Below are 115,343 nucleotides of genomic sequence, written 5' to 3' on the forward strand. Positions count from 1 at the left end.
TTATTAGAGTTTTTCTACTTCAATTCCGCAATAATATCGCTTACTTTTTGGTCGTAGGTTTTGTCTAAAAACTCATTGTTATACCAATATTCGAGCTTTTCTACAATTTGAGGAAGATAGATAAATGATTTATTTTTGACATTCTCTTGTAAAATCTTTTCTGCTTTTTTGTTATCTCCAATCAATCGAGCAATAATTACCTCATTGGCTCTATTGAAGTGCTCATAAAGGCATATCTTCCATTGGCTGTATCCTTGTTGCGACATGTTATCTTTGATAGGCTCAAATAGAGCTTCTTTATCTTTCAGGAGGCTTTCATCTACTTTGTCGATTGCTGGATTAACAAACGAATGTCCAAACTCATGCACACAAATATCTCTTAACGAAGTAGAATTGTCATATCCTAACTGAAGGTTTGATACTTGGTTTACTTCTTTCGGCTTGTTAAAAGAGGCAAAAATATTACCAATAGTATTGGTATTGCCTGCTGCAAAACCTTGTCCAAAAGGAATCGTAAGGCTCGGGTATAGTCGATAGTTTTGTACATTCTTTCTGTAAAGATGCTCCATCTCAACAATGAAACTTTCTTGTGGAATATTTTGCTCCACTTCCTGAATCATTTTTTGGTAATATGGACTATATCTTTTCAGAAAGTCTTGAAAATTAATTTCAAGGGCAAATGCATTAAATGCATTAACTAGCTTTTCCGCTTCAGCCTTAGAAGCATAATGGCTTAAAAAGGGATTGTCTTCGCTCACTGATGCATTAGGAAAATTGTCCAGCTGCAATAAGAAATTAGAGTTATGAAGATAAAAGTCTTTATCAAAGAAAGTTTTGATAATTGCTAAGTTTTTTGAGGTTAAAAAGGGTTTAAACTCGTTACCAATCTTGGTAGTAATAGCATACAAATCCTTGATTTTTACTTTCTCCCCATTCATCTCGAATGTTTGATCGTCGGGAATATCATTAAAATCGCTTAGGTTTAAAAGGGTGTAGCATAAACCTAACAGCTCAATATTTTGATGATAGTTTACTTGTATCTTCTTTTCGGTTAACGTAGGATATGATAAGGCAAAGGAACCATGGGCTTTCTCTCCCGAAATTTTTAATACTTGAGATTGCGACAAACTAATTTTCTGATGATTGACTTTATTGGTTGTTGACAGGGTCGTATTTTTTAATGAAAGTAAAACCTTCCCTTGCGAGGTACTTACCGTTGAGCTTAGATATACAAGTGCGTTGGCTTGTTTAGGGAATTTGAGTTTTTCTGTACCTGTAAATTCATCAAAACTAGCTTTAAGAAAGTTGTCGCTAGGATGATCGCTTTTCCAGTTTTTTGTTACTGAGCATGAACTAACAATGATTGAAGTAAGAATCAATAAGGATAATTTTTTAGTCATTTGAGAGAGATGTTTTGGGCGTAATACAATTTTTAATTTGCGATAATACCTGAGTTTTGGGTAAAAGGTATGATTTATTTGATAGAAGTAGACAGAAATTGTTGAATGGAAAATTACATGGTTGAAAGAAAAAATAAAAACCTCGAAAGTCCACTAGTTGAAACTTTCGAGGTTTTTATTTTTTCTGAGCTACTATTTTTCGCAGGTATCCAAGATTTTTTTGACAGCCTTGACATCGGTGATTGTCTTTTCGCCACCCCATTCGTTATAAATGTAGGTGGTGATTTCAGCTACGTCTATCCCTTGTAACTGTTTGTTGGCGGGCATAGGTTGATGATACGTTTTGCCATTTACAACAATAGTATCGTTCAAGCCATTGCGGATACCACAAATAATACGATTTTTATTTTTTTCAAGAAATCCGAACCATTTATCGGAGGATATAGTCCTGCTAATCCTTTTCCATCTATTTGATGACAGTTTTCGCAATGTGTTTTGTACAAAGCCTGTCCGTCGATATAATATTGTTTGAGCTTGAGTTCTTCTTGGCTCTGGCAAGCCATCATTAAAGAAGTAACAAATAAGCCGAATAAGAATTTTTTCATAAGAATATACCTCTATTAATAAGCTTTAGGCAATATGCTGTAAGCATTAGGCAAGCATAACTTTTAGCTTACGGCATATTGCTTAACGCCTATTGCGGGGAAAATTGGTTTCATTTTGCCCATTAACTTATTTCAAAACTATTTTTGTGGATATTGTTCAGCTAAAAGCACTTCGATATCCTTTATTAAATTATCAACTTTTTCGGGAACAGTCCCATCGTAAATCCCTCGGATATGGCGGTCTTTGTCTACCAAAATGAAGGCTCCACTATGAACAATGCCTCCAGGTTGGGTAGGGTCGTCGGTAGCGGTAACCATATAGCTTTTTTGACCAAGCTCATAGATTTTCATTTTGTCGCCTGTTACCATTTGCCATTTTTTAGAATCAAGCCCCAAATTTTGACCAAACTCCTTCAAGACACTTGGCGTATCGTGACGAGGGTCGATGGTATGTGATAAAATCATGAAATGTGGATTGTCTTTGTATTTTTCAAAAACTCTCAACATTTGTGTTTTCATTTTTGGGCAAATCGTAGGACAGGTGGTAAAGAAAAAGTCGGCTACATAGATTTTGCCTTCAACATCTTTCTGTGTAAAAACCACAGAATCTTGATTGATAAAACTAAAATCAGGAATAGTATGATAAACCGAATCGGTGAGACTTTTACCGTTTTCTACTCTGGTTTCTACACTTTTTTGACCAAGATAGGGGAGTTTTTTTGAGCCATCAGAGCATGACCAAGCCAATAATGCTATACCTACCATTAAAGCTTTGTGTGTTAATGAAGATAGTTGCATTATTTACTTAAAAATTGTTTTGCGTTGGTAATACTTGTATTGGTAATATCTTTTACTTCATTGATTCTTTTCTTCTCGTTTTCGAGATATTTCATCACCTCTTCGTTGCCTTTACCTTTCACTGACTCTGGATTATATTCAGCCATCCAGTTAGACATTTTGATATCTGCCGAATCAAGCTGAATAAACAAATCACGTGCTTTTGCTGAGTCTTTCGAAACTTTAGCTACACTATCGAGCTGGCTTTTGAGAGTCATGATTTCATCCATTTTGGGCATTACTTCATCATGCACTGCAATCACTTCATCGATGAGTTTTTTTTGTTGATCTTCTTGTTGCGCTTTCTGACAAGAACTTGCTCCAAGCAGGAACAACACAGGAATAATAATCTTTTTCATAAGCATTTAAAATATATCGTTCTGTGAACTAGCAAAGGGTGTTTGGTGATTAGATAGAATCAAACAACAAAAAAAGGTGATGTTTGCTCCTTATAAAATGACGATGGTCAGTTATTGTTCTTGAAGGTGTTTTTCAAGAATTTCACGGGCATTGTCTAAAATAGCCGCAGAAGGGTTTTGTCCACCAATCATTTGAGCTATTTCCATGATACGTTCGTCTTTAGATAACTCTTTAATTCTAGAAACGGTTCTTTCAGATGAGTGGTCTTTGTATACAAAATAATGAACTGACCCTTGAGCCGCAATCTGGTGTAAGTGTGTAATGGCAATAATTTGATGGCTTTTGCTCATTTCACGCATCATATTTCCTACTTTGATAGATACTTCACCCGAAATACCTGTATCTATTTCATCGAAAACAATGGTTGGTAAAGCGCGTTTGTTGGCTAAAATATATTTGATTGCCAGCATCAAACGACTAAATTCACCTCCCGATGCCACATTTTTGAGCGGTTGTGGCTTGATGCCTTTATTGGCGGAGAATAACAGGTTTACCACGTTGATTCCCGTAGGAGATGGCTTGATAAATTCATTCTCAACTTTCAGGGCTGCGTTTGGCATGCCTAAGTCTATCAGAAGACTTGTAATCTGCGCTTCAATCGTACTCAAGACATTCAGTCGAGACTTTGAAAGGGCTTCTGCGCTTTTTTGTAAGGCTTTTTCTGCCTTTTCAACTTTAGCTTTTGCCTCGGCTAGATTTTCATCAAGATTCAAAACTTTTCCTACCTTTACCTCTAAATCTGCTTGAATTTTTAATAAGTCGATATCCTTTTTAACCTGATGCTTTTGTAGAAGATGATAAATAGTATCTACCCTCACTTGAAGTGCTTCTATTTTTTCATTATCTATTTCTACTTGTTCCGATTCACCTTCTATCTCGTTAGAAATATCTTTGATTTCAATCAAACAAGAATTGAGTCTTTCACGCAATTGTTTAAAATGCTCGCCATATTGACTAATAGCGTTGAGGTTGGCTAAAGTGGTTCCAAACAAAGAAATAATAGACTGCTCAGAGCCACTCAGGATCTCGGCAGATTGCTGGAGTTTGGACTTGACATCTTCAGCATTTTCGAGCTTATTGAGTTCAGCTTCGAGCGCCTCCAACTCGTTTCCTTTTAGCTTTGCTTTTTGAAGTTCATCTAGCAAAAAGGAATTATAGTCAAATTCTTTTTTACTGTTTTTAGCGTCGCTAACTAATTCATCATAAGCTTTGTATGCTTTTTGGTAGTTGCTAAAATCAAGTTTGTATTTTTCGAGAAGCGTATCATTTTGGGCAAAAGTATCAACGATTTGGAGTTGATATTCGGTAGCACCCAACAATAAATTGTCGTGCTGAGAATGCACATCCATCAATTGAGAAGCAATACGACGGAGTGTTTCAAGATTTACGGGAGTATCATTGATAAAAGCACGTGTTTTTCCCTGTGGGGAAATTTCTCGGCGAATAATACAATGGTCTTCGTAATCGAGTTCTTCTTCCTCAAAAAGGCTTTTGATGATAAAACCAGAAAGATTAAACTCTCCTTCAATCACACATTTATCTTCTGGATTGTAGAGGGTTTTAGTGTCGGCACGATTCCCTAACAACAAGCCAATAGCTCCCAACATAATAGACTTACCCGCACCTGTCTCACCCGTGATGATGTTTAAAGCGGGATTTGGAGTTAACTCCAGGCGCTCAATCAGCGCATAGTTTTTTATCTTTAAATGAGTAAGCATCGTATTATGAAGAATCCAGAAAGGTAAAGTTACCTGTCCAAAGATGATGTATCTTGATTAAGTTTTATAGATTTGCTCAAAACCCTAAGCAAATCACCAAGCTCTTGGCTAATAACCGTAAGCTACGACGACATTTTTACAAAAATACAATCTATAATATTATCAATCGGTAAATTTAATCTTCAAATTTTGCGCTACGTTTCTGTGTTTGTGCCAAGAATGCCTCCTGCAAGTCGTTGGACAATAGCATCGCTGCGTTCCAAGTAGCCATATATTCAAGACTATCTTTGGTCGAATGCTCCAGACTGTAGTTCAAAATATGTTTCGTACCTCTAATAGCTATCGGCGATTTGGAGGCAATTTGAGTGGCAATTTCCCATACATATTGCTCAAGCTCAGCTCGCGTCTCGAATGCTTTATTGACAAGTCCGATCTGTTGAGCTTCGGTGCCCGAAACTGCCCTACCAGTAAAGGCGAGTTCTCTAGCAATACTTGGGTTGATGAGTTTGGGTAAACGTTGTAAAGTTCCAAGATCAGCTACCATCCCCATATCTATTTCTTTGATGGTAAAATATGCATCATTGGTACAGTAGCGCATATCTGCCGCACAAATTAGGTCTACACCCGCGCCTATACACCCTCCATGAATAGCCATAAGGACGGGTTTTGTACAATTTTCTATGGCATTGATAGGTGATTGTAAATCAATTATTTGCTTTCTAAGTCTTTCTCTTTTTTTTCCTTCGCAAGATAGGGTATTTTGGGTAACTGACATCAATAGTGATAAATCAATTCCTGCACAAAAATGTTTGCTATCTCCTCCAGAAATAATCACTACTCGTATGGTATCGTCGTCATTAATTTGCTCAAAAATTAATTGTAACTCTTCCCACGACTTGGCGTCTAGCGCATTTGCTTTATGAGGTCTATTGATAATGATTTGAGCAATATGGTTTTGGATGCTGAACAGAAGTGTTTCCATGTTAAAAATAGTTTAGCCTATTATTGAAAGATTAAGATAAGAATTCTTTTGTTACAGAATGAATCTATAAAAAATTAGCAGAATTTAATTAATTATTAAAGCCTTGTATATCAAATTGTTGTAATATTACCCCCGAATAAAAATGAGCTAAATAATAATTACTTTTTGCTCTTTGGCATTCACCTTTTACCTTTACGAAACTTTTCTTAATAATAGGAATTTTCAATAACAGATAACGACACGAAAAAATGAGTGTACTTGTTAACAAAAACTCTAGAATAATTGTACAAGGCTTTACGGGCTCGGAAGGTACTTTCCATGCTCAGCAGATGATAGAATACGGCTCGAACGTCGTAGGTGGTGTTACTCCAGGAAAAGGTGGTACTACTCACCTTGACCGTCCGGTTTTCAATACTGTATTGGAGGCTGTTCAACAAGTAGGTGCTGACACTTCGATTATTTTTGTACCGCCTGCATTTGCTGCAGATGCTATCATGGAATCAGCTGACGCAGGTATCAAAGTGATTATTTGTATCACTGAAGGTATTCCTACTAAGGACATGATCTACGCTAAAGAATACATCAAAGGCAAAGAAACTCGTTTGATTGGCCCTAACTGTCCAGGCGTAATGACTGCTGGAGAATGTAAAGTAGGTATCATGCCTGCATTTATCTTCTCTAAAGGTAAAATTGGTATCGTTTCAAAATCAGGTACTTTAACTTACGAAGCAGTAGATCAATTAACAAAGGCTGGCTTAGGTCAGACTACAGCTATCGGTATTGGTGGTGACCCAATCATTGGTACTACTACTAAAGAAGCTGTTGAGTTGTTGATGAATGACCCTGAAACTGAAGGTATCGTAATGATCGGTGAAATCGGTGGAGGAATGGAAGCTGAAGCTGCTCGTTGGATCAAAGAAACTGGTAACAAAAAGCCAGTTGTTGGTTTCATCGCAGGTCAAACTGCTCCAAAAGGTCGTCGTATGGGTCATGCTGGTGCTATCATCGGTGGTGCTGACGATACTGCTGCAGCTAAAATGGCTATCATGGAAGAGTGTGGTATCCATGTTGTTCATTCACCTGCTGACATTGGTGAAACAATGTTGAAAGCGCTAGGTTTGAAATAATTGTGAGTCGGCAGTTGGCTTTTGCTGATAGCTAATGTAATTTTGCAAAAAATATTACACGGTATTGCAACAAGTCAACGCTTCATATTATCAAAATACGGCAAAACCTGACAAATCAATATTTGTCAGGTTTTTGTGCTTCATGCCGTTGCAAGCATTCTTCATCGGAATGTTCTTGCTCACTTCTGTTTCGTCCTCGTTGGCTGGGAATGTAGGCCCAAACAAGGCCTATTATTTGGTATATGATTACCACGATGATTGGCAGGTATTTGACGAACAGTACAAAGCCTATGTTCCGTACATTCGTAACGAACATAAAGATTATAACTCTTTCAGCTTATTTTTTGATTCGGAAAACTACCGAGGCTACAAGCTGCTATACTTTTCGAGCAAAGAAAACTATCTTTTTATCAACGCTTCGTTGCAGCGTAAGCTTCCTATTGACCAATGGGTAGTTATGGATGTTGATAGTTTGAAGGAAAAATATGGTAAAACCAAAGTGTTCTTGACTTTTTACGGCAACAATACGAGCGTTGAAGCCATCTCTGTATTAGTTGGGAATAAGGTCTCGAAGGTTGAGAAAAGCATTCAAATCTCAGATTCACTCCTGACTGTTATTCCAAGAGAATTGACTCCTTTTCAGGATTATTTGATACTGAGTATTTTGTTTTTGGCGATATGCTACGCCTTTTTGTATAATATCCAGCCAAAGGCATTTGACCGATATTTCAGTATTAAGGATTTACTCACAATTAATCTTCGAGAAGATTCTCTAGTGATCAATAAGCCTTTCGATTTAGCTAATTTATTATTTGTGCTCAATCTAAGTTTCACACTTTCGTTTATCATCATGTTGGTGCAAAATGAAGAAACTGATTTGTTTTCTGTCAGTACAATTTTGATGGAAAGTGAAAGTTTGATGGGCTTTTTTATCAATTTTCTAGAATTGGGAATTGTTGTGTTTTTTATTTTGATTGGAAAATACATCGCATTGGCTATTTTGACGAACCTTTACAGACTAGAAAACATTACCAATATTCACTTTTTTAAGGTAATTCAGGCTTCAAGTATATTTTTCTTATTGTTGGCAATAGGCTTAAGTTTTTGCTCGGTATCTTATCCTGATGTACTTCGAAATGCTCAAGAAATCCTGTTTGTACCTATTTCATTCTTCTTTATCGTAAGATTAATATTGATTTACTTTACGATAAATAAGCTGACACCGTTAAAAAATCTGTATTTATTTTCGTATCTTTGCATCGTTGAATTAATCCCCTTGATAGTAGGGATACGATTTGCCATATAAAAGGCCTCAACATTTATCACCACATTAAAGTTTAACTGCATTGAGCATGAGCGAAACAACAGTAAACGCACATCAAGACAGATTAACCAAAGTATCCAGCATTTTAGTGTCACAAGCACGGCCAACTGATGAAAAGTCACCTTATTTTGAGTTGGCAAAAAGATACAATATTAAGGTAGATTTTCGTCCATTTATTGAGATACAAGGCGTTTCATTCAAAGATTTCCGTAAGCAAAAAATCAACATTCTAGACCATACGGCCATTATTTTTACAAGCCGTAATGCTGTGGATCATTTTTTCCGTATCTGTAAAGAAGCACGTATTGAGGTACCAGCAGATATGAAATATTTCTGCATTACCGAACAAACTGCTATTTACCTTCAGAAATATATTGTTATTCGTAAGCGTAAGATTTTCTCTGGGCAAAAGACTGCGGCAGATTTGTTAGAATTGATTAAAAAGCACAAAAGTGAAAAGTTCTTATTCCCTTGCTCAGACAAGCGTCGTAACGATATTCCTGAGTTTATGGGTACTAACGATTTGCATTTGACAGAAGCCGTGATGTACGAAACCGTTTCAGCAGACTTGTCTGATTTGGAAGATGTATATTATGATATTTTAGCGTTCTTTAGTCCATCAGGAATAAAGTCTTTGTTTGATAATTTTCCAGATTTTCAGCAAAATAAAACTCGTATCGCAGCATTTGGTCCTACAACAGCAAAAGCTGTTACAGATGCTGGATTGTTTTTGGATATTCAAGCTCCACTTCCAAACGCTCCGTCTATGTCGGGTGCATTGGAATTATACATTAAAAAAGTAAACGGATTGTAAGAAAGTTTACTATCAAACTAAAGAGGTCAGATTTGCAAGCCAAGTCTGACCTCTTTTTGTTTTACCTACAACAAAAGCGCTAGTTCGACCGTTTATATCACGTGATTATATGTAGTTAAAATTTTCTTAAAAAATCTGAAACGATTTTTACAGTAATCCTGTCTCTGAAAAGAGAAATTGTAGTGAATATTTGGAAATTGTTATTAGTTTTGGGAAAGCAGAAGTTTTGGGTATTCTGAACTATTGCAAAAAAGCTATAAGAACGATTGCCTCTTAATCATTTGAGTACATTGATGTACGAGCATACCTAGTTCAAGAACATTATGCAAAAACAACTATTATTCATTTTATTAGCCTTTGGATTGATTGGGATTTTTCCTGCACGCGCACAGCAGGATGCTCAATTGAGTCAATATATGTTCAACCCTTTATATGTCAACCCAGCGGCAGCAGGGCTTGATGGGGCACTGAAGTTTCAGCTACACTACCGTAATCAATGGACAGGTTATCAAACTTCCTTAGATGGCTCTGGCTCTTTGGGAACGCAAATCTTTAATGTGTCCATGCCCCTCAATGGTCTTCGAAGTGGGGTTGGTCTATCTTTTGTCAATGACAAAACTCCTTCAGGTGCGGGATACCAAGATTTAAAGCTTGCATATTCATTTCAATTAAAACTTTCTGACGCTAGTTTATTATCTTTAGGGGCAAGTGGAGGTTTTCATATCAAAAACTATGATAATAGCTTTCGCCCGCGTGATGAGAACGACCCAATTCTGGACGGTTTGACAGGAAGAGTGAGTCAAAGCAAACCCGATTTTAGTGTAGGTGCAATTTTTAAGAGTAGCAACTTTCAAATAGGTGCAAGTTTTAATCATGTCAATCAGCCTGAATATAATTTTGGAATAGCAAGTTTGTCAAATAAGGCGGTTCAAACGGTTAATATTCATGGTAATATTAATTATTATTTGAGTGATGATTTGGAAATAGTCCCAACAGCATTATTCAAGACAGACTTTAAATCACAGGTATTGGAGGGAGGAGCAGTGTTAAACTACCAAGAAAAATACTGGTTTGGAGGCTCATACAGATTAAATGATGCTGGCATTATTATTGCTGGAATTTCTTTGTTACAAAATAACGCATTACGAATCGGTTATTCGTTAGATTTGACCTCAACGCGAGGAGCATCCGCCAAAGCCCCAACCTCGCATGAAATATTGCTCAGTTATTCGCTACCGGCTCCTAAACTTTTAGCAGGAAAAAAAGCGCCTGTTAGGACTCCAAGATTTAGAAAATAAGGTTCGGTTTCTCCTAAATTAGCGGAGAAGCCTAAAAAAGCACTGTTTCTAATCAGATGCTTGTGAATCAAATCGATATTGTATTAGAGTACTAGGTAAAAAATTATTAACTTTGCTTATCTTGGATAGCATACTAAATTATTTTTTTGCTCGTTTTAAGAAAAATTAACAAAGATAATTTTGTCTTCTAAGTAATTTCTGCCATCCACATATTTCAGGCAAGAAACTTTTTCTAGTGTACCATTAGTAATAAAATCAATATCACTTACAATTTTGAGAATTATTTACCCGTTTCAAAGCAGGTATCAATCGCAAAAGTAAAATCAATATGAATTACAGTGTAATTTTCAGGAAAACTCTATTATTAATCCTACTAGCTGTTCCTGTACTATTGTTGGATAGTTGTAGTTCTTCATCTGGTAAAAAAGGTGGAAAAACTTCAAGTAGCAAAAGCAAAAGTGGGAAAGGTAGAGAAGTTGCCTCGAAAGGAAAAGGAGGTAAGAAGGGACGTAACAGCAAAAAAGACGACATTGGTATGGTCAATGGTGAAGTTGCAGCTACTGCTCGTAAAGGGTGGAAGCAAACTACTCCACTTGGAATGGTATTAATTCCATCTGGCTCTTACATGATGGGTCAGGCTGATGAAGATATCGTTTCATCATCTGTAAACTTCAACAAACGAGTATCTGTTGCTCAGTTTTTCTTGGATGATACAGAAATCAGTAATAACGAGTATCGTCAATTTACAACAGCTATGTTGACAGACTCTATTTCTGTATTGGGCGAAGAGAAAATTATGTCAGAATATTATCCTGATACAACTGTATGGAGTAAAGACTTTTCTTACCACAATGGTGACCCTATGACAGAATATTACTTTTCAAGTCCAGCGTTTGACCTTTATCCTGTAGTAGGTGTGAGCTGGAGAGCTGCGAAGTATTTCTGCGAATGGCGTACAAAAGCATTAAATGACTACCGTACGGCTGAAGGAATGTATATTTCTCCTCGTTACAGACTTCCTTCTGAAGCGGAGTGGGAATGGGCAGCTCGCGGTGGAAAAGCTTCTGCGAAATATCCTTGGGGTAACCCTTATGTAGCCAATGGAAAAGGTTGTTTATTGGCCAACTTCAAACCACATAGGGGTAACTACGATTCGGATGGATATGCTTATACTGCTCCAGTAAATGCTTATAATCCAAATGATTATGGTTTGTATAATATGGCAGGTAACGTAGCGGAATGGTGTATTGATGCTTATTCTGATAATGCTGTAGCTATTACTTGGGATTTGAACACCTTAAACGACGATAAAGACGAGCCACGTAAAGTAATTAGAGGTGGTTCTTGGAAAGACGTTGCCTACTATCTTGAAACAGGTACTCGTTCTTATGAATATGAAGACAAAAAACGTTCTTACATCGGCTTCCGTTGTGCTATGACGCACTTAGGTCGTTCGTCAGGAAAAGAATTTAGATAGAATATTTTCAAAAGGTAATCAGTTGTTTGGGCAAAATGTGCATCAGCAACTGATTACCTTTTACTTTGAAATAAAGAATAGAGTAATCTTGAAGAAAAACTACTTTAGAATCATTTTTAGATTTAAGTAATACGGAAAAGACTTAGGACTTTTTCAATTTTAAAAACAAAACTCGAAACTGTACATTTTAAATTCCACTTTTAATCATTTTCAGATCAAATGAAGGGCTTAGAAAAAATTATTAACGTTATCGCCAGTGCTGGTGCCGCAGTAGTTATTGTTGGAGCATTGTTCAAAATCTTACACTTAGAAGGAGCCAATCAAATGCTAATGGTAGGTATGCTAACAGAGGCTGCTATCTTTATCCTTTTTGCCATCCTTTACGCCACGGCTAAGCCTGAAAAAGATTATGAATGGGAAAGAGTTTACCCTGAATTATCTAAAGATTTCCAAGGAGAATTGCCAAAATCATCTTCTCGTGGTTCATTTACGGGAGGTTCTGGTTTGACTGCTAAAATGGACGAAGCTTTGGCAAACGCAAAAGTTTCACCTGAAGTTTTCGACAACTTAGGCAGAAGTCTTAAATCATTAACTGAATCTGTATCAAAAATCGGTGAAATTTCAGATGCTACTATCGCAACAAGTGAGTATGCTAAAAATGTAAAAGCTGCTTCTGCTTCAGTTAGTGAAATGAATAAAGCTTATGGTGTTACTTTAAACGCTGTTTCTGAATTGTCTACTGCAACTCAGGATGCAAAAGACTACCGTGCTCAGTTCCAAAAAATCACGCAAAGTATGTCTGCTCTTAATGCAGTATATGAATTAGAGTTGCAAGATACCAACAAGCATTTGAAGGCGATGAATACCTTCTATGGCAACCTTACTTCTGCTATGGAAAACATGTCTGACGCTAGCAAGGATACTCAACAGTTTAAGCAAGAGCTTGCTAAATTGACAAACAACTTAACTTCTTTGAACAATGTTTACGGAAGTATGTTGTCAGCTATGAAAGGCTAATAACCTATAGTTGATTGTAATGTCAAAGAGACAGAAACGTAAGTTTCGAAAGTAGTCATTCTTAAATGTTAAAATCCTCAAGTATAATATACGATGGCAGGTTTAAAAGAAACGCCCAGACAGAAGATGATTGGGATGATGTATTTGGTGCTAACAGCCTTGCTTGCATTGCAAGTAAGTGATGCCCTCTTACAGAAATTTGTGCTATTAAATAACAGCTTGGAAACGGCTAACCAGTCGGCAGCTGAAAAAAATAAAGGAACAATCCAAGGTATTGATTCAAAAATTAAGGAGTTACCAAACCCTGGTGCTTACGCTGATATTTCACGCAAAGCGGCTGAAGTACACAAAATTGCAGAAGCTGTAATTTCTCAGATTGAAGAAGCGAAAGCTAAAGTAATTGAGTCAGGTGGTGGTATTGATCCTGAAACTGGACAAATCAAAAATCCAAAAGAAGAAGAAAAAGTATACCAAATAATGGTAGGCTCAGGTAAAAAAGGAATTGCTTACCAATTAGCCGCTTCAATGGAGGATTATGTTAGCAAACTTTCAGCTATCGCTGATAAGGGTACTGTGTTTCCTGCTCTAGCTTTAGGAGCTAAAGATGATCCTATTGCCTCGAGAGATGCTAATCAAAGAAATAAAGACTTTGCAGAATTAAATTTTGCTCAAACTCCAGTACCTGCTGCATTGGCAACTTTGAGCCAAAAGCAAGCTGAAGTTAGACGTTATGAAAGTGAAGTTTTAGGTCAATTAGCAGCTAAAGTAGGAGCAAAAGAGGTGAAATTTGACAAAGTATTTGCTCAAGTTTCTGCTAATGCTAATACTGTTGTTGCTGGTATGGATTATGAAGCTGAAGTATTTATTGCTGCTACTTCAAGTGGTTTTACGCCACGTATGAGCTTGAACGGTTCGGCACTTCCAGTGAAAGATGGTCGTGGTCAAATCAAATTCAAAACTGCTGGTGGTGAATATGACAAAAATGGCTTAGCTCGTAAATCATATACAGCTTCTGTATCTTACATGAGCCCAACAGGTCCAAAAACTGAGTCAATCACAAAAGAATACTTTGTGTTGAAACCAACTTATAACATCGAAACAGCTACAATACCTGCCTTATATTTGGGTTGTGCAAACCGTTTGAGTATTGTAAGTCCAGGGTTGGGTGCTTTGTGGAATCCATCTTTCTCTGCTGATGGTGGTGAAACAATTGCAGGAGAGCGTGGTAAAGTTACCATCGTTCCGAGTGCGGCTACTGTTACTTTAAATATTACAAACGGAGGAACATTGTTGGGCAAAGAAACTTTCCGTGTAAGACGTGTACCAAGACCAGAAGTTAAAATATATGGTAATGGTGGTGAAATTGACGAGAGACGTGGCGCTAGCGCAACTGGTCTTCGTACAATCGAAGCTCGTGCTCTTGCTGATGAATCGTTCAAGTCAACAAACCCTGAGGATGCTCAGTTCCGTGTATCTGAAATCTACGTGGCATTGGCTCGTGGTACTAAGAAAGTCGGTGATGTTACTGGTAGTGGCTCTGTTAACGTTTCAAACTTAGCATCTCAAGCACAAGCAGGAGACAGATATTTTATTGAGGTAAAAGGAGTACAACGTAGAAATTTTAAGGGAACTGTTGAGAATATCCCATATAATATGACGAAAGTACTTCCATTGAACTAATTGCTGAATAATATATTAGTTTGATTTCAATAAATATTGATAATCTGTCGTTTAGAATTCGAGGTTTATTGGTAAAAGCCAACCCTCTTTCCTGAAATTTGGTTGGTAATTGTAAAACTAATAGCGACTTAACTCAAATGAAGAATTTAGTAAAATACGCAAGTGTAGCCCTCATAACATTGGCAGCTTGCTCGTTGGCAACAGCGCAAGAAAAAGATAACAACGGAAAAAATCCAGATTCTGTTCGTCCGATTGATGATTCAAATATCATGTGGAAGAGACGTTTGTGGAGAAGAATGGATTTGAATGAAAAGCAAAATCAGCCGTTTTTCTCTAAAAATAACGAAATCACTAAATACTTGATTGAATGGGTTCAGAGTGGTGTTTTACAGCCATACAAAGACGATTCTTTGAGAAGAAAACTTTCAAAAGAAGAGTTTATGAAGAACCTTGAAATAGACGAAGAATTCAATGACAGCGCACTCTCTGATGAAGAAAAAGCGGCTGGTTTCGGTAACGAATCAGCTGCAACCTCAGGCGGTGGTACAGACGATGGTTGGGGTGACCCAAAACCAAAAGCTGGTGACAATAAAGTAGCTGGCTCAAAGCCAGCGCCTGTTGTAGCTACTAGTGGTAATTACCGTTTCCCAAGAGAATTAACTATCCTCGAAATTAAAGAGGATGCTGTTTTCGACAAACAACGCTCAAGATTGTATTTCGATATTCAAGCAATTACAATCATTATTCCTGCCAGCAAAACAGCTGCAGGTTTTGATAAAATTGTTGCGTCATTCCGTTACAAAGACTTAGATAAACTATTCCGTAGTAATCCAAATTGTATTTACTACAATACGCAAAATGAAGCTCAGCATAAAAATATGGCAGATGCTTTTGACTTACGCTTGTTTAGTGCTCGACCAATTAAGTTTGGTAACCCAGAGGACAAAGACTTAGTAGATATGTATGGTGGTGACAAAAAAGGTTTGATTATGTCTCAGCAATTAGAATATAAACTAATGGAGATGGAGCACAACCTTTGGGAATACTAGAATAAAGTCATAGTACTAAGTAATAAAAAAGGAGATTCGATACGTCGAATCTCCTTTTTTATTACTCTGGATTAATGATTTTGAGTTGTTCTTTGAGTGATTTGGCTTTGGCTTTACCCAATAGGGTTTCTAATTCTTCAAGAGGAGCCTCATAAATCTTACTAACCGTTCCAAAATGTTTTAATAGTTTGGTGGCTGTTATCTTTCCTATTCCTTCAATATTTTCGAGCTGACTAATAATAAAATTCTTACTGCGTTTGTCTCTGTGTTTAGTAATACCAAAACGGTGCGCTTCATCTCTTAGGCGCTGTATAAGCTTCAATGACTCTGATTTTTTATCAATGTAAAGAGGAATACTGTCTTCAGGAAAATAGATTTCTTCAAGTCTTTTGGCAATACCAATAATCGGAACTTTTCCATAAAGGTTTAAAGCTTTTAATGCGTCACACGATGCCGAAAGTTGTCCTTTTCCACCATCTATAATAATTAAATCAGGCAGGTTTGCTTCTTCTTCCAAAAGTCTTGAGTAACGACGTGTTATTACTTCATACATCGTTGCAAAGTCATTGGGTCCTATGACTGTTTTAGGAGTAAAGTGTCGGTAATCTTTCTTAGAGGGAATACCATCTTTAAAACAAACCATGGCAGATACAGGATTTGTACCTTGAATATTGGAGTTGTCAAAACATTCGATATGTCTAGGAAGAGTTTTGAGCTGTAAATCATTTTTTAAGGTAAGCAAAACACGCATTTTACGATCGCCACCACTTTCCTCGGCAACTTGTCGGTCAGCTTTTTCTTTTCTGAAATACAATACATTTTTAAGAGACATATCCAGGATTTTTCGTTTGTCTCCAATCTGTGGAAGGGTATTTTCAACACCTTTAAGCTCTATAGCCAACGGAATATTTGTGATAACTTCTTTGGCTTCACTCTGGTATTTATCGCGCATTTCCCATACCATCATGGTCAATATATCTTCATCTAGCTCGTCGAGTTTCTTTTTTACATCCCATGTTTGAGTTTGAGTAATAAAACCATTCGTAATTTTCATGAAATTTAAGAATGCTGTTTGCTCATCAGAAACAATCGAAAACACATCAACATCCTTAATATTGGGATTGACAACTGTTGATTTACTTTGGAATTTATCTAGCACCAAAAGCTTTTCTTTAAACTCTTGGGCTTCTTCAAATGCAAGTTTTGAGGCTGCAGCGAGCATCATTTCCTCAAAATATCCCTTCGGTAAACTCAAGTTTCCTTTAAGAATATGTTTTGCTTGGTCTATTTCAGCAATATATTCATCCTCTTTTTGTAATCCCTCACATGGACCCTTACAGTTACCGATATGATATTCAAGGCAAACCTTAAATTTGCGATTATTAATATTAGAAGGAGTAAGATTGAGAGAGCAAGTTCTAAACTTATAGAGCTGCCCAAACATCTCTAAAATCGCATACATGGCTTTTTGATTGGCAAATGGGCCAAAGAAAGTACCCAGTTTACGATCTACTCTTCGAGTGGTAATTACCTTTGGAAAAGGTTCGTTTGTGATACAAATAAAAGGATACATCTTGTCGTCACGCAACAAGATATTAAACTTGGGTTGGTATTTTTTAATAAGATTATTTTCCAAAAGGAGGGCATCAAATTCTGTATTCACAATCGTAAACTCGATTTTACGAATTTGACTAACAAGCCTTTTGGTTTTTCGGTCGTGCTGATTTGATTTTACAAAATAGCTGCTAACACGATTTTTAAGATTTTTAGCTTTACCAACATAAATAACAGTTCCTTCGCTATCAAAATATCGATACACACCGGGTTCTTCGGGAACTTTGGCCAATTCGGCCTTATAATCAAAATCACTCATAGAATTAATTCCTTTGTACAGTAACTAGAACAACAAATCTACTTAAAAAATCAACGGTGGATGAGAAATGTTTAAAAGCTATTATCAAAAGTAAGTCGGTCTAAATCCACTCATTCTTAGCAATATATCCATTCGATGAGAATAGAGAATTAAATTGTTTTAAATATTTTTTGATTCAAAGATATAATTGTATTTTCGTGGTAAAATAAAATAACAGAACAGTACAGAACAGTTGTTGTCTGTTTTGCAAAAAGCTAACTAAAAAACAATCCCTATAAGATGGCAAACATTACATTGGGCGATAAAGAATATTTCGCTGGTATTGGTAAAATTCAATTTGAAGGTCGTGAATCAGACAACCCACTTGCATTCAAATGGTACGATGAAAATCGTGTGATTGCTGGTAAAACAATGAAAGAGCATTTGCGTTTTGCGGTTGCTTATTGGCATACATTCTGTGGACAAGGTGCAGATCCATTTGGTCCAGGAACACAGCAATTCCCTTGGGATGTAAAGGCGGGGGCTGTTGACAGAGCAAAAGATAAAATGGATGCGGCTTTTGAATTTTTCACTAAAATTGGTGCTCCATATTACTGTTTTCACGATATTGACTTAGTTGATGAAGGTAACTCAATGAGCGAGTACGAATCAAACCTACAGTCAATCGTTGACTATGCAAAGCAAAAACAAGCAGCTTCTGGCGTGAAGTTATTGTGGGGTACTGCAAACGTATTCTCTAACCCTCGTTACATGAACGGCGCATCTACAAACCCGGACTTCTCGGTGGTTGCACATGCTGGTACACAGGTAAAAAATGCGATTGATGCTACAATTGCCTTGAATGGTGAAAACTACGTATTCTGGGGTGGTCGTGAAGGTTATATGACCTTATTGAACACAGACATGAAACGTGAATTAGCTCACATGGGACAATTCTTAACGATTGCTCGTGACTATGCTCGTAAAAATGGATTTACAGGTAAATTCTTCATTGAGCCTAAGCCTTGTGAGCCAACGAAACACCAATATGACTTTGACTCAGCAACTGTAATCGGATTCTTGAAAGAATATGGTTTAGAAAACGATTTCATGTTGAACCTTGAAGTAAACCATGCTACTTTGGCTGGACACACGTTCCAACACGAATTACAGGTGGCTGTGGATAACAATATGTTAGGAAGTATGGATGCTAACCGTGGTGATTACCAAAACGGATGGGATACTGACCAATTCCCTAATAACTTGAATGAATTAACAGAATCTATGTTAATCATCTTAGAAGGAAAAGGTATCACACAGGGTGGTATCAACTTCGATGCTAAAATTCGTCGTAACTCTACTGATTTGAATGATATTTTCTATGCACACATTGGTGGTATGGATTCATTTGCAAGAGCTTTGGTAATCGCCGATAACATCTTGACAAAATCACCATATAAGAAAATTCGTGCTGACAGATATGCTTCTTTTGATTCGGGTAAAGGAGCAGAATACGAAGCAGGTAAATTATCATTAGAAGATTTGCGTGATATTGCATTAGCACATGGTGAGCCAGCTCGTACAAGTGGCAAACAAGAGCTTTTGGAAAATATCATTAACCAATATATCTAAAAGTAAAAGTTCGTATTAACAGAATAATGGATATAAAAAATCCCTCTTACACTTGTGAGAGGGATTTTTTGTGATATCTATAAACTACCACGAACAATAAGTGAACATGGGCTTGCGACTTTTCCTTTTTGTCTATTCCGAACCATTCTTCCTGCAAGTTTTCCCATTTTTTGGAAGTCATTTGAGATAGTTGTTATACCATCTTCTCCCAAAATTTGTTTGATGGGTGTATCATCATATGTGAGCAAACCAACATCTTCACCAAGCTTTAATCCTTTTTTGTTAACATGATTCATAAAGCGTATGATATCACTTTCGAGAAAAAGAATATAAGCCTGTCCTGCCTCAATACAATCGACTTCGAGGTTATCTATAATGCGGGAGTCGATGCCAAAATCGTTGGTAAATCTTTTAAATCCTTTGGTAATACCGTTAGGAGTATATTGAAATTGGTTTTTACTGAGAAAGAGTGTAATTGCTTTGTATTTCTTAAGAAGTGGTAGCGCTTCCTGTAAACCAGAGTAGATATTTTCTTCAAAATTTTGATACAATACCGCGTAGTCATTGTCAAATTCGTCTATGTCAATATCTAAAACCAATAGTTTATCCTTTGGTATTTGTCCTACAATATGCGATACATCCTCATTGAAGTGCGGCATGACGATATAAAAATTGTAGTTGCCTATATTGTTAACAAGTACATTCTCAAATACTTTTATATCATGATAGTGGAAAAATAAATTAATAGACACATGATCGCCTAGTGCTTCTTTGAGCGAGTGAAACAAGGTTTCTTTGTAGGCATTCATCGCATCAAATAGCACAAACACGTGCATAGTCGTTTGCACGTCAGTTGACGCTACAAAATATCCCTTTCCATGTTGAGCCGCCACAATACCACGTTCTCTCAATTCTTCATAAGCTCTAATAATAGTCATACGTGCAACACCCAGTGACTGAGTGATTTCATTGATTGTTGGCAGTTGGTCACCACGTTGTAGGGTGCCATTCTGAATTTTTTCAATGATATCATCAATGAGTTGTTGGTATTTGGGTTTTTGAGCGTTTGGCTCTATTTGTAAATATTTGCCCATCTTTAATAATAAATGATTCCAGTCCTAGTGCCTAAAATGGATAATAGACCAAGTTAGTCAGGAAATTGCTGATATGAAAATTTTGCTTGGTGGTGCGATTAACTTAAGTAGAATAAGTGTGACAATCGATAAAGCAATTATGTGTGGTAAAACTAATAAGTTTTTTATAAAAAAATGAAGAAATATTTGCATGAAAAAAATATTATATAGAATTTTACTTTATAGAACAGTACAGAACACGGTAGAACTTGTATTTTTCTAACACTATTATATGAAGACACTGCATTTTCACTATTCTGTTATTGTATTTTTCTAATTTTTGGAGTAATTCAAAAAAACTAAAAAAATCCACAGTTTCAAACTAAAGAAAGGAGGTCACCACCAGACAGTAAAGGCACATCGTAACTAATCGTTTTCAGTTCATTATTATCCAAAAAACCAATTATATGAAAAACAAATTACTAAATTATTTCAAGCATGTTTGTGTCTTGAGTTTAATGCTATTGTATGCTGTTTCAACAGTAGCTCAAGATAGAAAAGTAACAGGTAAGGTTGTTGGTGCAGACAACCAAGGTATTCCAGGTGTGAGTATTATGATTAAAGGCACACGTACTGGTACCACATCAGATGCTAGTGGTAGTTTTTCTATCAATTCAAAATCTTCAAGTGATGTACTCGTGTTCTCGGGTATTGGTTTCAAAGCAAAAGAAGTTAGTGTAGGCGGTCAAACATCACTCAATGTAGTATTGAGTGAAGATGTATCTGCTTTAGAAGAAGTAATCGTAACGGGTTATGCTACGACTAATAAAAAGGAATCTACCGCTGCGATTTCAACTGTAAAAGCAAAAGATTTAACGGCTGTTCCTTCAGGTAACGTAGAGCAACAATTACAAGGTCGTGTAACCGGGGTAACTGTTATTACTAACGGTCAACCTGGTACAAGTTCGATTATCCGTGTACGTGGTTTTGGTGCACTAGGAGGTAACGAACCTTTATATGTTGTTGATGGTGTTCCTGTTGGTTCAACGGACTTCTTATCTCCAGATGACATTGAGTCGACAACTGTATTGAAGGATGCTGCTGCAGCTTCAATTTATGGTGCTCGTGCAGCAAACGGTGTAATCGTATATACAACAAAGAAAGGAACAAAGAAAGCAAGAAAATTGGAAGTTAGCTATGATGGTTTGATTGGTTTTACAGACCCCAACGTAGCTGGAGCTCCAAAAATGTTGTCTCCACAAGAACAAGCAGATTGGACTCAACAGGCATATAGAAATAACGCTACTGCTAACGGTACAGCGGTACAATATACACACCCTCAATATGGTTCTTCTGCAACTGCGACATTACCAGACTATTTGTATGCAACTGGTGTAGGTAGTGGTATTAGAGGTACTGTAGATATTAATGCTCTTAGAGCTGCGTATGCGGCCAATCCTGGTAACACATTTTTGATTAAGCCAAATAAGGCAGGAACAAACTGGTACGACGAAATTACTCGTGTAGCACCAATTCAAAGACATAGTCTAGGATTTAGTGGTGGCACCGAAAGTTCTCGCTATTACATTGGACTAGGTGTTCAGGATCAATCTGGTATCTTATTAGCTAATAGCTTCAAACGTTATTCATTCCGTGCGAACACAGAATTTGATTTGTCGAAAAAAGTAAGAATTGGTGAAAACTTACAATTTACTTATCGCTCAGTAGTAGGTCAAGCGGGTGGAAACAATGGTTTGGGTATTGCTGATTCAGAATCAGAAGTTTTGGCAGCTTATCGTATGCCAACTATCATTCCTGTGTTTGACGAGTTTGGAAGCTATGCTTCTACAATCGCTCAAGGTTTTAACAACCCTCGTAACCCAGTTAGACGTTTGATGTTAAACAACAGTAACGATGGTAATTTTAATGTTAATGGTTTTGGAAATATCTATTTAGAAGTAGACCCAATCGAAAACTTGACATTACGCTCAAGTATTGGTGGACAGTATAATAATTATTACTACAAAGATTATAATTATAGATATTTGGGTGATTCAGAACCTGAAGCATCCAATAGCTTTAGCGAAGGTACAGGCTACTCTTTCTCTTGGGTATTTTCAAATACAGCAAGCTATAAGTTGAAACTTAACAAGCATGCTGCTACAATTTTTGGAGGTATTGAGGCATTAAATACAGGTGTTGGAAGAAACATTGCAGGTTCAGGTATTAATCCATTCTCAATGGATTTAGATTACGTTAACTTATCAGTAGTACAAAACCCTGTAGTAAACTCATCTTTATTTAGTGGAGTAAACTTCTACTCTCTATTTGGTAAAGTTGACTATAGCTTCAACGACAAATATTATTTAACTGCATTGGTTCGTCGTGATGGTTCATCAAGATTTGGTGCTAATAGCCGTATTGGTGTATTCCCTGCATTTTCAGCAGCATGGCGTGTAACTAGCGAAGAATTCATGAAAGAGATTCCATTTATCTCAGACTTGAAGATTCGTGGTGGTTGGGGACAAATGGGTAACTCAAATAACGTGAACCCTAATAACCAATACTCATTGTATGCTTCTGATCGTGGTACTTCGTTCTATCCAATCTCAGGTACTAACAATGGTGCTGATGCTGGTTTCTTTCGTTCTCGTATTGGTAATGCTGATGCAAAATGGGAAACAGCAGTTACAACTAACATAGGTATCGATGCAACATTATTGAATGGTAGATTTGAGGTAGTATTAGACTGGTGGAGAAAAGATACAAAAGATTTGTTGTTTCAAGTGCCTCTTGCTGGGGTAGTTGGTTCATCTGCGTCTGCTCCTTCTGTAAATATTGCTAGTATGATGAACTCAGGTATCGATTTCCAAATCATCAATAAAGGTAAATTGACTAAGGATTTGAAATATGATTTAACTTGGAACAGTTCATTCTTGAAGAACGAAATTTCTTCATTAGCACCAAATGTAACATACTTTGAAGGAACAACATACCGTGGTATTTCTCCAATTCGTAACGCTGTAGGTCAAAGTATTTCATCATTCTTTGGATATGAAGTAATTGGCTACTTTGCTAGTGCTGACGAAGTGAAAAGCTCTCCTGCTCAAGATGGTGCTGGTGTGGGTCGTTTTAAGTATAAAGATCTCAATGGTGATGGTAAAATTACGCCAGATGATAGAACATTCATCGGTAGTCCAGTGCCTACATATACTGGTGGTGTAAATATCGGCCTTCAATATAAAAACTTTGATTTCTCTACTTATATCTATACATCTCTTGGAAACAAAATCTTCAACATGTCGAAGTGGTTTACTGACTTCTTCGGAACTTTCGAAGGTTCTGGTAAAGGTGTAAGAGCGAAAGATTCTTGGACTCCTGCATTAGGTAATAGTGCTCAAGGACCAATTTGGGAAAGTGCTTCAAACTTGTCAACAAGTGGCGCTTCTAACTCATGGTACGTAGAAGACGGTTCTTATTTAAGAATGCAGAACCTTTCTATAGGTTATACTGTACCAAAATCAGCTCTTGCAAAATTAGGTCTTTCTAGAGCTCGTATCAGTGTATCAGCTAACAACATCTTTACAGTCACTAAATACAAAGGTCTAGACCCTGGTGTTGGTGGTGCTGTAGATACAAACTTTGGTATCGATGTTGGTAACTATCCTGTAACTCGTAGCTTTAACGTTGGCTTGAACTTAGGCTTTTAATCGTTCTTAAGTACAAGCAACAGTAATTCTAATTTTAAAATCGAAATCCATTTATGAAAAGATATTCAAGTGCAAAAAAAGCAATTGTTGCTACTTTGACATTGACTACTTTGGTGTTCTCATGCAAGGAAGATACTTTCTTGACAGTATTACCAACTGGTTCATTGGCTCAGGCGCAATTAAGTACCAAAGCAGGGGTTGAAGGTGCATTATTAGGTGCTTACTCTATGCTTGCAGGTAAAGGTTATACCCGTTTTGCGGGACCTAATAACTGGGTGTATGGTTCAATTTTAGGTGGTGACGCTAATAAAGGTACTGACCCTGGTGATTACACAGCTATCAACCCAATCCAACGATATGAGGCTCCAGCGACGGACGGAGATATCAATGGTAGCTGGAATGCAAAGTATGAGGGTATTAGCCGTGCAAACACAACGATTCGTTTGGCTACAGCTTCGACTGAGTTATCAGATGCTGATAAAAAACGTATTATTGCTGAAGCTCGCGTTTTGAGAGGTCACTTCTATTTTGAGTTGAAAAAAATCTTCAATAGCGTTCCATATGTTGACGAAACAAAAGATTATGGAACTGGTATTGAGAAAGTAGCAAATACTCCTGATTTCTGGGATAAAATAGAAGCTGATTTCAAGGCAGGTATGGATAACTTACCAGAAACATTGGATCAAGCTGGTCGTGTGAATAAGTGGGCTGCAGCTTCATATTTAGGTAAAACATATTTGTTTGAGAAGAAATATACTGAAGCAAAAGCTATCTTCGACCAAGTAATTGCTAATGGAAAAACAACGAATGGTAAGAAATATGGCTTAGTAGCTAAATATGCAGAGATCTTCAATGCTGAAAATGACAACCACGAAGAATCGATATTTGCTGTTCAAACATCAATGAATACAGGTAGTACGAACAACTCTAACGCATGGGATGATTTGAACTATCCATACAACACAGGTGCTAATGGCCCTGGTAACTGTTGCGGATTCTTCCAACCAAGTTTCTCTTTGGCGAACTCTTTCCGTACAGATGCTAATGGTTTACCTTTATTAGATGGTTCTTACAATACTGGAAGTAATCAATTAGTAAATGACTATGGTGTTGAATCAAATGCAGCATTTACTCCAGATAAAGGCAATCTTGATCCACGTATTGACCACTCTATCGGTCGTCGTGGTATTCCTTACTTAGACTGGATCGATCACCCAGGAAAAGATTGGATTCGTTCTCAACCATATGCTGGTCCATACTCTCCTAAAAAATATGTGTACTACAAAACTCAAGAGAACACATTGACAGATGGTAGCTCATGGACTCGTGGTTATGCTACAATGAACTACACAATTATCCGTTTCGCTGACGTATTATTAATGGCCGCTGAAGCAGAAGTTGAAGTAGGTAGTTTAGAAAAAGCACGTGAGTATGTTAACAGAGTAAGAGCTCGTGCCGCAAATCCTTCTGGTTTTGTAACAAAAGCTGGTAAGCCTGCTGCTAACTATGTAATCAGTTTGTATAACACAGCATGGACTGACAAAGCTGTAGCTCGTAAAGCTGTTCGTTTCGAACGTAAACTTGAATTGTCAGGTGAAGGTCACAGATTCTTTGACTTAGTTCGTTGGGGTGAAGCTGCTACAGAATTGAATGCATACCTAGCGTATGAATCTAAATTCTTAGTTACTATGTTTGGTGGAGCTAAATTTACAGCTAACAAAAACGAGTATCTTCCAATCCCTCAAACTCAAATCGATATCCAAGGTAAAGATATCTTGAAGCAAAACCCTGGTTATTAATTTTAACCAATTATAAATTGCTTTAATACAAAAGAGATGGTATATATTGCCATCTCTTTTTTTATAAGATTTAACTCTCAATATCATGAAAAAACTATTACGACTTTGTATCTGTTTACTCCCTGTTGTTTGGCAAGTTTCGTGTACTAATGATGGCACATTGTTTACTCAACTCAATGCAGAAGACACAGGTATTACCTTCTCAAATAGAATTACAGAGAGTGATACAATGAATGTTCTTACTTTTGAATATATCAACAACGGTGGAGGCGTCGCTGTGGGTGATTTTAATAACGATAGTTTGCCTGATGTCTATTTTACTGGAAATATGGTAAGCAATAAATTATACTTGAATAAAGGTGATTTTAAGTTTGACGATGTTACTGCAAAAGCAGGTGTAGATGGCGCAAAAAAATGGTGTTCGGGGGTAGCTATTGTAGATATTAATAATGATAACAAATTAGATATATATGTATGTGCTACAGCTAAAAAAGTAGCTTCAGAACGAGCAAATTTACTCTATGTAAACCAAGGTGTAGATAAAAATAATGTACCTATTTTTAAAGAGATGGCACAGGAATATGGTATTGCTGATACAACTCATACTACCAATGCTGCTTTCTTTGATTATGATAATGATGGTGACCTCGACCTTTATGTACTTGTCAACGAAATGGATGATACCCGTTTCCCGAATAAGTATCACGAAAAAATTGTAGATGGTTCTTCGAAAAGAACCGATAGACTTTATAGAAATGATTGGGATCCTATAAAAAAACACCCAGTCTATACCGATGTATCAAAACAGGCTGGAATTCAGATTGAGGGATACGGTTTGGGACTCAATATCACTGACATTAATCGCGATGGCTGGAAGGATATTTATGTAACCAATGACTATTTGACCAATGATTTGCTTTATATCAATAACCATGATGGTACATTCACCGATCAAGCGAGTTTGTATTTCAAACATACTTCTTACTCTGCGATGGGAAATGATGTGAGCGATATCAACAATGATGGATTGGTTGACATTATTGCGTTGGATATGATGCCAGAGTCTAATTATCGTAAAAAAATGATGACGCCTGCCAATAACTATGTGACTTATCAAAATAATGAGCAATATGGTTATGGTTATCAGTATCCGCGAAATACGCTTCAGGTTAATTTGGGAAAAGATCCTTATTCTCAGCGTCCATTATTTAGCGAGGTTGGTCTTTTGGCAGGTGTATCTGAAACAGATTGGAGCTGGACTCCGATGGTTACAGATTTTGATAATGATGGTCTTCGAGATATAATAATCACCAATGGTTATCCCCGTGATGTTACTGACCAAGACTTCATTGCTTATCGTGCGTCTATGTCGAGTATTATGACACGAATGATGTTGTTGGACTCGATTCCTTCCGTTAAAATCAAAAACTTTGCCTATAAAAATAAAGGTAATTTAAAGTTTGAAGAGGTGACGGAGTCATGGGGTATTACAGAGCCTAGTTTCTCAAATGGAGCAGCCTATGCTGACTTAGATAATGATGGTGATTTGGATTACATCGTGAATAATATCAATGATTCGGCATCTGTTTTTAGAAATAACGTGGTTCAGCAAAAACCAAATGAAAGCAACTACCTAAAAGTACAACTTAAAGGTGGTAAGGATAATGTTCAAGGCTACGGTGCATGGGTCGAAATTTCGTACGCAAATGATCAAAAGCAAGTATACGAATACACACCATATCGTGGGTATTTGTCTAGTGTAGACCCTACAGCACATTTTGGTTTGGGCAAAACTCAAACGGTAAAAGAGGTAAAAGTGATATGGCAAAATGGTAAAGGGCAAGTTTTTAAAAATGTCAAAGCTAATAAAACTTTGTATGTAGACGAAGCCCAAGCTCAGGTATTACCCGATGAAAAAGAGAAGGCTGTAAATCCATTGTTAGTAGATATAACAGATGTAATCAATACTGGATACATTCATCAAGAGCAGGATATTATTGATTTTAACGTACAAAAATTATTGCCTCATAAGTTTTCGCAATTTGGACCAGCACTAGCTGTGGGAGATGTAAACGGTGATGGGTTGGATGATATCTTCGTAGGTGGTGCAAGTCAGTATAAAGGACGGTTTTTGTTGCAAAATACTACAGGTAAGTTTGAAGTAAAAGACTTTTTACCGGGGCTTGAAGGAAAAGAAAAACTCTCTGAAGATATGGGAGTGTTACTTTTTGACGCTGAAAAAGATGGAGATTTAGACTTGTACGTAGTAAGTGGAAGTTATGAGTTCCCTGCGGGAGACCAAAACTATAAAGACCATTTGTTTATCAATGACGGAAAAGGACATTTTCAGTCTGCCGATCAAGCTATTCCTGCTTTACTAAAAAGTGGTTCTTGTATCAAAGCTGTAGATTATGACCGAGATGGCGATTTGGATTTGTTTATCGGGGGTAGGGTAGAGCCAGGGGCATATCCAAAGCCCGTTAATAGCTATATTCTCCGTAATGAAGCACCTCTGGTGAAATTTACTGACGTTACGGCGCAAGTAGCACCTCAACTAAATCAAGTAGGTCTGATTTGTGACGCTTTATGGACCGATTATGACAATGATGGTTGGATGGATTTAGCACTAGCTGGAGAATTTATGCCAGTAACTTTCTTGAAAAACCAAAACGGTAAGCTCACTTCGGCACAAGAAACTGGAATAGAGTCTTATAAAGGCTGGTGGAATAGCCTTTGCGGAGGTGACTTTGATAATGACGGTGATATGGATTATATAGCAGGTAACTTAGGATTAAACTCCTTGAATCGCGCTTCTGATTCCAATCCTATTACGGTTTATGCAAAAGATTTTAATAACGATGGACATTATGATGCTATTCCTACGGTATTTTACAAAGATTTGGATGGCGTGCGTAAGGAATTTCCATTTAATACTCGTGATGATTTAGCCAAGCAGTTTATCCAAACTCGTCAACGTTTTGATTCGTATGCGAAATATGCCAAAGCTACCATCAATGAAGTATTAAAACCTGAAGAGTTGAAAGATGCCATTATCCTAAAGGCCAATTGGATGAAAACTAGTTATCTCGAAAACCAAGGAAATGGTAAGTTTAAGATAAAAGAGTTACCGATACAAGTACAATTTGCTCCCGTATTTGGGATGGTGGTACAAGATTTTGACCAAGATGGTAATCTGGATGTATTAATGACTGGAAATGATTATGCGACAGAATTAACGGTTGGACGTATGGATGCCTCTCAGGGAAATATCCTAAAAGGCGATGGTAAAGGAGGGTTTACAGTACTACCAATTAATCAAAGCGGTTATCGTGTAACTGGAGATGCCAAAGCATTAGTAGAACTTCAGTCAGCAAAAGGAAGTTTGTTAACTGTTACATCTCAAAATAGAGATAAATTGAAGTTTTTTGAAAGTACAAAGCCATACAAGATGTTCAAACTGGCACCAAATGAAAATAGTGCATTGTTGAGCCTTAAAAATGGTAAAACTCGGAAGGTAGAAATTCCTTATGGCTCATCATTCTTGTCACAATCGGCTCATAAACTCATGGTAGGAAGTGATGTCATAAAAGCACAAGCAATGAATGAAAAGGGTCAGAAACGAATGTTAAACTAGATTAAAATAGAAAAGGGGCTTACGCCCCTTTTCTATTTTAATTCAAAAACCATCTTCATCTTTAGGTTTTACTGTTGGTGGTTGCACTTGCGTTGAATCACTTGGCGCAGCATAACAGTTAATATCTACCCCATCAGGCTTGTTAAATGGCCCTTTTTTATATCCTGCAATCCGAAGCGAAGGGTCGGCATATACTTTATCCATAAACATAGCATACGCAGGCATAGCCATTTTGGCACCTTGCCCTAGACTAATACTACGAAAGTGAATACTACGGTCATCTCCACCTACCCATACACCGCCAACTAAACTTTGTGTTACGCCCATAAACCAACCATCTGAATAGTTGGATGTAGTCCCTGTTTTAGCCCCTATCTCATTTCCTTGCGCGCAACTATAACGACGTAACCCTTCAGCAGTACCTCCAGGCTCTTGAACAGCACCCTGAAGCATATGTACCATTTTATAGGCAGTTTCTTTATTCATAACTTGCTTCGTTGTTGTTTCAAAACGGCGAAGTTCGTTCCCATTTTTATCTTCAATGCTTAGAATCAAAAGAGGCTCAATACGATAGCCTTCATTCACAAATGAGCAGTAAGCATCTACTTGCTCAAATATTGAGACCTCGCTGGCACCCAAACATAAGGCTGGTGTTTCGTTCAAAGGACTTGTAATACCAACTCGGTGAGCAAACTCTGCTACTTTTTGAGGCCCTAGTTGTTTCATTAGTTTTGCCGAAACAGTATTGATAGAACGCGCCATTGCTCTACGCAAAGACATACTTTGGTACGAGTATTTACCATCAGAGTTTTGTGGTGTCCAAGATTTCATGATACCATCTTCCTGTCCGAAGGTAACAGGTTCGTCCACAACATAATCACATGGCGTTACAATGTCACTTTCGATAGCAGAGGCGTATACAAAAGGTTTGAAGGTAGAGCCTGGTTGGCGCTTACTCTGACGAACGTGATCATACTTAAAGTACTTAAAATTAATACCACCTACCCATGCTTTAACGTGACCATTATTAGGATCCATTGCCATGAAGCCAGCATTCAAAATTCTTTTATAATAATTCAAAGAATCTAAAGGCGACAGTGTTGTGTCTTTTTCTCCTTGCCACGAAAATACGGTCATACGGACAGGTTTCTTGAGTACTTCCCACACTTTATCTTCGTCTCCATCCATTTCCTCCATCAGTTGACGATAACGATCGGTACGTTTCATGGCATCTTTTAAGAAGCCTTTGATTTCACGCATGTGCTCGTCAACCCAAGGATTACGACCCTTCCAGTGTTCATAAAACTTCTTTTGCTGAGCCATCATGTGCTCGCGCATCGACTCTTCAGCATATTGCTGCATACGAGAATCAAGCGTTGCATGAATTTTTAAACCACTAGTGTAAAGGTTTAGCTGCTCGTCATCGCCACGACTTTGATTGAGATCTTCAATAATGGCTAACAACTGCTTTTTAATAGCTTCTCTAAAATAAGGAGCTAAACCTGTATTATGGTTCTCAACTTTGAATTTCAATAATATCGCTTGGTTTTGAAGGTCTTGAGCTTCAGATTCTGGTAGATACCCATACTTCACCATTTGTGCCAAAACAGTATTTCTACGAATCAAACATTTTTCTGGGCGCCTTCTTGGATCGTAAAGATTAGGGTTTTGTAACATTCCTATCAATGTAGCAGCTTCATTGACGCTCACATTGCCTACTTCTTTACTGAAATAAGTCTTACAAGCTACTCTGATTCCATAAGCATTATTACCAAACTCCACCTCGTTGAGGTACATTTTCATGATTTCTTGTTTGGTATATCTACTTTCCAAACGGATAGCTAAAATCCATTCTTTCGTTTTGGCAATTACAGTACTTATTTTAGGAATACGCATCAATAGACCTTTATATTCCATGCCCTCTTCAGCCGATTCTGCGCTACGTGTATTGAAAAGGTTTTTGGCTAATTGCTGTGTAATCGTACTACCACCACCTGCCGTACCAAAACTGGTCACAACACGGAATGTACTACGCAAATCTATACCAGAGTGCTTAGCAAAACGAGCATCTTCTGTTGCCATCAAAGCATTGATGATATTGGGCGAAAGCTCTTCAAATTCTACTGGACTACGGTTTTCCCTGAAATATTTGGTAAGCTCAACGCCATCTTCTGAAATCAAAACGGAGGCTAATTGGCTTTTAGGGTTTTCGAGTTCTTGGAGACTAGGCATTCCTCCAAACAACCAGAAGAAGTTATAGTTAACAGCTAGAACGTATAAAACAAGTGCAATAAAACCACGAATAGACCATTTCCAGAGGCTTTGAATGGTACGTTGGTATTTACCGGGTTGGAGTTTTATCATGGGTTAATAATTATGACTTGAGTCGTTTATATGAGTTGGAAATGTTTAAATAGGGAAGTATTTCTGAAAGTTGACTCTTAACTTCCGAAATCTACTATCTAAAATCAGCAATTAGGGAAATTCGCTTTTACAAATTTAAAAATTTAATACATATACGCTTGATTTGGCAGAAAAGTATGCGAATCTGCCATAATTATTGAGTAAATGGATAATTACTAAAGAGATATCTTTCGTAAATATCAATGTCTATTTACCAATAAACCTTTTTGACTCAAATGAGGGTATTTAGTTTCAAAATACCTTTGATAGATTTTAATAGCTAAAATAGCACTGATTATGCCGACGATAGAACCTCCTAATAAGTCCTCAGGAAAGTGCTGAAAAAGATAAGGTCTAGAATAGGCTGCTGTGATTGCCAATGTAAGAAATATAGGATTGATCATCGGCTTTTTGGCAAAAAATACCCAAAGCGTAAAAATACAAAATGCGCTGGTCGTATGACCTGATGGAAAACTATTGAATCCATGAAGCTCAACGCCACTCACGTATTTCCATGGGTATGATACATCTTTAAAAAACTCACTTGGTCGTAAGGTTTGAAACGAAAATTTTAAACCTTGTGAAATAAGTGTACTGACTGCAAATGCTATAACTCCTATAAATGCTTGTTCGTATTTGAATACTAACCAAACCAAAATCATGGTAACAAAAAACCATCCTTCCCCCAACTGAGTAGCGCACCAGAAAAAAGTATCCGACCAAATAGTGCGATGAGAGTTAATCCAAACCATTTGTTCAAACTTTGGCGTTTGTAAAACCCATCCCAAGCACACAAGCCACATTAGTATAAAAGGAACAAAAAAAGAGAGATTATTTTTCAAAAGATTTTTCATAACTGCAAAGTTCGTAAAAATTGAGCCTCCTTCAAACTCCCCTGTTTTGATAGTAGACCAAATATGGTTGAACCTATCAGTATAGTAAGTGGTTCATTGCCTGAGAATTAATAAAAAATCTTTTTCTCAAAAGTATTGCTTCGAATTGTTGTCATTTTCAAAAAAAGTCTCTAATTTTGCAGTCTTTTCGGGATAACCTAGCTTTAGGTTAGCTCAAAAGTATGCGTACAATACTGCGTGCACGGTGACATAGAGTATCCAAACCGCGTCTGTTGGACAGACCTTTATTTGATTGAAAGCCTTGAAAAAGAATTATTTAGCAAATTATAAAATTGATATTTTTCGCCTCGACAACAAGCAGTATGTGCATGAGTTTGAGGGCGACAATCAGTTTTTTGCTGAGTTTGAGCAAGATGAAATCGGTAAAGGAAACTTCAAAGCAAAAGTAACTTTAGATAAATCAGAAACGATGATTCAGTTACTTTACGAAATTGAAGCAGTCGTAGAATTGACCTGTGATAGAAGCCTAGAACAGTTTGATTATCCTATCAGCATCACAAAAAAATGATTTTGAAGTTTGCAGATAGAACAGAAGAAGTCACAGATGAACTGATGTTAATTGATCGCCATGTACAACAGATTAATGTTGCGCAAGATATATTCGACTTCATCTTTTTAGAAATTCCAATAAAGAGATTGCACCCCAAATTTGTTCAAGAAGAAGTAGAAGGGTTCGACGAGGAAGATGAAGATGATGAAGATTGGGATGACGACGATTTGCTTTGGGAAGATGAAGAAGGAGAGTTTGTTTATACCACAGGAGGCGGGGACGATGATGACGAGGACGAAGAAGAATATGAAGAGGAAGAAGAGGAAGAAAGTTCAGAAGACAACTCAGAAGCGCCAATAGACCCACGTTGGGCTATATTGAAGAATTTGAAAAATAATCAAAATTAATTTTAGAGCAAGAAGCTCTCATACATAAGTTAAGTAACAACGTAACAAAATAACGGAAATAAGAAAATGGCACATCCTAAACGAAGACATTCGACAACTCGCAGAGATAAGAGACGTTCACATGATTTTGCTACTCCAAAAGCAATCACTGTAGACCCAACTACTGGCGAAATTCACTTGCGTCACCGTGCACACGTATTCGAAGGTAACCTTTACTACAAAGGTAAAATGGTAGTAGAAGGTTATGCTGCACAAGCGTAATTGACACAATATTTTAGGTATTAAATAGGCTAAAGTTTCTGATTATCAGGGGTATAGCTAATAAGTGTGTTTTTTGATATATAAAAAACACAAAAAAATACTGTTTTCAACTTCTTAAAATGCTATTTTTGCAGTTACCAATTTTGCGTAAACAAAAATAACCAATGAATATAGGAGTTGATGCAATGGGCGGCGACTTCGCCCCGCAAGCCATAGTTGAAGGAGCAGTATTAGCAGCTAATGAGTTGCCCGAAGGTGTGACAATCGTATTGATTGGTCAAACAGAGGCAATTCAAACAGTTCTTGATAAACAAAATTATACGGGATCAAACATTAAAATTGTGGAGGCTAACGAAACAATTGAAATGGGTGAACATCCTGTAAAAGCCTTACAAGCTAAACCCAATTCCAGCATCGGAGTTGGGTTTAAACTTTTAAAGACAGGTGAAATCGATTCATTTGGCTCAGCAGGTAATACTGGTGCGATGATGGTTGGGTCACTTTTCTCGATAAAGGCAATTGAAGGTGTTCAGCGCCCAGCAATCGCTGGCTTTGCGCCTCAAACCAACGGCAAAATGGCCGTAATGGTAGATATTGGTGCAAATGCTGACGTAAAACCTGAAATGCTTGAGCAATTCGGCTTGTTAGGTTCTATTTATTACCAAGCTACTACAGGAGAAGAAAACCCTAAAGTAGGTTTGATGAACATTGGCGAAGAAGCCGAAAAAGGCTCGCTCATTGCTCAACAAGCTCACAAACTAATGAAGGAAAATGCTAAAATGAACTTCATTGGTAATATCGAAGGAAAAGATTTCTTCAAGGGTAAAGCTGATGTAATTGTTACAGATGGCTTTACAGGAAATATTCTTTTGAAAATGGGTGAATCATTGTACGGCATAATGAAAGATCAAGGAGTTGAAACAAGTTTCCTTGACAAAACAAATTATGAAGCAGTAGGAGGTAGTCCAATCGTTGGAGTAAATGGCAATGTTATCATCGCTCATGGAGCTTCATCGGCCAAAGCTATCAAAAATATGATTCATCTTTCTACTAAAATTGTAGAATCTAAAGTTACAGAAAAGATCAAAGAAGCACTTAGTGCATAGTGAGTGTTCCTGCCAACTACCGTGTTGTGCTTGAAGGCACTTCACATGACGCTAGTTCGCAGGGCACTATTTATATTATTGAACATGACAAAGATCATTGCAGCAATTACAGGCGTTCAGGGGTATGTGCCAGAGGAAGTTTTAACTAACGCCGACTTAGCAAAAATTGTTGATACCACTGATGAATGGATAATTTCCCGTACAGGTATTAAAGAACGCCGCATCTTGCGCGGAGAAGGTCAAGGTACTTCGGTCATGGGAGCTGAAGCTGTAAGGAAACTATTGGAAAAAACCAATACGAAACCTGAAGAGGTAGATTTGTTGATTTGCGCTACAGTAACTCCTGATCATTTTTTCCCATCAACAGCCAACTTGATTTGTGATAAAGTAGGTATTTCATTCAATGCTTCCTACGACATCGCAGCTGCTTGCTCAGGCTTTTTGAATGCCTTGGTAACTGGTGCAATGTTTATTGAATCAGGTCGTTATAAGAAGGTGATTGTTGTAGGCGCCGATAAAATGTCAGCTATTGTTGACTACACAGACCGTTCTACTTGCGTATTGTTCGGCGACGGTGCAGGTGCTGTAATGCTTGAGCCTAGTTCAGACGGTTTAGGTCTTCAAGATTTTATCTTAAAATCTGATGGGTCAGGTGCTAGCCACTTGATTCAGAAGGGTGGAGGTAGTGCATATCCTCCAACGCACGAAACCATTGATAATAAATGGCATCATATCCATCAGGAAGGTCAAGCTGTATTTAAGTTTGCCGTAACTCGTATGGCAGATGTTTCAGCCGAAATTATGGAGCGTAATAATCTTTCTGGTGATGATGTAGCCTTTTTGGTACCACATCAGGCCAATAAAAGAATTATTGATGCTACAGCCAACCGAATGGGTGTTGGTCCTGAAAAAGTAATGCTCAATATTCATAAGTACGGAAATACCACTGCCGCTACCATTCCTTTGTGTTTGTGGGACTATGAAAGTCAGCTCAAAAAAGGTGATAATCTTATTCTTGCTGCATTTGGTGGAGGCTTTACTTGGGGGAGTGTTTACCTCAAATGGGCGTACTAAAGTATCAAAACAGTAAACTTCCTAGCTAAATTTCACTAAACTGGGTAGTTTACTGTTTTTTTTGTGCTAAGTTCAGAGAACATTTTTGTAATTTTGCACATTCAAATTTTTGTAATTATCAAATTTGTAACTATTTAGTGTTCAGAAAGCAAAATTGCTTATGCTATTTCTTGTTTTCTAAATAATTGAAAAAATGGCAACTACTGCAGACATCAGAAACGGACTAGTAATCAAATTTAACAACGATCTTTTTTCAGTTGTTGAGTTTTTACACGTAAAGCCAGGCAAAGGCCCTGCTTTTGTAAGAACAAAATTGAAATCATTGACTTCAGGAAAGGTAATCGATAACACATTCAACTCAGGGGTAGCAATTTTCCCTGTTCGTGTAGAGCGTCGTTCTTTCCAATACTTGTATGAAGAAGAATTTGGTTATACTTTCATGGATAACGAAAACTTCGAACAAGTTACCTTAAACAAAGAGATGGTAGAAGCAGCAGACCTTATGAAAGAAGGTCAGTTGGTTGAAATCCTAATCAACGCAGAAACAGAGCAACCTATTTCTTGCGAAATGCCTCTATTTGTAGAGCTTGTTGTTACTTATACCGAACCGGGTATCAAAGGTGACACAGCCAACTCTCCTAAAAAACCTGCCACTGTTGAAACTGGTGCTACGATCACTGTACCATTATTCATCCAGAACGATGAGAAAATCAAGGTAGATACTCGTACATATGAATATGTAGAAAGAGTAAAATAATATCCTTCGATAAGTAATTGATTTTCAATAAAGTTTTACTCCTCAAGATTTTACTGGCTCAACTAAAAATACTTATATTTACTGTATCTTTAGTCCTGAATTTATAGGACACTGTCCTTTTTCGGCCTTAATTTTTTGTGAGATGTATTCTTGAAAACAATTACTTATCTGAAATTCCCTTATACGTAAAATTTATCAATTAGACATTGTAACACCAACCTCCAATGGAAAATAAAGAAATCCAAAAGCTATTAGATTTTATTGCTCAATCAACTCTTGATGAGGTAAACATCGAAACTTCTGAGTTGAAACTTTCAGTAAAGCGTTATGGTCAAGCGCCAGTGGTGCAACAAGTGGTAGCAACTCCAGCACCAGTAGTAGCGGCAGCTCCAGTTGCAGCTACTGCGGCGGCGGCTCCAGCAGCGGCGGCTCCAGCAGCTCCAGCAGCAGCTCCAGCAGCAGCTTCTAACCGTGTGACTATCAAGTCTCCAATGATTGGTACATTCTACCGTTCTTCTAGCCCAGACTCTCCATCATTCGTTGAAATTGGTTCAGAAGTGACAAAAGGTAAGCCAGTTTGTATCATCGAAGCTATGAAATTGTTTAACGAAATCGAATCAGAAGTATCTGGTCGTATCGTTGAAGTATTGGTAGAAAACGCAACACCTGTTGAGTTTGACCAACCTCTTTTCGTAGTTGAACAATAAGCCAACCATATTGAATTACCCCATCTATTTGGTTTTATTTTTCAATAAGTCAAAAACTCTCTTATCGATTAGTGAGTTGTTGTTGCAATAACACATCGATAAAGATGTTTAGTTGAGTTTATAACTAAAGCTAAAGAATGTTTAAGAAAATACTTATCGCCAACAGAGGTGAAATTGCCCTCCGCATCATTAGAACATGTAAGGAGATGGGCATCAAAACGGTAGCGATTTATTCTACTGCTGACCGTGAAAGCCTTCACGTAAAATTTGCTGACGAAGCTGTGTGTATTGGCCCACCGCCAAGCCGTCAGTCGTATTTGAATATCCCTGCGATTATTTCAGCAGCCGAAGTTACTGGCGCTGATGCTATTCACCCAGGATATGGTTTCTTGTCAGAAAATGCTGAGTTCTCTCGTATTTGTTCTGAATATGGTATCAAATTTATTGGTGCTACTGCAGAACAAATCAATTTGATGGGTGACAAAGCTACTGCGAAAGCTACCATGAAAATTGCTGGTGTCCCTGTAATTCCAGGTTCGGAAGGCTTGATTGATACAGTAGAAGATGCTAAGCGGATTGCGAAAGACATCGTTTACCCTGTTATTATCAAAGCTACAGCTGGTGGTGGTGGTCGTGGTATGCGTATTATCCGTCATGAAGATGAGTTCGAAAAGCTTTGGAATGATGCCAAAATGGAAGCAGCCAACGCTTTTGGAAACGATGGTATCTACATGGAAAAATATGTGGAAGAACCTCGTCACATCGAAATACAAGTTGTAGGAGATCAATACGGAAAAGTATGTCACCTTTCTGAGCGTGATTGTTCTATCCAACGTCGTCACCAAAAACTTTGTGAAGAAACTCCTTCGCCTGCACTTACTCCAGAACTTCGTGAAAAAATGGGTGAGGCTGCAATTAAAGGGGCTTCTGCTATCAAATATGAAGGTGCTGGTACAATTGAATTCCTAGTGGATAAGCATGGTGATTTCTATTTCATGGAAATGAATACTCGTATCCAAGTAGAGCACCCAATCACTGAAGAAGTTACAGATTTCGACTTGATTAAAGAACAAATTAAAGTAGCAGCTGGTGTACCTATTTCAGGACAAAACTATACGCCAAAATTGTATGCTTTAGAATGTCGTATCAATGCTGAAGACCCTGCGAATGGATTCCGTCCTTCGCCAGGTAAAATCACAAATCTTCACTTACCAGGAGGCCACGGAGTACGTATCGATAGCCATGTGTATGCTGGTTATACAATTCCACCAAACTATGACTCTATGATTGCGAAAGTAATTGTTTCGGGTCAGAGCCGTGAAGAGGTATTGTTGCGTATGAAACGTGCTTTGCAAGAGTTTGTAATCGATGGTATCAAAACTACGATTCCTTTCCATATCAAATTAATGGATGATGAACGATTCAAGTCTGGTCAATTCACAACAGCCTTTATGGAAGGTTTTGATTTGAAAAGCTTGTAATTGATTGGATTCAATTAGCCATAAAAAAGGGTTCTGTGTATGCAGAACCCTTTTTTTATAAATTAGATTTTTCTTCGAAAAGCTTTTCTATGGTTTCTCGATATGATACCCCCAATGGGATTTTCAATTTATCCAAAATTACGTGTCGAGATGATATTCCTGTTACTTTGAAACGAGGCACTATATATGATTTATGTACCCTAATAAAGTTGAGCGGTTGTAATTTAATCTGTAAGTCGGAAATCGACTCACTGATTAGCACAGGCTTCTCTTTACTAAAAATTCGAGTATAAGCGCCTAATGCTTCGATATACTGAATGTCATTTACAAAGAACTTTAAAGACTCTCTACCTGCCTTTAAGAAAATAATTTGTTCTTCCTGAACAACAGGTTTTTGAGAAGCTTTATTCTTGATATTGATATTGTCAATGGCTCTATTAACAGCTTTTAGGAATCGCTCAAAACTAAAGGGTTTGAGTAGATAATCTGTTACTCCTACATCAAAAGCCTCCATAGAATAATCGGAATGACTTGTAGTAAGAATAATCTGAGGAGGAGCTTCAAGCGTTTTAATGAGATCTAATCCAGAAATTTCGGGCATTTCAACATCAGAAAATAGAATATCGACCTTTCCTTGATGCAACAAAGGAATGGCTTCAATGGGATTACTAAAAACTTGAACGATTTCAAGATGCGGTAACCTCTTGATGTTGGTTTCTAAAATTTTTTGAGCGATGTCATCGTCTTCTAAAATGACACATCGATAAACTGTCATGAATTAGGTGAATTATTCTGTTGTTAAATTGGCTAGAATGTACGGCGACTTCTAGAATGCAATTAGGAAAGGTTTGGCTAAAATTGACGAAAAGTTGGAAAAACAATTCATGAGAATGGTTTTCTACATCGCAACTTACGGGATTTTTGTTAGAAAATGAAATATAGAAGAAGGGAATTTAACAAAATTCCCAAGACATACTCAAGTTTTGAGCACATCTTGGGAATTGTATAATTTTCAAAAAGTAAGAATTAAAAATTCTTTAACTTAGACGAATTACGGTATTAATGATAATCTTAATGTCGAGTACTTAAACGAATCACAATGTTTATAAACTACTTAAGCTAATTTGTCTCATTTTATGATTTCTTAGGCGGTCAGATATTTAAGGGTATTGAGTAAGGATGTAATTGCATTACAAAATTACATTTTAATATTGATGTTGAATATTGACATATGCCTGTAGCTCACCAACACACAAATTATCCTATGAATTGATGAACTAATGTATCAATTAAGACCTTATTATTTATGAACTGCACAAATATCCCACGAACGTGCAGTGGTGTCAATTATAGATGGTAATTTTGGACAATAAATCACGAAGATATGAATAAGTTTTTTTTACAAGTTGGAGCTATCTTAGCTGCCCTATCGGTTGCACTTGGTGCATTTGGGGCGCACGCGTTTAAAGCAAGCCTAGAGGCGATTGGTAGAACAGAAACCTTCGAAACGGCTGCTCGCTACCAAATGTATGGGGCATTGGGGTTGTTGGCTGTAGGAATATTGTCTGGAACATTCAAGCATGCTTTTGTAAGATATGCAGGCAATGCATTATTGGTAGGGACAATTATTTTTGCAGGAGCCTTGTACATGATTTGTGCTACAGGAGTCACTATGTGGGGAGCGGTTGCCCCAATCGGAGGTACATGCCTAATGGTAGGCTGGGTGTTGCTAGCCTTGGGAATTACTAAAAGCAAGTAAGTATATTCCTAATTTAGTGAATTGAGATTGAGTGAATGAGTGATTATTTTTAATTTGCTTTTTTCTTGTAGAGGAGCAATGTATTGCGTCTGAAGAGGTATCATTTTAAAATATAGTCATGAGTCATCCCAAATTTTAGAATTAGGTATATTCTCCAACTTTTTATCAAAAAAAGCGGTCGAAAATTGTTTTTAGACTCAAAGTATTGTGTCTCTACTGCTAGGATAAGATTTTAAAATAATCACTCATTCACTCAATCTCAACTCACTAAATTGTTAATGAATCAGGACTTGCTCCAAACTCGCCCATACGATTTCACCCATTGTTTTGCACTTCAGAAATCTATCTGATTGATACCACCTAGCTAGTTCTTTTTTGAGGGACTCGGTATTATCTACAGAGGCAATTTCATCTCTCGCCATTACTGACATCAGCTCGTACATCCGCTGTTGCTCTACTCTCAATCTTCCTGCTATGAGTGATCTTTCTTCAATCTGGTACTGTTGAACAGACTCTGAAGTCATATATTTCATCCCAATTTCGACCAAAGGATAGTTTTGTTTAAAATACTGAGGCATATATACCGAACGTTTGCCTTCGTAACTTTGCTGGTCAAAATCTATAGCCCTTATACGGTAAAATACTTCTTCAAAGTCGGGCGTGATGTCTATAATGAAATTTGAGGAGTGCATATCTCCCAGTAGTCTCACAAAGCATCTTTCATTAAACTTTACAAACTCTTTAGCCAATCGACGATAATTTACCTCTTCATAACTAGGTAGTTGCTTAAAGAATAAATCTCCAGGAATACCAATGATGTGTTCTTCTACGACTGTATCCTCGAATGTGAGATAACTCATTCTATTGGGAGATAGTAGATGTTCTAGTTCCATGCCATATACTCGCGAGGAATCTGCACGCTTGACATAGAAATAGTCGAAGTTATCGTTCATTTTATTGACAATTCGAATGCGAAATGGCTGTGTGTTGCCATAAGTACATAAATCAATCCTATCGACATTGAGGTGATTAATAACTTTTTCGTCACCATCAGTACGTAAATCAGCATAGATTTTTTTTAATCCTTCATACACAAAATCAATGTCATTGTGTGGATAAAATACCGTTTGCCAAAGCGTATCATTGCCAAACTTGTCATATAAACTTATAGCATTTTCAAATCTCAACAAATCAGAATACTGTAAAGGCATGGCTATCTCACGCCCATATTTAATCAAATATTTTCTGAGCTGGAGATTAATTTTGAATGGAAGTTTCTTTTTTGAAATAAGAGCCATATTGCAAGATTTAGGCTGTAAACATCTTCTTTTTCAAGACTAAAATCAAGAGTTTTATTGGTAAAAGGTATAGGTGTCCAATAAATTTTATCTACATTACATCTAGTCGATAAAATCTAAATCCTTATCAAATGTTTCCTCAGACATATAAGATGCCCAGAGAGCAGCGAAGTTACAAATACACCCCACTATCAATGCTGCATAAATCAGACCCACATGACCCATTAAAAATTTAAAGCCTAATGTAATAAGAATCAATGCCCCACGAACGAAGTTGGGTACTGTTGTAGTCACTGTTGCACGAATATTAGTACCAAACTGCTCTGACGCCATAGTAATAAATACCGCCCAATATCCTCCTGAAAAGCCCAAAGCAAAACATAGGAAATAAAAAATCGTAGTACTTAGTCCATGAACTAATAAATAGATACCCATCAGGATTATACTAGAGCCTACAAACCAGTAAATCGTCTTTTTACGACTTTGTAAAAATTGACTTACGAGTCCGCTAAGAAAATCACCAGATGATAGTCCCGCATAACATAAAATCACCACTGTACCTGCTTTAATTTCACCCTGAACACCAATAGCCTTGCTAAGTTCGGGCGCTACCAACACAAGAATACCTACCGTGTACCAAACAGGAAGACCTATCAAAATACAATAGATATATCTTTTGAGCTTATTCGAATCGGTGAATAGGCTAAGAAAATTGCCTTTCGGTGCGCTTTTTTCAATGTTTTGAAATAATGACGATTCCATGGTACCAATACGCAATAGCAATAATGCTAACCCCATAGCACCGCCGATATAATAGGTCATACGCCACCATTCTGGGTCGGTACTCAAGCTTGCTATGTAGGCAGCTGTTACGGCACCTAAAGCCCCAGTTCCTGCAATGAATAAGGCTCCATATCCTCGTTTTTCTTTTGGTAAAGATTCGTTCACTAAAGTTACTCCAGCTCCTAATTCGCCTGCAAGACCAATACCTGCCAAAAATCTTAGAATAGCATATACGGTTAAATCTTGTACCATTCCATTAAAAGCATTGGCTAAGGAATACAATAGAATAGAGCCAAATAAGACAGATTTACGTCCACGCTTGTCACCCAAAATGCCCCAAATAAGTCCACCCAAAAGCATGCCTGCCATTTGTATGTTAAGTAGGCGCAGTCCTTCTGAGAGTTGTCCGTCTTTATCGAGTCCGAGACTGGCCAAGCTAGCGTTTCGAATTACCCCAAAAAGAATGAGATCATATACATCCACAAAATAGCCCAGAGAAGCTACAAGGATTAACAGTTTGGCATTTTTTGAAATAGTAGTTTCCTGCATAGAGATAGGTTTTATGTAAAGGAAAGATTCATTCCGAAAATAAGAATTTTAACAGTCTATAACAAAAAAACTACCGATTATCTATATAATCGGTAGTTTTTGTATGAAGTGTTATTTTACCATCTTGAAAGCATTTGCGAACGATGGGCGTCTAATTTTAGAAAAATAAATAATAAAATAGAGAACGACCAAAGAGATGAGCCTCCATAGCTAAAAAATGGCAGCGGAATTCCAATTACTGGCATCAAACCGATAGTCATACCGATATTGACGAGAAAGTGGAAAAATATGATGGAGACGACCCCATATCCGTAGACTCGCGCAAATCGGGATTTCTGTCGGTCTGCGAGATAAATAAGCCGTAGCATCAAGCCAATAAATAAACCGACAACAGTTAGGCTTCCTGCAAAACCAAACTCTTCACCTACAGTACAGAAAATGAAGTCGGTACTTTGTTCGGGTACAAAGTCAAACTTAGTTTGTGTTCCCTGCAAATATCCTTTACCAAGCAACCCACCCGAGCCAATCGCAATTTTGGCTTGACGAACATTATAACCTGTTTTCTTACGGTCAAAGTCAGGGTCAACTAAAACTCGGATACGATTACGCTGGTGTTCTTTTAGCACATTATTAATCGCCCAATCTACGCCTGTCACAAACAAACCCATACAAAAGGCTACACCTAGAATAGCTAATATATTTTTGGTTTTGCGTTCATAACGAGGCATTGCCCAAACAACTAAAGCAGACACTACCGCTAAACCGATATAAATCTGCCATTCCTCAAAAATGAGAGATAAAATAAATAGCGTTACCACCGCTAAGAAAATAGCAGGATACATACCTGGAAGCCCCTCACGGTACAATAGAATCAAGAATGACGCAAAAACTAAAGCAACCCCTGTTTCGTTAGACGCCAAAATCAATATTGGCGGAATTGCAATGATGATAGCTACATTGAGCTGGTCTTTGAATCTGGATAGATTGGTGAGTGGCGTACTCAAATATTTTGCCAGTGCCAAGCAGGTTGCCATTTTAGAGAACTCGGCAGGTTGTAACTGAAAAGAGCCTATCCTGAACCAAGAGTGCGAGCCTTTCACCTCTGTTCCTACTACGAGTACTGCCAGCAACATGAATAGGAAAAATCCATAAATAGGAAAAGCAAAAGTATCGTAGAAACGATGGTCGATAACCAAAATGGCAATTATGAGCAGAACTGTTGTTCCTATCCAAATGAGTTGTTTTCCTGAATTGGTATCAAAGAAACCGTCATCAAAAATCCAAATTGGGTGCTCAGGATTATAAATTGCCGCGTAAATATTGAGCCAGCCTGCTACAACACAAAGTATATATATTAACACGGTCACCCAGTCGAGGTTGCGCGATATTTGTTCTTCTCTTTTCAAGGTCTTATTCTTAGAAATGCTAAATCAATTTGTTTGGTACACTTGAGTAAAGGGTTTTGAAATCACTTCGGATATCGAATTGCGGAAATGTAACCTACTTTCCATTTTCCTATTTTTCTGAAATGTCAAATCTGTAATGAATTGAAATCTTTCAGCCCTAATTACTCTTCTAATCTTAATGTGTTTTCTTAGGTACTATTTTCTGATTTTTAGGTAAAACCGCTTGTGGTTGCATCGGAATCTTGAATATAGGAGCTTTTGGTTTATTTGCCTGATCTAGTTTGAATAACTCTTCTTTCAGGTTGCGTAGCTGATAGTCTTCGATAGTCGAATCTTTTTCTACCGTTGCTTTTACCTCTTTATTTGGTTTAGCTGAAGCACTTTTTGCACTCAACACATTGGCCAAATAGCTTTTATTCATCCATCGAGTTTCCATTGCTTTACGTTCTACTTTGCCTTTCAAGTATTTTTCAATACAAAGCGATGCAATAGGAGCCGAGTGTGTTCCTCCAAAACCTGCATTTTCGATAAATACAGCAATAGCAATTTTAGGATTTTCTCTTGGAGCAAAAGCGATAAAAATAGCATGGTCTTGCCCATGTTTATTTTGAGATGTACCTGTTTTACCACAAATCTGAATATCGCTTAGGCGTGCTTCGGCAGCCACAGTACCTGCATTTACCGCGCCAACCATTCCTTCGATAACAGGTTCAAAATGGCGACGATCTATACCTACTGAAATATGCTCTTTGTATTTGTTATCAATGTTTCCAGCTTCATTAATTCCTTTTACAAGGTGCGGGCGAACATACCAACCTCGGTTGGCGATGATAGCAGCCACATTAGCCATTTTGAGCGGGTTGATGACAATCTCCCCTTCACCAATACCCACAGAGTAGATATTAGAAAATTTCCAGCGAAGAGGGCCTTTATATACTTTGTCGTAATACTCGACACTTGGCAGTTTTCCTTTTGTTTCGTTTGGTAAGTCAATCCCTAATTCTTGTCCAATACCAAACTTGCTAGCCATGTCATTCCAACGTTGAAGACCAACGGCCGATTTTTTGAAAAGATTTTGCTCCTTATTGTTATAAATGATTCTTTTGAAAACATTATAGAAATAAGGGTTACAAGAGTTTTTGATACCTAGTTGAATAGACGAAGATGTTCCACCACAGTGACACTTCATAGGTACACCTGCGTGACCAAATCCAGTGCTTGGGCTAATTACTCCCAATTGCAAACCAATCAATGCTTGGATCAACTTAAAGGTCGAACCTGGGCGATAATAAGCACTCGGTGGGCGGTTGATAAGCGGGTGTAATGGGTCAAGGTTGAGCGTTTGGAAGTATTTTGAGAAAGTCCTTCCTGATAGTTTACTAGGGTCATAAGTAGGAGCCGATACCATCGCTAAGATTTCGCCAGAGGATGGCTCAATTGCCACCACACTTCCTACTTTGTGTTGCATCAAACTATCAGCAAAATCTTGTAAGGCAATATCTACCGACGAAATCAAATTTTTGCCAGCAACAGGTTCTCTATCAAATTCTCCATTTTTAAAAGGACCTTTTTCTACGCCACGGCTGTTGACCATCACGTATTTTTCGCCACGTTGTCCTCGCAGTTCGTCTTCATAAAATCTTTCAAGTCCAGTAACACCTACATAATCTCCTTGTCGATAATATTCGTTACCTTTTTCCTGTTCTTTCAAGAGACGCTCAGGGCTAATTTCGCCAACATACCCTAAGGCATTTGCCATACCTTTTGATTGATAAGTACGCAAAGAACTAATCTGGAAAGAAAACCCTGGGTAGTCTACCATAGCATCTTGAACACGTGCATATTCCTCTTTGGAAAGCTGACGTAAAAACAAAGAAGGTCGTACAGGAGAGTAAATTCTTGCTAAGTGAGTCAAGCTATCAAACTCACTGCGGGTAATGTCAAAAAGTCTACAGAATTTTAAAGTATCCTGAACATGTGCTTTTTTGGGCGTAATGTACAAATCATACACAGGGGTATTATAGACAATCAACTTTTTGTTGCGGTCATAAATCAATCCTCTGAAAGGAACTTGTACAATTTTACGAATAGCATTGTTTTGAGCATCTAACTTGTAAGTCTCGTCAATAACTTGCAAATAAAATAGCCTTCCGATGTAAAGTATGGCGATAAGGATAATGAATCCTTGGATAAATCTCTTTCTAATCTCGTCCACTGGCTTTAAAATGATTTTAGGGATATATAGAAAATGTTTTCTACTTTCTGGAAAATTTGACTGGCTAAAAGCGTTTTAATTGCTAACCAATCTGTAAATAACCAACTAACTATTACTATTTTTTGTATTTTGAGTAAAGGCTTGGTTGGTATCTGATTATCAAATATGAAATACTCATTTAAACAAAAACAGACCTGTTTTATAGTTTAAACGGAAAAAACTATCTGAAGGAACATAATTAAAGTACAAAATTTGCTGTTTTTCAATAAATTGTCAACAAACTCATTGAGAATCAAAACATAATTTTGCGATACGATCTTATTCTTTGGGAAGACTACGAATTAATAAATAAATCGCAGCAAAAATGAATAGCAACGAACAGCCAATAGAATACCAAGGAGTAGTGGTATGGAAGGTTTTATCAAGCCAGTTGCCTAACAGTACGCCACTCGCAATGGTGATAAGCATTTGGCTTCCTGCTCCCATATAGCGCATATACTTGTTGGAATTTGGCGAATCGTTTGACATGAAAATAAAGAAAAAAGGTTGTTCGACGTCGAAAATAGAATGGTACTTTTCCGTTGGGATATAATAAAAAAATCCCAAAACGAATGTTTGATATACCTGTAACAAAAATACTTAATTGGCACGGAATCTGATAATAAAATCTCGTTATTTTGCGTTAAACCCCTTGTTATTCAAGATAGACTTGCTCTATTAACTTGGGTTATTGTTTTGAGTACTTTGAATCTTATCTTAAGAACCACCAAATTGACCTATATTTGTATTTTGGATGGGGAATCAATCAAATCATTGTAGTTTTTCTGCATAGCTACTTCACATGAATAGAATACCGTTACTTTTAGTACTTGCCATATTTTTGTGCCTAGGAGGATGCTCCCAATATAGCTCTTCGCCTATCAGCGTGGGATTCCATAATCTTAATGCCAAATACAATGCGCTTTTTCAAGCTAATCAAAAATTGTTTGAGGCCGAAAAAAAGCTATTTGAAGACCGTCACGATAATTACGCCCAAATCCTTCCTGTTTTATTGCCTATCGATTCGGTCGTAGCTAGCACCGTATCAGCTGAACTGGCTGCCGTTATCAAAAAAGCATCAATGGTGGCCGAAAGACACCAAAACTCTCGTTGGCTCGATGATGCCTATGTACTCATAGGGCAAGCTCGCTTGATACAAGAAGATTATAAAAATGCCATCGAAACGTTTAAATATGTCAATACCACTGCCGAAGATGATGATGCTCGTCAGGCAGCGCTGATTGGACTGATGCGTGCTTATGTCGAACAAGGTGAGTTTACTACTGCTTTGAGAGTTGCCGAGTTACTACGAGAGGAGGACTTGAACAAAAATAATACAGCGAACTTTTATTTGACAAAAGCGTATTTACATCAACTCAAAAAGGAATATGCTACTTCTGTGGCTATTTTGGAGGAGACCTTTCCATTGCTTCCTAAAAATGAGCAAAAAGCTAGATTATATTATGTAGCAGGTCAGATGTATGAGCTTTTGGAAAAATTTCCTAAATCAAGCGAGTGCTTTACTAAAGTTGCTAAGAATAGACCTTCCTATGATTTAAGATTCTATGCCTCGTTGAATAGCGCATTGGTCATGAACCAAAAAGGTAATTTTGAAAAATTATTAAAGGATGGCAAGAACAAGGATTTGTCTGATAAAATTTATGAGGCTATGGCTTCGGCAGAAATGCGACAAGGGAATACAGCCAAAGGAATTGCCTTATTGAAAAAATCTGCGAGTATCAGCAAGGATACAAAACAATTGCCTTACACGTATTTGACGTTGGCGGATTTATATTACGACAAATATGCAGAATATGAAACGGCTTTTGCCTACTACGATAGTTGTCTTTCATTATTACCTAATACTGATGCTGCTTTTGCGAAAGTAAAGCAAAAACAACAAGTGCTAGGAGAGTTTGTGAAGCAGATGAATATTGTCAAAACGGAGGATTCTTTACAAAAACTCTCAAAGCTTACTCCTGCAGAATTAGATAAAGTTTTGGAAAGAGCTATTCGCCTAAAGAAGGCTCAAGAGATGGCCAATTTGGCAAAAGCTAAAGAAATTGTAGCTGGCTCGACCGCCACTGCCAAAGATCCATTTGCGGCTTCAGGCAAAACAGATTGGTATTTTTCTAATGCTATGTTGGTAAGCCAAGGTCGTACCAACTTTACGAATCGCTGGGGGAATCGCCCATTGGAGGACAATTGGAGAAGAAGTAGCCGTGACGACGCAGCCTCTTTTGGTAGTTTTAATACTGCAAGTACTGAAAATACTTCCGCCTCAAAAAACACAATTGAAGGCATAAGTGACAAAGAATTAGCGACAGAAAAAGCACTCATGAAAACCAAAATTCCATTTAGTGCAAAGGCGCTCGAAACTTCACAAATCAAACGACAAGATGCGATGTTTGAAGTGGGTAAAATCTTTAAGTTGAGTTTAAATGAGCCTAAGAAGTCTATTGCAACATTCAAACAGTTACTTTCGGAATACCCAAATTCAATTCACGAACCTGAGGCACTGTACTTTTTGTATTTGTTACACGAAAATAACCCAACAGAAAAAGTAGGCTACAGAAAATCACTCTTTGATAAGTTTGGTGACTCGTATTTTGCAAGAATGTTAAGCCGTGAAAATATTGTAGAGTTAAGCTCAGACAAAGAAACGGAAGCACAAAAGCTTTATACCGAAGCATACCAATACTATCAACAAGGTAATTTCGCAGATGCTTTGTCATTTGTAGATACGGCCTTGAAAGAGTATCCCAATAGTCATACAGAGGATAAATTGGCATTTTTGAAAGCGTTGTTATTAGCTAAAACTCAAAATTTTGATGGCTATGTAAAAGCATTGAATGATTTTATAAAAGATTATCCTAAAAGCCAATTGCTAGGTCTAGTGAAAGAGAATTTAGCGGCTGCGAAGAATGCTAAACCATAGTTTTAACTTTTGGCAAAAGAATATTATTAATCTGTCGATTTTTAGAAAGTATAGACGAAACAATTATTTTTTTTACTTTTGCCAAAACGTTATCACCATTGCGATTGACGATTTATTATGCAAACAAGACATTTATCCTACATATTAATAACTGCTCTAGGGGCAGTTTTTTTTATCCCATTTATTGGTAGTTCCCATTTATTTGACTGGGACGAAATCAATTTTGCTGAATCGGCAAGAGAAATGATTTTGACAGGAAACTATGCTACTGTACAAATTAATTATATGCCATTTTGGGAAAAACCTCCTTTGTTTTTCTGGATGCAGGTCTTAGCCATGAAAGCATTTAATGTTTTCGACCCCAATTCTGGATTTGCTCCTGAATTTGGTGCTCGCTTCCCAAATGCTATCATTGGTATCATTACCCTTTTGGTTTTTTATCGAATCGGACGAAAACTCTATAATGAAAAGTTTGGTTTGTTGTGGGCTTTAGGATATTTAGGCTCATTTACACCACATTTATATTTTAAATCAGGTATTATTGACCCTACTTTCAACCTATTTATCTTTTTGGGCGTTTGGTATTTCTCACAAAGTGTTTCTACAAATCAAAATACATCTAAACGCCAGACCTACGGCTTACTTTCGGGGCTATTTGTAGGATTGGCAATTCTAACCAAAGGACCTGTCGGTGGTTTATTATGGGGACTTACCGTATTCACTTATTGGGGCGTCAATGGATTTAGTGCTAGTTTCTTGAAAGATGCAATCAAACCATTTTTCTCAGCCATTGCTATTGCTTTTTTGGTGGCTTGTATTTGGTTTGGACTATCTATCTATCAAAATGGATGGGGTTTGTTTGTAGAGTTTATTCAATACCAAATTCGTTTGTTGACTACGGGCGATGCTGGACACGAACAGCCATTCTATTATCATTTTGTGGTTGTATTGGTAGGTTGTTTTCCTATTTCAGTATTGGCGATTCGTGCATTGGGAACCTCAGGGTCGGGTAATTCTCAAGGAGAATATTTTAGAAAATGGATGATTTATTTGTTTTGGGTAGTCATGATTTTATTCACGATTGTGAAAACCAAGATTGTTCATTATTCATCAATGGCATGGTTTCCTGTGTCGTATTTGGCGGCATACCATGTCCATAACTTACTATCAGGTACTTGGAAATGGTCAAAACTCACAGGTTTTGGTTTGTTCTTTATTGGTTTGGTAATGGCAATTGCTCTTACTGCTGTGCCATTGGTAGGTCAGTATGCAGCACAGTTGATTCCATATATCAAAGATGACTTTGCCGTGGCAAATCTCAGTGCCAAAGTTACGTGGGGCGGATGGGAGCAATACATGGGCTTAGCGTATATTGTAGCAGTAATAGCTATGGTGAGTATGCGCAATATTCGAGGTTTATATATTGCTACTGCGCTATGTTTATTTGGTTATTCGGCGGTAGTAGTGAGCAAAATCGAAGGGTATTCACAACGTGCTGCGATTAGTTTTTATGAATCATTGAAAGGTAAAGATGTGTATGTGGAGCCAATTGGTTTTAAATCGTATGCACAACTATTCTATTTCCAAAAACAGCCTCAGAAACCTAAAACAGAGGCCTATTTATTGAATGACCCTCATTTGGACAAACCTGCATATTTTGTGATGAAGATTACAGCAGATAGCGCCATGAAAGCGCATCCTAATCTACGATTGATAAAAGAAGAAAACGGATTTTTGTTTTACGAAAGAAAATAAAATGAAAAAGCTGGCAGTGATGCCAGCTTTTTTGGTAAAGAAAAATATATGTAGTCAGGTAGTAAACAATTTTTTCGAAGCTGTTGCTAGCTTGTAACTTTTTATACAAAACTCATTAATCATGAGCAACTAATGTTCTTGGACGGTCTTCAAGGGCCTTGAAGAAAGAGTACATTGGATTGACATCCAATTTAATAAATTTCTGCCAAATTTTAATGGCTTTTGTAATCAATTCATTTTCTATTAAAAAGCCATCATGGCCATATAACGAGTCCAAAGCCTGAAATGTAGCGCCAGGAATGTGTTTTGCTAAAAACTCTTGCTCATTAATAGGAAACAGTGCATCGGATTTGATACCCATAACAAGTGTCTTTGCTTTGACTTGTCCAAGGGCATTAATTACTCCACCTCTTCCACGACCTACATCTTGCGAATCCATTACTTGCGATAATACATAGTACGAAAATGCATTGAATCGTTGTGCCAGTTTCTCACCTTGATAACGCTGATACGTGACAGCACGATAGGTTTTGTCCAAACCTTCCTCGCGGCGTGCTTGGGTTACACCATAAGTTTCGTAGTTGCGATATGAAATCAAGGCTGTAGCACGAGCGGCTTTCATACCATTGATACCTGCCAAAGGATGGCTTTCTTTCCAAGTAGGGTCTACTTCAATAGACATTCTTTGAGACTCATTGAACGCAATTCCCCAAGGAGAATGTTGGGCATTAGTCGCAATCAAAATCAAATTTTCGATAAGCTCAGGTTGAGAAATAGCCCATTCTACAGCCTGCTGACCACCCAAAGATCCACCAACACAAGTTTTGATTTTTGAAATACCCAGATGCTCTCTCAATAAATCAAAAGAGTTGACAATATCACGAATCGTAATAGTTGGAAAAGTGTGAAAATATGGATCACCAGTTTCGGGGTTAATCGAAAGAGGTCCTGTACTTCCATAATGTGATCCCAACACATTTACACAGATAATAAAGTATTGTTCTGGGTCAAACAATTTGCCTTTGCCGACCAAACCTTGCCACCAATCTGCTACATCTTGGCTACCTGTAAAAGCATGGCATACCCATATCACGTTCGAACAGTCAGTATTGAGCTGTCCAAGCGCTTGATAAGCTAATTCAACTTCTGGCAAAACTCCTCCTGCTTCGAGTTTGAAAGGAGCATGATGTTTAAAAATTGACGTATTTAACACGAATTGAGATGCTGTTTTTGATAATAATAAAGAATCAAGAAGAGAACATTTAGTTGAAAATGATACGATTTGTTGTTTTAACCTAAAAATGAAAGAAACAACTCATCATTAACCCCAACTTCTTTAGTTCTCCATCAGTTTGGCTGAAATCTCCTCAAAAGACTCCTCATATTCCCAGTACATCAAACGACCAAATGCCCCTGTAACCAACATATATTTTTCGCTTAGAGACTGAATGCGGTCGACTGCTACAATTTTTAGACTTGCTCTTTCTACCTCGATACTTTCGATAATTTCTCGATTGTGCTCGTCATACCCATGGACAACTAGATAGCTGCCTACGGTAATTGGAATAAATTTTTTCATGGATGCGTACAGACATATAGCCACAATGAATTGTGACAGTGAAACGATACATCGTAAACCTGACGAATACTGAACAGCAGAATGTAAAAATGTAGCTGGATTAGTTTCGTAATTGGTTTATATTTCCCAATAATGATTAACTTATTGGGTAGGAATTAGCACCTTGCCTTTACGAATCAGTAGGTTGCCAGAAGTTCATAGAGCCTATTCTCTCCCTTCTTCTTTATAAATCAACTACTACCTTTTGTGAAGAGTAATTGACTTGATGTTGCAAATATAATAGCTAGAATCTCGAAAATGCAAACGTTTTATAGATAGATTATATTTACAGCATCTATTTTCTACTAAAAACAACCCATATCGCCAAATGAAGTCATTTGTATATACACTACCAGTCATCAAGAAATCGTTGTAGATTCGCTTTTCTTTTTTTAAATCGCTAGTTCGAACCATTTTACCGTTCTAAATCAAACCAATTGCAATGAAAAACAATTTAACCTATTGCTTTATTACTTTATTAAGCTTGCTGTGTTTTACTAACACGTCACATGCACAAGAGCAACCTGTTTATGAAAAACTTCGTGCTACTTTAACTAAATACCGCTATTCGTATCCTCAAGAAAAAGTGTATCTCCATTTGGATAAACCATACTACATGGCTGGCGAAACAATGTGGCTAAAAGGCTATTTGTTCGATGCCTCTTCTAATGGTGTGGATTCGGTGAGTCGAGTGCTATATGTAGATTTGGTACAGCCAGCTACGGGTAAAGTCATAGTTCACAAAGTGCTAAAAGCTTTGGCCGTTTCGGTGGGCGATATTCAATTGCCAGATACCCTTGCAACTGACCTTTATCGCATAAGAGCCTACACCAATTATATGCGAAATTTTTCAGAATCTTTATTTTTTGAAAAAGATGTGAGAGTATGGCAAAATACCAATATGTCTTCTATGAACGAAAATAAAGCTCAGGCTCTCAATGAGGTAGCATCTGTTAACTTTTTCCCAGAAGGAGGGTATTTGGTTGAAAACCTAGAAAGTCGGTTAGCCTTCAAAATTGTGAATAAGTTAGGAAAAGGTGTCGAAACCTCAGGCTTTGTTTTGGCCAATGATAAAGATACCGTTGGGGTGTTTAGCACAGCTCATTTAGGGCATGGAGTATTCAATTTTCATCCTGAAACTAATAATACTTATTCGGCCTATGTAAGAAAATCAGACGGGAGCTATATCAAACAAGAGTTACCCCAACCTCAAAAAGGTGGCTACATCATGAGTGTGGATAATGTTACTTACAAGGATAAAATCCGACTCTATATTCAGAACTCTAGCCCCAAACCTGCTGGACAAGGCAAAGAACTACCTATCATTGTACAACAACGCGGAGAGGTTTGTATGATTGCGAAAGGTTCAGAATCAAGTAAAAGTTTTGTGGCCAATATTCCTAAAAATCAAATTCCTGATGACGGGGTAGTGCAGATTACTTTATTTTCGCCCGAAGGATTACCCATTTGTGAAAGGTTGATATTTGTTGAGCATGGAAATAGAGCATTACAGGTGAATGTTTCTTCGAATAAAGTAGAATATAAAAGTCGCGAGAAAGTAGATTTGAATATCGAAGTAAAAGACGCCGAAGGCAAACCTGTTCAAGGGACTTTCTCTGTAGCCGTTACTGATGCCTCACAAGTAAAGAGCGAACCTTATGCCGACAATATTTTGACTTATGTTTTGTTAAATTCGGAGGTAAAAGAATCGTTGAGTGGGCAGTATTATCAACAAATACAAGGGGCTGTAGAGCAACCACAATATTATTTTGACAACACACAAGAAAACCGTCATTTACACCTTGATTTATTAATGATGACGCAAGGTTGGCGCCGATTTACTTGGCAACAAATGTTGAACGATGTCAAACCTAAAATGGATTACTTTGTTGAACAAGGACTAGAAATTACAGGTAGAGCACTTCGCCCTAATGGCAAAGTAACAGATAAGCTTACTTTAACTTTGATGCTCAAAAAGCCTAAAGAAAACCCAATAATAGCTATGACAAGTGTGGATTCATTGGGAAGATATGGCTTCTATAACCTAGATTTTACAGATAGTGTTGATGTGTATCTTCAGGCTGTAAAGGCAAATGGTGCTCGTAATTTGACCCTAACGATAGACGAGGCTCTTTCGTTACCCAAAACAAGACCGCTTCAAATTCCTAATGAGGTGCGCATATTTGACCCAAATGCTTTTGCGACTTTCTTAAAATACTCAAGAGAATCCATAGAACTTGAGAAGAAGCTCATTACTGAAAAAGTACAAATGCTTCAAGAAGTAACGGTAACTGCCAAAAAAGAACCAGAGGATAATCGTAAAATTTATGGACAAGCGAGCAACACGCTCAAGGTAGATGATACGCTCTGTGGAGGTATGTTTAGTGTCTTACAAATGCTACAAGGGAGGGTTCCTGGGGTGCAAGTAGTACAGACAGGTATGGGAACTTATTCCGTACTAATTCGAGGTCAAGGCTCTATTAATGCCTCTAATGATCCACTATTTTTGATTGATGGTATGCAAGTAAGTAGTGATGTGATAAATACATTACCTCCATGCGATGTTGAAAGTATAGATGTATTGAAAGGAGCTGATGCTGCTATTTTTGGAGTAAGAGGAGGTAATGGTGTTGTTTCGGTATTGACAAGAAAAGGAAATGCCAATTATGACTGGAGCAAGTCTAATACAGAAGGTGTAAAAATTCAGAAACGCATGGGTTATGCCATGACCAGAGAGTTTTTTGCCCCACAATATGGGCAAGCTAAGCCAGAGCACGTTCGTCCAGACTATCGTTCTACACTATATTGGAACGCCAATATAACGACTGATGCCTCAGGTAAAGCCACAACAAGCTTCTGGAATAGTGATGCCAAAGGTAATATGAACATCAAATTAGAAGGAATGTCAAATCAAGGGCGAGTGGGTGTTGCTCAAAATGAATATTTGGTAAGGTAATATATTCAAGAGGTATTTGGTTCTCGGCTAGAGCTTGTAGGTCTCGTATTCCATTAAGCTTGAATATCATAGCGAATAACTGATAGCCGAAAGATAATCTAATACAATAAAAGGGGAATAAATTGCAGTAATTTATTCCCCTTTTTCATTTCTGAATGAAGGTTTTACGTATCTTTGCGGAAAAATTCAGAACCTACAATGTTACGCATCATCGTACTGACCGTTGTGGTCGGTTTAATCTTCTTTTTGGCTCCATACATTGGTTTATCAGAATATGTTCATGCTGATAAGTGGTTCATGCTTGCATTTTATGCAACACTTTCCTATTTCAATCATTTATTGATGCAGCAAGGCTTTGCCAACGACCGAAAGCATTTTATTGAGTTTTACATGGGAAGTATTGGTGCTCGCCTAATTTTGAGTCTAGCATTTATTGGATTCTTCATATATAAGAGCACTCCTGACATATATACATTTATTAGCAACTTTTTTGTACTCTATTTATGTTATACAGGTTTTGAAATCTACGATTTGTATCGTAACTTGCGACACTTTTCATAGGCCCTGTGTTAATAATTAGTATAAGTTGTTGATTTTCAGGTGGAGTAAAGCATACGAATTAGAAAGTCAAAATCATAAACCATTATACGTTCATCCCCCACGTCGAGATGAGAAAATTATATTTTTCAAATATTGTAGCATTTTTATTTTTATTTGCTACTTCAGTATTTGCACAATCCGAGCATCACTCAGCAACTTCCGCTACGGCTGATTCAACAGTAGCAGTTCATGGCGTAGAGGCAACTGCCGAACACGCTGCTGGTGCTGAAGCACACGAAGAAGGCAAAGTTGACTTAGGTCACATGATTATGCACCACATTGCTGACGACCACAAATGGGAGTTTGCACATGGCATTGGTGTTCACCTTCCTGTAATTGCTTATACGAAAGATGGTGTAAAAGTATTTTCTTCTAGCAAATTGGAAGATGAGCACGGCAACCCAGTAGCTTATGAGGGATTAATCTTGGAGCACGGCAAGTTGCACGCTGAAGATGGCTCTCACGTTTTGGATTTGTCAATCACTAAAAACGTAGCTTCTTTATTGGTTAGTGCTGTATTGTTGCTTTTGATTTTTATTAGTGTTGGTAACGCTTACAAAGAAAGAGGCACTAAAGCTCCAAAAGGATTACAGTCTTGGTTAGAGCCAATTATCATCTTTATTCGTGATGAAGTTGTTAAAAACAGCATCGGAGAAAAACACTACAGAAGATTCCTTCCATACTTGTTAACCTTGTTTTTCTTTATTTGGATTAATAATCTTTTGGGTTTATTACCAGGTGGAGCTAACGTAACGGGTAACATTGCTGTAACACTAGTATTGTCGGTGCTTACTTTGTTGATTACCAACTTAAATGGTAAAAGCACTTATTGGGGACACATTTTTGCCATGCCTGGCGTTCCAAAATGGTTGTTGGTAATCTTAACTCCAGTAGAAATTATAGGTGTATTTACAAAGCCAGTATCATTGATGATTCGTTTGTTTGCTAATATTACAGCAGGTCACATCATCATGTTGAGCTTTATTGGTTTGATTTTCATCTTGAAACTTTGGGTGGTTACACCAGTGATTAGTGCATTTGCAGTATTCATGAACATTATCGAATTATTGGTAGCGTTTTTGCAAGCATTCATCTTTACGTTGTTGACTGCAAGCTACATTGGTTCAGCAGTTGAAGAGCATCACCACGATGATCATCACTAAGATTTAAGTTAGCGGGCAAAATTGAAATATTATCTGCTATAGGCTTTAAGCCATAAGCTAAAGGAATAAAAGCATTCCTTATTTGATAGTAAAAGTTTTTTTGCCTAATGCCTAGGGCATATAGCCTAAAGAACATTAGTACTTAAGTTCATATTTTTCATTAGTAAATAATTTTTTTCACTTACATAAACAAATAACAATCATGTCACTTTTGTCAATTTTAGCTGAAGTTTCTTTAGGTACAGGTTTAGCAGGTATCGGTGCTGGTTTAGTAGCAATCGGTGCTGGTTTAGGTATCGGTAACATCGGTGGTCGTGCAATGGAATCAATCGCTCGTCAACCAGAAGCTTCTGGCAAGATCCAAGGTGCGATGTTGGTTGTAGCTGCTTTCGTTGAAGCGGTTGCTCTTTTCGCAGCAGTTATTTGCTTCTTGGTAGCTAACAAATAATTTGTAGCTAACCAAGGATATCGGAATAGCCGTTTGATTGAAAATTAGTTTCTATCTCATTCTATTTTGATATAGCACAAAATTATCTTCGTGTTATTACGCATTAGGCCGATAGCACGAAGTTTTTTGAGAAAATTCATTTTCCAAATCATATAGTAAACCCTGATAAAAGCACTTCCTAATTACACAATACAAGAATTGCTTTTCAATCGCAAAAACATTTATTTAATATGGAATTACTTACTCCTGATTTAGGTCTGATCTTTTGGCAGTTGGTAGTTTTCGGCCTTTTGTTCTTTGTATTAGCAAAATTCGCTTGGAAACCAATCATTGCTTCTTTGCATGAGCGTGAAGAGTCTATCGAAAGCGCTTTGGCTTTGGCTGCAAAAACACGTGAAGAAATGATTGAGTTGAAAGCTGGTAACGAAAAGTTATTAGTTGAGGCTCGTGCTGAACGTGATGGTATCTTGAAAGCTGCAAAAGAAGCTTCTGATAAAATGATTGCTGATGCTAAAGCTGAAGCTCAAAAAGCAGCTAGCGCTGAAATCGAAAAAGCTCGCGTAGCATTCGAACAAGAAAAAGCTAGTGCTGTGGCTTCAATCAAGAAAGAGACTGCTGCTCTTTCATTGGAAATTGCTGAGAAAATTCTTCGTACTCAATTGGCAGATCGTTCTGCTCAAGAAAAATTGGTTACGGATTTATTATCTGATGCTAAATTAAACTAATTCAGTGATGAGCTTAACAGCTCGCAACTCAAAGCGTAAAGAGAAATGTCAGAACAAAGTGTAGCTTTCCGATATGCTAAATCATTGATTGGTTTGGCCGCTGAAAAAGGTGTAGTTGAAAAAGTTCATGAAGATATGAAATTCTTCGACCAAGTTTGCGATGAAAACCGCCAACTTGTTTTAACCTTGAAAAGCCCAATCGTAAAACACTTACAGAAATTAGGTATTTTGACTGCTATCTTCAAAGATAAAGTTGACCCTGTAACGTTTTCGATTTTTGAAATTATCACTAAGAAAAACCGTGAAAAACTTCTTCCTGCTATCGCTGAAGAGTTCCAACGTCAATATGCTCTCTATAAAGGTATCCAAAAAGCAGAGGTTACTACGGTATCTCCTTTGACAGATGCTCAAAAAGCAGAATTCATTCGTTTGGTAACTGAAGCTACAGGTAAAACTGTTGAATTGGTTGAAAAAGTGAACCCTGAATTGATTGGTGGTTATGTACTTCGTATCAACGACCGTCAAATCGATACTTCAGTAAAAGCAAGATTAAACGACTTGAAAGTATCTTTCCTTCAATAGTTTTAGAAAGAAAGTACTTATTAATATCAAAAACGACAGCTTCTGTGATTCACGGAGGCTGTCGTTTTTTTATATTTGAAGTAAAATTGTTAGAGGCTGAAAGTCTATTTACCCTTCTTCAAAATTCCCCCTATAGCTATGACAGTTCTGGACGAATTAAGTCAGGTTTCGATATTAGAGGTAGCGCAAGACCTAGGATTGGAGGTAAACCGCAATCGTATGGTTTGCCCATTTCATGAGGAAAATACCCCATCTCTAGTTTTATATCCCCATACTAATAGCTTTTACTGTTTTGGCTGCGCCAAGACTGGTAACTCTATTACGCTATTTTCTGAAATTCGACAGTTGAGTATTAAAGATACAATTCAAACGATGGCTCAGACGTATTTGTCTGGATATTCGCCTCAACAGTATCAGAAAAGTGCTAAACCTCTTCCTGCAAAGAATACATTACAAACTGTAGATGTCAAAAAGTTACAAGAGAAAGAAAAGCCTGTAGAAGAAATCCACTCTCAAATTTATGAAGCATTTAGAGATTGTTGTTTGCAGCAACCTTCCAACGAACTATCCAAATCGGGTCTGGAATATATAAAGTCAAGAGGGTTTACAGATAAAACAATTCAGGATTTTAGGCTTTTTATGGTCAAAGATTATGCAAATGTGAGTTGGTATCTCAAACAACGTTTCTCAACCTTAGACTTGCAAGAATCGGGGCTTTTTAACGATAAAAACAACTTGATTTTCTATGCACATCCCTTGATTATCCCATACTATCGAAATGGAAGAATTGTGTATTTGCAAGGGCGCGTATTAGGTCCACCGCCCGAAGGGCACGGACGTTATCAGTTTTTGTACAAACATCCTCTTACCTTGTTTAATGCTGATGCTTTAGACAAAATCAAGCTAGACCAAGATGTTTATATTACCGAAGGAGCTTTTGATTGTATGCGATTGGTGCAGGCTGGCAAAACTGCCGTAAGTTTAGGAACAGCTAATGTTTTCAAGAAAGACTGGGCAAAACTATTTAAGCGTGCGAATGTGATTTTTTATCTGGACAATGATAAGGCTGGACATAAAGCCGCCGATGAACTAGAGAAGATATTTAGTCACTTTGGACTTACTTGTTCGCGCAAACAACTGCCTGAGGAGTACAAAGACGTAAATGATTATTACACCGATAAATTGGGTAGTAATGAACAGTTAAATCTTTTTTAAGATAAAAAGCTAAAAACCGAAAGCATTAGGTGTAAATCAAGCAATGCTTTCGGTTTATTTATTACTTCGTGGAGTCTTTTTTAGCAGGCTGAGGTTTTTTGAAAATACCATCAAGTACTCCTTTTTTCTGGCTTTCCAATAGCTTTTTGGCTCTTTCTAATGCCGCTTTTTTCAAGCTATCTGCCGTTGCTTTGGCTTGCGCTTGAATATCTCCCTGACCTGTTTTAAGCTTATCTTGAGCTTCTTTTAAAAGCTTTTCTTTTTCTGCCTTTAGTAAGTCTTCCGCTTGTTGGACTGCTTGATTTTTGGCATTATCAATTTGAGATTTGATTTCGGAGGTAACAACATCTTTCAAATTTTGTGCTGTACTGCTGTTATCAAAACGGACAATAGGCGATTTGAGCGTACCTATTAATGACAAATCAAATTTGACTCTAGGAACATTATTCAAGGCTTTTCCTGTCCATTGTGTGAATAAGTTATTAAAGCTTTGTCCAGCTTTACCACTAGGTATATCGAAGGCTAATTTGTAGTCCATATCTCCAACAATGCCGTGTTGTCCGCCAATATTGACTGCATAGTCATTCCATTTCACAGTAAATGGCTTAATTTTTAAAGTTCCATGGTCGATTTGAACCTGCATAAGTGCATTGTTCAATTGCAGGTCTTTTAATTGGGTCAACTTCGTATTTGCTACTAACTTTTCGATTAATGGACTATTTTGTAAGCTAGCTTTCAAGAGTTTTAATAAACCTGAGCCGTTTAAAGTGGAAAAATTTGGCATCATATCTTGGGTAAGCTCACCATTGATTTTAAATTGAGAAGATACCTCTCCAACCATAAACTGCGCTAAAGGCATCAGGTATTTTACCACACTCAAATGCTGGTAAGCCTCTGTGAAATTTACTTTTTCCAAATTTAGCCCAAAATCAAATTTGGGGTGTGAAATATCACTTGGGTCATAGCTACCTGTTGTGGCAAAACGTCCTCCTAATGCATCAAAATTGGTATTTTCAAGACGAATAGTTCCCTTATTGATTCTGATAACCCCTTTGGCGTTATTCATGGCCATTTTATCATAAACTATCTCATTAGCTTGCGTATTGAGGCTTAATTGTAGGTTTTTAGGAACTTCTACAACACTCGGGCGGGTATTAGGATTTGGTGCTTGACCCGAAGTAGTGGCTTTGGGCTCAGAACTCATCCATTCATTGACATTAAAATGATTTGATTTGACCTGAAAATTTCCTTTCAAAACATCATTCGTGAGTGCATAAGCCATGTAATTATTCATCGTACCAGTAGCCTCAAAATCACTACTTCCTAGATATCCTTTGGACTGAGTAATAGTAAGACTGTTGGGAGAAAGCTTCGCTTGTCCTTGTTCGATTTTAATACCTTGTGGTAGCTCCTTTGAACGGTATTCAAAATTGGATACAGCCATTTGTCCATTTGTATTCAAACTACCATATCGCTTCGCTTTCAAATCTTTGAGATTCCCTTGCGTACGGATATCCGCATCGATTTTTCCTTTGAGTGTTGTGTTTTCTACAGGAAAAATCTTGGTGATTTGTGTTAAATCAAGTTTGCCTTTAGCAGTGATATCCCACTTAAATGCATCAAAGTCTTGTACCGAACCTTTGGCCTGGAAGGTTTCGTCTAAAACATGGAAAGAGGCTTCCTGAATCGCTAATAAGCTATTTTTTTGCGTTCCGTCTTGGTTGGTTAAGTTTGCCTTAAAGTGAATATCTTCAATGGGCTTGGCAAATTGCTTTGAAAGGATATACCCATTTTCTAAAAGCATTTGAGCATTTGTTACTGGAAATTGTCCCGTAAGCGAATCATACGTGCCTTTACTATGAAGATCAACCCCAAAGCGACCTTTCAACTGGGTTCCTTCGATAGGGAATAATTTCGTGAGTTCTTCTAGCTGAAACTCACCTTTTACGTCAGCATCAACGACACTACGAGATAACCCTTTGATTTTGGCTTTTGCTTTGATAGGGTTTTTACCAAAATATAAATCAAAACGATTAAGCGCAATTTGGGTGCTATCTAGTTGGTTGCTGGTGTTATTAATATCGCAGTCTACCCAAACCTGACTAACGCCAGTTGGCAGAGAAGGATATTGAAAACTACCATTTTTCACCTGTACATTTAGGTGAAAAGAGGGAATTGACTGAGAAGAATATAGTCCCTTCACCTGTCCAATACATTGAATTTCGCCCTCTGCTTTCAAGTCTTCAAACTGATTTTGATAAATCATTGGAACGAGCGAAACCAAGTTTTTGAAATTAGTTTCAGGAGTCTGAAATGCTACATCCATCGTGTAGGTAGAATCCCGTTGTTGCACTTTTCCTGAAAAAGATAGTTCAAATTCGTTGAGACGAATGCGGGTGTCTTGAAAAGAATACTTTTGGGCAGATTGATCAACCTGAATAAGTGATTGCCACGCTAATTTACGTTTATTGAAATAGTTTTTCCCTTCCCAAACTACCGAGGCTTGATTGATTTCGGTATTGGTAGCCAAGTCAAAAATCTGTTTGTTGATATCACCACTACCGTTGTGTTCAATATCGGTCAACAGTATTTCGGAGTCTTTTTGAAGGTCTTTGTATAAAATTGTTCCTTTTACAATTTGCCAATTTTGGATTTGTAACTGAACCCCTTCCGAAGGTTTTCCTGAAGTAGAACCTGTATCTTTAGACGGCACAAAAATGTCATAATTCACCTGACCATTTTTTAGGATTTTGAGGTAAATCTTAGGTTGTTCTAGGCGGATGTTTTGTATGATTTTTTGCCCTTTGATTAAACTCATTACATCAAAAGATAACTCAAAACCCTTCGCTTGAGCCAAAGTATCTTGGGAAAATGGGGCAAGACCTATAATACCAAAATCTTCGATATTGATAGCCAAATAGGGAAAATGGCGAAACAGCGAGAGGTTCAAATCTGAGTAATAGACTTTCCCCTTCACTTGTTTGATAATGGCTTTATTGACTTGTTCCTGTATTTGGTCCTTGAAAAAATAGGGTAAGGTATAGGCAAGACCTAACAATCCTGTTAAGACGGCCAATAAGGTAAGGCTTAGCTTTTTCATAGTTGTTAGATAAAATATGCACTGCTAATGCTTTAAATAGACCATAAGCATTAGTCAACATGTTTATTTCATTGAATAAAAGGACTATTACACTTTTTTCTTCAAGTGCTACCAAATAATTGGAGCACTATTACTTTAGAACGAACTATAAGTTAAAAATTGTGAGTTAAATGAGCAAATGGACGGTTGATTTAGTGAATGAGTGATTATGTTAAAATTTAGATTCTCCCAGTAGAGACGCAATGCTTGCGTCTCGATGCTTGCGTCTCAAACCAAGTAAATCTAGTATAATAGCCTCAAAAAAGGGGTCGGAAAATAGATTCCGACCCCTTTTTTATGAAAATTATGGAGGATAATCACAGTCTTAAAATTTGGGATGACTCATGTTTTGATTCTACTATGCTAGATTTCACTTGACTCGAGGCGCAAACATGGTGCATCGACTGCTAGCCTACTAGATTTTCGATTAACCTCTAACAGAGAACTACTCCCCAATAACCAATTTTTCGATAAGTAAAATCAAAATGTGAATTACCTTGATATGTACTTCTTGAATACGGTCGGCGTAGCCAAAATGCGGAACAATGATTTCTACATCTGCTTGTCCAGCTAGCTTTCCACCATCTTTTCCTGATAAAATCACAATTTTCATACCTTTTGCTTTGGCAGCTTCTACGGCACGAATCACGTTGGCAGAGTTGCCACTCGTTGAAATACCTAAAAGTACATCTCCTGAATTGCCTAAGCCTTCTACAAAGCGAGAAAAGATATATTCAAAACCGTAGTCATTGCCTACGCAAGAAATATGTGAAACATCCGAAATGGCGATTGCTGGCATCGAACGGCGTTCGTTACGATAGCGACCCGAAAGTTCTTCAGCAAAGTGCATGGCATCACAATGCGAGCCACCGTTTCCACAAGAGATAATCTTGTTATTTGCTTTGATAGCATCGGCCATTAATTGTGCTGCTGCCTCAATTTGCTGAATATTATGTTCGTCCGATAAAAACTCCTGGAGAACAAGTTGAGCTTCGTTAAGCTCTTGTGAAATGATATTTTTTAGCACTGATTCTCAAAAATTTAATGAAGCCTAATGGCAATTTGGAGACTGATTTGGGATTTTTGAGAGATACCCATAACGCTGTGGTTATTTATATTTCTCGCATAATTTTATTTTATGTACAAAATTACAAATTCCCAATCGAGTGGTCTACGAAGGATTGAAAAAATTTCGGATGTCGGATATTTGATTAGGATTGTACAAAGGATTTCCAATAATTGCGGATTGGGGATTTCTGATTTCGGAAATAAAGAAAAAAACCTTTGCTTTTACAAAACATAAATGATTACACTTCCGAAATCTAACATCTGATATCCCCAATAAACGGTTTATAAAATCCTTCCTAAAACCCTAATTCACAATTCAACATTCCTACTTAGTAGTCTCCTCCAGCGCCACCGCCACCGAAGTCACCACCGCCAAAGCCTCCGAAGTCAAAACCACTGTCACCTCCGCCACCACCGCTACGATTACCCCATGACGAGCCACCAGTAATGATAATTGGAGGAGTCCAGCCGCCGCCTCGGTAGCCTCCACGACCACCGCCGCCACCACGTTTTGAAATAATGATAGAAATGACAATAAATAGTATGATGAGAATAACTATGATAAAAAAGCCTAGTGGACTGTCATCATCTGAGGTAGCATCAGATTTGAATTCACCACTTGCACGCTGAATCATTTCGTCGGTAGCCTCATTGAGACCTTGATACCACTGTTGTTGCTTAAAATTCGGAACAAGAATCGTATTAATGATTCTTTTACAGATAGCATCGGGCAAAACATCTTCGATACCTCTACCTGTTACGATGCGAATTTTACGAGTTTCGGTAGCCCACAAGAGCAATACCCCATTGTTTTTATTTTTTGCTCCAACTCCCCATGTTTTAGCAATTTTCATAGCATAATCATACGGATCAGACTCGCCCGTATTTTTTACAATGACAATTGAAATTTCTGTAGAGGTCGAATCACGATAGCCTCTAAGTTTTTGTTCTAATGCGTTACGCTCTTCTGGCTTGAGTTTCATCACGAAATCACTTACCATAAGAGGAGGGTTAGGCTGTGCAGGAATATCTTGTCCAATCGCTTTGATGAAAAACGATAAAGACAAAATAAGTACTGCTAAATATTGTTGTATTTTTCTAGACATGACTGATTAGATAGGATGGCATGTTAAGTTAGTAGGCAAAATAAAAATTAATTTTTGAGCTTACGGCTTTCAGCTTTGAGCATTTGGCAAAAATATATCTATTGTTACTAAAAAACATTTTAACACTCTTTGCCTTGTGCCTGGTGGCTTATGCCTTCAACAAAAACTCAAATCTAATTTTGCTGTAATACTTGTAATTAATCACCAAATGAAATTTCATCCGAAATCTCATTGATATCATCCGATTGATATGGGAAAAATTGCTTGAGTGCAACTCCCGATTTTTGAATACCTACAGCAAAACCAGCTGCAAACTGATTCATGACAAAATGAGATTGCATATCATTGCGGATGTCTTGCCAAAAATTAGCAGGAACAACGTCATTAATGCCCTTGTCTCCCAAAATAGCAAATTTGCGATCGACAGTCGCCAGATAAAACAGCACGCCATTTCGTTGTGCTGTTTTGTGAAGTTCGAGCTGAGCAAACACGGCTTTGGCTCTTTCGAGCACGTCTCCTGGGCAGAATTGTTCGACATGAACTTTGATTTCACCCGAAGTTTCTTTCTCTGCAGCTTTGATAGCTTCGACAATGATACTTTGTTGTTCTTCAGAAAGTAGCATAAGAATATTGGAAAAAAGAAAACAGCTAAATTTAAACACTTTCTCAACAATAGTATAGCTGAGTAGTTACTTAAATTTAGCTGTTTCGGAGGATTATTTAGAGAAATCTACCGATGGTGCTTTTTGAGCAGAAGCATCAGCTTCGAAATAGCCTTTTTTGCTAAAACCAGAGAAACCAGCAATCAAACTGTTTGGGAATGTCACTACTTTATTGTTAAATTCTTTGACAGTATCATTAAAACGATCACGTTCTTCTTTGATTCTATTTTCAGTACCTTCCAATTGTGCTTGAAGCTCCGAGAAGTTTTCGGTCGCCTTCAAGGTTGGATAGTTTTCAGCTACCGCCATTAATCTTGAAAGGGCTCCGCTCAATTGGCTTTGAGCTTCTTGGAATTTCTTCATGTTTTCAGGCGAAAGGTCACTTGCGTCTAACTTGATTTGAGTCGCACTAGCACGAGCACTGATTACGTCTGTTAATGTACTTTTTTCAAAATTTGCTACTCCTTGTACTGTTTTTACAAGGTTTGGAATAAGGTCAGCACGGCGCTGATAAGCAGTTTGTACTTTTGCCCAAGATGCTTCCACATCTTGTTCGCTTGTAGCCATTCCGTTTCTTACACCGATTCCCCAGAATACTAAAACTGCTGCAACAACTAATGCAATGATGGTTCCTTTTGACATAGTCTTGGTAAATTTTAAAGTTAAAATTGTGGATAAACTCCGAGTGGATAGGTTATCCCTTGGACATACCATTTAGACGGCACTTTCCAAATATAAGTCTCAATTTAGGTTTGACAAGTTAAGTATTTTATATCAGTAAAAAAAGCTTTCACTAAAACCTAATGTCGTACTAATATTGATTCTTTACCAAATGTATAGTAAAAAAGACAAGCCAAAACGTTTTCTAGTTGAGACGCTTTTTTTGTGGATGAATGGTCATCTATATATTTGAAATGTAGGAAAAGAACTAAAGTCCAACTACTTTTTTCGCCAACGATTTACATCAAACAATGCTTTGGGGAAATTTACGCCGATATGTACTTGATACTTTTGTTGTTCTACAGGTGGCAATACCGAAATCAGGTGAACTTTATCGGCTGGAACCGAAGCCAATTCGGGTAGCCAATGCTTCACATATTCGCCTTGACTATCGTAACGAGTCGCTTGTGTCAAAATGTTAAAGTAACGGTTTTCGCGAGGGTCATTGCCTACGCCTGCTACATAATTCCAGTTGCCCCAGTTAGAGCATACATCATAGTCGAGCAATTGGCTTTCAAACCAACTAGCACCCCAAGTCCAATCTATTTTTAAATCTTTTACCAAGAAACTAGCCACATTTTGTCTTCCACGGTTTGACATAAATCCCGTGTCAAGAAGTTCTTTCATATTGGCGTCAATCAAAGGAATACCCGTTTCTCCATTTTTCCAAAGTTCAAATATTCTCTTATTTTGACTCCATTGAACGTGCTGATCTTGTTTGATACCTTTTGCTGAAAAAATTCTATTACCATATTTCATCGAAACAAAACGGAAATAGTCACGCCAAAGTAGCTCAAAAATCAGCCAATATGTTGAATCATTTTTGACCCGTTGGTATTCGTATTCCTGAACTTGCTGATAGATATACCTTGGCGAAATACAACCATTGGCTAGCCAAACCGAGAACTTTGAAGAAAAGTCCATACCTAGCATTTCGTTGCGGGTTTCTTTATAAACCTTTAATAAATCTTGTTCCCAAAAGTATTCTTTCAAACGTTGATTGGCTGCATCTTCACCACCTACATAATGGGTAGTAGCATCGGAAGAGTACCCCAACAAACTTTCGGCTGTGGGCATAGTACCGATACTTACATTGGTTTTGAACAAAAGAGCATAAGGCGTATCAAAGCAAGACCGCACATGACAAGATTTTTCTACTCTGTTTCTGAATTGTGTAAAAACGTCTGGCAACTGGTCAATATCGAAAGGTAAATCATCAATATGGAATAGAGTAGAAGTCCAAAAAAAGGACATAGATTTTCCCATTGCTTTCAAGGCGTCTTCTACTTGGGCATCTACGCTAGTTTCTTCAGATGTTACTTCTTCTGAGCAATAGACTGCCTCTGCCTCTAATTCAATAGCCAACCGAGGCAGTATCTCTTCAGGCTTTCCAATTCTAACAATCAAACCTGAACTGATAGACTGAAGATTTTTTCGAAGGTTTTGAACAGACTCTATTAAAAATTGCGTCCTAAGCCATCCTGTTTTCGAAAAACCTATAGATAGCTCCTCAAATTGCCTAGGGTCAAAAATATATACAGGGAATACGTTTGTGGTTTTTTGAGAAGCTTTCCACAAAGGCTCATGATCGTGTACTCTTAAATCGTTGCGATACCAAACTATAATACTCATTTTAATATGTTTTTTAGTGTATAACTTTCCGCGGGAGTTTTAGTTTTAGGAAAATTATAATTGGTCGGTTTTCACGACTACTTCCCAGCGAAATGCCCAGCGCCAGCGAATACGGTAATGATGAATGCCTGCTTTTTCAAGTAACGAAACGATCTCCGACTTTTTGAAGGCTCGCCAGACCGATAGTTTGGCATCGTGCTTCACAAGATAAGATTTGAGGAAAAGCTTAGTAATCCAAGCAATCGAATGATAAGCAAACCAGTGGCGATGAATATCATTAATCACAAACCCTACACGACACTGCTTTTTGAGTAATTGAAAAAGTCGAATGAGCTGTTCGTCGGTAAAGTGATGACAAAAAAGCGTCATCCCTACAATATCAAAAGTATGTTGTTGAAAACTTTCAGCAAAAACGTTTTCATGTAAATACGAAATATTAGGAAAGTCCTGAGTTCGTTTTTTTGCAAAATCAATCATAAAATCGTTGGCATCGATACCAACGAGCTTACTTTTATATCCCTTTTTTTGAAGCCAGCGAGCCATTAATTTCAGCATATCTCCACCGCCGCAGCCCAAATCGCCAATTACAATTGCTTTAGATTTATCATGATTTTTCAATAAAGCTTTTAGTCCACCAATAGTAACCTGATTACCCCCAAGATATTGATTGATGAGCGCCAATTCTTCTAAGTTTTGGCGAAGGGCATCATTGTCAAGCTCAAAATCGTCGATGAGTTCAGGCTGATTGCTTCGATATGATAAGTCTGGCATAAGGCAAGAGAGAGTTGGGTTTCAGTAGAGAATTAAGGCTTTTTGAGATTTTTCAAGAAAACTCAACGCGTTGTGTCTTTACTGCATAATGAAAAATTAACAGTTTTTGTTTTGTAAAAAGAACAATGCGTCCATCTGAATTTGTAACAAAAAACTACGAATGCTAATTTCAGCATCATAAATTGTAACTAAAAGGAAACTCGAATGAATTTAGATTTAAGAAATAAAAATGCCATTGTTTGCGGAAGTACACAAGGATTAGGCAAGGCGTCGGCAATAGAGTTAGCTTTATTAGGAGCCAATGTAACATTGGTTGCTCGTAACGAAACATCCTTACAAAAAGCAATCCTCGATTTGGACACAAGCCTAGGACAGCAACATCGCTATTTTGTAGCTGACTTTTCCAATCCGCAACAAGTCAAAGCAGGGATAGAGCAACATTTAGCACTATTTCCAGAGGTACATATTTTGGTCAACAATACAGGTGGTCCGAAGGGAGGTCCAATCCTAGAAGCAACGATTGAGGAGTTTACCCAAACCTATTCAAATCATCTTATTTGTAATCATATCCTCGTACAAGCATGCGTGCCTGCAATGAAAAAAGCAGGATTCGGTAGAATAGTCAACATTATCTCTACCTCGGTCAAACAGCCTATTAGTGGGCTTGGCGTATCTAACACCACTAGAGGAGCTGTAGCGTCGTGGGCAAAAACCTTGGCAGGCGAATTAGCGCCTTTTGGAATTACCGTCAACAATGTATTGCCAGGCTCGACCAAAACTGCAAGATTGGATTCTTTAATAGAATCGAGAATGAATACCACTGGGGCGACGAGAGAAGAAGTAGAAAAAGCTTTACAGGTAGATATACCAGCTAAAAGATTTGGCGAACCAGAGGAATTTGGTGCTGCCGTAGCATTTCTATGTTCAGCAGCAGCATCTTATATTACAGGAGTAAGCTTACCTGTAGATGGTGGAAAAATCTTAGGACTATAACCTTAAGGAGTTTTGAATTTTGAGTGCGGAGTTGTAAAGCCATCTATTTCGGATTTCGGATGTTGGATTTCGGAAGTGTAAGTTTCTAAATTTTGTAAAAAATAAAGGTATTTCACTTTATTTCCGAAATCAGAAATTCCAAATCTGCCATAGCTTGAAATCCTTCGAGCAGTCCCAACTCCGCACTCAAAATTCAAAACTCAACACTTATCAGTGCCATTTCTGGTTTATTTTTCCGACGTATTTTCCTAGTTGATTCTGAAAAAGGACGTCTTGTAATTCTGCTCCAACGTTAGGATACATTTCCAACTGATTGATTTCTGACAGAGGAATCCATTTGATTTCTAGAGCACTCGTCTCTGAAGGATTCAAAATCGGAATTCCTCCAATAACCTGAGCAATAAAGACACAGTGCAATACATCAGTTTTTTGTTGTGGTAAAATGACCTCTCCCGTCAATAACATCGGACCAACCTCTATTTCTATTCCTAACTCTTCTCTGAGTTCTCTTTCCAAAGTACTTACTAGTGTTTCTCCAGGGTCGGTGTTGCCCCCAGGCAAATTAAATACTTGTGCATTACCATATTCATAACGCATCAATAGTAGGTGGTTGTTTTCGATAATCGCTACGCTTGGCCTTACTTTCATAAACTATTTATTTAAAATTATTGAGATGTTGAGTAATAGAAGTATGCCTTTTTGTAGTTTCCAGCAAGCCCCTATCCGCTTTTTTCTTAATGAAATGTTAACGTATAAAATATTCTAGGGGTAAAATACGATTGATTTGTCAGTAAGACAAATGAACCTCAGAAAAACTTCTTAATCAAAAAGCCTTCAAAAAAGGCATAAACACGTATAGTTAATATGAAAACTTCAATGAAAACTCTATTCCTAAGCATTATAGGCTTAATGATATTTACTTTAACAGGATGTTTTCTCCGAGGAGAAGAAATTAGGCCAAGATTTGAAGAAATCCAGAGGGAAGTTCGTCTCCGTGACTTTGATGGTATCGAGATGGGTAGTGGATTTAAAGTAAATGTGAGAGCTGGAAACACCTACAGTATCTATGTACGTGGGGATGTAATAGATATAAATGACCTTAATATTTATGTACGAAACGGGGTATTAATTGCGAACTATCGTTATCCTCGTAATAACCGCTATCAGGTTACTTTTGATATCGTAATGCCATCATTGCGCTCTATCGAATTGTATGGTGCAAGCACAGGTAAGGTATATGGTTTCGATGAAAGAGATATGTATGTTAGCCTTGAAGCTTCTTCATACCTAGACCTAAACTCTGATATACAATATTTTACTTTTAATCTCTCTGGCGCATCTACTATGGATGTATTGGGTGATACCCAAAAGATCTCTGGAGGTGTATTCGGGGCATCATTAGTTAATGGTTTTTCGATGAGAAGTGAGGAGGCATACTTAGATGTATCTGGAGCTAGTAAAGTAAGAGTAATGGCCTCTCGTTATCTCAATGTGGTAGCATCAGGTGCAAGTTCTGTATATTTCAGAGGCACTCCAGTCGTAGACGCCAAGACTTCGGGAGGAAGTGTCGTTAGACAAGACTAAAATCTTCATTTGACAGTATATATTTGTGGCGATTTAAAGAAGGCGGGATTTTCTCGCCTTTTTTCTTTGTTGATGGAAGTAGCTAAAATTTCCAGTAATTTTGAAAAAGAAACAAATGCTCACTCTTTAAGTCGTTATGCCTTTTAGGTATTCCACTTAGTAGGTGAATTTATTCGCCCGTAACGAAAAAGGTTAAACTGCTTTTTGTAAAACAACTTGATATGAATCAACACATTGCCCATATCGCTATTGTCGTGGATGACTACGACCAAGCGATTGAGTTTTATACCCAAAAATTACACTTCGATTTAATCGAAGATACTGTCATGAGTCCCGAAAAACGTTGGGTATTAGTAAAGCCGAAAGGCGCTAAAGAATGTGCCATACTGCTGGCAAAAGCAGCTAATGCAGAGCAGCAAACCAGAGTAGGCAACCAAACAGGAGGAAGAGTATTTTTGTTTTTATGTACAGATGATATTGAAAGAGATTATCAAAATCTATTGACACATCAAATCAAAATCGTAAGAGAACCAAAACAAGAAGTGTATGGAACAGTAGCCGTATTTGAAGACTTGTATGGTAATCTCTGGGATTTGATACAACGAAATGTTTAATTGTATACTAGTTGTATACGAAGGATTGCAAAGACTGTTTATTTTGGATAACGGATGTTGGATTTTGGAAGTGTAACCTTTTATGTTTTGTGAAAAATAAAGGTATTTTACTTTATTTCCGATCTGTAACCTTCTGTATTTTGTAAAAACAAAGATGATTTTCTTTAATTTCCGAAATCAGAAATCCCAAATCCGCAATAGCTTGGAAATCCTTCGTACAGCTCTAATTCACAATTCATCACTCATACTTAAATATGATTTTAATAAAAGATATTACCAATTACATGGAGCGATTAGCACCGCTATCCTTACAAGAAAGTTATGATAATGCAGGCCTTATCGTTGGAGACCCTAGCGAGGAAGTAAAAGGTATTTTATGTACCCTCGACTGTACGGAGGCTGTGGTAGAGGAGGCGATTCAGTCGGGATGCAATTTGATTATAGCCCATCATCCTATTGTTTTTAAAGGTTTGAAAAAATTGAACGGCAAAAACTACGTTGAAAGAGTAGTCATCAAAGCCATCAAAAATGATATTGCTATCTATGCCTCACATACCAATTTGGACCACGTAGAAGGTGGCGTAAATTTTAAGATTGCTGAAAAGTTAGGCTTACAAAATGTGAGGATATTGCAACCGAAAAAAAATCTTCTTAAAAAGCTGGTAACTTTTGTGCCTGTAGAGCATGGTCAACAAGTTCTGGATGCTTTGTATGAGGCAGGAGCTGGACAAATAGGAGATTATAAAAATTGTAGTTTCAGAGTGGAGGGAACAGGCACCTTTCGTCCTACAGGAGGTGCAAACCCCTTTATCGGAACAGTAGATCAAGATGAGGAGGTAAAAGAATTTCGAATAGAGGTCATTCTTCAAGCACATCAAGAATATATGATTTTGAGTGCTTTAAAAAAAGCGCACCCTTATGAAGAGGTTGCTTATTATTTGTCTAACTTAGAGAATGATTTAGCACAAGTGGGCGCTGGGGCAATCGGAAGTTTGGACGAAGCCTTAGATGAATCATCTTTTTTACAATACCTAAAAGACGCAATGGCTTTATCTACCATTCGTCACACGCCACTTTCAGGGAAAAAAATCCAGAAAGTAGCAGTATGTGGAGGAGCGGGAGGCTTTTTACTAAATGATGCCATTAGACAAGGCGCAGACGTGTTTGTGACGGCAGATTACAAATATCATGAGTTTTTTGATGCCGAAAACAAGATTATCATCTGTGACATTGGACATTATGAGTCAGAAGTTTACACAAAGGAATTAATAATTAGTTATTTATCTGAAAAATTTAGTAATTTTGCGATTCTCAAAAGTCAGGTAAATACGAATCCTGTACAGTATTTTTGAACAGGCGTTAGGAGTAGAGGGTAATCATTACAACATAGAACTTAACAAATAACGTTTAACGCATAACGAATAACGTATAACGAAAATGGCAGTAGTAGCTAACGAAACAACCATTGCTCAGAAATTAGAAGCACTTCTGAAACTTCAGACCATAGATTCATCTTTAGATAGTATCAAAAAAATGCGTGGCGATTTGCCAGAAGAGGTTCGTGATTTGGAGGATGAAATTGCTGGTATCGAGACACGTATCGGAAAATTCAATCGTGAGATCGCTTCTTTGGAAGAAGAAATTTCGAAGAATAGAAATACGAAAAAAGAATCAGAAAAGCTTGTAAACAAATACAAAGACCAACAGATGAACGTTCGTAACAACCGTGAATACGACGCCATCTCGAAGGAAATCGAATTACAACAATTGGAAATCGAATTAGCAGACAAACGTATGCGTGAATTCGAATTCAAAATTTTAAACAAACGTGATGATGTTTCTGAAACTGAAACTCGTCTTTTCCACCGTCAAAAAGATCTTGATGCAAAACGTAAAGAATTGGACGTTTTGATTTCAGAAAGCGAAGACGATGAGCAACGTTTGTTGAAAGATCGTGACAAAGCAGTGAAGTTCGTTGAAGAACGTCTATTGCGCCCTTACGATAAATTAAGAACAAACTATGCAAACGGACTTGCAGTAGTTTTGGTTAAGCGTGGTGCTTGTGGTGGTTGTTTCAACGTAGTTCCTCCACAACGTCAGGCAGACATCAAAGACCACAAACGTATTATCGTATGTGAGCACTGCGGACGTATCTTGGCTGGTGTTGAAGATGTTATCACAGCTTCAAAACGCTAAGAAATCTGCTAAAAATATATCTAAAGCCCATAACTCGACAGTTATGGGCTTTATTTGTTTATGACAAATTTGCGCTACGACTTTTTGCAACTTAATCATGGTATTGACGTTATAAAACTTTCAAATAAAGCTGTTAAATATGCGAAGGTTAATCGTTGTTTTTCTGGTGTTGATAAATTTTCAAAGTAAAGCCAATGACTTTGAGTGGAATCCACTATTACAAAAGGCTTATACTTCACTTTGGAAACTGCGCTTGCAAGAAACCAGAGCTTTATTGGCTTCACAAAAAAACACTTCAGGAATTAAGCTATATCTTCAAAGCTACACCGATTTAATCGAGTTGATGGTTACAGAAGATAAAGCCGATTTTGAGCAGTTTCTAGATACACAATCTTCTCGACTGACTTTATTGGAAGATTTCCCTGATACCTCTCCCGAAAAACAATGGATTATTGCTGAAATATACCTGCATTTGGCTACTGCTAAGCTCAAATTTGGACACGAAGTAAAAGGTGCATGGAATTTGGTAAAAGCCTCTAAATTGCTCGAAAGTAACGCCAAGAAGTTTCCCAACTTTATTCCACAACAAAAATCACTTGGTTTGATTCATATTATGGTAGGGTCGATACCCCAGAATTTTTTGTGGGTAGCCAAACTTTTAGGACTTAAGGGTTCTGTTAAAAATGGCTTGCAGGAATTGAAAAATGTAAGCAAAAATGAACCTCGCTATGCGATTGAAGCCAACATAATGTATTATTTGGCTCATGCCTACATACTGGGCTTTACCCCTTTGATTTTGCAGGATTATGAGCAGTTTTTGGAGAAAAATGATGATAGTCTTTTAATCCAATTTTTAGGAGTCACCACCTATATGAAAGAGGGCAATAGCAGTCAAGCCAGTGTATTACTCAAAAAATGTGATGCCTTAAATGCTCAGGCTGGTTATTGGGCCTTTCCATTTTTACAATATCTACATGCCGAAATCGAGATTCAGAAAGGGAGTTACACGCTGGCGAGTCGGTATTATCAAATGTTTTTACAACAATACAAAGGCTTCAACTTTATCAAGGATACCTATTACAAATTGTTTTTATGCTTTTGGCTTAATAATGAGGATACCAAAGCGATTACTTATTTCGAAAAGATAAAAACACAAGGTTCAACTATTGTGGAGTCTGATCAGTCTGCCTTACGATTTGTTGAAAAGTTTAATGTTTCTGTCAAAAACGAGGCTCATAAAAAGCTTATGAAGGCACGATTAGCATTTGATGGTGGCTATTATCAAAAAGCAAAAGAATTGATGACTGACTTGAAGGAAAATCAATTTAGTCTCAATACCGAGAAAGCAGAATATAACTATAGAAAAGGAAGAGTTTTTCAAAAACTACATGAGATAACCTTAGCAGAAGAGCATTTTGAAAGAGCTATTGTACTTAGTCAGAATGCCTCGATTAGTTATGGCGCATTAGCGTGTTTACAGCTTGGGTATATATTTCAAGAGACTAAGCAAAAAGAAAAAGCCAAATACTATTTCGAAAAAGTACTGACCTATTCAAAGCATGAATATAAAAACTCTGCAGACAACAAGGCCAAAGCTGCGTTGAATACCTTAAATTAGAATGATATGAAGTATCAGGTAAGAGCCATCTATCCTCCACTGAGTGATTTTCAACAGTAGAGACGTAATACTTTACGTCTTAAACCGAATCAGATATGGCATTAGCTAAAAAAGCGGTCGAAAATTAATTTTGACCGCTTTTTTTACACCTAAATAGCATTAACCTATCTCTCTTTATTGGTAAATATTGATTTAAAACAATCACTAGTTCGCTCAATCAACATTCACTCAATAAATAGCGCATCGCTTATTTCAACATATTGAACAAAGCTGTAAGCTTATCTTTCAAATCTTTTCTATCTACGATAAAATCCAAGAAGCCGTGTTCTAAAACAAACTCAGCACTTTGGAATCCTTTTGGAAGGTCTTTACCGATAGTTTCGCGGATAACACGAGGACCAGCAAAACCAATCAAAGCACCTGGCTCAGAGATATTGAAGTCACCCAACATGGCGTAAGAAGCTGTAACACCACCAGTAGTAGGGTCTGTCAATAGCGATACGTAAGGGATTTTAGCTTCAGCAAGTAACGCTAATTTGGCTGATGTTTTAGCCATTTGCATCAATGAGAAACCAGCCTCCATCATACGAGCTCCACCTGATTTTGAAATCATCAAGAATGGAATTTTGTGCTTTAGAGAATAGTCAATCGCACGAGCAATTTTTTCGCCTACTACTGAGCCCATCGAACCACCAATAAATGAAAAGTCCATGGCTGCGATTACTACCTCTACATCATTCATTTTACCATGCGCAGTACGAACAGCATCTTTCAAGCCAGTTTTCTTTTCTGTAGCTTTGATACGATCAGGATAGCGTTTGGTATCTTCGAATTTGAGAGGGTCGCCCGACGACATAAAGGCATCTAGCTCTGTATAACGTGATTGGTCGAAAAGTAGCTCGAAGTAATCTTGTGAACCGATTTTTTCGTGGTAGTTACACGACGAACAAGTCCAGGCAAATAGGCGATGTTCGCGCGTATGCATTACTTTTTTACAAGAAGGACACTGATACCATAGACCATCTGGTGCTTCTCTTTTAGCTTCGGTTGGGGTCAAAATCCCCTTATCTTTTCTGGTAAACCAAGACATATTTCTTTTTCAATTAAAGATTTTACGTGTTTTTTAGGAAAAGAAACACTAGGTAAAATACTCGTTGTGAGTGATAATGAATCGCAAAGATAAAACTTAAGCAATCGAGAATTAACAAAAACTTGAATTTTATCTAAGCTTTTTCGTTTTAGTAGTTGATTTTAAGTCCAGAAATTTACAGATAAAGTGTTGATTTTGACAACATTTTCCGTAATTTATTGGTCTATAAACCTAATAAAGTCATAAAACTAAACAAATGAATATGAAAAAAATTAGCGCGCTTCTATTTATGCTTGGTATTGTAAATGTCGGTATAAGTCAAATATACCTTGAGCGTAAAGATGGTAGAGTCATTTTTGATGGTCAGTCTGTGGAAGCAGAAGGTACGGTATTTGTTCCTCAAGAGTTTACAAAAGGATACGTTATACAAAATGGTAAAAAGATTGATATTGCCAAAATGAGATTAAATACCTATGATAATCGTTTGGAATATCAAGAAGGCGAGCAAGTAAAGCTTTTTACACTTCCTGTGACCGAATATGCGGTGGATGCAGAAGATGGAGCGATAAGACTCTTCAAGAGGGGCTTTCCAAAGGTAGATCGCCAAAATGAAGATACTTATTATGAGGTTCTGTATGATGGCAAATATAAGCTTTTAAAATATTATAAAGCTCATAAATTGGATGTTACGAATTATAACTCTGCTACCAAAATGATTAAATTTGAGATAGGTGAAACATTATATGTGTTGCGACCTGATAATAGTATTCACAAACTCAAAAAAGATAAAAAGTCGATACTAGAAGCATTAGGAAAGGAGGAAGAAGCACTAAAAAGCTGGTGGTCAAAAGAAAAACCTAATCCTAAAGACGAAGCTGGTGTAGTCAACATTATAGGTTACGTGGATACTCTTTAAACTTTCATATAAGAGTTAACTGTATAAGTCTTCCTATTTGAACTAATTTTAGGATAACCGAATGCTCATAAAGAGTATATGATATTAGTTTATAGTATTTGTGAGGATATGCTTCATACCCTCACAAATACTATAAGTTTAATGATAAGAGATTAATTTTTTGACAAAAAATTTGTCACCCACTAACATACGCAGTATATAGGTTCCAGATGCTTGTTTACTTAAATCTATTACCTGTGAAAACTGAGTGCCAGTGACTTCATACTGATTGCTAGCTATCTCTTTACCCGTCATATCTATTACATTCAATTTGATTTGACTTACAGGTTTTTCAAAACTTGCTTTCAATAAAAACTGTCCATTTGTACTAGGGTTCGGGCTAACATTCACAAGCTGTGTTTCATCAAATTCGGGTCCTAATACTATTACCTTAGGGGCGTTGGGATTAGGACCTTGAATATTTAAGTTGTCTATTGCCCATCCCCATCCATAAGCTGCTGCATCAGTTAATAGTCTAAAGCGTATCAACACCTGATCTCCTGCCTTAAAATTGCCTGATTTCAACATATCAATTTCACGAGCTTTAAACATGGCTTGAGTACCATTGGTGAGTGAGTTCCCTTTTGAATCAAGGGATGCATTCCAAGCAGCATTCCATGTTGGATTGGCATTGGAATCCCAGCCATCTTGAAACCATTTCCAAGTGGCACCACCGTCTTTCGAGCCTTCCACTATAACGTAGTCAAAGAAATTTCGATTTGGGACACCTCCCGTTGCAAAGCTTACGCCATCTTCTCCTGGCTCGACTAATACAACTTCGTCGAAATAAATTTTGGCAGTGTCGGATCTTAAAATTATAGGTTTTTGAAGGTTGAATGTAAAGTTTGAATATTTGTCATCTGGATTTGTATCGGTAAAAGCAAATTCAGTTCCGTCTTTATACGGATGTTCAGAGTGCATAGCTTTACTTGTAAATCCTGAGGGCTGTGCCAGTCCAAATCCTTTTGTATAAAAATCATCAGCTGGAACATTCTCAAAATTTGTTACATAGGTACTTACTGGAGCTAAGATTTTTTGAACATTAAATTCATAGTAACCACTAGCAGGCGAATATGTAGTGTTTCGTGCTTTACTTTTATCTTTTACAACAATTCTATATTGTATTTTTTCTCCGCCTTTTAATAAGCCATTAGTAAAAGTGAATTTTCCAGAAAATGCATAAGCTAAAGCGCCAGAAGCTAATTCTGCCTGATTAATTCGTTTGAGGGCAAAAGCAGGCTGAGCTTTACCATCGATTAAGTATTCAACATAGGCTGTATCGATATCAATATTATCGTAGGCTAATAATTCAGGCAAAGACACTTCTACATCGCTTGTACGAATTAATGATAAATTGTGTGTATAATCTAAGACTGGTTTGGTTGTATCAGAACCAATCTTAAATTTATAGTAAGTAAGGTTTTCAAGTGTACCTGGAGCTTGGGCAGGTGTAGAAAAAGTTTTTTTCTGAGAGTCGACTGCTGAAAAGTAATAGCTAATCGTTCTATCAGTGGCACTTGCTGGTAACACATAGGTATATTCATTAGATTTACCTACACGGTTCATCGGTACTTGAATAGGCTTATCTTTGGTAATGTCTCCCAACGTGTAAAATAGTTTTACAGAAGTAGAGTCAAACCCCATATCTCCATAAACTTTTGTATTGAATGAAATAGCTTTTGTATTATCCTCCGAATCTTTGATTTTTTTGTGTATGATACTACTCCCTACCCATCCCATGTCGTTGAATAGAGCCAATGTTATAGGACCAGGGTTATGGGTAACTTCTCCATTAGCAATCTGAGGGGTCATTAGAGCATTGATAGTACCACGTCTATAAGAAGATTCATCCAAATGACTGTAGCTTGAGCTTTCTTGATAGGTAGAAGGCGCAAATATTCTGGCACGCAAACTATCATTGTTAGCAAGAATAGTAGGCGAGTTCAAATAGAGATTTCCACCTGTTAGTTGTGTCTTGAGTTCTACAGAGGGGTTCTTAAAAACGCTGGTGTTGAGGAGGCGTTGACCTGCAGTACTTTCAGCAAAAATATCATATATCATTGGGATACCACCGTCTGTAATAACCCCAAGTGTAGCATCAGAGGTAGCTTGACGCAACGAACCATAAAACCCTAAACCATGACCAATTTCATGCAGTACGACCGAAACCAAATCTGCTCTGTTGGTGGGAGTATTCCCATCTATTCCATAATACCAAGTAAAGTCACTATTAAAGCGGGCAAAAATATCTGGATTATCGCCATTAAGATTGCTATGTGCCATTTTTTCGGCTAGAGCAATTGGATACCATGTTAAAGCATATTGGGCACCTGCATAATCTCTATAAACACTCGCCGAATAAGCCGAGCCTAATACATTAGAACCTAGACTTTCCCAACTGGCAGTAATTCGGATTGGGACATCAGAAACAATAATGGACTGCCATATATCAACAGCGCGCTGAAAGGCTGCTTTAGCATTTTCAGGAAAATTGATATATGTTACAATGAACTTTGATTTATCAGCCTCTACACGTGCTTGTTTGTTTAACTTTTGTAAAAACTCTTCGGGTGGAGCAACATAAGAGTGTACAAATGGTGAGCTAAAATCGGGTGCAGGGCAAACAATTTCTCTTGTTCTACCTATTCTGAAATCGAGCTTTTTTTGTGCTAAACTATTGGTTATCGTCAACAATACTAGCGCAAGTAGTAAAAGGTTTTTCATAAGTACGTATTGAAGTATGAGTAAAGGTTATTCTAATTTTTTAGAGGGAGTATGATTTAAGTACCTATACCTGAATTAGCTTGATTCTGGCTATTTATTTTAGGTAAAGATCATATCGAAGAAACTTCAGTTTAGAACTTTATACTGATGGTACAAATGTGTTCAAACACCAATCTTTGTATCCTCAACTTTTCAAATATGGTACGCTGTATTAGATTAAAGTGATTGTTTTGCTGATATAGACCAATTTTTATTTTAAATAGTTGCATTGTTAAAAATGTCCAAAAGCTAGAGAGATGCATCTATATATGAATGTACTTAAGCCTAATCTTGACTACAGAATTACTACTATTTTATTTGAAACTCTTTCTTAAGTTGGTGGGCAAAATAAAATCTAATTTTTGAGCCTTTGGCTTTCAGCTTTGGGCATTCGGCAAAAACATATCTATCGTGACTAAAAGACATTTTAACACTCTTTGCCTTGTGCCTGTTGCCTAGTGCCTAAACACATAACTTAAATCTTATTTTGCATGATTACTTACGATTCATCAATTTAAGTATTTTTGAATATAAATCAAGATTTTGAAAATGAAATCTTAGTGGAAAACGGGTATAAAAATAGCCAGCCAATTCAGTAATTTTTGCTTACTAAATTGGCTGGCTTTAATGTAATTAGTCAAAAACTACTATAATGTGATTCTAAAACCTAATCTCTTGTAGTTTTCGTTTGGTTTTATATCGCTTCCATTTCCTTCAAGGACAAGAACGAGTACTACACTCGTACCTGCAGCTGACGGTGCTCTCAAAATATTGAATTTGCAGTCGCCAAAGCTTGAATTAGCTGGAAGGGTAACCATACCACCTTCTAGGGTATAATGTACTCCCTCAACAGCAGTTGATTCTTTTGCATCTACCGAAAATTTGATAGATTCCTGATTCGGTCTTTGACGTCCTACAAGATTGATACGACGCGTTTGAAGGCCAGCTCCATTGGCAACACTGATAATAGGATAAGTTTTTCCAAGTGATGTTGCTGGAGATGTAACGACAGCATCCTGAAACTCTACCAAGTAAGTTGAGTCAAAAACGGATTGGCTATCTTTGAAGCATGACGACATAAACAGGCTAGTCATCAGCACTAGTACAATTCCAAATATTTTTTCATGATAATTCGTTGAAATATAAGTTCTTGAAATGAATAAAGCTTAAACTTAAGACTAGTATCCAGCGTTCTGCTTCAAGTTAGCATTTGCCTGAATTTCGCGTACAGGGATATTTGCCAAGATACGGAAATCGCTGTATGACAAACTTTGAACTGGAGCAGCCTTAACGATATCTAGTCCTAGACGTTTAAGATCAAAGAAACGATGACCTTCAAATGCTAGCTCCAAACGACGTTGTTTCAAAATTTCATTAATTAAGCTTGTACCTGTCAAATTTACAATTGTAGGTAAACCAGCACGATTTCTGATGATATTCAAATCCGCTAATGCTCCAGCTGCATTTCCTGATCTAGCAAGCGCCTCAGCACGGTTGAGGTACATTTCAGATACACGAATTACAGGAATATTGTCAAGGTTGACTTGACCGCTTCTACCTAAGAATTTTGTACACTCTATTTCAGCAGTTCCACGACCTGCAGTTCCTAATTCATACATTTGACGACGTACATCTGGAATAGTTGCACCCGAAGCATCTTTTTCAGATTCAAATAAATCCAATAAAGCTCTTGTTGGAACTAAGTCTCCAAATCCACCAGTTCTAGTACGGTCACCCGATGCAACCAAGGTAGTATAGGTAGTTTGCAAAGATGTGTTTACGCCAATATTTTCGTTGGTTTGATATTGAATCTCGAAAATAGATTCAGGTTGATTCGCCGAACGCCATGAAGCCACATAGTTGGCTGTTGTCTGAAAACGGCCAATACTACCAGTTGCCATAGCATCGGTAGCATATTTGGCAGAGTTAGTCCAGTCGCCACGGTATAAAGCTACTCTCGAAAACAAAGCTTGAGCTGCAGTTTTGTTAGCAAAAGCTGCAGTAGCTGTTCTTCCAGAACTAGTGAATTTAGCAATAGAACTTGTTAAATCAGAATAGATAAAGTCATATACTTCATTTAAAGAAGCACGCCCCTCTAATTTGATTTGGGTAGCATCAATCACACCTGACTTCAAGATAGGTACTCCACCCTTGCTAACTTGAGTTAGCTCTACAGATGGTTCATAAGCATAAGCACGCATCAATTCAAAGTAAATTAAACCTCTAATGAACAGCGCTTGTGCTTCAACAAAATCTTTATTAGCCTGAGTCATTTTGTCTACTTTAGGTAGAGCATCTAATACCAAGTTAGCTTGGTTAATAGCAAGATATGACGTTTGCCAGTGTGCGAAATGCGCTCCTACTTGGTTTTGATATTCAGCATTTAAACGGCCAGATTTATTAGTAGCTCTACCATTGTCTGCTAGTGCTTCGGGAATAGCAATTAAATCGCGACCATACAAAAAAGTTGATTGTAATCTATCATAGATACCGTTAACTGCAGCATTGATGGCATCTTCGGTAGTAAGAGCAGTTACAGAGTCGATTGATGCTCTTGGCTGAACATCAAGTAAGTCCGAACATGATGCTAATGTTAGACCTACTCCAATAGCTGCTATTTTTAAAAAGTATGTTCCTTTCATCTTCTTTTCAAATTAAATCTTTTTTGAAGTATATAAAATTATATCCCAAGTTGTACTCCAAAAGTGATAGTACGTGGTTGTGGAATGGTACCGTTGTTTCCACTACCCAAATTAATAAATTCGGAGTCAAAACCAGTCCATTTAGTCCATGTGTACAAGTTGTATGCTTGGACATATACTCTTGCTCTTTCAACTTTGATTCGCTTTAGTAAAGAACTTGGAACATTGTAACCAAATGTTGCAGTTTTCAAACGAATAAATGAAGCATCTTCATAAAAGCGAGATCCTGCTGTGATACCAGAACCTAAAACTTCCGCATTTCCGTTGAACGGTCTTGGTACAGAGGTAATTTGACCTGGAGTTGTCCATCTATCTTGATAGATTGAGCTTAAAACGTTGAATGCTCTACCACCATTTTCAGACATGAAAGCAGACTGGTTATTGAATACAGTTCTACCAAACTCGTAGTTGAAGAACACTTCTAAATCAAATCCTTTATAAGAAAACGAGTTTGTTAAACCTCCGTAGTATTTTGGAATTTGGCTACCAATAATTCGTGAATATGCATTTACATCACCTGCCAAACGATAAATGATGTTACCATTATTATCATACCACATTGCACGACCTGTAGCAGGGTTTACACCAGCATATTGAGCAGTATAAATAGAGTTGACAGGATAGCCAATTTTAATCCATCCATCAACCGCACGACCTGGAAGCGTAGTTAGAGTATCATATAATTTTGTTACCTTATTATCGATATAAGTAAAGTTGAACGAGGTAGTCCACTTAAATCCTTTATTATCGGCAGATTTGTCTACAGCAACAAGTTTTACATCTACTTCTAGCCCTTTATTTTGAAGCTCACCCACGTTTTCAGAGATAGTACTATAGCCACTCAACCATGTAACAGGACGATCTAAGATAAGATCTTTACTTGTTCTGATAAAGTATTCAACAGATCCTTGCAAACGGTTATTGAATAAACCATAATCCAATGCTAAGTTAGTGGTTACATTTTGTTCCCAACGAAGATTAGGGTTGCTCAATTGTGTAGGAGCAATACCACTTACACCATTGTAGTTAAAACCTCCACCAAATAAACCTCTTGAGTCAAAGTTACCAATTTGGTCTGCACCTAATGCACCGTAACTTGCACGTAGTTTCAATTGATTCACGATTGAGCTAGTTTTCAAGAATTCCTCTTGAGACACATCCCAACCAACAGAAGCCCCTGGGAAGAAGCCCCATAAATTATTAGAACCAAAACGAGAAGAACCATCATAACGAGCCGTCAAGCCTAAGATATATTTACCAGCATAGTCATAATTTACACGACCAAATACACCTGATTTTTTGTAACCAGACCAAGAAGCAAATGTAGTAATAGGGTTTGCTGCTGCACCTGCTACGATAAATTGAGGAGTAGGAATACCTTCTGCACTTTGCTGAACGTTAGAAGATTGATCATCTCTGTATTCTGCACCAACTAATGCACTAATATTGTGTACATTATCAATTTGCGTACTGTAGTTCAATACAGCATTAAACAACAAGTTGATATTCTCTGTATTTTGATCTTGAATTCTACCTCTTACGTTAAAAGCATCTGCCGTGCGAGGATCTTGGAAGTTATAACCCTTGATATAACGGTAGTCAATACTTGCCGTAGGACGGAAAGATAACTTACTGTTAATTTTATAATTAACTGATGTTGAAGCAATAACTTGATTTACACGAGAGTAAATTTTATTAAGATCGCTAACTTGTAATACGTTTTGGTTCAAAATACCTGCTAAACCACCCTCGGCTGGAGTTCCAAAATACGAACCATCTTCCTTATAGAATGGGTTGATAGGAATAATCAATGGAGCAGAGAATGTCGGCGAGCCTAGGAAACTACCTCCGCCAGGACCACCAAATTGCCCTCTCTGAACAAATGAACTTAGGTTGATTGAATTATCAACTGTAATACGATTGTTAAGTTTAGAGCTAATTTTAGCATTCAAGTTACCACCTTTATAATCTACATTACGAACGTTTGCATCCGTTGAGTTGTAGGTACCAGATAAGTAATATGTACTTTTGTCATTACCACCACTCAAACTAATGCTGTAGTTGTTAGTTCTACCAGATACATAAGACTCTTTTTGCCAATCGTATGTTGGTAACGCAGCGATCTGATCAGGGGTCAAGGTTGGATCCAAACGAATACTTGAAAGAGTACTTCTCAAAGCAGCACCTGCTTCAGTTCCTTGATTAGTTAAAGCTTCAGTACGAGCCTTTATCCAATCTTGAGTATTCAATACATTCAAATATTTTGTTGGTTCTACATAACCACTATAGTAATCAAAATTCACTTTTGTTTTACCAGCTTTACCTTTTTTAGTGGTAATTAATACAACACCATTCGCGGCAGCAGCACCATAAATTGCAGCCGAAGCAGCATCTTTTAATACCTCAATTGATTCGATATCATTTGGGTTTAGGTAGTTTAATGGGTTACTACTCGTAAATGCAGCCGAACCAGCGTTTGCATTGATTTGAACACCATCAACTACGTACAATGGATCTGTACCTCCTTTAATCGTTCCGACACCACGAACTCGAATCTGTGCAGCTCCACCTGGTGTTCCGTTGGCGCCTAATACTTGAACACCAGCAGCACGACCTTGAAGTGCTTTGTCAAAACTGTTTGTTGGCATTGTTGCTATCTCTGAGCCTTTTACTGAGGCCTGAGACCCTGTCAATGTTTTGCGTGACTGAGTACCATAACCAACTACAACCGCCTCTGCAAGCTCTTGAGAGGTTGAAGTTAGTTGAACATCAACTGTAGAGCGGTTCCCAACTGAAACTTGTCTTGCTTCGAAACCAACGAAAGTGAAAACTAATGTTGCATTACCCGAGACAGTAATTTTGTAGGTACCATTTGAGCTAGTTGTTGTACCTCGACTTGTTCCTTTAACCGAAACGTTAACGCCTGGAAGCGGTGAACCATCATCGGATGATGTCACTTTTCCTGATACAGTTTTATCTTGTGCAAAAAGTTGCACACACATAAACACTGTAAGAAGAATACTGAGTAGAGATTTTCTCATCATCTGTTTACTTAGTTTGTTAGATTTATTAGAATAGTTAAAGAATGATTAAATATATTAAAAAGTTTTTGTGCAGAAACCAACATAGGAATCAACATTACTTTTAATAAAAGCATGCATTACTACACTGATGTAGAAACAAGTATATTTTGGATTGTAATTAGAGTATATAAAGTCATAGCCTATACATTTTAGTGTATGCTCTAACGGGTATTTTGACATGGATTTTTCTGGCTGAAATAACACAACATTCAAAGGAGCTGTGTGCGAGCCAAGGGAAATACTGCTTATTGCAGATTTTGAATTATTATAGTTTTAAAATGGACTAAATGAAACGATTACAGACTATATATTTAATTTGTTGATTTGTGTTTTATAAAATTACTAGTATCCTGTTTAGTTAAGTTTTTAGCTTGAATGTGTTTAAAAACAAATGTACGTACAGAAAGTTGTTATAACAAAATTTTATGTGTCAAAACAACTAATTTATGCAGAAGAATTTTGTTATACAGCCTAATGACGCACCAAAATGTGCTCAATAATCAGCAAATTGCCATAATTTATATGGTTTGATATATGTTATGTAGCTGTTAGATATACTATATGTTACTTAGCAAACACCCTTAAAGTCATATTCTTATTCATAATTTCAATAAAAACATGTTGAACAAACTATGCCTAGAATATCAACAAAAATTAGTTTCAATTAGCTTTTGTAATGTCATGAACGGATAAGTTTTGCTATCATAAATCTATAACTAGTTTATATAGAGAAAGTTTAAGAAGATTAAAATAAATTCTCTATTGAATTGTCAGGTGGATAGTGATATTAAGGATGTTTTTCACCTAATACAATATTGAGATATGAAACATCATAATTTGGAATATTTGCACCAATAATGTAAATTCATGAATACACATTTTAAAAACACCGTTTCGAGTGTCATCACACAAACCTTAACACATTCCATGAAAAAAATAGTACTTTCTGGTGCTTTACTCCTTGGCGCCTTTATGTCATTTGCACAAACGGCTACTCTCAAAGCCAAAGTGGCACAAAAAGCTCAAGCTCTTGAGTCTAAAGTTGTAACGTGGCGTCGTGACTTTCACCAAAATCCTGAATTAAGTAATCGCGAATTTAAGACTTCTGAAAAAGTAGCAGCTCACCTTCGTTCTCTAGGAATTGAAGTACAAACGGGAGTTGCTAAGACAGGTGTGGTAGGTATTCTGAAAGGAGGAAAGCCTGGACCTGTGGTTGCTTTGCGCGCCGATATGGATGCTTTACCTGTAAAGGAAAGAGTAGATATCCCTTTTGCTTCAAAAGCAATGGGTGAATACAACGGACAACCCGTAAGCGTTATGCATGCATGTGGTCATGATTCGCACGTGGCTATTTTGATGGGTACTGCCGAAATTTTGGCAAGTATGAAAAGTGAGCTGAAAGGTACAGTTAAGTTTATTTTCCAACCTGCTGAAGAAGGCGCTCCTGAAGGTGAAGAGGGTGGTGCAGGCTTGATGGTAAAAGAGGGTGTACTTGAAAACCCTAAAGTTGACGCTGTTTTCGGACTTCATATTAGTGCACAAGCACCTGTCGGCACAATTCGTTACCGTCCTAAAGGTACTATGGCTGCTTCTGATTGGTTCAAAATTAAATTAAAAGGCAAGCAAGCACATGGTGCTACTCCTTGGCAAGGTATCGACCCTATTGTTACTGCCTCACAAATCGTGATGGGTTTACAAACCATTGTCAGTCGTAACGCTCCACTCACAGAGTCGGCAGCAGTTGTTACGGTTGGTCAAATCAGTGCTGGTGTTCGTAGCAATATCATTCCTGAAGAATTGAATATGAATGGTACCATTCGTACGCTTGACACGCAGGTTCAAGATATGATTCATGCTCGAATGAAGCAGGTGGCCACAAATATTGCTGAAAGTGCTGGTGCGATTGCAGAAGTAAGTATTACCAAAATGTGCCCTGTAACCTTTAATGATCCTTCTTTGACAGAAAAAATGGTTCCAACGCTAGAAGCAGTTGCTGGAAAAGAAAATGTGTTCTTGACATCCGCGGCTACTGGCGCAGAAGATTTTGCTTTTTATCAAGAAAAAGTACCGGGGTTGTTCTTCTTCCTTGGAGGTGCTCCAAAAGGTAAGAAAGAGTCTGAGACAGCTTCACATCACACCCCAGATTTCTATATCGATGAAGGTGGTTTTGTATTAGGTATGAAGGCCATGACCAACCTAACACTCGATTATATGGAAATGAATGCTGGAAAGGGTATCAATACTACAGGAAAGTAAACTAGTAAATGCAGTTTACTGATAAAGAAAACAAGAGTCATCCCTAATTTTTAGGATTGGGATTATTCTTTCAGTTTTATCAAAAAAGCGGTCGAAAAATAGGTTTTCGACCGCTTTTTGATGCTACTATGGTAGATATGAATGGCTTGAGACGCAATCATTGCGTCTCTACTGATGGAATACCAATTTTACTTAATCACCCACTCAGTAAATTAGGGATAACTCATGTTTCCTACATTATGATTTTTTTAATCGTAAAGTTCTGTAAACGAAATTTGGAAAGAAGCGTTTGAGATACACCCCTAATACTTCGTACCATCCACCGACATATACTTCCGATTTTTTGGCAATTATTGCTTGTATGATTCGGCGTGCACACTCATCTGGTAGCATCCCTTTTGCTTGATTTGAGTCCATTTGGTTATGTCTACTACCGTCACCAGAAAGAGCATTAAACGAAATTTGCGTCTTGATATAGCCCGGACAAACAACAGTTACATGAAGATTGTCTGGAAAAACCTCAGCTCTTAATGAGTCAAAAAAGGCAATTACAGCATGTTTGGTGGCGCCATAACCGCCACGTAACGGCGTTCCAATTTTGCCGGCCACACTACTGATGGCTACAAAATGTCCTGATTGTCTTTGAGTAAAATGCGGTAAAATCGCTTGTGTCAAAGCTACCACGCTAAAGAAGTTTATCTCCATCAAATCTCGATATACCTGAAAAACGGTATCCTTCACCATCGAACGTTGAGACACTCCAGCATTTTGTATTACGATATCAATATGACCAAAATGATGTATTACTTCCTCTACTTTTTGTGACATCGACGATATATCTAACATATCGAGAGGTAAAACCAAAATATCTTTTGGTGGTAATCCTGTAAGTGCTGCAACTCTGTCTAGCTCATCTTTTCGTCGGGCAGACAAGACTAATTTGACAGGCATTTTTGCCAACTCCAGTGCTAGCGCTTCCCCAATTCCTGAAGAAGCTCCTGTAATCCAAATGACTTTTTGGTCGAGATACATAGTATTATAATGAGCGTAATAAACGTATTTTGGAATAGTTGTTTGGGCTATCAGGTAATACTAATGGTATTTGTTTTTTTACGAAGTTGATATTTTTCGAAAAATGATATAGCATAGTACCTGATAACCCTTCTTTTACACCAAACTTAAAACAAAGGCATAATCTCGAGCAACTTCTTTAAATCTTTGGAAGCGTCCCGATGCGCCACCATGCCCTGTCGACATATCACAGTGCATAAGTAAGATATTATTGTCAGTTTTTAACTCTCTTAGCTTGGCTACCCATTTGGCTGGCTCCCAATATTGAACCTGCGAATCATGCAAGCCTGTTGTGACCAACATATTTGGGTAATCTTGTGCTACTACATTGTCGTATGGTGAATATGACTTCATGTAATCATAATATACTTTTTCTTTAGGATTACCCCATTCTTCCCATTCTCCTGTCGTAAGCGGAATAGTTTCATCTAACATGGTTGTAACAACATCTACGAAAGGTACTGCTGCTAAGATACCTTTATATAAGTCTGGACGATAGTTGATAATTGCACCCATCAATAAACCACCTGCTGAGCCGCCGTTGGCAAAAAGCTTATCTTTCGAAGTCCATTTTTCTTGGATCAAATATTCTGAAACATCAATAAAATCAAAGAATGTATTTTTCTTTTGAAGCATCTTCCCATTTTCATACCAAGGACGTCCCATTTCTTGTCCCCCTCGGATATGGGCAATTGCAAAGGCAAAACCTCTGTTCAACAAACTCAAACGTGCAGCAGAGAAATACGGATCGATAGAATAGCCATATGAGCCATACGCATACTGTAACAAAGGTTGCGAACCATCTTTCTTGAATCCTTTTTTATAGACAATCGAAATAGGCACTTGCACACCATCACGTGCAGTCGCAAAAAGCCTTTCGGTTTGATAATCTTCTTTATTGAATACACCAAGAACTTCTTGTTCCTTCATGAGCGTCTTCTCCTGTGTATCCATATTATAATCAAATACCGAACTAGGAGTAGTCAATGAAGTATAATGAAAGCGAAGCAAATCAGTGTCAAAATTGGGGTTGTAGCCAACACCTGCATCATAGGCAGGTTCACCAAAATTCAAATAATGCTCTCTTTGTGTACGTTGGTCAATGACTCTCAAATGAATGAGCGCATTGCTACGTTCAGTTAACACCAAATGACGACGAAAAACATCTATACCTTCCAAGTAAGTATCTTCACGATGCGCGATTACTTCTTTCCAGTTTTCGATATTATACGATTCATTTTCAGGAATTTCCATTAGTTTGAAGTTCGTTGCATCTCCCGCATTTGTACGAATGTAGAACTTGTCCTCAAAATGTTCAATCGAATATTGCAATCCATGCTGACGCGGATAAAAGGCTTTGAATTCACCATTAGGGTTTGATGCCTCTAACAAGCGATACTCTGTAGAAACACCGTTGTGGTCAGAAACCGAAACGATATATTTTTTAGATTTCATACGCCCCAATCCCATATAAAATTGTGGGTCTTCCTCGGTATACACCAAAACATCCTCAGAGACTGATGTGCCTAATTTATGACGATAAACTTTTGAAGCCAATAAAGTTTGAGGGTCACGTTGCAGATAAAAAATCGTTTGATTGTCGGCTGCCCAAGCATAAGCTCCACCTTCCGTATTTTCTATTGATTCAGTGTATAGTTCGCCTGTTTGAAGATTTTTAAAATAAAGCGTATAGTTACGACGGCTGATTGTGTCAATGCTATACGCCAGTATTTGGTCATTGTCCGAAATATCATAGCCACCAATCGAGAAATAGTCATGACCTTCTGCAAGGGCATTACCATCCAGTAGCACTTCCTCATCCGCGTCCATCGAATGTTTTTTTCGACAATACAAAGGATATTCTCCTCCTTCGATATATTTAGAGTAATAATAGTATTCTCCATCGCGGTAAGGTACAGATTCATCCTGCTCTTTTATTCGCCCTTTCATTTCTTCAAAAAGCTCCTCTTGAAAAGCTTTAGTTGGAGACATAACCATTTCTGTATAAGCATTTTCTGCTTCAAGGTAGGTGATTACTTCTGGGTTTTCACGGTCATTTAACCAATAATAATTATCCACACGAGTATCCTCGTGGATGGTCATAGGGTAAGGTTTGATAGGAGCCTTGGGCGCTGGAATACCTTGAATGTTCATAGAATTTATGGAATTGTCAGACTGAGTAAAAACAGTAAAGTTTTTGATAAATAAAATGATTCACATTTAACCTCAATGTAGGTCATGAGCTAAACGCATTATTCAAAGATAAAGTTTTCTTAGATAAATCTTGAACAAGATATAGGCAAGTTCTAAGTAGCCAATATTTAGAGGGAAGATTCCAAAGCGAAATCAAGGTCTATAAAAATCTCCTTTACGACCAAGTCGCTGTGCTAAAGAGGTGCAAATCAATCGAGAAGAAAAATAGAAAGAATAGGCTTTTATGCGAAAATTTTCCTTGTAATTATTTGTATATCGCCATGATATTCAGTAATTTTGCATTCCCATTTTCGACTGGATGCCCGTTCAGAAAGGAAATAAGGCAAAATCATTGAAAATCAGGTGTATTCCGTCATCTGTAAAAGATGATTCATAACATTAAAACTTAGAACAAAAGTGGATACTTTAAGTTACAAAACCATCTCAGCTAACAAAGCTACCGTAGAGAAGGGATGGGTAATCGTAGATGCAGAAAACCAAATCGTAGGTCGTTTAACTTCTGAGATTGCTAAAATCTTACGTGGTAAACACAAGCCAAGCTACACTCCGAATGTTGACTGTGGTGATAACGTTATCGTAATCAATGCTGATAAAATCCGTTTTACTGGCAAGAAATTAACTGATAAAGTTTACACTCGTCACACTGGTTATCCAGGTGGTCAGCGTTTTGCTACTCCAAGAGAAGTGTTGAGCAAAAACCCTAGAGGCGTTGTTGAAGCAGCAGTAAAAGGTATGCTTCCAAAAAACCGTCTAGGTCGTCGTTTGTTCACAAACTTGCACGTTTATGCAGGTACTGAACACCCACACGTAGCTCAACAACCAAAAGAAATTAAATTCTAATAATCGTTATTAGTTGTAGTTGGGAGCGCCACTATGACCGATAACTTCTCTATAAAACAATGGCAGAAGTAACTAATACATTAGGAAGAAGAAAAACGGCTGTTGCGCGTCTTTACATGACTCCAGGTAAGGGCGAAATCATCATCAACGGTCGTGAAATTAAAGAATATTTTCCATCAGAAATTTTACAGATCATCGTTAACCAACCTTTCGCTTTAACAAAAACTGAAGGTACTTACGATGTTAAAGTAAACGTTGATGGCGGTGGTATCAAAGGACAAGCAGAAGCAATCCGTTTGGCTATCTCTAGAGCATTGCAAGAAATCGATAGCGAATTGCGTCCTCCATTGAAGAAAGAAGGCTTCTTGACTCGTGACCCTCGTATGGTAGAACGTAAGAAACCAGGTCGTCGTAAAGCACGTCGTAGATTCCAGTTCTCGAAACGTTAATATTTTACGGCTTTTGGTATACGAATTTCAGTCCAGCAATGGTCTGCTTGTTATTCGTATGCCAAATGCTTATTGCTGTTAGGCTTGCAGTGACCGATGCCTACAGCGATTATTTACTCATATTTTTTTCATCATTTAGTGTTGAATTCATTTCAACAATACACAAATGGCACAATTAGAATACAAAAACTTATTGGATGCTGGTGTTCACTTCGGACACTTAACACGTAAGTGGGATCCAAGAATGGCTCCATACATCTTTATGGAGAAAAATGGCATTCACATCATCGACTTGAACAAGACTTTGGCTTGTTTGGACGAAGCATGTACTGCTATTAAAGCAATCGTTCGATCTGGACGTAAAGTAATGTTCGTAGCTACAAAGAAACAAGCTCAAGAGATTGTTTCTGAAGAAGCACGTCGTTTGAAAATGCCTTTCGTTACTGACCGTTGGTTGGGTGGTATGTTGACAAACTTTGCAACTGTTCGTAAATCTATCAAGAAGATGGGACAGATTGAAAAGATGTTGAAAGACGAAGAAACTTTCAAGGCATTGGCTAAACGTGAGCGTTTGATGATGACTCGTGACAAAGAGAAAATGGAAAGAGTATTAGGTGGTATCACTGATTTGACTCGTCTTCCTGCTGCTTTGTTCGTAGTTGACGTTAAGCGTGAGCACATTGCAGTTGCTGAAGCAAAACGTTTGGGTATTCCAGTTTTCGCTATGTGCGATACTAACTCAAACCCTGATTTAGTAGACTTCCCAGTTCCAGCAAACGATGACGCTTACAAATCAATCGCTTTGATTACTTTAGCTATTGGTAAGGCTATCGAAGAAGGTTTGATGGAGCGTAAGCAAGATAAAGACGATGCTCGTATCGCTGAAGAAGAAGAGGCAAAGAAAGTTGCAGAGGAAGAAGAAGCAGCACGCGAAGCAGCGAAATTAGCAGCTAAATACGAAAAAGAAGAAGAAGCTTAATAGCAAATGGGGCTATAAGCCTGTAAACTTTCTTTCGTAGATTGACACTGATATTCTTAAGTTATTAAGTGTCAATGAAATAATTATTACCATTTGAATAGCCCATAGTTTTCTGTGGGCTATTCTGTTAGTTTTGGGAGGCTATTAAGAAATAAGTAATTGTTACGAAAAGGCTATTACTAAAGGTAAGTTAGTACGCAAAATAAAATTTAAGATTGTGGTTTAAGCTTTCAGGTAACGACTTTTGGCGGTGGGCTTTGGAAAAAAGCGTATGCGTGGTTATTAAAACATTTTAACACTCTTTGCCTTGTGCCTGTTGTCTAAACACATAACTTAAATCTAGTTTTGCACTATTAATTATTAATACTTTCAAAGCTTAGAAGTTTAATAGAAATTTTAATCTTAAAATATACAAAACGATGGCTATTACAGCAGCAGACGTTAATAAACTAAGACAAATGACAGGTGCGGGCATGATGGATTGCAAAAAAGCCCTAACTGAAGCTAATGGCGATTTTGAAGCCGCTATCGATATTCTTCGTAAAGCTGGACAAAAAGTTGCAGCTAAGCGTGCTGACAATGCTACTAATGAAGGTGTTGTATTGATCTCTATCAGCGAAGATGGTTCAAATGGTAAATTACTTGCTTTGGCTTGTGAAACTGAACCAGTTTCTAAAGTAGCTGATTTCAATAACTTGGCTTCTGCTTTGTTGGAAGCAGCAGTATCAAACAATGCTGCTACTAAAGAAGAAGTATTGGCAGCTACATTGTCTGACGGACGTACTGCAGAAGAAAATATTATCGAATTGACTGGTAAAATTGGTGAAAAAATTACTATCGCTGGTTACGAAAACGTAACTGCTGAGAAAGTAGTTTCTTATATTCACTCAAACAACAAAATCGGTGTATTGGTAGCATTTGCTAACACTTCTGGTGTTGATGTTCTAGAAGTAGGTAAAGATATCGCTATGCAAATCACTGCAATGAAACCAGTTGCTTTGGACAAAGACGGTGTTGATGCTGCTACAATCGAGCGTGAAATCGAAATCGGTAAAGACCAAGCTCGTGCTGAAGGTAAGCCAGAAGCTATGTTGGAAAAAATCGCAGTAGGTAAATTAGAGAAATTCTACAAAGAATCTACTTTGTTGAACCAACAGTTTGTGAAAGATTCATCTATCAACATCAAACAATTGTTGGAACAAACTCAAAAAGGTTTGACAATCACAGAATTCAAACGTATTGCTTTAGCATAATCGCTTGAATACGATATTTTTACTAAGAGCCTCCCCAAAAGAGGCTCTTATTTTTATTTCAGTTGATACATTTTATTTATATAAAATACAGAGTTTTTATTTCTTTTATTCGACATTTGTCAGTTATATTCATCGATTAACTACTTTGTTAAATATAATTGTAGCATAATTGGTATTTTTAACGTCAATAGCTTTATAATCAGTAAATTAGGAGTTGCTTAGTGATTAAATAACAGGTGTATTAGATTATTTTCATGCGAATACCCACAGGAGGAAGTGACGATTAATAAGATTTAGGGAACGCCACCCTATTTGTACAAAGTTTTTTGTAACTTGCCTTCCTTAATATTATGTAGAAAAATGATAATAATTAAGTAAAAAACACTATCTTTTTCAGTAAAACTATATGAAATCCGCCTGAGCTAAATCAAAGTCTGCTAATGAAAGCTAATCTTAAAAAAGAAACTGATGAAAAGCTCGTGAAGCTTTTTATCGAAACTCAAAAGAATATCTATTTTGAGCATTTATATGATAGATATTCAGATAAAGTATATCGCAAATGCCTCTCATTTGTAAAAGATGAAGCACGTGCCGAAGACTTCGCACACGACATCTTTCTAAAATTAGTGATGAATATATCATCGTATAAGGAAACTGCTAAGTTTTCAACATGGCTATATTCGATTACTTATAACTACTGTATTGATCAAACTCGACTGGCTAAGCGTTATTCAGAAACCTTAATGGATGAAAACTTCGACGTAGAGGACTATGACGAAGGAGCAGAATTGGCTGAAATGGAAGCAACAAAACTTCGTAAAGCCTTATCTCAAATGCAACCAGAGGAAAAATCTATTCTGATGATGAAGTATCAGGATGATTTATCTATTAAGGAAATATCATCTACCTTAGACATATCTGAAAGTGCAGTAAAAATGCGCTTGCTTAGAGCCAAAGAAAAAATCAGAAAAGTTTACCTTGAATCAACGCTTATTTGGGGAATAATTATCGCTAAAGCACTTAGCTTACTATTTGGAAATGACTAAATTTGGTTCCAAATACGCTAATTACTTAAATAGATATGGCTGAAAACCCCTTTAAAGATTTAGAATCTTCGGAAAAGGCTCCAGAAAGTCTCAAGCGAGCTCTTGTATCAGAGATTGATACAATTCGCAACACTTCTATCATCATAGATTTGTTTGTTGGTAATTTCATCAATACCATAACTGCTTCGTTGAATACACAACGAGGTGACTCTACTATTACACCTAAAGATGAATTATAGCTCTTTACTTTCATTATTATAATCGCATTTATTGATCATGCCAAACATCCAAGACATTTTAATTGATACATTTCGTAAATTATTAGAGCAGTTAACAGGTTTTGTACCGAAACTACTTGGAGCTACTATTCTACTGATTGTGGGTTCAATCGTTTCAAAACTTGTAAGTCGAATCTTAAAAACGGCCCTTGAAAAGTCAGGATTTGATCGCCTAGGAGACAAGCTAAATAAGATTGATGTTATATCCCGATTTGGGGAGTTGAAATTAAGTTTGATCGTCTCTAAAGTGTTACAGTACTTTATCATGTTGGTATTTATTACTGCCTCTACCGAAACGTTAGGCATGCAAGTACTGACAGATATGGTCGCATCTTTAGTTAATTTAATCCCCAAATTGATAGCTTCTGCTATTTTGCTTTTTGCTGGGTTAATGATTGCAGATACCCTAAAAAATACTGTAATAAACTTATGTAATTCGTTTAAAATCGATTCTGCAAAGCTCCTTGGCAATATAGTATTTTTCTTCTTCTTTGTGATTGCGTTGATCGCCTCTCTTAAACAGGCCGGTATCGAAACTAGCCTTTTAGAATCGAGCTTCAATCTAATCATAGGAGGAGTCGTTTTAGCGTTTGCCATAGGATATGGTTTTGCCTCGCGTGACGTTTTAACAAATATCCTGTCTAACTTCTATAGCAAAAATAAATTCAAAGAAGGACAAGTCATCGAAGTGAATGGTGTGAAAGGTACCATCGTTTCGTTTGACACCACCTCTTTAACATTGCAAACTGGCGAAACACAGACAATTTTACCTTTGAATGTACTACAAAAGGAAAGAATTGAAGTTTTCACACATGACTCAAAGGTAGAATCAGACCTGTAGTGCCAGATTTGTGTTGAGAAGGAGAGTGGAAATTCTACAATCAATACATATTAGAGCCATGCTGAAAAAAATTTTATTAACACTCTCAATTTTAAGTGTAGGTTGTGCTATAAGAGCACAAGAGGCAAAAAAAGATACATCTTACTGGAAAAAGAAAACCTCTTTTGGTGCCAACTTCAACCAAGCTAGTTTTAATGGAGCTTGGAGTTCTGTTCAAGGTGCGAAAGGATCTGTAGGGTTCAACGTATTTTTTAATGCAAAAGGTGAATATAATAAGGGTAGAGTCAACTGGGTAAATGATTTACAAATGCAGTATGGCTTACAGGATAATGGAAGTGGTTTAAGAAAAACAATAGATAGGGTATTCTTTGATACTAAACTAGGAAATAAAATTTCTCCTAAATGGTTGTTTATCGCTAACCTCAACTTTCAATCGCAATTTTCAAAGGGCTATAACTATGGAGCAGGCGCTGATGTGACGCTTCCAGATGGAACTACCTACAAACCCGATATTTTGGTTTCGAATTTGTTCTCTCCTGCGTACATAACCGAATCTATAGGTCTTGAGTGGAAACCTTCAAAAGTCTTTAATATGTCTTTTGCTCCTGGAGCCCTTCGTCAGACTATCATCGCGGACAATAAAATTGCGTTTACCAAAACAGGAGAGCGATATGGTGTACCAGATGGCAAAAACATTAAAAATGAAGTAGCCTTGATGCAGATAGTTGCAACGTTGGATAAAGATGTAGCAAAGAATATTAATCTAAAGGCGCGTTATGCATTGTTTGTGAAATACAATGACCTTGCAGCAATGGATAATCGCTTAGATGCGAAATTTACAGCCAAGGTTAATAAATACATAAGCACTACATTTGATATCATCGCTATGTATTTCCAAGATCAAAGTGCTAATTTACAAGTAGCTCAAAACTTGGGTATTGGTCTTTTATATACTTTTCCATGATTTCTAAACTAAACTACCGATGTTAAAAGAATTTAAAAGTTTTATCTCTCAGGGTAATGTGCTTGATTTGGCAGTGGGGGTTGTAATAGGTGGAGCATTTAGCAAAATTACTACCTCACTTGTTGAGGATATTTTAATGCCAGTGGTTGGCTTATTTCTTGGCGGAATCGATTTTTCTTCTTGGAAGGTCGTACTAAAAGCTGCAAACCCTGCAGAAAACCAAGCAGAAGTAGCCATGAAATTTGGTAGTTTTGTTCAGATTTCGGTCAATTTCCTTATCGTAGCATGGGTGATTTTCTTGGTCATCAAGGCTGCAAATAAAGCAGGTTTGACTGAAAAGAAATTTGAATAAATCATCAAAGATTTCGATTTTCAACAAAAGTCTGATGCTAATGGCGTCAGACTTTTGTTTTTTATTTTTTAAAGCATATTTGGTAAAGCGCTTTTTGATTATTTTGCAACGTCAAAAAGTCTTTCATGCAGAAAGATTTGACACTGATACAAAATGAGTACTTTTTGATGGGCTTATATTGGTGGTTTGATACAAAAACAAAATGAATTAAAGCTTTATCCCAAAAATAAAACTGTTATGAAAATTGTAATCTTAGGAGGTGGAGAAAGTGGCGTAGGTGCAGCTTTGTTGGCAAAAAGTAAAGGATATGAGGTTTTTTTATCTGATAAATCAGCCTTGTCTGACAAGTACAAAGAAATTTTAGAGCAAAATGATATTCCTTACGAAGAGGGACAACACAATGAGGAGTTTATTTTTGATGCCGATGAAATTATCAAAAGCCCTGGGATTCCTGATAAAGTTGAATTAATTAAAAAGTTAAAGTCTTTGCGCAAACCTATTATATCAGAAATAGAGTTTGCTTCAAGATATACCAAAGCGAAAATTATTGCTATAACTGGAAGTAATGGTAAAACTACCACTACGCTTCTAACGTATCATATTCTCAAATCGGCAGGATTGAAGGTTGGTCTAGCTGGAAATGTGGGGGATAGTTTCGCGAAACAGGTGATTGAGGATACTTTCGATTATTTTGTGCTGGAGCTTTCGAGCTTTCAGCTTGATAATTGCTATAATTTCAGGGCTGATATTGCCATTTTATTGAATATTACACCAGACCACCTTGACCGTTATGAGTATAATTTCCAAAACTACGTGAATTCCAAATTCCGTATTTTGCAGAATATGACGGCCACAGACCATTTTATTTATTTTCAAGAAAGTGAAGCATTAGCGAAAGAACTGACCCAAAAAACATATTCAGTCAACCACTTGCCAGTTTCAATTCAGGAAGAGGTAGCTCAAGGAGCATTTGTGCAAAATGGTATTTTGGAGGCTAAATTTCAAGAAAGAGATTTTCAGATTGAAATAGAAAAATTACCAATCAAAGGTACCCATAATAGTATCAATGCAAGTTGTGCCGTGTTAGCGTCCCAAGCCATCGGATTGAGCGATGAGCAAATTACTACGGGCATACTTTCTTTCCAAAGTGTAGAGCACCGCTTAGAACCAGCTGGAATTGTAAATGGAGTTTCTTTTGTGAATGACTCGAAGGCCACGAACGTAGACTCAGTATTTTATGCACTAGGAAGTTTTAATGAGCCTATTGTATTAATAATGGGAGGAGTTGATAAAGGTAACGACTATAGCCAAATAGATGAGTTAGTGGCAAACAAAGTCAAGGCCCTTGTATGTATGGGAACAGATAATCATAAATTGTTTGATTATTTTGGTAAAAAAGTACCTTTAATTTTTGATACAAAATCTATGAAAGAGGCTGTGGAAACAGCAGCAAACTTAGCAGTTGAGGGCGATGTAGTACTCTTATCACCAGCATGTGCTAGTTTTGATTTGTTCAAAAATTATGAAGACAGAGGTCGCCAATTTAAGCAAGCTGTCAAAGAATTACCCAATCTGAAATAATCCTACTTTACTTAATACCCATAGAATTCTATCAACTATGATAACTAATTGGCTGAAAAAAACCTTGAAGGGGACTATCAGATTTGGACAATTGTAGCCTTTCTATCAATGTGTAGTATCATTGTAGTATTTAGCGCTACAGGAAAATTAGCCATATTGTCGGGCCAAGGTACTTTCTCATTTTTAGTAAAACATACCGCTATTGTAGTAGCAAGCTTAGGCGCAATGTGGTATTTTCACAAATTTGACTACCATAAATTTGCCACCGTTTCCAACTTTTGTGTGTTCCTTTCGATAGCGCTACTAATTTATACGTACAAATACGGAGTTTCCATCAATGATGCCCGCCGTTGGGTACGTGTACCATTGATAGGAATGACTTTTATGCCATCCGATTTGGCCAAACTTTCGCTGATTACCAATTTGGCAGGAATGTTGGCCAAGCGCCAGCATGTAGAATACACCTTTGTAGAATTGTTACCTATGATTTTAAAAATTCTCATGGTTTGTACTTGTATCGCTTTGACCAATGTATCTACGTCGGCGTTGCTGTTTTCAACATGTTTTTTACTAATGTTCTTCGGTAGAGTACCTGTACAATATTTAGTGTACACTATGATGGGACTTTTTATGATGGGAACAATTTTGGTGATGACAGGTACAGGTAGTCGTATCGAGACAGCTCGTAATCGTATTGCAAATTATGTTGATGGTATCAAAGGTAAAAAGAAACCCGGTGCTGATAAAGATAGCGATTACCAAATAGAACGAAGTTTCTTTGCTATTGCCAACGGAGGACTTACTGGCAAAGGTCCTGGCAAAAGCCAACAACGATATTTCCTATCTCAAGCCGATTCAGATTTTGTGTATTCCATCATCATCGAAGAATGGGGAATGCTCGGAGGCATTTTTGTATTAGGACTTTACTTGTGGTTTTTGTATAGAGGAATGAAGGCCGTCGATAGCTCTGGGCGAGCCTTTGGAGGGCTACTTTCGGCAGGACTCACTTTTAGTTTGGTTATACAAGCCATGGTCAATATGTCTGTGGCTACAGGTTTAGGGCCAGTTACGGGCCAACCCTTGCCATTATTAAGTTGGGGAGGGAGCTCCTTGATTTTTACTGGTATTACAGTTGGGATTATTATATCGGTGAGTAGAGATAAAGTGAAAGATGCAGCTCTCTAATAAGAGATTTATAAGTAATCATTATCTTTAAGGTTTAATTGAAAAATAATACAACTTGTGAAAGCCATAAAAGTAATTATTTCAGGCGGTGGTACAGGAGGTCATATTTATCCTGCCATAGCAATTGCTAACGCCCTCAAAGAAATTAATCCCGCCGTTGAAGTACTTTTTGTAGGTGCCGAAGGAAAAATGGAGATGGAAAAAGTACCCAAGGCTGGGTATCCTATTATTGGTTTACCAATTGCAGGCATCAACCGCTCGAATATGCTGGCAAACTTAGGTTTTCCTCTAAAGCTCATATCGAGCTTGCTACGAGCAAGAAAAATTGTAAAAGACTTTCATCCTGATGTAGCGGTAGGGGTAGGAGGCTATGCTTCTGGGCCACTACTATTGTCAGCTTCTTTTGCCAATGTTCCTATCTTAATTCAAGAACAAAACTCTTACGCGGGTATTACCAATAAATTCTTAGCCAAAAACGCCAAGAAAATATGTGTGGCATACCCAAAAATGGAACAGTTTTTTCCTGCATCTAAAATTCAGATGACAGGTAATCCCGTAAGAAAAGATATACTCAATGTGGCGTCTAAGCGCCAGCAAGCGTTTGAGCATTTTGGACTACAGCCCGATAAACCAACCGTGTTGGTAATAGGAGGGAGCCAAGGTGCCAAAACCATCAATGAAAGTATCGATGGTGGCCTAACAAGTCTTGTTAATGAAGGTTGCCAAGTAGTTTGGCAAACAGGTAAGCTCTATATCGAAAGAGCCAAAAAAGCTGCTGAAGTATTTACTGGTAAGGTATATGTCTCTGATTTTATTTATGAGATGGATTTGGCTTATGCTATGGCCGACATTGTTGTGTCGCGTGCAGGAGCGCTGTCTGTTTCAGAACTTTGTTTGGCTGGCAAACCGTCTATTTTAGTGCCTCTTCCGACTGCTGCTGAAGACCACCAAACAAAAAATGCTATGAGTTTAGTAGAAAATAATGCTGCCATACTTGTTAAAGATGTACATGCAAGAGAAGAACTCGTGAAGGTTGCTTTGGATTTATTACATGATAAACAAAAACAAAGTACGCTCATCGATAATATTCTAAAATTAGGTAAGCCTAATGCCGCTATTGAGATTGCTCAACAAGTGCTTAGCTTGGTAAAATAGACATTCTTTTACTTACTTTCGACTCAACTATGATAAATATAGCACTGGTAGGATTTGGTCTTTCTGGACGTTATTTGCAGGCACCATTCATTACGGCAAATTCTAATTATCATCTCAAAACTATTGTAACATCCAATGCCTTGGCAAAGGAGTTATACCCTGACGTTCAGATTGTATCTTCAATCGAAGATGTTTTGGCAGATTCGACTATCGATTTGGTGAGTATTGCAAGTCCGAATGCTACTCATTATGAATATGCTAAAAAAGCTTTATTAGCCAATAAGCATGTTTTGGTAGAAAAGCCTCTTGCTAGTACTAGCCAAGAAGCAGAGGAGCTGATTCTATTGGCCAAACAGCAAAATAAGGTACTTTCTGTGTTTCAAAATCGCAGATTTGATTCTGATTTTTTGACAGTACAAAAAATTTTGAAAGCCAAATTATTAGGTGATATCGTAAGTTATGAAGTGAGATACGACCGTTATAAGCCTGTACTTAATCCCAAAAAATGGAAAGAAACACCATCGCCGGGAAGCGGTATTATTTATGACTTAGGACCACATATTCTTGACCAAGCTTTAGTATTGTTTGGAGTGCCTCAAAAAGTTTGGGGGCAAACATATACCCAGCGAGAAGGCTCATTGATTGACGATGCATTTGATATTTATTTATCTTATGACAAAATGACGGTAAAGCTATCCTCAAGTTTATTAGTAAGAGAAGAAAGCCCTCGCTATAGAATTAACGGTACAGCAGGTTCATTTGTGAAATACGGTATAGACCATCAAGAAGATCATTTGAAGGCAGACTTATTACCACAGATGGCAGGGTTTGGCGTTGAGCCTATCGAAAATCAAGGAGCAATCTATTCGAATATTGGCGATGTAGTTGTCAAAGGAAAAGTGGAAACGGAAGTTGGTAATTGGGGATTACTTTTCCAAAACTTATATGAAGCCATTGCAGAAGGAAAAGAGTTGTTGATAAAACCAGAATTGGTACTTGAGCAAATTAAAATTATTGAGGCCGTAAAACAACTATAAATCATGGCTGTAGAAATAGAAAGAAAGTTTTTGGTTAATCATGAATTATGGCATGAATTAGATAAACCAATACCCAACTTCTTAAAACAAGGGTATCTTTCTACCGATCCTGAAAAAACATTAAGAGTGAGAGCCACCAATGATAAAGGCTTTATTACAATTAAAGGCAAAACTCAAGGAATGAGTCGCTTGGAGTTTGAGTATGAAATACCTAAAGAAGAAGCCTTGGCTTTGTTAGATAATTTTACGCAACAAAACATTGAAAAGTACAGATATCTCATTACTCACGAAGGAAAAACTTGGGAAGTAGATGTATTTAAAGGAGCCAATGAAGGCTTAATTGTTGCCGAAATAGAGCTTAGCTCAGAAACAGAAACGTTTGACCTACCTACTTGGGTACATACTGAAGTTACAGACGACCCTCGTTATTATAATTCAAGACTAAGCATTGCGCCTTATTCATCTTGGCAATAGAGCAAAATTATAGCTATTGGGTACTAGCTGTCGACAATGGGCATTTGGCAAAAATGTTTCCATGGTTTCCTCAAAGATACCGTCAAACGTTTAGCATAGAGGCAGTAAAGTTAATATTGTTTAATAACTCCAGTATTAATGCAAAATAGGATGGCGTTAAAATGCTTTAGGGTATAAGCTGTAGGTATTAGGCAGAAGATTTTCTATGAATTTATGAGAAATATTTATGCCGAGAGCCCATAGCCGAATGCCAAATAGTTGAATTTTATTTTGCCACTTACTTAATTAACATTAACCAAACACTATATCGTGAACTTACAACAACTCAAATACGTATATTTCTTAGGAATAGGTGGAATCGGTATGTCAGCAATTGCGCGCTGGTTCATTGCCAACGGGTATCAATTGGCTGGTTATGACAAAACAGCCACACCACTAACTCAAGCTTTGGAAAAAGAAGGTGCAAAAGTTCATTTCGAAGATAGCATTGAACTTATTCCAAGTGAATATTTGGCAGATACGAGTCAAACCCTTGTAGTTTATACCCCTGCTATTCCAAAGAATCATACCGAGTTGAATTATTTTCAGGAAAATGGCTTTACGCTGATGAAGCGCTCGCAGGTATTGGGACTTCTCACGCAAAATATGTTTACGATTGGCGTGGCGGGGACACATGGTAAAACCACGACCTCTTCGATGATTGCTCATATTCTTAAAAATGCAAATCGTGATATTACGGCATTTTTGGGAGGTATAACGCAAAACTACGGAACAAACTTTTTGATTAGTAGTGCGCCAAATCCTTTGGCATGCGTTATTGAAGCTGATGAATTTGACCGTTCGTTTTTGACCTTGCATCCCGATGTTGCTATTGTAACTTCTACCGATGCTGATCACTTAGATATTTATGGAGACCACAATCATGTATTGGAGTCTTTTAGAATGTATGTCGGACAAATTAAAGAAGGTGGTCGATTGTTTCAGCGAAAAGGCTTGGAGTTGGAGAATTACACAAAGAACTCGGCTGAGTTTTCGCTCGATGGTGGGCAATATCATGTGAGTAACCTTCGCATTGAAAATGCAGAGATGGTCTTTGATATTGTGTATCCAGATGGAGAAATCAAAGATTGTAAGTTACTTACGTCAGGTTTTCATAATGTCGAAAATGCATTGGCTGCTACAGCGGCATGTTTAACTGTAGGATTGAGTGCTGATGAAATTCGTGATGGAATCAACACTTTTAAGGGGGTAAAACGCAGATTTGAATACCACGTTCGTCAAGAAAACGTAGTGTTTATTGATGATTATGCACACCACCCAACAGAAATTGAGGCTTTTTTACGTTCTGTAAAAGCGCTGTACCCTACCCGTAAACTTACGGCGGTATTTCAGCCACATTTGTTCACTCGAACAAGAGACTTCCAAGAGGGTTTTGCCGAAAGTTTAAGTTTGGCTGATGAGCTTTTATTATTAGATATTTATCCTGCAAGAGAGCTACCAATTGAGGGAGTTACTTCGCAAATTATTTTTGATAAAGTGACTATTGATAACAAACAAATGGTTGCTAAGCAAGATTTGTTGAACGTGCTTAAAACGAAAGATTTAGACTTGCTAGTGACAATTGGGGCTGGAGATATTGATACTCTTTTGGCTCCAATTAAGGAGATGTTAACCGCTCAATAAAAAAAGAGGTATCTACTATAAAAAAATATTCAATTTGAAATAAATTAATCACCGATTTGTTGCACTCTTGTAATAAATTCGGTGATTAAAATTGCTTTTTTAGGGTTATTAAAAATTTTAATAAAATCCTCTTAAGTAAAACATAAGAAAAAAATACTAATTTCGTGTAAATCTTGTAGCCTTAACTGCTTGGCTAAAAAATAGTAATAACGTGTAAACACTAACCCCATATTGATTTGCCACTAAAAGTACAATTCAAGAGAACTATAGTGCTTATCGTATCAGTGGTAGCGGTGGCGGTTGCCATTTTTGGAGCTAATCTAATTCATAGCAAACAAAAATGTAAAGAGATTAAGGTTGTAATAGAGAGTGAAAACAAAAATCTACTTGTAAAAGAGTATGATGTTCAAAACGTAGTCACTGGAATACCAAGCGAAGACCCTCAAGGCAAGCCCTTTAGTAGAATAAATCTGAAGGCAATTGAACGAAAAGTGTTGGCAAACCCTTTGATTAAATCATGTCAGGCACACCAAGATTTGAGTGGACAAATGACTATTACGGTGCAAGAACATACTCCTATTGCAAGAATCTTGTCGAGCAAAAGTCCCAACCATACTCAATATGATAGCTACTTGGTAGAGGATGGTTCAATGATTGGGCTATCGCCTCACCACACCGAGCGAGTGTTGTTGATTTCGGGCGGTTACTTTACGGGTAAAAAATCCCTAAAAGACGCACAAAGTAAGTCTATTATAGAACTGATAAAGTTTATTCGTGATGATGAATTTTGGAAGTCTCAAATTACCCAGCTTATTGTTGAAAAAGATGGGGGAGTTACTTTAATACCCGAATTTGGAAGTCACTTTATTGAGCTAGGATTAGCCATGGATTTAGAGGCTAAATTTAAAAAAATCAAAATTTTATATAAAGAGATTCTGCCAGTCAAAGGTTGGGATTTTTATAAAAAGATTAGTGTTAAATATAAGAATCAGATTGTTTGTGAATAAGGTTTTCAGTTGTTAATCAATAGTGTTATAGGTTGAGGCGTATTATGTAGTTTTTGCTATTACATTTATATTGGGGTTTATTGACTGAAGGATCACTAAAACTTCTAAAACGCATGAGTGAGATAATTGTTGGATTGGACATAGGTAGCAAGCAAGTAAGCGTTGTAGCTGGTAGACTCGATAACATGGGAAAGTTAGAGATACTTGGCTTGGGCAAAGGCGATACTACTGGTCAAGTTTCGAAGGGTGTTGTTTTGAACGTCAACAAAACAATCGACGCCGTTCGCAACGCGATTATGCAAGTTGAGCAACAAGCGAATATCGATATCCGTGGAGTTATCGCTAGTGTTGCGGGTCCAAACATTGCGGGAATTAAGCACAAGGCCATGATTACTCGTAACACCTCAGGAGAGGAGGTTACAGTAACAGACGTGGACCAAGTGGCTAGTGACGCAGAGCGTACCTTCATTTCTCAAGGTAACTCAATCGTACATACTTTACCACAAGAATACGTGGTAGACTCTAGTACAGGTATTCAAGAACCTGTAGGTATTAGTGGTTTGAAGTTACAAGGAGATTTTCTAATGATTACATCTCCTACACTGGCTTTGGATAAAACTAAGCGCTGTATCGAGCGTGCAAAAGAGAAAATGGAAATCGAAGGTGGTTTGGTGTTTTCTCCGTTGGCAGCTTCATTGGCAGTACTTTCAGAGCAGGAAAAGAAAAGTGGAGTAGCCTTGGTAGATATCGGTAGCGGTACTACCGAAATTGCTATTTTCTATAAAAATATCGTTCGCTATATTTCGGTATTGCCTTATGCTGGCGATATCATTACAGCCGACGTTGAGCAAGGATGTAATGTTTCGAATGAACATGCAGAGGTACTGAAGGTACGTTTTGGTAATGCATTAGCTTCTCAGGTACCTTTTGAAGAAACTATCTCGATTCCTGGTATCAATGGACGTAAGCCAAAAGTTGTTTCGGTAAAAAACCTATCTATCATTATTGAGGAGCGTTTGAAGGAAATCGCAGCACTCGTGGTTGCCGAAATTAGTCGTTCTGGGTTTGGAAATCGCTTGTCATGTGGTATCGTTCTTACGGGAGGTTCTGTACAAACACCGAATATCTGCGAGTTGTTTGAAAAAGTAACAGGACGCGATGTAAGACTAGGCTATCCAAACGAAAATCTAGGACGTACCATCTCTGAAGAAGTGAAAAATCCTTCTTTTGCAACGGCTGTAGGATTAGTTTGGAACGGGCTTCGTTCAATCGATGAACGTGAAGATAGTTATAAAATTTTGCGTAAAACAGAACCTAAGGTTGTACCGCCAGTGACTGTGACACCTAATACGCCAAGAAAACGCGAACCTGAAAAAGAAGTAAGACAGGGAAAGAAACAGGGTTCGTGGCTAGATGGTCTCAAAAAATTTGGCAAAGGCCTTCTGGGAGATGATTTGGGCGAAGACGATAAGTATTAGTCAGATTGATTTTTGATATTTTATAAAATCCTTACAAATAAAATTTCTAAAACCTTCACATCTGATGGTCAACATCGTATGTCGAAGTATTATTCCAATTAAGATCTTAGGGACTTAATTGGAATATACGACCCGACATAAATAGCAATCCAGCTAACTATAAGCCCGATAAGGGAAGCAGGAAACTCCGTTTTCCATACAAAATTGCAAATAAACCAAGAGCTAAATCCTAATATCATCGAAGCAATACAGCCTACAGTATTGGCTTTCTTCCAGTATAATCCTACCGTCAATGGCACAAAAAGTGATACAAGGCTAAATGCTGAAGATTCACCAACCAGCTCGAAGATATTCTGTCGTGAAGTGGCCATCCATATACTCGCTATAGTCACTACAACTATAGAGCATCTAATCACAAAAAGTAATTGTTGGTCTGTTAGTTTAGGGTAAAGTGGTTTAATGATATTTTCACCAATGACAGACGCAGGAGCCAATATGGCACCACTTGTAGTACTCAATACTGCCGAAATTAAAGCACCGAAAAACAAGATTTGTATAAATGTATTGGTATGCTCCATCACCATGTTTGGGATAATCATACGGGCATCATGCTGTAAAAGTTCGGGGTGAAGGTATTTTGCCATTAAGGCAATAAATAAAGGTAGCATAGCTACAGACAAATACAGAAAACCCGCTGTAACCGAAGATCGAACAGCCGTTTTTGCATCTTTAGATGCCATAACTCTCTGAAAAATATCTTGTTGGGGAATAGAGCCTAATCCAACAGTAATCCAAGCTGAGAGATAAGAAGCCGACTCGAGTAGGGTAAACCGTTTGGGTATTACTCTAAAAAAATCTTGTGGCGTAGAGGCTATCACAGGTTTGAGTCCGCCTGTTTTATCAAGCATTATTGCCGTGAGAATGATTAATCCAATAATTAGCAAAATATTGTGGAAAAAATCAGTTACTGACACTGACCACATTCCACCCATTAGGGTGTAAACCATCACCAAAATGGCACTGATTAATATTCCCACATACAAAGGCCAGCCAACTACTACCTCCAAAACTGTACCCATCGCAATAAGCTGGGCGGCAATCCAACCAAAATAAGAAGGAACCATTAAGAATGCCGATACATATTCTGCGGCAACTCCATATCGTAATTTGAAATAATCACAAAAGGTGAGGATATTCAGATTATAGAAAATTTTTGCATAAAACAAGCCTACCAAAATCAAACACAGCGCTGCTCCAAAAGGCTCTTCTATCACTCCTAAGATACCGTTTCCTATAAACTCTGAGGGAGCTCCCATCATGGTTTCTGAGCCAAACCACGTCGCAAAAGTAACCATCGACGAAAGCCCAAAGGACAAACCACGTCCTGCAAGTACAAAATCTTCGGTACTCGATATTTTGCTTGAAGCCCACCAGCCTACCAAAAGATTCACCGATAAATATCCAAGGATAAAGAAAAGGAGCATGTGTCGGAATTGAGGTAAATAAAATGATATTTAATCAAAAGCCTTAAAAAACAGAAGCTGTCGGTAAGACAGCTTCTGTGATTAATGTTGCATCTGAAGTGTTACTCAGCAACAGCCTAGTATTGCTCAGTAGTTGCGAAGAAAAATGCACCTTCAATAGCTGCATTTTCGTCTGAATCAGAACCATGAATGGCGTTTGCACTCAAAGACTTTGCGAAGATTTTACGAATAGTTCCTTCGTCAGCTTTTGCTGGGTCAGTAGCACCAATAAGTGTTCTAAAATCAAGAACAGCATTTTCTTTTTCAAGAATCATTGGTACGATAGGACCAGAAGACATGTATTCGCAAAGATCAGCGTAGAACGGTCTCTCAGCGTGTACTTCGTAGAATTTGCCCGCCTGAGCTGGAGTCAACAATGTTTTTTTCATTGCAATAACCTTGAAGCCTGCTTCCTCAATCATTTTGATAATTGCACCTGAGTTGCCATCTGCTACAGCATCTGGCTTAATCATTGTAAAGGTTCTGTTAGTAGCCATAAAATGGGTATTATATGATTTTTGTTTAATACAAAATTATATCTGATTATATCAAGTTCCAAGGATATTCTTCTCACCATTCAAAGAAATAACTATACGGTTTTATAGGCTTGATATACTCTTTGCTTGATTTTCAAACGATTACCTACCTAATATAGCAATTTTAAGGCTAAATCACTCGAATATTTCAAAAATCTCCAAGTGATAAATCATAAACTGTAAACTATTCTCTAACTTTGTGGGCTAATTAACTTAAAATAAAACTCTTTTAGGAGAAATCACTAATAGAATGCAAAACTTCGAAGCCTTTCGTGAGATAATCGCCACCCCACAAAGGATTGTGATTACCACTCACTACAAGCCAGATGCCGACGCTTTAGGTTCGTCGCTAGGTTTGGCAGGTTATCTCAAGAAAAAAGGTCATCAAGTACAGGTAATCACTCCATCTGATTATCCTAGGTTCTTGAATTGGATGCAGGGAAATGATGAGGTTCTTAATTTTGAAGACTCAAAAGCTCAAAAGCAAGCCATAAAATACATAAATGAGGCAGACTTAATTTTTTGCCTTGATTTTTCTGCATTAGGTCGCATTGAAGCAATGGCCGAATATGTAGAAAAAGCAAAAGCTACCAAAGTGATGATAGACCATCACATCAATCCTGAAAGCTTTGCTACTTTTGTATACCATGACACAAAAGCTTCGGCAACAGCACAGTTGATTTATCAACTGATTGTATTGTTGGGTGATAAAAATCTCATCGATGTTCCAATCGGTGAAAGCTTGTATGCAGGTATTATGACTGATACGGGTTCTTTTAGACATCCAAGTACCACGCCAGAAGTACACCGTATTGCGGCAGATATTATGGAGTTGGGCGTCAATACCAACTTGGTCCATCGTCGTATCTATGATAGTACCTCGGTAGAGCGCCTGAAGTTTTTAGGATTTGTATTGTCCGAAAAAATGGTGGTATTGCCTAAATATCGAGTTGTATATTTTGTACTTACTGCTGAGGAGCTTAAACGATACAATTCCCAAACAGGTGATACTGAGGGGATTGTAAATTATGGTCTACAGGTAGAAGGCATTGTCATGTCAGTAATTATTGTAGATCGCCCAGAAGCTGTAAAAATGTCGTTCCGTTCGGTAGAGCAGTTTGCAGTAAATGGCTTGGCATCTAAGTATTTTAATGGCGGAGGACATAAAAATGCGGCAGGAGGAAAAACAACAGGATTGGGCGTAGAAGGAACAGTCGCTAAATTACTCTCAATTTTACCAGAGTATCAAGAGGAATTATTAAAAGTAGAATAGAATTAAAATCAATTTTTTACAATAATCAGAAAAATGCTTAAAAAACTTACCATGGTTATGGCTGCTGCTAGCTTAGTAGTTGCATGTAACAAAAATCGTGTAGAGGTAATTGAAAATGTGAAGATCCAAATTCACAATCATGACGACAAGGCGAAGAAATTAAAAGATGGCGATATCATCACTTTTACTGCGAAAATTTATAACAGCGCAGATTCATTGTTACAAGAGTCAACTGAAGCAAACCCAGCACGTGCTATGGTTCAGCCAGCAGGTGCATCAGGCTTTAAAGGTAGCTTCGAAGATGGTTTGAGATTACTTGCTCAGGGTGACAGTGCAACAATTTATGTACCAGTAGATTCATTGTCAAAAGGTGCACAACAATTGCCTCCATTTATCAAAAAAGGAACAGATTTGAAATATTCTGTTAAAATCTTGAAAGTACAAACTCGTGCTGATTTTGATAAAGAAATGGCTGCTAACGCTCAAAAAGAAAAGCAAGCTGCTGAAGAGCGTAAGACACAACTTCCAAAATTGATTGAAGATTATATTGCAAAATCAGGAAAAACATTCAAAACTACTGCTTCAGGCTTGTACTACTCAATCACAACTGAAGGTACTGGTGCTAGTCCTAAAAAAGGAGACGTTTGTAAGTGTATGTATGTTGGTAAATTCTTAGATGGAAAAGTATTTGACCAAAGCAAACAACCAATCGATATGCCAATTGGACAAATGATTCCAGGATTTAACGAAGCATTGACATTGATGAAAAAAGGTGGAAAAGCAACATTCGTTATTCCTCCAGCTATTGGTTATGGCGAGCAAGGACAAGGCCCAATCCCAGGCAACTCTGCATTGGTATTTGAGGTTGAAGTAATTGATTTCACAGCGTCAAAATAATATCAAGGTTGTAAGTAATTATCCGATAAAAGTGTAGGCGGTATTCTCGGATACATCTTACACTTTTGTCTGTTTTTGGAAATCCCTTCATCCTAAAGTGCAAAACTGCTAATTTTAACAGTTTTTAACAGCCAAGTAGCACTATTCCACAATTGCTTGTCGTTATTTTACACTATGAAAGACTGTCTGTTCCAATAAAGTGAATACTTTATGTTTAGGAGTTTTCAGTTAAAGATATTCCAAGCTAATTTTTAATCTAACAATCTGTAATTATCATCAAAGATGAAAAACATCAAAAGTTTATATGTGTTGGGGCTGTTTGCGATTGTAGTGCTATTGAGTTCTTGTTTATCGACGATCGTTTTAGAGGACGACGAAATCGTTAAGCAGAACGAAACCAAAATTCAGACATATTTAAGTTCACAGTCATTATCATTTACCAAAGCAACAAACGGTATTTACTATGCAGCTGTGGGTGATACTAGCGGGCGTGTTATGACCTCTGGCGATACTGTAAGAGTACAGTACACCATTTCGAGATTGGATGGGGTAAAGATAGATAGCTCTGTGACAGGAAAACCTTTCCAGTTTATCTATGGTAATAGTACCAGTATTTTTGTGAAAACACTTCCTTTGTTGCATGAAAGCCAACAAGGTTCATTTATAATTCCATCTACTCAAGCGTTGGGGTCACAAACGTTTCCAAATTTACCTGCAAACTCACCAATTCGTTTGGATGTAAAATGGTTTAAAACATACAGTGAATCAGCCTATATTGATAACTATATCTTGGCTAATAATATTAAGGTAACAGCAAAATATACCAATGGCTTACGTTATATCCGTACTCAAGACGGTACAGGCGACTATATGGCAAGTGGTAAAATTGCCAAAGTTAAATATACGGGAAAGCTATTAAATGGATTCATCTTCGATTCGAACGTTGCTAAAACCGATACTTTCAAAATTACCATTGGAGGTTCATCGGCTATTACAGGTTTTCAAAGAGGTGTGGAGTTGATGAAAGTTGGAGAAAAAGCAACCCTTATTTTCCCATCATCTATTGGCTATGGTACAACAGGCTCTTTACCGAAGATTCCAGGAGAATCACCATTGATTTTTGATGTACAAGTAATTGCTGTAAGCGATAATTAATAGTAAATATTATCTAAAGAGTT

The 115,343-nt window shown here is 37.5% G+C and carries 94 protein-coding genes and 1 riboswitch; of the genes, 58 read left to right on the forward strand and 36 right to left on the reverse strand.

Going from position 1 to position 115,343, the window contains the following annotated elements; all coding sequences use genetic code 11:
• Window positions 1-14: 14 nt before the first annotated feature.
• The 7 genes from BWI92_RS06345 to BWI92_RS06370 all read right to left on the reverse strand — a co-directional run bounded on the left by BWI92_RS06345 (window position 15) and on the right by BWI92_RS06370 (window position 5,962).
• On the reverse strand, window positions 15-1,400 hold the full coding sequence (locus tag BWI92_RS06345; protein WP_095161279.1) for a DUF4932 domain-containing protein: 1,386 nt from the start codon (window positions 1,398-1,400) through the stop codon (window positions 15-17).
• 192 nt (window positions 1,401-1,592) lie between these two features.
• A complete protein-coding gene (locus tag BWI92_RS28080) occupies window positions 1,593-1,772 on the reverse strand; it encodes a hypothetical protein (RefSeq protein ID WP_229362748.1) in 180 nt (59 codons plus the stop codon).
• Complete coding sequence (locus tag BWI92_RS28085; RefSeq protein ID WP_229362750.1) at window positions 1,769-2,005, reverse strand: cytochrome c; 237 nt, start codon at window positions 2,003-2,005, stop codon at window positions 1,769-1,771. Before BWI92_RS28085 ends, BWI92_RS28080 begins: the two co-directional genes overlap by 4 nt.
• Before the next feature lie 138 nt (window positions 2,006-2,143).
• Window positions 2,144-2,803: an SCO family protein gene (locus tag BWI92_RS06355; protein WP_229362755.1), complete on the reverse strand. Its 660-nt coding sequence runs from the start codon at window positions 2,801-2,803 to the stop codon at window positions 2,144-2,146.
• Window positions 2,803-3,201, reverse strand: coding sequence for a viral A-type inclusion protein (locus BWI92_RS06360; RefSeq protein ID WP_141234700.1), 399 nt, complete (start codon window positions 3,199-3,201; stop codon window positions 2,803-2,805). Before BWI92_RS06360 ends, BWI92_RS06355 begins: the two co-directional genes overlap by 1 nt.
• Before the next feature lie 111 nt (window positions 3,202-3,312).
• A complete protein-coding gene (gene recN, locus BWI92_RS06365) occupies window positions 3,313-4,980 on the reverse strand; it encodes a DNA repair protein RecN (protein ID WP_095161281.1) in 1,668 nt (555 codons plus the stop codon).
• A gap of 175 nt (window positions 4,981-5,155) precedes the next feature.
• On the reverse strand, window positions 5,156-5,962 hold the full coding sequence (locus tag BWI92_RS06370; RefSeq protein ID WP_095161282.1) for a crotonase/enoyl-CoA hydratase family protein: 807 nt from the start codon (window positions 5,960-5,962) through the stop codon (window positions 5,156-5,158).
• 248 nt (window positions 5,963-6,210) lie between these two features.
• Here BWI92_RS06370 and sucD point away from each other — a divergent pair, with 248 nt between their 5' ends.
• The 8 genes from sucD (at window position 6,211) to gldN (ending at window position 15,748) form a co-directional block, all read left to right on the forward strand.
• Window positions 6,211-7,089: a succinate--CoA ligase subunit alpha gene (gene sucD, locus BWI92_RS06375; protein ID WP_095161283.1), complete on the forward strand. Its 879-nt coding sequence runs from the start codon at window positions 6,211-6,213 to the stop codon at window positions 7,087-7,089.
• Window positions 7,090-7,231: 142 nt separating this feature from the next.
• Window positions 7,232-8,395 carry a DUF4271 domain-containing protein gene (locus BWI92_RS06380; protein ID WP_095161284.1) on the forward strand — a complete coding sequence of 388 codons (1,164 nt, stop codon included), beginning with the start codon at window positions 7,232-7,234 and terminating at the stop codon, window positions 8,393-8,395.
• 46 nt (window positions 8,396-8,441) lie between these two features.
• Window positions 8,442-9,227, forward strand: a complete 786-nt coding sequence (locus tag BWI92_RS06385) for a uroporphyrinogen-III synthase (protein WP_095161285.1) — start codon at window positions 8,442-8,444, stop codon at window positions 9,225-9,227.
• A 323-nt stretch (window positions 9,228-9,550) separates the two neighbouring features.
• Entirely contained in the window at window positions 9,551-10,525 is a 975-nt protein-coding gene (locus BWI92_RS06390) for a type IX secretion system membrane protein PorP/SprF (RefSeq protein WP_095161286.1), read from the forward strand.
• Between the two features lie 328 nt (window positions 10,526-10,853).
• The gene (locus BWI92_RS06395) at window positions 10,854-12,002 is read left to right on the forward strand and encodes an SUMF1/EgtB/PvdO family nonheme iron enzyme (RefSeq protein ID WP_095161287.1); all 1,149 of its coding nucleotides are present in this window, start codon (window positions 10,854-10,856) and stop codon (window positions 12,000-12,002) included.
• 219 nt (window positions 12,003-12,221) lie between these two features.
• Window positions 12,222-13,019 (forward strand): gliding motility protein GldL, encoded by a 798-nt coding sequence (gene gldL, locus BWI92_RS06400; RefSeq protein WP_095161288.1) that lies wholly within the window; start codon window positions 12,222-12,224, stop codon window positions 13,017-13,019.
• A gap of 93 nt (window positions 13,020-13,112) precedes the next feature.
• Window positions 13,113-14,699 (forward strand): gliding motility protein GldM, encoded by a 1,587-nt coding sequence (gene gldM / locus BWI92_RS06405; protein WP_095161289.1) that lies wholly within the window; start codon window positions 13,113-13,115, stop codon window positions 14,697-14,699.
• 137 nt (window positions 14,700-14,836) lie between these two features.
• Complete coding sequence (gldN, locus tag BWI92_RS06410) at window positions 14,837-15,748, forward strand: gliding motility protein GldN (protein WP_095161290.1); 912 nt, start codon at window positions 14,837-14,839, stop codon at window positions 15,746-15,748.
• Window positions 15,749-15,809: 61 nt separating this feature from the next.
• Here the strand turns inward: gldN and uvrC are convergent, their stop codons facing one another.
• Window positions 15,810-17,621, reverse strand: coding sequence for an excinuclease ABC subunit UvrC (gene uvrC, locus BWI92_RS06415; protein ID WP_095161291.1), 1,812 nt, complete (start codon window positions 17,619-17,621; stop codon window positions 15,810-15,812).
• Between the two features lie 279 nt (window positions 17,622-17,900).
• Here uvrC and xylA point away from each other — a divergent pair, with 279 nt between their 5' ends.
• The gene (xylA, locus tag BWI92_RS06420; RefSeq protein WP_095161292.1) at window positions 17,901-19,232 is read left to right on the forward strand and encodes a xylose isomerase; all 1,332 of its coding nucleotides are present in this window, start codon (window positions 17,901-17,903) and stop codon (window positions 19,230-19,232) included.
• A 77-nt stretch (window positions 19,233-19,309) separates the two neighbouring features.
• Here the strand turns inward: xylA and BWI92_RS06425 are convergent, their stop codons facing one another.
• On the reverse strand, window positions 19,310-20,326 hold the full coding sequence (locus BWI92_RS06425; protein WP_095161293.1) for a GntR family transcriptional regulator: 1,017 nt from the start codon (window positions 20,324-20,326) through the stop codon (window positions 19,310-19,312).
• Between the two features lie 446 nt (window positions 20,327-20,772).
• On the opposite strand from BWI92_RS06425, the gene BWI92_RS06430 reads away from it, so the two are divergent.
• The 3 genes from BWI92_RS06430 to BWI92_RS06440 all read left to right on the forward strand — a co-directional run bounded on the left by BWI92_RS06430 (window position 20,773) and on the right by BWI92_RS06440 (window position 29,448).
• Window positions 20,773-24,015 carry a TonB-dependent receptor gene (locus tag BWI92_RS06430; RefSeq protein WP_095161294.1) on the forward strand — a complete coding sequence of 1,081 codons (3,243 nt, stop codon included), beginning with the start codon at window positions 20,773-20,775 and terminating at the stop codon, window positions 24,013-24,015.
• Window positions 24,016-24,068: 53 nt separating this feature from the next.
• Window positions 24,069-25,814: a RagB/SusD family nutrient uptake outer membrane protein gene (locus BWI92_RS06435; RefSeq protein ID WP_095161295.1), complete on the forward strand. Its 1,746-nt coding sequence runs from the start codon at window positions 24,069-24,071 to the stop codon at window positions 25,812-25,814.
• 85 nt (window positions 25,815-25,899) lie between these two features.
• Window positions 25,900-29,448 (forward strand): FG-GAP-like repeat-containing protein, encoded by a 3,549-nt coding sequence (locus BWI92_RS06440; RefSeq protein WP_095161296.1) that lies wholly within the window; start codon window positions 25,900-25,902, stop codon window positions 29,446-29,448.
• A gap of 42 nt (window positions 29,449-29,490) precedes the next feature.
• On the opposite strand, the gene BWI92_RS06445 is transcribed toward BWI92_RS06440, so the two are convergent.
• Window positions 29,491-31,812: a penicillin-binding protein 1A gene (locus tag BWI92_RS06445; RefSeq protein ID WP_095161297.1), complete on the reverse strand. Its 2,322-nt coding sequence runs from the start codon at window positions 31,810-31,812 to the stop codon at window positions 29,491-29,493.
• A 239-nt stretch (window positions 31,813-32,051) separates the two neighbouring features.
• Window positions 32,052-32,705 carry a phosphatase PAP2 family protein gene (locus BWI92_RS06450; RefSeq protein ID WP_095161298.1) on the reverse strand — a complete coding sequence of 218 codons (654 nt, stop codon included), beginning with the start codon at window positions 32,703-32,705 and terminating at the stop codon, window positions 32,052-32,054.
• 301 nt (window positions 32,706-33,006) lie between these two features.
• Between BWI92_RS06450 and BWI92_RS28090 the strand changes: the two genes are divergently transcribed.
• From BWI92_RS28090 to accC, 8 genes are all read left to right on the forward strand, one after another.
• On the forward strand, window positions 33,007-33,273 hold the full coding sequence (locus BWI92_RS28090; protein WP_141234701.1) for a DUF177 domain-containing protein: 267 nt from the start codon (window positions 33,007-33,009) through the stop codon (window positions 33,271-33,273).
• 44 nt (window positions 33,274-33,317) lie between these two features.
• Entirely contained in the window at window positions 33,318-33,662 is a 345-nt protein-coding gene (locus BWI92_RS28095; protein ID WP_229362757.1) for a hypothetical protein, read from the forward strand.
• A 66-nt stretch (window positions 33,663-33,728) separates the two neighbouring features.
• Window positions 33,729-33,923, forward strand: coding sequence for a 50S ribosomal protein L32 (gene rpmF / locus BWI92_RS06460; RefSeq protein ID WP_095161299.1), 195 nt, complete (start codon window positions 33,729-33,731; stop codon window positions 33,921-33,923).
• A 164-nt stretch (window positions 33,924-34,087) separates the two neighbouring features.
• Window positions 34,088-35,029 carry a phosphate acyltransferase PlsX gene (gene plsX / locus BWI92_RS06465; protein WP_095161300.1) on the forward strand — a complete coding sequence of 314 codons (942 nt, stop codon included), beginning with the start codon at window positions 34,088-34,090 and terminating at the stop codon, window positions 35,027-35,029.
• An 84-nt stretch (window positions 35,030-35,113) separates the two neighbouring features.
• On the forward strand, window positions 35,114-36,103 hold the full coding sequence (locus BWI92_RS06470; RefSeq protein ID WP_095161301.1) for a beta-ketoacyl-ACP synthase III: 990 nt from the start codon (window positions 35,114-35,116) through the stop codon (window positions 36,101-36,103).
• Between the two features lie 193 nt (window positions 36,104-36,296).
• Window positions 36,297-36,860, forward strand: coding sequence for an elongation factor P (gene efp / locus BWI92_RS06475; protein WP_095161302.1), 564 nt, complete (start codon window positions 36,297-36,299; stop codon window positions 36,858-36,860).
• A gap of 224 nt (window positions 36,861-37,084) precedes the next feature.
• A complete protein-coding gene (gene accB / locus BWI92_RS06480; RefSeq protein ID WP_095161303.1) occupies window positions 37,085-37,567 on the forward strand; it encodes an acetyl-CoA carboxylase biotin carboxyl carrier protein in 483 nt (160 codons plus the stop codon).
• Window positions 37,568-37,704: 137 nt separating this feature from the next.
• Entirely contained in the window at window positions 37,705-39,048 is a 1,344-nt protein-coding gene (accC, locus tag BWI92_RS06485) for an acetyl-CoA carboxylase biotin carboxylase subunit (RefSeq protein ID WP_095161304.1), read from the forward strand.
• Window positions 39,049-39,103: 55 nt separating this feature from the next.
• On the opposite strand, the gene BWI92_RS06490 is transcribed toward accC, so the two are convergent.
• Window positions 39,104-39,823: a LytTR family DNA-binding domain-containing protein gene (locus BWI92_RS06490; protein ID WP_095161305.1), complete on the reverse strand. Its 720-nt coding sequence runs from the start codon at window positions 39,821-39,823 to the stop codon at window positions 39,104-39,106.
• Window positions 39,824-40,432: 609 nt separating this feature from the next.
• On the opposite strand from BWI92_RS06490, the gene BWI92_RS06495 reads away from it, so the two are divergent.
• Window positions 40,433-40,807, forward strand: a complete 375-nt coding sequence (locus BWI92_RS06495; RefSeq protein ID WP_095161306.1) for a DUF423 domain-containing protein — start codon at window positions 40,433-40,435, stop codon at window positions 40,805-40,807.
• 275 nt (window positions 40,808-41,082) lie between these two features.
• On the opposite strand, the gene BWI92_RS06500 is transcribed toward BWI92_RS06495, so the two are convergent.
• The 5 genes from BWI92_RS06500 to BWI92_RS06520 all read right to left on the reverse strand — a co-directional run bounded on the left by BWI92_RS06500 (window position 41,083) and on the right by BWI92_RS06520 (window position 47,664).
• Complete coding sequence (locus tag BWI92_RS06500) at window positions 41,083-42,105, reverse strand: hypothetical protein (protein ID WP_095161307.1); 1,023 nt, start codon at window positions 42,103-42,105, stop codon at window positions 41,083-41,085.
• Window positions 42,106-42,207: 102 nt separating this feature from the next.
• Window positions 42,208-43,437: an MFS transporter gene (locus BWI92_RS06505; RefSeq protein ID WP_095161308.1), complete on the reverse strand. Its 1,230-nt coding sequence runs from the start codon at window positions 43,435-43,437 to the stop codon at window positions 42,208-42,210.
• A 116-nt stretch (window positions 43,438-43,553) separates the two neighbouring features.
• Complete coding sequence (gene rodA, locus BWI92_RS06510; RefSeq protein ID WP_095161309.1) at window positions 43,554-44,843, reverse strand: rod shape-determining protein RodA; 1,290 nt, start codon at window positions 44,841-44,843, stop codon at window positions 43,554-43,556.
• Window positions 44,844-45,018: 175 nt separating this feature from the next.
• Window positions 45,019-47,058 (reverse strand): penicillin-binding protein 2, encoded by a 2,040-nt coding sequence (mrdA, locus tag BWI92_RS06515; protein ID WP_095161310.1) that lies wholly within the window; start codon window positions 47,056-47,058, stop codon window positions 45,019-45,021.
• 318 nt (window positions 47,059-47,376) lie between these two features.
• On the reverse strand, window positions 47,377-47,664 hold the full coding sequence (locus BWI92_RS06520) for an AtpZ/AtpI family protein (RefSeq protein WP_141234702.1): 288 nt from the start codon (window positions 47,662-47,664) through the stop codon (window positions 47,377-47,379).
• 235 nt (window positions 47,665-47,899) lie between these two features.
• Here BWI92_RS06520 and BWI92_RS06525 point away from each other — a divergent pair, with 235 nt between their 5' ends.
• Window positions 47,900-50,035, forward strand: a complete 2,136-nt coding sequence (locus BWI92_RS06525) for a tetratricopeptide repeat protein (RefSeq protein WP_095161311.1) — start codon at window positions 47,900-47,902, stop codon at window positions 50,033-50,035.
• A gap of 117 nt (window positions 50,036-50,152) precedes the next feature.
• Window positions 50,153-51,790 carry a glycosyltransferase family 39 protein gene (locus BWI92_RS06530; protein ID WP_095161312.1) on the forward strand — a complete coding sequence of 546 codons (1,638 nt, stop codon included), beginning with the start codon at window positions 50,153-50,155 and terminating at the stop codon, window positions 51,788-51,790.
• Between the two features lie 115 nt (window positions 51,791-51,905).
• Here BWI92_RS06530 and metX read toward each other — a convergent pair whose 3' ends face one another.
• Together metX and BWI92_RS06540 are read right to left on the reverse strand one after the other, a co-directional pair.
• The gene (metX, locus tag BWI92_RS06535) at window positions 51,906-53,003 is read right to left on the reverse strand and encodes a homoserine O-acetyltransferase (protein ID WP_095161313.1); all 1,098 of its coding nucleotides are present in this window, start codon (window positions 53,001-53,003) and stop codon (window positions 51,906-51,908) included.
• Between the two features lie 123 nt (window positions 53,004-53,126).
• Window positions 53,127-53,369, reverse strand: coding sequence for a hypothetical protein (locus BWI92_RS06540; protein WP_095161314.1), 243 nt, complete (start codon window positions 53,367-53,369; stop codon window positions 53,127-53,129).
• Window positions 53,370-53,483: 114 nt separating this feature from the next.
• Window positions 53,484-53,601: riboswitch (SAM riboswitch) on the reverse strand.
• Window positions 53,602-53,850: 249 nt separating this feature from the next.
• On the opposite strand from BWI92_RS06540, the gene BWI92_RS06545 reads away from it, so the two are divergent.
• The 7 genes from BWI92_RS06545 to BWI92_RS06575 all read left to right on the forward strand — a co-directional run bounded on the left by BWI92_RS06545 (window position 53,851) and on the right by BWI92_RS06575 (window position 61,097).
• Entirely contained in the window at window positions 53,851-56,364 is a 2,514-nt protein-coding gene (locus tag BWI92_RS06545; RefSeq protein WP_095161315.1) for a TonB-dependent receptor plug domain-containing protein, read from the forward strand.
• Between the two features lie 198 nt (window positions 56,365-56,562).
• The gene (locus tag BWI92_RS06550; RefSeq protein WP_095161316.1) at window positions 56,563-56,925 is read left to right on the forward strand and encodes a hypothetical protein; all 363 of its coding nucleotides are present in this window, start codon (window positions 56,563-56,565) and stop codon (window positions 56,923-56,925) included.
• A gap of 107 nt (window positions 56,926-57,032) precedes the next feature.
• Complete coding sequence (atpB, locus tag BWI92_RS06555) at window positions 57,033-58,127, forward strand: F0F1 ATP synthase subunit A (protein WP_095161317.1); 1,095 nt, start codon at window positions 57,033-57,035, stop codon at window positions 58,125-58,127.
• Window positions 58,128-58,329: 202 nt separating this feature from the next.
• Entirely contained in the window at window positions 58,330-58,575 is a 246-nt protein-coding gene (atpE, locus tag BWI92_RS06560; protein WP_095161318.1) for an ATP synthase F0 subunit C, read from the forward strand.
• A 230-nt stretch (window positions 58,576-58,805) separates the two neighbouring features.
• Window positions 58,806-59,300, forward strand: a complete 495-nt coding sequence (gene atpF, locus BWI92_RS06565) for a F0F1 ATP synthase subunit B (protein WP_095161319.1) — start codon at window positions 58,806-58,808, stop codon at window positions 59,298-59,300.
• A gap of 45 nt (window positions 59,301-59,345) precedes the next feature.
• Window positions 59,346-59,882 carry an ATP synthase F1 subunit delta gene (gene atpH, locus BWI92_RS06570; RefSeq protein ID WP_095161320.1) on the forward strand — a complete coding sequence of 179 codons (537 nt, stop codon included), beginning with the start codon at window positions 59,346-59,348 and terminating at the stop codon, window positions 59,880-59,882.
• Window positions 59,883-60,020: 138 nt separating this feature from the next.
• A complete protein-coding gene (locus tag BWI92_RS06575) occupies window positions 60,021-61,097 on the forward strand; it encodes a CHC2 zinc finger domain-containing protein (protein ID WP_095161321.1) in 1,077 nt (358 codons plus the stop codon).
• Between the two features lie 61 nt (window positions 61,098-61,158).
• On the opposite strand, the gene BWI92_RS06580 is transcribed toward BWI92_RS06575, so the two are convergent.
• The 7 genes from BWI92_RS06580 to BWI92_RS06610 all read right to left on the reverse strand — a co-directional run bounded on the left by BWI92_RS06580 (window position 61,159) and on the right by BWI92_RS06610 (window position 70,195).
• Complete coding sequence (locus BWI92_RS06580) at window positions 61,159-64,197, reverse strand: AsmA-like C-terminal region-containing protein (RefSeq protein ID WP_095161322.1); 3,039 nt, start codon at window positions 64,195-64,197, stop codon at window positions 61,159-61,161.
• A 484-nt stretch (window positions 64,198-64,681) separates the two neighbouring features.
• The gene (gene lpcA / locus BWI92_RS06585; RefSeq protein ID WP_095161323.1) at window positions 64,682-65,263 is read right to left on the reverse strand and encodes a D-sedoheptulose 7-phosphate isomerase; all 582 of its coding nucleotides are present in this window, start codon (window positions 65,261-65,263) and stop codon (window positions 64,682-64,684) included.
• A 370-nt stretch (window positions 65,264-65,633) separates the two neighbouring features.
• Window positions 65,634-66,410: a YgcG family protein gene (locus BWI92_RS06590; RefSeq protein WP_095161324.1), complete on the reverse strand. Its 777-nt coding sequence runs from the start codon at window positions 66,408-66,410 to the stop codon at window positions 65,634-65,636.
• Window positions 66,411-66,607: 197 nt separating this feature from the next.
• Entirely contained in the window at window positions 66,608-67,033 is a 426-nt protein-coding gene (locus BWI92_RS06595) for a TPM domain-containing protein (protein WP_095161325.1), read from the reverse strand.
• Between the two features lie 93 nt (window positions 67,034-67,126).
• The gene (locus BWI92_RS06600) at window positions 67,127-67,714 is read right to left on the reverse strand and encodes a LemA family protein (protein ID WP_095161326.1); all 588 of its coding nucleotides are present in this window, start codon (window positions 67,712-67,714) and stop codon (window positions 67,127-67,129) included.
• A 297-nt stretch (window positions 67,715-68,011) separates the two neighbouring features.
• On the reverse strand, window positions 68,012-69,424 hold the full coding sequence (locus tag BWI92_RS06605) for a DASH family cryptochrome (RefSeq protein ID WP_095161327.1): 1,413 nt from the start codon (window positions 69,422-69,424) through the stop codon (window positions 68,012-68,014).
• Between the two features lie 54 nt (window positions 69,425-69,478).
• Window positions 69,479-70,195: a methyltransferase domain-containing protein gene (locus tag BWI92_RS06610; protein ID WP_095161328.1), complete on the reverse strand. Its 717-nt coding sequence runs from the start codon at window positions 70,193-70,195 to the stop codon at window positions 69,479-69,481.
• A gap of 204 nt (window positions 70,196-70,399) precedes the next feature.
• Here BWI92_RS06610 and BWI92_RS06615 point away from each other — a divergent pair, with 204 nt between their 5' ends.
• Window positions 70,400-71,188 (forward strand): SDR family oxidoreductase, encoded by a 789-nt coding sequence (locus BWI92_RS06615; protein ID WP_095161329.1) that lies wholly within the window; start codon window positions 70,400-70,402, stop codon window positions 71,186-71,188.
• Window positions 71,189-71,398: 210 nt separating this feature from the next.
• Here BWI92_RS06615 and BWI92_RS06620 read toward each other — a convergent pair whose 3' ends face one another.
• Window positions 71,399-71,836: an NUDIX domain-containing protein gene (locus BWI92_RS06620; RefSeq protein WP_095161330.1), complete on the reverse strand. Its 438-nt coding sequence runs from the start codon at window positions 71,834-71,836 to the stop codon at window positions 71,399-71,401.
• A gap of 228 nt (window positions 71,837-72,064) precedes the next feature.
• Here BWI92_RS06620 and BWI92_RS06625 point away from each other — a divergent pair, with 228 nt between their 5' ends.
• The 5 genes from BWI92_RS06625 (at window position 72,065) to BWI92_RS06645 (ending at window position 77,200) form a co-directional block, all read left to right on the forward strand.
• The gene (locus tag BWI92_RS06625) at window positions 72,065-72,772 is read left to right on the forward strand and encodes a GIN domain-containing protein (protein WP_176464360.1); all 708 of its coding nucleotides are present in this window, start codon (window positions 72,065-72,067) and stop codon (window positions 72,770-72,772) included.
• Between the two features lie 221 nt (window positions 72,773-72,993).
• Window positions 72,994-73,386: a VOC family protein gene (locus BWI92_RS06630; protein ID WP_095161332.1), complete on the forward strand. Its 393-nt coding sequence runs from the start codon at window positions 72,994-72,996 to the stop codon at window positions 73,384-73,386.
• A 254-nt stretch (window positions 73,387-73,640) separates the two neighbouring features.
• The gene (locus BWI92_RS06635) at window positions 73,641-74,738 is read left to right on the forward strand and encodes a Nif3-like dinuclear metal center hexameric protein (protein WP_095161333.1); all 1,098 of its coding nucleotides are present in this window, start codon (window positions 73,641-73,643) and stop codon (window positions 74,736-74,738) included.
• Window positions 74,739-74,823: 85 nt separating this feature from the next.
• Window positions 74,824-75,582, forward strand: a complete 759-nt coding sequence (locus tag BWI92_RS06640; RefSeq protein WP_095161334.1) for a zinc ribbon domain-containing protein — start codon at window positions 74,824-74,826, stop codon at window positions 75,580-75,582.
• A gap of 139 nt (window positions 75,583-75,721) precedes the next feature.
• Window positions 75,722-77,200: a lipopolysaccharide assembly protein LapB gene (locus BWI92_RS06645; RefSeq protein WP_095161335.1), complete on the forward strand. Its 1,479-nt coding sequence runs from the start codon at window positions 75,722-75,724 to the stop codon at window positions 77,198-77,200.
• A gap of 247 nt (window positions 77,201-77,447) precedes the next feature.
• Here the strand turns inward: BWI92_RS06645 and accD are convergent, their stop codons facing one another.
• Window positions 77,448-78,290 (reverse strand): acetyl-CoA carboxylase, carboxyltransferase subunit beta, encoded by an 843-nt coding sequence (gene accD / locus BWI92_RS06650; RefSeq protein ID WP_095161336.1) that lies wholly within the window; start codon window positions 78,288-78,290, stop codon window positions 77,448-77,450.
• 262 nt (window positions 78,291-78,552) lie between these two features.
• On the opposite strand from accD, the gene BWI92_RS06655 reads away from it, so the two are divergent.
• Window positions 78,553-79,206: a hypothetical protein gene (locus tag BWI92_RS06655; RefSeq protein WP_095161337.1), complete on the forward strand. Its 654-nt coding sequence runs from the start codon at window positions 78,553-78,555 to the stop codon at window positions 79,204-79,206.
• Between the two features lie 138 nt (window positions 79,207-79,344).
• Here BWI92_RS06655 and BWI92_RS06660 read toward each other — a convergent pair whose 3' ends face one another.
• From BWI92_RS06660 to BWI92_RS06675, 4 genes are all read right to left on the reverse strand, one after another.
• A complete protein-coding gene (locus BWI92_RS06660) occupies window positions 79,345-81,969 on the reverse strand; it encodes a T9SS type A sorting domain-containing protein (protein ID WP_095161338.1) in 2,625 nt (874 codons plus the stop codon).
• Window positions 81,970-82,655: 686 nt separating this feature from the next.
• On the reverse strand, window positions 82,656-83,087 hold the full coding sequence (locus BWI92_RS06665) for a DUF4843 domain-containing protein (protein ID WP_141234703.1): 432 nt from the start codon (window positions 83,085-83,087) through the stop codon (window positions 82,656-82,658).
• Window positions 83,088-83,186: 99 nt separating this feature from the next.
• A complete protein-coding gene (locus BWI92_RS06670) occupies window positions 83,187-84,650 on the reverse strand; it encodes a RagB/SusD family nutrient uptake outer membrane protein (RefSeq protein ID WP_095161340.1) in 1,464 nt (487 codons plus the stop codon).
• Window positions 84,651-84,688: 38 nt separating this feature from the next.
• On the reverse strand, window positions 84,689-87,754 hold the full coding sequence (locus tag BWI92_RS06675; RefSeq protein WP_095161341.1) for a TonB-dependent receptor: 3,066 nt from the start codon (window positions 87,752-87,754) through the stop codon (window positions 84,689-84,691).
• A gap of 966 nt (window positions 87,755-88,720) precedes the next feature.
• Here BWI92_RS06675 and BWI92_RS06680 point away from each other — a divergent pair.
• A complete protein-coding gene (locus BWI92_RS06680; RefSeq protein WP_095161342.1) occupies window positions 88,721-90,049 on the forward strand; it encodes an amidohydrolase in 1,329 nt (442 codons plus the stop codon).
• A gap of 237 nt (window positions 90,050-90,286) precedes the next feature.
• Here BWI92_RS06680 and BWI92_RS06685 read toward each other — a convergent pair whose 3' ends face one another.
• Complete coding sequence (locus BWI92_RS06685) at window positions 90,287-91,081, reverse strand: SDR family oxidoreductase (RefSeq protein WP_095161343.1); 795 nt, start codon at window positions 91,079-91,081, stop codon at window positions 90,287-90,289.
• A 135-nt stretch (window positions 91,082-91,216) separates the two neighbouring features.
• Window positions 91,217-93,274: a S9 family peptidase gene (locus BWI92_RS06690; protein ID WP_095161344.1), complete on the reverse strand. Its 2,058-nt coding sequence runs from the start codon at window positions 93,272-93,274 to the stop codon at window positions 91,217-91,219.
• 456 nt (window positions 93,275-93,730) lie between these two features.
• Between BWI92_RS06690 and rplM the strand changes: the two genes are divergently transcribed.
• The 17 genes from rplM (at window position 93,731) to ftsA (ending at window position 109,936) form a co-directional block, all read left to right on the forward strand.
• On the forward strand, window positions 93,731-94,174 hold the full coding sequence (gene rplM, locus BWI92_RS06695) for a 50S ribosomal protein L13 (protein ID WP_095161345.1): 444 nt from the start codon (window positions 93,731-93,733) through the stop codon (window positions 94,172-94,174).
• Between the two features lie 59 nt (window positions 94,175-94,233).
• Window positions 94,234-94,623: a 30S ribosomal protein S9 gene (gene rpsI, locus BWI92_RS06700; protein WP_095161346.1), complete on the forward strand. Its 390-nt coding sequence runs from the start codon at window positions 94,234-94,236 to the stop codon at window positions 94,621-94,623.
• A 166-nt stretch (window positions 94,624-94,789) separates the two neighbouring features.
• Window positions 94,790-95,602, forward strand: coding sequence for a 30S ribosomal protein S2 (rpsB, locus tag BWI92_RS06705; protein ID WP_095161347.1), 813 nt, complete (start codon window positions 94,790-94,792; stop codon window positions 95,600-95,602).
• A 419-nt stretch (window positions 95,603-96,021) separates the two neighbouring features.
• A complete protein-coding gene (gene tsf, locus BWI92_RS06710) occupies window positions 96,022-96,855 on the forward strand; it encodes a translation elongation factor Ts (RefSeq protein ID WP_095161348.1) in 834 nt (277 codons plus the stop codon).
• Between the two features lie 440 nt (window positions 96,856-97,295).
• Window positions 97,296-97,901 (forward strand): RNA polymerase sigma factor, encoded by a 606-nt coding sequence (locus tag BWI92_RS06715; RefSeq protein WP_095161349.1) that lies wholly within the window; start codon window positions 97,296-97,298, stop codon window positions 97,899-97,901.
• A gap of 35 nt (window positions 97,902-97,936) precedes the next feature.
• A complete protein-coding gene (locus tag BWI92_RS06720; protein WP_095161350.1) occupies window positions 97,937-98,140 on the forward strand; it encodes a hypothetical protein in 204 nt (67 codons plus the stop codon).
• Between the two features lie 37 nt (window positions 98,141-98,177).
• Window positions 98,178-99,020, forward strand: a complete 843-nt coding sequence (locus BWI92_RS06725) for a mechanosensitive ion channel family protein (protein ID WP_095161351.1) — start codon at window positions 98,178-98,180, stop codon at window positions 99,018-99,020.
• Between the two features lie 58 nt (window positions 99,021-99,078).
• The gene (locus BWI92_RS06730; protein ID WP_095161352.1) at window positions 99,079-99,984 is read left to right on the forward strand and encodes a DUF3078 domain-containing protein; all 906 of its coding nucleotides are present in this window, start codon (window positions 99,079-99,081) and stop codon (window positions 99,982-99,984) included.
• 19 nt (window positions 99,985-100,003) lie between these two features.
• Complete coding sequence (mscL, locus tag BWI92_RS06735) at window positions 100,004-100,336, forward strand: large conductance mechanosensitive channel protein MscL (RefSeq protein ID WP_095161353.1); 333 nt, start codon at window positions 100,004-100,006, stop codon at window positions 100,334-100,336.
• Window positions 100,337-100,573: 237 nt separating this feature from the next.
• A complete protein-coding gene (gene murD / locus BWI92_RS06740; protein ID WP_095161651.1) occupies window positions 100,574-101,917 on the forward strand; it encodes a UDP-N-acetylmuramoyl-L-alanine--D-glutamate ligase in 1,344 nt (447 codons plus the stop codon).
• Between the two features lie 108 nt (window positions 101,918-102,025).
• Window positions 102,026-103,102: an FtsW/RodA/SpoVE family cell cycle protein gene (locus tag BWI92_RS06745; RefSeq protein WP_095161653.1), complete on the forward strand. Its 1,077-nt coding sequence runs from the start codon at window positions 102,026-102,028 to the stop codon at window positions 103,100-103,102.
• 66 nt (window positions 103,103-103,168) lie between these two features.
• Window positions 103,169-104,257 carry an undecaprenyldiphospho-muramoylpentapeptide beta-N-acetylglucosaminyltransferase gene (gene murG, locus BWI92_RS06750; RefSeq protein ID WP_095161655.1) on the forward strand — a complete coding sequence of 363 codons (1,089 nt, stop codon included), beginning with the start codon at window positions 103,169-103,171 and terminating at the stop codon, window positions 104,255-104,257.
• A 29-nt stretch (window positions 104,258-104,286) separates the two neighbouring features.
• Window positions 104,287-105,294, forward strand: coding sequence for a Gfo/Idh/MocA family oxidoreductase (locus tag BWI92_RS06755; RefSeq protein WP_095161354.1), 1,008 nt, complete (start codon window positions 104,287-104,289; stop codon window positions 105,292-105,294).
• A 3-nt stretch (window positions 105,295-105,297) separates the two neighbouring features.
• Entirely contained in the window at window positions 105,298-105,768 is a 471-nt protein-coding gene (locus BWI92_RS06760) for a CYTH domain-containing protein (protein ID WP_095161355.1), read from the forward strand.
• 309 nt (window positions 105,769-106,077) lie between these two features.
• Window positions 106,078-107,451 carry a UDP-N-acetylmuramate--L-alanine ligase gene (gene murC, locus BWI92_RS06765; RefSeq protein ID WP_095161356.1) on the forward strand — a complete coding sequence of 458 codons (1,374 nt, stop codon included), beginning with the start codon at window positions 106,078-106,080 and terminating at the stop codon, window positions 107,449-107,451.
• A 269-nt stretch (window positions 107,452-107,720) separates the two neighbouring features.
• A complete protein-coding gene (locus BWI92_RS06770; RefSeq protein WP_166578624.1) occupies window positions 107,721-108,458 on the forward strand; it encodes a cell division protein FtsQ/DivIB in 738 nt (245 codons plus the stop codon).
• 113 nt (window positions 108,459-108,571) lie between these two features.
• Entirely contained in the window at window positions 108,572-109,936 is a 1,365-nt protein-coding gene (gene ftsA / locus BWI92_RS06775; protein ID WP_095161358.1) for a cell division protein FtsA, read from the forward strand.
• A gap of 98 nt (window positions 109,937-110,034) precedes the next feature.
• Here the strand turns inward: ftsA and BWI92_RS06780 are convergent, their stop codons facing one another.
• A complete protein-coding gene (locus BWI92_RS06780; protein WP_095161359.1) occupies window positions 110,035-111,420 on the reverse strand; it encodes a sodium:solute symporter family protein in 1,386 nt (461 codons plus the stop codon).
• Between the two features lie 116 nt (window positions 111,421-111,536).
• Window positions 111,537-111,956, reverse strand: a complete 420-nt coding sequence (locus tag BWI92_RS06785; protein WP_095161360.1) for a nucleoside-diphosphate kinase — start codon at window positions 111,954-111,956, stop codon at window positions 111,537-111,539.
• A 289-nt stretch (window positions 111,957-112,245) separates the two neighbouring features.
• Between BWI92_RS06785 and BWI92_RS06790 the strand changes: the two genes are divergently transcribed.
• The 3 genes from BWI92_RS06790 (at window position 112,246) to BWI92_RS06800 (ending at window position 115,320) form a co-directional block, all read left to right on the forward strand.
• Window positions 112,246-113,268 (forward strand): bifunctional oligoribonuclease/PAP phosphatase NrnA, encoded by a 1,023-nt coding sequence (locus BWI92_RS06790; RefSeq protein ID WP_095161361.1) that lies wholly within the window; start codon window positions 112,246-112,248, stop codon window positions 113,266-113,268.
• A gap of 33 nt (window positions 113,269-113,301) precedes the next feature.
• Complete coding sequence (locus BWI92_RS06795) at window positions 113,302-114,165, forward strand: FKBP-type peptidyl-prolyl cis-trans isomerase (protein WP_095161362.1); 864 nt, start codon at window positions 113,302-113,304, stop codon at window positions 114,163-114,165.
• A 282-nt stretch (window positions 114,166-114,447) separates the two neighbouring features.
• Window positions 114,448-115,320 carry an FKBP-type peptidyl-prolyl cis-trans isomerase gene (locus tag BWI92_RS06800; protein WP_095161363.1) on the forward strand — a complete coding sequence of 291 codons (873 nt, stop codon included), beginning with the start codon at window positions 114,448-114,450 and terminating at the stop codon, window positions 115,318-115,320.
• The last annotated feature ends 23 nt before the right edge of the window (window positions 115,321-115,343 follow it).

It is taken from the genome of Flectobacillus sp. BAB-3569 (assembly GCF_002270355.1).
GTDB lineage: Bacteria > Bacteroidota > Bacteroidia > Cytophagales > Spirosomataceae > Flectobacillus > Flectobacillus roseus.

What these genes read in the sequence shown, in the direction of transcription:
- BWI92_RS06345 (WP_095161279.1), bottom strand. Translation starts at nt 1,400, where the DNA reads ATGACTAAAAAATTATCCTTATTGATTCTTACTTCAATCATTGTTAGT.
- BWI92_RS28085 (WP_229362750.1), bottom strand. Translation starts at nt 2,005, where the DNA reads ATGAAAAAATTCTTATTCGGCTTATTTGTTACTTCTTTAATGATGGCT.
- BWI92_RS06355 (WP_229362755.1), bottom strand. Translation starts at nt 2,803, where the DNA reads ATGCAACTATCTTCATTAACACACAAAGCTTTAATGGTAGGTATAGCA.
- BWI92_RS06360 (WP_141234700.1), bottom strand. Translation starts at nt 3,201, where the DNA reads ATGAAAAAGATTATTATTCCTGTGTTGTTCCTGCTTGGAGCAAGTTCT.
- recN (WP_095161281.1), bottom strand. Translation starts at nt 4,980, where the DNA reads ATGCTTACTCATTTAAAGATAAAAAACTATGCGCTGATTGAGCGCCTG.
- BWI92_RS06370 (WP_095161282.1), bottom strand. Translation starts at nt 5,962, where the DNA reads ATGGAAACACTTCTGTTCAGCATCCAAAACCATATTGCTCAAATCATT.
- sucD (WP_095161283.1), top strand. Translation starts at nt 6,211, where the DNA reads ATGAGTGTACTTGTTAACAAAAACTCTAGAATAATTGTACAAGGCTTT.
- BWI92_RS06380 (WP_095161284.1), top strand. Translation starts at nt 7,232, where the DNA reads ATGCCGTTGCAAGCATTCTTCATCGGAATGTTCTTGCTCACTTCTGTT.
- BWI92_RS06385 (WP_095161285.1), top strand. Translation starts at nt 8,442, where the DNA reads ATGAGCGAAACAACAGTAAACGCACATCAAGACAGATTAACCAAAGTA.
- BWI92_RS06390 (WP_095161286.1), top strand. Translation starts at nt 9,551, where the DNA reads ATGCAAAAACAACTATTATTCATTTTATTAGCCTTTGGATTGATTGGG.
- BWI92_RS06395 (WP_095161287.1), top strand. Translation starts at nt 10,854, where the DNA reads ATGAATTACAGTGTAATTTTCAGGAAAACTCTATTATTAATCCTACTA.
- gldL (WP_095161288.1), top strand. Translation starts at nt 12,222, where the DNA reads ATGAAGGGCTTAGAAAAAATTATTAACGTTATCGCCAGTGCTGGTGCC.
- gldM (WP_095161289.1), top strand. Translation starts at nt 13,113, where the DNA reads ATGGCAGGTTTAAAAGAAACGCCCAGACAGAAGATGATTGGGATGATG.
- gldN (WP_095161290.1), top strand. Translation starts at nt 14,837, where the DNA reads ATGAAGAATTTAGTAAAATACGCAAGTGTAGCCCTCATAACATTGGCA.
- uvrC (WP_095161291.1), bottom strand. Translation starts at nt 17,621, where the DNA reads ATGAGTGATTTTGATTATAAGGCCGAATTGGCCAAAGTTCCCGAAGAA.
- xylA (WP_095161292.1), top strand. Translation starts at nt 17,901, where the DNA reads ATGGCAAACATTACATTGGGCGATAAAGAATATTTCGCTGGTATTGGT.
- BWI92_RS06425 (WP_095161293.1), bottom strand. Translation starts at nt 20,326, where the DNA reads ATGGGCAAATATTTACAAATAGAGCCAAACGCTCAAAAACCCAAATAC.
- BWI92_RS06430 (WP_095161294.1), top strand. Translation starts at nt 20,773, where the DNA reads ATGAAAAACAAATTACTAAATTATTTCAAGCATGTTTGTGTCTTGAGT.
- BWI92_RS06435 (WP_095161295.1), top strand. Translation starts at nt 24,069, where the DNA reads ATGAAAAGATATTCAAGTGCAAAAAAAGCAATTGTTGCTACTTTGACA.
- BWI92_RS06440 (WP_095161296.1), top strand. Translation starts at nt 25,900, where the DNA reads ATGAAAAAACTATTACGACTTTGTATCTGTTTACTCCCTGTTGTTTGG.
- BWI92_RS06445 (WP_095161297.1), bottom strand. Translation starts at nt 31,812, where the DNA reads ATGATAAAACTCCAACCCGGTAAATACCAACGTACCATTCAAAGCCTC.
- BWI92_RS06450 (WP_095161298.1), bottom strand. Translation starts at nt 32,705, where the DNA reads ATGAAAAATCTTTTGAAAAATAATCTCTCTTTTTTTGTTCCTTTTATA.
- BWI92_RS28095 (WP_229362757.1), top strand. Translation starts at nt 33,318, where the DNA reads ATGTTAATTGATCGCCATGTACAACAGATTAATGTTGCGCAAGATATA.
- rpmF (WP_095161299.1), top strand. Translation starts at nt 33,729, where the DNA reads ATGGCACATCCTAAACGAAGACATTCGACAACTCGCAGAGATAAGAGA.
- plsX (WP_095161300.1), top strand. Translation starts at nt 34,088, where the DNA reads ATGAATATAGGAGTTGATGCAATGGGCGGCGACTTCGCCCCGCAAGCC.
- BWI92_RS06470 (WP_095161301.1), top strand. Translation starts at nt 35,114, where the DNA reads ATGACAAAGATCATTGCAGCAATTACAGGCGTTCAGGGGTATGTGCCA.
- efp (WP_095161302.1), top strand. Translation starts at nt 36,297, where the DNA reads ATGGCAACTACTGCAGACATCAGAAACGGACTAGTAATCAAATTTAAC.
- accB (WP_095161303.1), top strand. Translation starts at nt 37,085, where the DNA reads ATGGAAAATAAAGAAATCCAAAAGCTATTAGATTTTATTGCTCAATCA.
- accC (WP_095161304.1), top strand. Translation starts at nt 37,705, where the DNA reads ATGTTTAAGAAAATACTTATCGCCAACAGAGGTGAAATTGCCCTCCGC.
- BWI92_RS06490 (WP_095161305.1), bottom strand. Translation starts at nt 39,823, where the DNA reads ATGACAGTTTATCGATGTGTCATTTTAGAAGACGATGACATCGCTCAA.
- BWI92_RS06495 (WP_095161306.1), top strand. Translation starts at nt 40,433, where the DNA reads ATGAATAAGTTTTTTTTACAAGTTGGAGCTATCTTAGCTGCCCTATCG.
- BWI92_RS06500 (WP_095161307.1), bottom strand. Translation starts at nt 42,105, where the DNA reads ATGGCTCTTATTTCAAAAAAGAAACTTCCATTCAAAATTAATCTCCAG.
- BWI92_RS06505 (WP_095161308.1), bottom strand. Translation starts at nt 43,437, where the DNA reads ATGCAGGAAACTACTATTTCAAAAAATGCCAAACTGTTAATCCTTGTA.
- BWI92_RS06525 (WP_095161311.1), top strand. Translation starts at nt 47,900, where the DNA reads ATGAATAGAATACCGTTACTTTTAGTACTTGCCATATTTTTGTGCCTA.
- BWI92_RS06530 (WP_095161312.1), top strand. Translation starts at nt 50,153, where the DNA reads ATGCAAACAAGACATTTATCCTACATATTAATAACTGCTCTAGGGGCA.
- BWI92_RS06540 (WP_095161314.1), bottom strand. Translation starts at nt 53,369, where the DNA reads ATGAAAAAATTTATTCCAATTACCGTAGGCAGCTATCTAGTTGTCCAT.
- BWI92_RS06545 (WP_095161315.1), top strand. Translation starts at nt 53,851, where the DNA reads ATGAAAAACAATTTAACCTATTGCTTTATTACTTTATTAAGCTTGCTG.
- BWI92_RS06550 (WP_095161316.1), top strand. Translation starts at nt 56,563, where the DNA reads ATGTTACGCATCATCGTACTGACCGTTGTGGTCGGTTTAATCTTCTTT.
- atpB (WP_095161317.1), top strand. Translation starts at nt 57,033, where the DNA reads ATGAGAAAATTATATTTTTCAAATATTGTAGCATTTTTATTTTTATTT.
- atpE (WP_095161318.1), top strand. Translation starts at nt 58,330, where the DNA reads ATGTCACTTTTGTCAATTTTAGCTGAAGTTTCTTTAGGTACAGGTTTA.
- atpF (WP_095161319.1), top strand. Translation starts at nt 58,806, where the DNA reads ATGGAATTACTTACTCCTGATTTAGGTCTGATCTTTTGGCAGTTGGTA.
- atpH (WP_095161320.1), top strand. Translation starts at nt 59,346, where the DNA reads ATGTCAGAACAAAGTGTAGCTTTCCGATATGCTAAATCATTGATTGGT.
- BWI92_RS06575 (WP_095161321.1), top strand. Translation starts at nt 60,021, where the DNA reads ATGACAGTTCTGGACGAATTAAGTCAGGTTTCGATATTAGAGGTAGCG.
- BWI92_RS06580 (WP_095161322.1), bottom strand. Translation starts at nt 64,197, where the DNA reads ATGAAAAAGCTAAGCCTTACCTTATTGGCCGTCTTAACAGGATTGTTA.
- BWI92_RS06590 (WP_095161324.1), bottom strand. Translation starts at nt 66,410, where the DNA reads ATGTCTAGAAAAATACAACAATATTTAGCAGTACTTATTTTGTCTTTA.
- BWI92_RS06595 (WP_095161325.1), bottom strand. Translation starts at nt 67,033, where the DNA reads ATGCTACTTTCTGAAGAACAACAAAGTATCATTGTCGAAGCTATCAAA.
- BWI92_RS06600 (WP_095161326.1), bottom strand. Translation starts at nt 67,714, where the DNA reads ATGTCAAAAGGAACCATCATTGCATTAGTTGTTGCAGCAGTTTTAGTA.
- BWI92_RS06605 (WP_095161327.1), bottom strand. Translation starts at nt 69,424, where the DNA reads ATGAGTATTATAGTTTGGTATCGCAACGATTTAAGAGTACACGATCAT.
- BWI92_RS06610 (WP_095161328.1), bottom strand. Translation starts at nt 70,195, where the DNA reads ATGCCAGACTTATCATATCGAAGCAATCAGCCTGAACTCATCGACGAT.
- BWI92_RS06615 (WP_095161329.1), top strand. Translation starts at nt 70,400, where the DNA reads ATGAATTTAGATTTAAGAAATAAAAATGCCATTGTTTGCGGAAGTACA.
- BWI92_RS06620 (WP_095161330.1), bottom strand. Translation starts at nt 71,836, where the DNA reads ATGAAAGTAAGGCCAAGCGTAGCGATTATCGAAAACAACCACCTACTA.
- BWI92_RS06625 (WP_176464360.1), top strand. Translation starts at nt 72,065, where the DNA reads ATGAAAACTCTATTCCTAAGCATTATAGGCTTAATGATATTTACTTTA.
- BWI92_RS06630 (WP_095161332.1), top strand. Translation starts at nt 72,994, where the DNA reads ATGAATCAACACATTGCCCATATCGCTATTGTCGTGGATGACTACGAC.
- BWI92_RS06635 (WP_095161333.1), top strand. Translation starts at nt 73,641, where the DNA reads ATGATTTTAATAAAAGATATTACCAATTACATGGAGCGATTAGCACCG.
- BWI92_RS06640 (WP_095161334.1), top strand. Translation starts at nt 74,824, where the DNA reads ATGGCAGTAGTAGCTAACGAAACAACCATTGCTCAGAAATTAGAAGCA.
- BWI92_RS06645 (WP_095161335.1), top strand. Translation starts at nt 75,722, where the DNA reads ATGCGAAGGTTAATCGTTGTTTTTCTGGTGTTGATAAATTTTCAAAGT.
- accD (WP_095161336.1), bottom strand. Translation starts at nt 78,290, where the DNA reads ATGTCTTGGTTTACCAGAAAAGATAAGGGGATTTTGACCCCAACCGAA.
- BWI92_RS06655 (WP_095161337.1), top strand. Translation starts at nt 78,553, where the DNA reads ATGAAAAAAATTAGCGCGCTTCTATTTATGCTTGGTATTGTAAATGTC.
- BWI92_RS06660 (WP_095161338.1), bottom strand. Translation starts at nt 81,969, where the DNA reads ATGAAAAACCTTTTACTACTTGCGCTAGTATTGTTGACGATAACCAAT.
- BWI92_RS06665 (WP_141234703.1), bottom strand. Translation starts at nt 83,087, where the DNA reads ATGTCGTCATGCTTCAAAGATAGCCAATCCGTTTTTGACTCAACTTAC.
- BWI92_RS06670 (WP_095161340.1), bottom strand. Translation starts at nt 84,650, where the DNA reads ATGAAAGGAACATACTTTTTAAAAATAGCAGCTATTGGAGTAGGTCTA.
- BWI92_RS06675 (WP_095161341.1), bottom strand. Translation starts at nt 87,754, where the DNA reads ATGATGAGAAAATCTCTACTCAGTATTCTTCTTACAGTGTTTATGTGT.
- BWI92_RS06680 (WP_095161342.1), top strand. Translation starts at nt 88,721, where the DNA reads ATGAAAAAAATAGTACTTTCTGGTGCTTTACTCCTTGGCGCCTTTATG.
- BWI92_RS06685 (WP_095161343.1), bottom strand. Translation starts at nt 91,081, where the DNA reads ATGTATCTCGACCAAAAAGTCATTTGGATTACAGGAGCTTCTTCAGGA.
- BWI92_RS06690 (WP_095161344.1), bottom strand. Translation starts at nt 93,274, where the DNA reads ATGAACATTCAAGGTATTCCAGCGCCCAAGGCTCCTATCAAACCTTAC.
- rpsI (WP_095161346.1), top strand. Translation starts at nt 94,234, where the DNA reads ATGGCAGAAGTAACTAATACATTAGGAAGAAGAAAAACGGCTGTTGCG.
- rpsB (WP_095161347.1), top strand. Translation starts at nt 94,790, where the DNA reads ATGGCACAATTAGAATACAAAAACTTATTGGATGCTGGTGTTCACTTC.
- tsf (WP_095161348.1), top strand. Translation starts at nt 96,022, where the DNA reads ATGGCTATTACAGCAGCAGACGTTAATAAACTAAGACAAATGACAGGT.
- BWI92_RS06715 (WP_095161349.1), top strand. Translation starts at nt 97,296, where the DNA reads ATGAAAGCTAATCTTAAAAAAGAAACTGATGAAAAGCTCGTGAAGCTT.
- BWI92_RS06720 (WP_095161350.1), top strand. Translation starts at nt 97,937, where the DNA reads ATGGCTGAAAACCCCTTTAAAGATTTAGAATCTTCGGAAAAGGCTCCA.
- BWI92_RS06725 (WP_095161351.1), top strand. Translation starts at nt 98,178, where the DNA reads ATGCCAAACATCCAAGACATTTTAATTGATACATTTCGTAAATTATTA.
- BWI92_RS06730 (WP_095161352.1), top strand. Translation starts at nt 99,079, where the DNA reads ATGCTGAAAAAAATTTTATTAACACTCTCAATTTTAAGTGTAGGTTGT.
- mscL (WP_095161353.1), top strand. Translation starts at nt 100,004, where the DNA reads ATGTTAAAAGAATTTAAAAGTTTTATCTCTCAGGGTAATGTGCTTGAT.
- murD (WP_095161651.1), top strand. Translation starts at nt 100,574, where the DNA reads ATGAAAATTGTAATCTTAGGAGGTGGAGAAAGTGGCGTAGGTGCAGCT.
- BWI92_RS06745 (WP_095161653.1), top strand. Translation starts at nt 102,026, where the DNA reads ATGTGTAGTATCATTGTAGTATTTAGCGCTACAGGAAAATTAGCCATA.
- BWI92_RS06755 (WP_095161354.1), top strand. Translation starts at nt 104,287, where the DNA reads ATGATAAATATAGCACTGGTAGGATTTGGTCTTTCTGGACGTTATTTG.
- BWI92_RS06760 (WP_095161355.1), top strand. Translation starts at nt 105,298, where the DNA reads ATGGCTGTAGAAATAGAAAGAAAGTTTTTGGTTAATCATGAATTATGG.
- ftsA (WP_095161358.1), top strand. Translation starts at nt 108,572, where the DNA reads ATGAGTGAGATAATTGTTGGATTGGACATAGGTAGCAAGCAAGTAAGC.
- BWI92_RS06780 (WP_095161359.1), bottom strand. Translation starts at nt 111,420, where the DNA reads ATGCTCCTTTTCTTTATCCTTGGATATTTATCGGTGAATCTTTTGGTA.
- BWI92_RS06785 (WP_095161360.1), bottom strand. Translation starts at nt 111,956, where the DNA reads ATGGCTACTAACAGAACCTTTACAATGATTAAGCCAGATGCTGTAGCA.
- BWI92_RS06790 (WP_095161361.1), top strand. Translation starts at nt 112,246, where the DNA reads ATGCAAAACTTCGAAGCCTTTCGTGAGATAATCGCCACCCCACAAAGG.
- BWI92_RS06795 (WP_095161362.1), top strand. Translation starts at nt 113,302, where the DNA reads ATGCTTAAAAAACTTACCATGGTTATGGCTGCTGCTAGCTTAGTAGTT.
- BWI92_RS06800 (WP_095161363.1), top strand. Translation starts at nt 114,448, where the DNA reads ATGAAAAACATCAAAAGTTTATATGTGTTGGGGCTGTTTGCGATTGTA.